The sequence below is a fragment of the Methanogenium organophilum genome (genome assembly GCF_026684035.1).
In the GTDB taxonomy this organism is placed as follows: domain Archaea; phylum Halobacteriota; class Methanomicrobia; order Methanomicrobiales; family Methanomicrobiaceae; genus Methanogenium; species Methanogenium organophilum.
Map to the genome: position 1 here is coordinate 747460 of NZ_CP113361.1, position 115343 is coordinate 862802.

The following is a 115343-nucleotide window of genomic DNA, read 5'->3' on the forward strand; positions in this document are numbered from 1 at the left end:
AACATCCTGTACGATTGACGTCATATCGAGCCGTCCGGCGGTTCCTTCCAGTGCATCACATATGTGAGAAAAATCCAGAAAATCCATATTTATATCACACCTCAACGGTCCGGGTCGCGGCATGCTGAAGCCCGACTTCCAGTTCTACATCATGAGAGAAGAGCGCAAGTGTTTCGCGGGCAGTTCCAAGGGCTTTCTCCGGCGTATTGTTCTCTTCAGAGAGATGGGCGAGAACTGCTGCCGAGAGATCAGAGCAGAGTTCACTAAGGACATTTGACGCCGCCCGATTGGATAGATGACCGCGATTTTTATCTGCAATCCGGCGTTTCAGAAATACCGGATACGGCCCGTTTTCAAGCATCACCGGACAATGATTGCTCTCAAGGACGAGACAGTCACAGCGGGAGAGATACGTCATCATTGCGGGAGTCACCATCCCGGTATCTGTGCAGACACCCACTGTCACCTCACCATCTGAGATACAGAATCCTGTCGGGTCCGCTGCGTCGTGTGAGGTGGAGAACGAAGTCACTGAGAATGTATCGGTATAAAATGTCTCTCCCGGCGTGACCCGGCGAAGGTCAGCTGATTTCGGGGATTTCAGGGTTTCTTTCACCCCGGCAAGCGTTCCACCGGTGCCGAAGACGGACACCGGGCACTGGCGGGTAAAGACATCCACGCCCCGGATATGGTCCGAGTGCTCGTGGGTAATACAGAGCCCTTCCAAACAGGTGATGTCTCCGCCGCAGGCCGCAACAGATGACCGGATTCGGCGACTGCTGATGCCTGCATCCACAAGAAGGGCGCCACCGTTCCCTTCAATGTAGATGCTGTTTCCTTTGCTGCCGCTTGCAAGGACGGTAACCTTCATTGCCAATATGTTTGGCTCACATGATGGTAAAAGTCACCTCTCTGCTAGTATTACCATCCCGCATGCACCCCATGCATGCCGAAACGGTACCACAGATATCTTTTTTCTCTGTTTGGTCAATTATTGAAAATAACTGGAAACCGAGGCACAGAATGACGGAGACATGGAACGCTGCCCTGAAAGCTATCATACCAACACTCACCGGGTGCAGGGCAGGCCCCGATATGAAACACATCACGTACGGCGCAAATGCCTACTGTGTCCGTTCCCATAGCCGCGATGAACTGCGATTTTGTCTCCCGCTTCTCGTCACGGAGAGTGTATCAAAAACAGCCTGCCCCGACAGTCGCGGACAGGACGGGGCAGTCTGGGCAGCGCTGGAGCATATCAAAACACAGGTTCCCCGCATCCCGGCACTCGCACCGGTGGGCGGCAGGGGAACCCGTCATCCCCGGCACTGCATTGCCCACACCGAACCCTGCACCCTCATCTGCACACCGGACGGCATGGGGGAGGCGCTCTGGAAACCGGATAGAAACAATTTTTTGGACGCGTTCGGTCTGCATATCCTGGTGCGGGGAGCACTCCCGTACCCGGGGCCGCCCACCGTCCCGGCACAGCATGACGTGCGTGAGAAACTCCGGGACCTCTGCGACGCCATCGGTGATGCCGAAGCGTCAGTTTCCCCCCGTCAGGTGGAAACAGCAGTCCTCACGGCCATTGACCAGAAATCCCTGCGCCAGAGACTGCCTGAGGAGGGCATCATCACGTTTATCGCGGATGGCAGCCTGATGGCACGAAAGGAGACGGAGGTGCGAAATCACTACCGCATCGCAGGCCCGAAAGAAGGAGTGCATATCCCCTTTTTCTGCCCGGAAACACTCACACCAGCGGAATTTGACTGCGAGGGGAGTGGGGGAAGCCTCACCGGCTTTGCCATCCGCAGGCGGGAGGCAGTTGCCATCATCGGTTCCAATGCGGAAGGAAAGACAACCATCATCCATGGCATTCTCTCAGGGGTAGACGACCATGCACCCGGTGACGGACGGGAAGGCATTGTCACCCGCCGTGGCATTGAACGGATTGCTGCCGGAGCATACGGCCTCAAAGGGGCAGACGTCAGCCTCTTTTTTAAGAGCCTTCCCCCGGGGGTAAACGGCACCCCGAAGATGGCGTACGGTGCAGGCAGCGGATCACTGGTGATGGCCTACGAATGTGTCCGTGCCTGCGCCCGCAAGGCTCCTGCCATTCTCTTTGATGAGGATACCGCAGCTAACAATCTGCTGATCCCCTCCTCGTTTCAGACAGAGGATGTTACCCCTCTCTCAGAGGTCCTCCACCATAATCGTGAGGCGCTGGGTGAGACTGCACTGATCTTTGCGGCAGGCTCATCGGATATGCTTGTCGCCCGGGCGGATGTAATTATCCGGCTGAAAGATCACGCGGCAGATGCCGTACCGCCACAGGAATTCCGGGCACACCTGCAGGACCATCTCAGGGAGATGCTCGCATCGCTGAACGAAGAAAAAGGGACACCGCGGATTTAATCCGCCGTGATGAGAGTGCCGGGGTTTTCCCCCTTGAGGGCACGTTCCAGAGTGCCACGCTCATGCCCGTTGATGATACGTACTTCCCGGATATTTTTGGCATTTACCAGAAGTTCGACAACCTTGCGTTCCAGGACCATATCATCCATCTTCATGTCAAGGAGTTCTTCTGCCGAGATCTCTTTTATGAGTTCTGCTTCCGGATTGATGAACGGGTTTTCGGTGAAGAGTCCGTCAACATTCTTCAGCAGGGTGCAGGACTTTGCCCCGATAACCTCGGCGGCGAGGAATGCTCCGGTGTCAGTCCTGTGCTGCGGGATGACTGTCCCGGGCGAAGGTTCTTCGAAGTAGCTGTAGGGCGGGGTGCCGGCCATCACCGGAAGAAGGCCCATTCTCATCAGCATCGGGAGGTCCATAATTTCGTCCACTTCAACGCGGATACCACCGTCTTCAGCGAGCAGGGCCGCAACCATCTTGGTATTCTGCGTGCTCACATCCCCTGTCAGTTCAGCAAGAATCCCGGTCGGCATCCCAAGATCAATGCCGATGTCCATCACATGACGGACACGAACACCACCGCCCACCACGACAAGCATCTCATACTGTTCCTTGAGCTGACGGATTTCATCCAGAATCGGCAACAGCACCTTTGAACCAAAGTCCACCGTTCCGTGGCCGCCGATCTTAACCACATTCAGGTTGGGTGCTATCCGCACGATACGATCCTGGTTCTCTCCGTACTCAAGAGATCTGCGTACCAGTGTTTCTCCCTGTAATTTGTTCTTTATTTCGCGGCGTTTCTTCATGGTACTCATGTATCAGAGATTTATCTTATATGAATAAAGATTTCCTGTTCTCCCAGACCTGTTTTCATATGAGCGGTGTGCCGGATCAACTACCGCTGCCGGTTTATGAAAATATATATACCATAGCCAACCACTAAGCATATATCAGCTGATATATCAGATGTTATATCACTGCAGGATGTGAAAACAATGAAAATCTATGTTCGGGCACGCACAAAAGTCGGCGAAGGCGTCCGCCAGCCGAAATTCAAGGTCGTTGCCACCACCGGTGATGCAACAGAAAAAATCAAATTCCGGGCAAAGCACCTGCGCAAATCTGAACTGGAACAGATTGCAGAGGACTGCAGTGCCACACTGGTGTACCTGGAGTCTCCCCGCGGCACCGGTGAAGGCAGCAACAAGTCATAAATATCTTATCACCTATTTTGAATCGTCCGTATATGCGGCGAAGAGGGGAACACGATGAAAATTTATGTACGTCCACGACAAAAAGTCGGAGAAGGAGTAAAACAGCCAATGTTCAGGGTTGTTGCAGTCACCGGAGACAGTGAAGAGAAAATTAAAGTTCGGGCCACTCATTTCCGGAAAAAAGAACTTGAGATGATTGCTTCCGACACCGGTGCTGAGATTGTCATACTTGAACATGCGTCTGACGAATCCGGGAAAAGCCTGGACTAACCACCAGCCTTTTTTTCTTTTCCTGCCAAATACCGCATACGTATATGGCGTCACTTGATATCCCTGCACTATTCCATGCCGCAGCCGAGATCCTTATCCGGGAAGATCACTCAGTTTCCATTGAATATTCATCCGAAGAGGTGAGGATACGGTTTCCCACGACCCGCAAACTTGCCCGCTATCTCGATGTCCCTCATTATTACGTTCTCCCGGTGTTCAGCATGATGGAGGAGAAACATCTGGTCAGAAGAGAGGAGCGGGTCGGCATCTCTACAACCAGTGCGGGCACCATGCTCTTTCTAAAGGTCGTAGGAGAGGCAATGCCGGATGAGGCAACGGCACTCCTGGGCGAAGGAACCATCGATGCAATCACGGCAAAGATATCTTCTGCTGTGTCCCCATCAGGACTCCGGACCTCCCCTGACTAAAAGGGACAAAGGAATCGCAACAGCTATCGTAAGGCAAATCTGACGGTATGCTGATTCGCACCGGAATGCGGCAGAAACGGAGATGACATGGACCTGCTGACACATCACCCATATAACAGAGACGATCTGCCAAAACCCGCATTTACCCTGCGTGAGGCCGCAGGATCAGTTGGCGACTTCGGGACGATCCTGCCAATTGTCCTGGGTGTGGCGCTTGTATCCGATATGAATATCAGCCACATTCTCTTCTTTTTTGCCGTATGGTTTATTATTTCCGGGTTTTATTACCGTCTCCCCGTGCCCATCGAGCCGATGAAGGCCATCGGTGCTGTTGTTATTGCAGGCTCACTCACGCATGACATCATCGCTGCATCCGGCATTATTGTCGGTATCTTCTTTCTTCTGGCAGGCCTTATGCGGTGGATGGAGGCACTGAAAAAGTATATCCCCCAGAATGTCATCCGGGGTGTGCAGGCAGCCCTTGCGCTCCTGCTTTTAAAATCAGCCCTCGGATTTGCTACGGGCGATATCATTCCGTTTACTGTGGCGACACTGGTCATTGCGCTCTTCTGGGTCGGGGCGAAGTACACCCGGATACCCGACATCTCCGCGCTCATTGTGGTCTTCGGCGGAGTGGGTGCAGGGATTCTCATCTCCGGCATGCCGGAATTTATTCTGCCTGCTCTCCCCACCGTATTTTTACCGTCACCGGAGGTGTTCTTCCCGGCATTCACCGACCTTGTCCTCCCGCAGATCCCGCTCACGATCACAAATGCCATCCTTGCAACCTCTCTTCTGACACTGGACCTCTTCCGGCATGAAATAAAACCGGACCGTCTCTCTGCCACTATCGGTGTAATGAATCTGGTCTCTGTTCCCTTCGGCGGATTTCCGATGTGCCACGGGGCAGGAGGGATGGCAGGACAGTACCGCTTTGGTGCACGCACCGGCGGGGCAAACATCATTGCAGGCATTATCCTGCTTGCATTTGCCTTTCTTTTCGCCTCAGCAGGCGTGCTCTCCATAATTCCCACCGGCATATTCGGCGCACTCCTCCTCTTTGTGGCGCTCGAACTGGGAATTCATGCAACGAAAACCGACTCCGCGGTAGTGACCGGTGTCATAGCTGTGGTCTCCATTGTAGGGAACATCACTATCGCATTCATTATCGGCATGATACTTGCATGGGGACGAATCTGGTACAGGAAACGCACCGGACAGGATCCATAAGCTGCGGAAAAGAATTCAGAAGAAGAAACACAGGAAAATCCCTGAGGGCTGGGTGCTCCGGCATATGGCTGCAGTGCGCCACTGCAGCCGAATGACGGCAGGCCCCCATTCAGGGACAGTCCCGGATTGTGTGTGTGCCAGTTCAGACCGAACGAGAGACGCTGGCTGAACACTGAGAAGCAAATCAGGGCCGTTCACATATGTATGGAAAGCGTGGTGTCACTGGAGCGGTATGGGTAATCCCCTCTGCCTGTCTTACTCAGGATCAGGCATGAAAAGATACGGAGATGTGAAACGGCCACTGGATGTGTGAACCCCCGCCCGGTTGAGATTGGTTCTTTCCCCTACGGGAAATGAGACTGACGATTCCACATCGGAGAGAGGGGGGCGAGGATTCATAGGTTCGTGCTACGCGGAAGAGCGAGGAAAACCACACCAGGCAGTGTCCGGCCGAGGCGGAGTGAGGGAGTGCTTTGAACGAGCAATGTGGGCGAGTATACCAAATCGACCGTATCTGACAGGTGTCTGCACGGGTACGAAAGAACATGAGGTATGGTGCCATGCCGGTGCACCCATTGCATGAAGCCCCTTCCGCAGGGTCTTCGGCATCCGGTTTCAGTTATCCTCACCAGAGGGTTGCAGTGAAGGAATATAACTCTTTATATTTCATCCATTGTTAATTATTTAATATTAACATACCAAGGAAGAACACCGGAATCTTATCTGCACAGAATACCTGCCGGACATTAACCATTATGCCATTTTGAAACGAATGCTTTCCCATATGTTGAAACCGCTGCAGGTCGGGGCCTGGGTGCAGTCCCGTCGGTCCGACCTTGATAATGTACGTGAACCGGTCGAGGCGATCATCCGGCAGGTGCGCGACGAGAAGGACGCCGCCCTGCGTGACCTGACTGCCCGGTTTGACGGAATCGAGATAGAAGACTTCCGTGTCACTGAAGAGGAGATTGAGGCGGCCTACGAGGAGGTGGACGCCGAACTCACCGAACGTCTTATCGAGGCGGAGGCCCGTATCACCCAGTTCCATGAACTCCAGAAGCGCACCGGGATGTGGCTGCAGGAGACCGAACCCGGTATCACCCTCGGGGTGAAGACGACCGCACTCTCCCGTATCGGTGCCTATGTGCCCGGCGGGCGGGCCGCATACCCGTCCACGGCGCTTATGACCGCGGTTCCCGCACGGGTGGCAGGAGTAAAGGAGATCTGCTGCTGCACGCCGCCGCCCATCCACCCCCTGACACTCGTCGCGCTTGATATTGCCGGCGTCTCTGAGATATACCGCCTTGGCGGGGCACAGGCCATTGCAGCGATGGCCCTTGGGACAGAGACCATCGAACCGGTGCAGAAGATCGTCGGGCCGGGGAACATCTTTGTGACAGCGGCAAAGATGATGCTCCGCGACCACGCGGAGATCGACTTCCCGGCAGGCCCCTCCGAAATTGGCATCATCGCAGACGACACAGCAGTGCCTGAATATATTGCAGCAGACATCATGGCACAGGCCGAGCATGACCCGAAGGCCGCCTGCATACTTGTCACGACCGACACCAAAATCGCAGAGGCAGCCTCTGCTGAAGTGGCCCGCATGTTTACCGAGAGTCCCCGGCAGGAGATCATCGGGAAAGCACTGGAGAACTCCGGCTACATCATCGCAGAGACACTGGACGAGGCCATCAGCCTGATAAACGAGATTGCCCCCGAGCACCTCTCTATTCAGGTGGCGGATACCTTTTCCGTCCTTTCAAAAATTGAGAATGCCGGCTCCATCTTCGCAGGACCTTTCACCGCGGTTGCCTGCGGGGACTACGCCTCCGGCACAAACCACGTCCTCCCGACGGCCGGCTACGCCCGGATGTATTCGGGCCTTAATGTGGACCACTTCTGCAAGACGTCAACCATCCAGATGATTGACCGGGAAGGGCTGGAAGCGATTGGCGATATCGTCGAGACGCTGGCCGACGCCGAAGGGCTGCATGCGCATGCGGAATCGGTCAGGGTTCGGCGGAAATAAATAATTGGTAAAGACTGATATTACTGGAAAGAAGAGGACTGGTTTATTGCTTTTTCTCTTATTTCCTAGAACTGTTCAACCAAACAATGCCTAAAGAGTGAAGGTTTCCCGGCGATTAAGAAAAACACAGAATATTCTAAGTCATTGTCGGCAGATTATGCTGCTTTAACGGTTCTTGTTGCACGCGTAGCGTTAGGAGTTCCCTGAGGAGCCGAGGGTGCGTTAGCAGCGACAATTGCAGCAATAGTTAGTCCAGGGGTTTTGTCAGGCATGGAATAATATTGTTTGATGAAGAAAGTTGTATCTTGGGCTGGGCAATCAAACAAGTGGGCGTTGAAATGGTTCTGGACCCCGCCAGGATATGTTTAGCCCCAAAATATCTGATGACCGCATCTTTCACATTGTGAGAGGATCTGGGAATTGGAGACCCATACCATTATTTCCTTTTTTGCGAATGTGGTATTATGGTTTCAGAATATTATAAAAATGCAGAGGGGTGGGGAGTTTTTATCACTGGGGCCATCGTGATTTTGTATGTACTTTTAAATGCCTACTATAATCATTCAATGTATAAGGCACCCATACCTAACTGGATTTTCGCTGGGCTGTTGCCATTCATAGCATCTGTCGGCTTGTTTATTTACCTGCACCTGATATCGCACAGGAAACTAACCGATGAGGAGGATATAAAAAAGGCTCATCTAAACTATCTGATGGTGATCGCTTCTCTTATTGGTTTTTTTATCTGGCTTCTAGTGCTTGTCATTCTTAACCTGATTCACCTTGACATAAGCATTTTCTTGTCAGTATTATGCGGAGCTGCTGTTATAATACTGCTGTATTATCTGTTGAGAGGGATTGACAATAAACGAAGTACAACTATTGTTGACCAGTGATTTTCTTTAAAAATACAGGTTAATGAATAGGGAAGCCATCCTCTGCACAATTTTTGCCCGGTTTTACAAACTCTGACCACCCGCACTAAAAATTCATATCTCACAGAAGGTGAGAAATCGACAGAAAAAACGGAGCGGTGGGGCGTCTCATCTCCCTCCGATTGGAGAATGGTACAGTCATCGAATACCCAGATTCCAACAATAAAATTACGTTCAAATACCGCCCAAACAGCACATACCACAGACCCACGCCCCATATGAACCATCCCCACAGAAGCCCGGAGCTGGCCTTTCTTAGGCGGGGTAGTCCATACTTCCTCCCATTATTTCTACCAATAGCACCCCCTCAATAGTCCGCAATCAACCAGTATTTGAGCAAATAACCGACATTACACCCGTATAATTCCGATAATGAATATGACCGAAAAATACGTCCATATCACCCTCTAATCCTTAAAGACAGGGCATCAAAAAGGGTCAGAAAGGCGGAAATGGGTCACGGCAGATACCCGTCCATGTAGTTAAGGAACCGCTCCACCGTCTCCCGCGAATACGGCCCCTCCTCATACGCTGCGACAATCGTCATAGCATCCCGGAAGGTAGAAAGGCACATCAGAAACCCATAGGGCCAGCAGATACACGGGAAGAGACAGACATCACAGAGACAAAGCGGGCGGGCGTCCGTTCCCGCAAGCGGGAGGAAGTCCTCCTCCCGGAATATGCCGATGAACGAGAAGACCGGGTTCTTCTGGCCGGTCGTTTCGTAGCCCTGCATCATCGCATAAAATATGTGGACCACTTCTGCAAGACGTCAACCATCCAGATGATTAACCGGGAAGGGCTGCATGTGCATGCGAAATCGGTACGGGTTCGGCGCGGGTGAGATACTACTCACATTTTTTTGCAGGCCTGTTCTCCACGTATCGCCGAGATTACTTTTTCCCGAATTCCTGGTGTTCAGACATTACGAACGCTTCTTCCTGAACAACAGGAGAGCGAGTCCGGCCGGCACCACCATACCGCATGTCGCAAGAACGGAACCCGCCACAGTCGGCTCCTCACATTCCAGTACAAAATCCTGTTCAGACATCTGGTTTTCAAAGACACATTCCGACTGAAAAGGAAGATATCCATCTTTCCTGACAGCGATCTTCTGCCGGTACCCAACGAGATTCTCCGCACGATACGTACCATCATCTCCCGTCACGGTAGTCAGACGAAGGGGGGAATTATTGAACGAAAGTCCTGTTCCGGATTCAAATTCCACAATTGCACCGAATAGGGGACTGCCGTCAGTTGCCGTGACTCGTCCGAAAACCGTGATCTCCGGGGGAGGAGGCAGACCGATATGGACAGTAACGTTCACCATGCATTCTGCCCGATTGCCCTTGTGGTCTTCAGCAATGATGTATATGGTATTCGCACCGGCAGAGACAGGCACACTGCATGCGAAACTGGTGTCATTCCCGCATGAAACCTCCCCGGCAGCACTTTCGACACGGATGCTCCGGATGTCTGCAGAAGCCCTGATTTCACCTACAACTGCGGCATGAGGGGGGACAACGTCGATCCAGAGGTCCATTCCCTCAACCGGAGTTGAAACGGTGATGCCAATGAGCTCGCTGCTGAGATTCATATCTCCAGTATCCAGTGCAGTGCATGCCGCCGGAAGAAGAAGAAGCAGGATACATATTCCCGGAACCGTAGATTTCATACCAGATCTCCCATTTCATCTCACCAGGGCAGATATTCCTCAACATATGCAAGAAACCGCTCCACCGTCTCCCCCAAATACGGCCCCTCTTCATACGCCACCACGATTCTCATCGCATCGCGATAGGTGGAAAGACAGATCAGAAACCCATACGGCCAGCAGACACACGGAAGGAGGCAGACATCGGTGAGACCAAGGGAGCGACCGTCCCTTCCCACAAGCGGGAGGAATTCATCCTCACGGAATATACCGATATTCGAGAAGACCGGATTCTTCTGCCCGGTCGTCTCATACCCCTCCATCATCGTATCAAAGAACTGACGGACGGCGGGCATTCCCCCGGCACATATTTCTTCGTAGAAGAGGATGCATCCGAGACCCATCGCGGCACCCTCCGCCTTACGCTTGCGGGTGATTGCCGTCACCTGACCGATGACATCCTTCAGGCGGGCGTTTCCTCCGGCGGTCACGGTGACCTCGTATGCGACAGAGAGATTCATGGGTGGGAATTCCTCCGTTCTGTCCGTAACGGTGAGATGGCGCCGGAGGTCTGCGGAGGTGAGGAGCGATCGGGGAGCGTCGCAGTCTTCAGGGTCGTTGCGGACGGCATGAAAGGCGAGATAACAGGCCCCGATCATGATATCATTGATTGTGGCGCCATGCTCTTTCCCAAATGCCTTTGCCCGCCGGAGCCGATCGGGAGAGAGGGTCCGGGAGGCAATACGTGGTGTCCCACGCCCCGTTCTCTCTGTCGGGAACCGCCACCGGTCCACAAAGGGCTCCTCATTCTCCTGGGCTGCCTGCTTCTCCTCTTCCGTGAACCGGGAGAGGAACGGGTGCATGCTGCGGTCGTACCACCCGGTGGGAGCGGGGCGGAAGTCCGGATTTCGCAGGAGCTCTCCATACGTGGTAAAGAGGGTGCGTGCAAGGTCCCGGAGGCCGCCTGCGTCACAGAACCCGTGATGACAGGTGACCGTTACCCGGTCTCCCTCCGTTTCGCGTGAGAGGGTGATCCGCAGTTGCGGCCCGCAACGGACATCGAGCGGAGCAGGCGGCGTTGTGGGAGGAAATGCATTTGCATCCATCCTGTCCTCCTCTTCATTCTCCGGAAGATAAACAAACGCCCGCCCCCACTCCGTTTCCGGGGTCTCCTCCCAGCGGGGCATCCCGTCCCCTTCCGCAAACCGTGACCGGAGATAGGGGTCTCGTTCCAGGAGGCGCCGGGTCGCCGTTCTGAGGATATCCTCGTCCAGCTCCCCGTCGAAAGCAAAGACGAGGTGCATCGTCGGGTCGTAGATGCGCTCGAAATAGACATTGAAGAGGTCGAAGGCAGGTGCCGGACGGGAGGAGGGGAAAGTCATACAGAAGGATATTCTCCCGGAAGAGGATATGTGTGTTCCCGATTGTTCCCGGCCCTTTTGGTTACACCATGATATTCCCAACCCTTTCCCTGCACTCATACTTACACCTAAAATAAGTCCGAATATCCAACAAAAAGAATAATCATACCCACATTGACGGATTTACCCGTATCGTTGCACTCATACCAAAATCACACATACAACCACAACCAGTCACCCACACTACACCGTCATTGAAATACTGAATGTTTGGGTATTTGTGTGTAATATTCCTATACTCTCTGTACTCCTCTCTCTAGTACTATCTTCTGTACAGGAATACTCAACAGTATGCCTGCGATGTATTGTTGCACTTCTAAGAACATTCAGATGCAAAATTGGTGAAAAGGTGGGAGGATTTATTCCACTCTTCTCTCTGCCGGAGGGACAATACCCTGAACAGGACAATGAAGACAGGTGAAGAGGTTCAAACCACTAACCAGTTTGTCAGAGATACCTGACAATATTGGACAGAACCTGCAAAGGAAGACCCCACCATTCACCGTTCCATTTCCCCGCCATTCACCGGCAGAACAGTTCTGCCAGGTAAGGGAAAGATTTTGGAGAATCGTAACAGACTCTCAGTATGAAGCGACTCCCGAAGGTGAAACGTGACTGACAACCATCCTGCCATTTACAGTGCCGCAGTCGGCATCAGTGCCGGAGCAATCGTCACCGGGATCATACTTCTCTTCTCGAAAGGATGGATGCGCCTGAATTCGTATAACCAGACCATTCTGGGAATAGGAATCATACATATGTATGCATCTCTTCTCTTAGTGCTCTTCTTCGCCGGATGCTGCATCCCCTTTATTCTTTATAACAGTTCACGACGCACAATACTCCTGCATGCCGCCCTGACCGGTCTCATCGCCGCAGGCGTGGCCCGCATCCTGCCGTTCGTCGGGAGGCCTGCCTATCTGATCTCCTCACTTCTCTCAACCATCCCGCAACTGCTCATCATCCTCGCCTGCGGATTACTGGTAGTCGTCTTCGGGGGACTCTTTGCCTCATTCATCAGGAAGGATGAAGAACAGGGATTTGCACCGCTCATCCCGCTCGCCATTGTTACCATCGCGGTGATTATTCTTCCGCTGCTCCTGGTCCCTGCCGGCATATCCACCGGCATCATTCCCCCCACTTCATATGACACCGCCACACCTGTCTCATCCCATGGGAGTAGTATGTCTGTCGTAGCCTATCGGAGCGCAGTGTACGATCCACCGACAGATCTGTGGGTGCTAAAACTCTCTCCGGAAGGCGCCATAGAATGGGAACAAACGGTGGACATCAGCACCTATGACCGGGCAGATGCCCTCACCGAATCTCCTGCCGGATATGCCATAGCCGCAACAGAATCCGGGCAGGAATACCTTACCGTGCATCTGGTACGGTTTGATAGCGTTGGCGCCTACACCCGTCTGCCGGGCACAAACATCGAATTCAGCCCGGTCACATCCATCGTCCCCGCACCGGACGACGGATTTCTCCTCGCAACAGAAACGCCGGAGATCATGCACATCACGACCACGGGAGAAACCCTCTGGAGAAAATCGCTCGCAAACGGGAGTCAGGGCATGGCACCGGTCTCCCTTCTGGCCCGTGATGACGGCACCTTCGTTGCCGCCTGGGCAGACCAAACCGCCTGTCTGGATGCAAACGGGACCATGCTCTGGGATGTATCTCCTGATGCAATAGGGAGCGGACCATCCTTAGCCATCCTTACGGAGGCTGATAATGGCGGCGTTCTTGTCTGCACGGAAGGGAAGCACATCAGGGCCAATAATCAATATATGGTTTATCCGGTGGTAGTCTGTCTCAGTGCAGACGGCACAGTCATGTGGGACCAATCCTTCGGAAGCGGAATCGCAGACACCCTTTTGGGCGTCTGGCAGAACGGTACGGGACATACCATCCTCTACCGCACCATCACATTCCCAAAAAATCTCTGGGGCAACGTCGTGCATGCATACACCAGTCACCTCATCAGCCTGAGTGACGATGGAACGGTTACCGGATTTCAGGAAATACCTGATTCCGGCGGAGACGTGATCCCGTCACTATACGGAGGATTCCTCTCACTTGACACAGGGGAGTCCACCATCACCGGCACCGGATATAATGCAGGAGGACAGGAACTCTGGACACGGGAATACGACGTGCAGGCGAATCCTTACTCTCTCCGGGGTATCGGAACAACAGACGGCGGGTATCTCATCGCCGTCTCCTCTCCGTCATGAAATCCCGGAGAGAAACAGCAGAATCCACAGGGCAGCAAGAGGCAGAGCCAGAATGCGTGGAAGGCTCTCCTTTTTTGAAGCCATCCATCCGATCAGCCCGAGACAGAGAGGCAGGATCAGATGATACCCTGCAAACCTGGCCAGATACGCTGTATCCATGGGATACATTGCAAAGCCCGGAGAGAGGAGAATCAGGAGAATCAAAAACACGTATGAGAAAGTGCCTGCAAGGAATGCCCGGATTGCATCACCGGTCAGACACCCAAACAGCATGGCTCCTGAGGGATACCCGAAGAGCATAATGAAGGCGAGAACCGGGTACACATACATTGCAGCGGTGAGAATCGCAAAGCCGAGAAGATAGAGGAGAAGAAGAACGTTTTTTCTTTCAGGACTCATCTGTTCATACCGTTCTCTCATGAGAGAGGGATTCCATCTTCTCCGCCATGAAGGTTTGCCGGGATACCCGTCTCTCCGATGCATGCCAACCTTTACCATGCTGTACAGGAAAAATCCTGTTTATGGGCCACAGGATCTGCGGATGCGATAAGACCGCCCTCTTTGTGAAAGCGGAAGCCCGTATCCGTAACCGGATAAAGGGCATCGCAGCATTCTGCCTTATTCTTTCATTGATATTCTCCGCCGGATGCATCACAGAAGACTGCGGCACAGAGATGCCAAAAGATACCGTGAACGGGACACAGTTTTCCGGCTGGTCGCAGTATCCGTCCATCTCCGGCGACGGAAGATATGTGGCCTTTGTCACCGGCGCCGACGACCCGGAGCGGCCATTCATGCAGTATCCGGCAGACATCCGAATACGCAGTCAGGAAACAGGCCAACTCATAAGCGTCAAAGCGTCTGCGGCACTCCCGGAAGAATACGCCATATTCACCTATCCCTCGCTCTCCGGCGATGGCAGATACTGTGCCTTTGAAGCAGCATCCCGCATCTCAAAATCAGATTACATCACAGAGAAAACCGGCCTCTACGGGATCTTTGTCTTCGACGGGGATACCGGAGAAACCACCTGTGTCTCGATGGCCTCCGACGGCACCCGGGGAAATGCCCGGTCGGAACACCCCGTCATCTCAGACGACGGCCGGTATGTCACCTTCTCTTCATGGGCAACCAATCTGGTGGAGAATGATACGAATACCGTCGCGGATGTCTTCCTACATGACCTGCAGACAGGAGAGACCGGCCGCATCACCCGGGGAAGCGGGGCATCCGGCCCGTCCGCCATCTCCGGCGACGGACGTATGGTTGTCTTCGCGTCCACGGCATCTGATCTGGTGCAGGGCGATACCAATGGAGGGACCGATATCTTCACATACAACCGCCTGACAGGTGTCACCACCCGTGTTTCGGTCTCTTCAGACGGCACGGAGGGAAACGACTCCTCTGTCAGCCCCGATATTTCAACAGACGGCAGATTTGTCTCATTCCGGTCATGGGCCGCCAATCTGGTGGAGGGCGATACAAACGGCGTGGATGATGTCTTTGTGCACGACTGCCTCACAAGAAAGACCACCCGTGCGAGGGATGCGGCACCCGGCACCTTTGAGCTGGGGTGGTCACGTTCACCTCCGCTCTCCGGGGATGGACGGTATGTAGCATTTGAATCTGCTGCCGAAACCCTGGTTGCGGGGGACACGAACCGGATGGAGGATGTCTTCGTCTATGACACCGAGACCGGAGAGACAACACTCATATCGGTCGCTTCTGACGGAAACCCCGGGAACGGGAACTCAAACGCCCCTGACCTCTCCCATGACGGCCGCTATGTGGTCTTTGTATCCGGGGCATCCAGTCTGGTGGAGGGGGATGAGAACGGATATGCCGATGTGTTTGTACATGACCGGAAGACGGGCAGAACCACCATGATATCCTGCTATCCGGACAATATGACTCCGGTTCTGCAAAGGGAGCAAACCACCGGAAAAACCGTACCTGCATAGAATAATTGCCTCAATGCCGGGCAGGAACTGTTCAGATCCCCGGCTGGTATCCGGTAAGGGGGCAAAAATAGTGGTGGGATGGCGGAGCAGAAAGGCTACCGGACGCGGCCGGCATCCACTACCGCCGCCTTCATGCGGGCGATGTAGTCCGAGAGTTCCCGCTCCAGTGTCTCCGCATCCCCGGCATACCTCTCGACAATCTCCACAATGGCACTCCCAACGATAACCCCGTCCACACCGGCCGCCACTGCCTGCCGGGCATGCGTTTCTGTCGCGATACCAAAGCCAAGGGCAAGCGGCATTGTGGTCTCTTCCCGAACCCTCTGTATCAGGGGAAGAGCGGCATCCGAGAGCGTGGTGCGTTTCCCGGTCACCCCCGAGAGGGAGACCAGGTAGAGAAAGCCCCCAGCCATATCGGCAATCTGTTTCACCCGCTCAGAGGGGGTGGTCGGTGTCACCGTGAATATCGGTGCAATCCCGGTCTCTGTTGCATGCTCCATCACCAGATCCGCCTCCTCAACCGGCATATCGACGATCAAAATGCCGTCCACTCCGGCCTGCTTTGCCTCACGATAGAACCGTTCCGGCCCGCGGGCAAAGACCGTGTTGCAGTAGACGAGAAGGACAATCGGCACGTCCGACTCCTTCCGGACCTCCCGGACCAGTTCAAAGGCCGTATCGGTCGTTGCTCCGGCACAAAGCGCCCGTTCATCAGCCCTTTGGATGACCGGGCCGTCACCAACCGGGTCGGAGAACGGGATGCCGAGCTCCAGAATGTCTGCTCCGGACCGGATGATGGTCTGCGCCGACAATAGGGAGGTCGCATAGTCAGGATCCCCTGCCACCGTGAAGGCAATGAAGGCCGGGCGTCTGAATACCTCTTCAAAACGGTGCATGCACTACCTCCCGTGAGATGTCCTTATCCCCTCTCCCGGAGAGGTTGACGATGACGATGTCATCTCTATCGAACCGGTCCTGCTCGCGGAGGAGGTAGGCAACCGCATGCGACGACTCGAGCGCCGGGATGATGCCTTCCTTTCGTGAGAGGTAGCGGAAGGCGTTCAGGACTTCATCGTCCAAAACGCTTCCATACCGCACCCGTCCGGTATCTTTGAGCATGCTGTGCTCCGGTCCTACCGCCGGGTAGTCCAGTCCTGCTGCGACAGAGTAGGTGTCCAGCACCTGTCCGTCCGCATCCTGCAGGAGGTATGAGAGAGCGCCATGGAGCACGCCCGGGGTGCCGCCGCCGAGCGACGCCCCGTGGTCACCGGGGCACTTCCCCCGGCCACCCGCCTCAACGCCGGTGAGCGCTACATCATCCTTCAGGAAGGGATGGAAGATGCCGATGGCATTGGACCCGCCACCCACACAGGCGATCACCTCATCGGGAAGGCGGCCCTCGTGCTCACGGATCTGCTGCCGTGCCTCAATGCCTATGACGGTCTGGAAATCACGGACCATCTCGGGATAGGGGTGCGGGCCGACGACAGACCCGAGGATGTACGCCGAATCCTCAGAGGTGGCCGCCCATTCCCGCATCGCCTCATTGACTGCATCCTTGAGAGTCGCCGTGCCGCCGGAAACCGGGATAACCTTCGCACCCATCAGTTCCATGCGGAATACGTTGAGCTGCTGGCGTTTGCAGTCAGTCTCACCCATATACACCTCAACGGGAAGACCCAGGACAGCGCCTGCAATTGCGGTTGCAACACCATGCTGACCAGCCCCGGTCTCGGCAATCAGCCGTTTCTTACCCATATGGCGGGCAAGAAGGCCCTGTCCAAGGGTGTTATTGAGTTTATGTGCCCCGCTGTGAAGGAGGTCTTCGCGCTTGAGATACACTTTGCATCCCATATCTGCCGAGACATTCCGACAGAAGGTCAGAGGGGTCTCCCGCCCGGCATACTCTGTCAGGTAGAACGCAAGTTCATCCCTGAACGCATCTGTCGGGCATATTGCCTTTCGTCCTTCTTCGAGTGCCGTCACCGCCGCCATCAGGGTCTCCGGGACAAACTGCCCGCCATACGGGCCAAACCGTCCGGTGCTCATGTAAACCTCCTGCATGTACGGATGAACGCACGCACCAGAAGCGGGTCCTTGATGCCGGGACGGTATTCAACCCCGGAAGCCACATCAAGGCCATACGGGCCAAGGGCCACCGCAGTCCTTACATTCTCCGTGGAGAGACCTCCTGCGAGGATGACCGGAAGTGATGACGTCTCCAGCACCTGCCGGGCAAATTCCCGGTTGAAGGGCAATCCCTTCCCCCTGCTTGCATCGATGACGACCGCGTCACAGGGTTGCGATGGTGTCTCTCCGGGGGCAACCATTCGCAGGACGCGGGCACGGGTTGGGGGGAGAGAGACCTCTGCTCCCACCTGCACCACTGAAGGACAAAGAGCCAGCATCTCATCGATTTCTTCCGCATCATTCGTTGCCGTCACACAGACACCGGTCGTGAAGGGCCCTAGGGCGTCGAATATCTCTCCGGCACACTCCGGTCCGACCGAACGCGGTGAATCACTAAAGAGAACCACGCCCACGGCATCGGCTCCCGCCTCTTCTACACAGCGTGCGTCCTCAGGTGAGGTCACGCCGCAGATTTTTATGCGCATACCAGTTCCTCCAGTACCATCTTCGGATCGTCTGCTGACATGAGCACGGTCCCGGCAAGGAAGGCGTCGGCATGGGGAGCCGTCCGACGGATATCCTCCGGCCCCCTGATACCGCTCATCGAGACGACAATCCTTCCGGCATTCCGTAGCGGGCCTGCCAGTGCAGCGGTTGTCCCCCGTATGACCTCCATTGTCCGGAGGTCACGGTTGTTGATGCCGATCAACTCCGCCCCGGATGCACGTGCAAGCTCAGCTTCCGCCGGTGTGTGCACCTCGACAAGGGGTTCCAGGCCCGCTCTCCGGGCAGCAGAAACAAATTCACCCGTACGCCCGCCCAGAAGGCCTGCAATCAACAGCACGGCATCCGCACCGAGGGCTCTCGTTTCTTCAATCTGGCGCAGATCGGTGATGAAGTCCTTCCGTAACACCGGAAGAGAGACCGCATTCTTTACCACTGCAATATCGTCCGGACGTCCCCCGAAGTAGTCAGGTTCTGTGAGGACCGATATCGCCGCACATCCTCCGTTCTGGTATTCTTCGGCAATTTTTCCCGGATCTGTTCGTTCCCGTATCTTCCCTGCGGAGGGAGAGGAAAACTTGATTTCTGCAATCACTGCATGCCTGCCCTGCACGGACAGGATGGCCTCTTTCAGGCTCAGCGGAGTCATTTTCTCTCCACTCTCTTCAGGCTCCCGGATACGAAGCGCTGTGTTTCTGACAATATCATCGAGTATCATTGGGTCATTCCTCCGGTCATTTCCAGAAGAGTGTTCAGTTTTTCCTGTGCACGCCCGGAGTCGATGGACGTCTCCGCACGGCTGATGCCCTCCTCAAGGGAAGCCGCCCGTCCGCCGATGCAGATCGCGGCCCCGGCATTCAGAAGCACGATGTCGCGGGCAGGCCCCTCGTCTCCCCTGAGCACCTTCCTGAAGATCGCGGCATTGTCCTTGTCGTCACCACCAGTCAGCGCCACAGGATCTGCCTCCGGGATGCCGAAGTCACTGCATCGAAGTTCATACTGTTCAACGGTGCCGTTCTTCAGTTCTGATACCTGCGTCACGCCGGTCGTCGTTATTTCATCGAGCCCGTCGCCATGGACAACCATCGCACGTTGTGTACCGAGGATCATCAGGGCCTCTGCCACCATCTCTGTCAGTTCCGGACGATATACGCCGAGAAGCTGGGCCTCTGCCCCTGCAGGATTTGCAAGCGGGCCAAGAATGTTGAAGAGGCTTCGTGTCCCGATCTCCTTCCTTGGTCCTGCCACCGATTTCATGGCCGGGTGATGAAGAGGGGCATACAGAAAACCAATGCCAATCTCTTCAATGATGCGACAGGTCTCTTCCGGCGGGATGGTGAGGCAGACGCCCAGCCGCTCCAGCAGGTCCGCTGAACCGCACCGGCTGCTCACACTTCTGTTTCCGTGTTTGACGACCGAGATCCCGGCACCCGCCGCAACAAACGCAGCTGTCGTGCTGATATTAAAGGTCCCCCGCATATCGCCGCCTGTACCGCAGGTATCAACGAGTGTGCCCGTCACCTGCGGGCGTATTGATGCGGCATGCTCCCTGAGCACCGCCGCACAGGCAGCAATCTCTGCCGTGGTCTCACCCTTCATACTCATTGCAGTCAGGAAAGCACCAACCTGTGCATCGGTTGCCCTGCCGGTCATCATCATCTGCATGGCGGATGTTGCCTCACCTGTGGTGAGATTCATCCGGGCTGCCGCCTTTGCAATGCTCTCCTGCATCACCGGCATCCGCTCCCGAGGAAGTTCTCCATCAGGTGGAGGCCCTGTTCAGTGAGGATGCTCTCCGGATGGAACTGGATGCCCTCCACCGGATAGTCCCGGTGCCGGACGCCCATCACATACCCATCATCGCAGCTGACCGCAGTCACCGCAAGTTCATCGGGAAGGGTGTCTTCGTCCACGACGAGGGAATGATACCGGGTCGCGGTAAACGGATTTTCAAGCCCTGAGAAGACCCCGCTTCCGTCATGGGAGATCTGCGAGGTCATGCCGTGCATCATGTTCCCTGCCCGAACGATTGCTCCCCCGGATGCGTAACAGATCGCCTGATGGCCAAGGCAGACGCCAAGTGTCGGGATCTCGCGGGAAAAGGTCTTGAGAGCATGGAGGGAGAGACCGGATTTCTCAGGCCTTCCGGGACCGGGGGAGAGAACAACCCGTTCGATATCCCGGAGAGGAACTCTCTCCGGCGATTGATCGTTTTGCACCACCACCGGTTCTGCACCCAGACGGCCAATCATCTGGCAGAGGTTGTAGGTGAAACTGTCGTAGCAGTCAATCACAAGTACCTTCATACTCCTTCCTCCGCCATCCGGATCGCGGCAAGCATGGCTCCCGCCTTCATCCCGGTCTCTTCATACTCCTTCTTCGGCACAGAGTCGGCGACAATGCCCGCCCCTGCCTGCACCGAAGCCTTCCCGTCCTCTATGATGACTGTCCGGATGGCGATCGCAAGGTTCAGGTCTCCGTTCAGCCCGATGTAGCCCACCGCCCCTGCATAGATGCCCCTCGGGTCATCCTCAAGTTCATCAATTATCTGCATTGCCCGTATCTTCGGCGCACCGGAGACCGTGCCTGCGGGAAAACAGGAGGTGAACGCATCAAACCGGTCGCAGTCATCGCGCAACTCACCGCTCACCCGGGAGACGATATGCTGCACGTGAGAAAACTTCTCAACCTTCATGAACGTCTCGGGAACAACCGAGCCGTATCTGCACACCCGACCGAGGTCATTGCGTGCAAGATCGACAAGCATGAGGTGTTCTGCACATTCTTTTTTGTCTGCAAGAAGGTCGCGTGCAAGCTCGATATCTTCCTCCCCGTTTCGTCCCCGCGGACGGGTGCCGGCGATGGGGACGGTTGTGACCGTGCGTCCCTCAACCCGCACCAGCATCTCCGGGCTGGACCCGATGATCTGCTGCACTCCAAAGTCAATGAAATACATATAATTGCTCGGGTTTACGTAGCGGAGGGCGGAATAGAGGGCGATAGGTGGTGCCGTATAGGCGCACTCCATCCTTCGGGATATGACTGCCTGGAGAATCTCCCCTGCATGGACATATTCCCGCGTCTGTGCCACCCGCTCCTCAAAGGTGTCCTGTGCGATGTTTGACGTAGGACGTATCTCTCCGGTACCGTTGTCACTCTTTGTTTCTTCTGCTGCTTCCGGTGTGCACAATATCGTTTGCATTCTCCGGACTGCGTTCTCATATTCCTCTTTCGGGTCTGAGTCTTCGGTAATCAGCGGATAGCTGAAAAGATGGGTCTCATTCGTATCGTGATCAGTGACAATGCTCTCCTGTGTTAACATGAACCGGGCCACCGGTTGATCGCGTTTCACCGGTTTCCCGTTCTTTTGACGCCCGGATATTTTGTTAAAGAGCGAATAGATGAGATCATAGGCAAAGTAGCCGGCAAAACAGCCGGTGAACTCCGGGGTATTCTCTGCATGTATTGTAAAAGCGTCAACAATGGACCGTATTGTTTCAACCGGCGTTTCCCCTGCTGCCGCCCGGCGTGCACAGGCAACATATTGCTCATCACCCGTCAGGCTAAGAGTTTCACCAATTGTGATGGTTAGTACTGGCTCCATTCCCATAACCGAATGACGTGCATCCCGCCTCTCCCGATCAAGGGATTCCAGAATAAATCCACACTCTTTCACCGGGGGAAAATTTCCTGCCATTTTCGTGCAAAGAGGGATTATCAGGGGCTTTGTGTGTTCTTTTGCAATTCTTTCAAATGCTTCTCTCGTCAGATTCAGTTTCATAGCGGTTTCCATTCCACCGGCATCACCATTGTACATAATTGTACTTCATTGCATATATATGTTGTACGAGGTTGCAACATTGACATCCGGACCAGAGGTCCCCCCGGCAATACGATTGGAAGGTGCATTCAACGCATTTTTAGAGAAACGGGAACCAAACATGCCGCTTTCGTCGCATAGTTATCATCGCCAACCATATATCCCGGTCAGAGAGATAGTTATCCAAGGGGGAGATACTCATGCCACCCGTAATCAAAACAGAGAATTATTCAAAGGTGTTCGGAGACCTGAAAGCCGTTGATTCAGTCAGTCTTTCTGTTGAAAGGGGCAGACTCTTCGGCCTTCTCGGACCAAACGGCTCGGGGAAGACAACAATGATCAAGATGCTCACGGGACAGATGAATCCATCATCCGGGACGGCAGAGGTGCTCGGGATTGACCCCTCAGCCGATCCTGTTGCCGTCCGTGAGGCAGTAGGCATCATCCCCGAACAGGAGACACCACCCAGTTTTCTCACAGCAGTTGAGTATCTCGCATTTGTCGGAAAAATCCGGAATCTGGAAGATACGGAAGAACAGGCCGAATGGTGGTTTGAGTTCCTTGATTTCCGGGACAAAAAGGACGTGCTCTGCAAGGACCTCTCCCGGGGCACACGCCAGAAACTGATGTTTGCACAGGCATTTCTCCACACACCGGAGGTCGCCCTCATCGATGAACCCCTAATCAATCTCGATCCGGTCATGCAACGGACGGTGAAGGAATTTCTGGCAGAGTATGTCCGCTCCGGGAAGACCATCTTTCTTTCAACCCATATCCTGGAAATTGCAGAGGATATCTGCACGGACTTTGCCATCCTCCACAAGGGGAAACTGCTCCACACCGGACGGGTAGACGAACTCACCGGAGCAGACATTCACCTTGATGATTTCTTCATGGACCTTGTCAAACGAGGGAGAACGGATGTTTGAACTCTTCACCGTGATGTTCAAAGAAGAATGGCGGATGCATTCCACGCTCTTTGGCAGCCTGAACTTTGCCCTGTTTCCGGTGCTTATCTGTGCCATCGCCTTCATGGGTGCCTTCCTGCTGCCCCTGATCGGCACCGTGATGGACATCTCTGTCCTTGTCATCCTCGCGCATGGGAACTTTGCCCTGCTGGGAATCATGGTCGGCTCATTCGGTATAATGGGAAAAGAGATCATGAACCGGCGATTCGGGCAGGCAAGCCTCATCGCCTATTCGGCACGCAGCCTTCCCGTATCAGAAAAACGGTTATTTCTGAACTTTGTCGTAAAAGACATCGTGTATTACTTCATCCTCTGGGTATTGCCGTTCTGCATGGGCTTTATTCTGGCAGCACCGGTTCTCGGGATGAGCCTGTATTATCCGTTTCTCACCCTGCTGACACTCACCCTTTCGTTTCTCACCGGGCTGTGTGCAGTGTTCCTGTTATCATCCGGATATTCCCGGAGCAAAACAGCGTTCGTCATCGTGATTGCAATTCTGGTGCTTGCGGCCGCCCTGTTTGTATTCGGATATAACGGGGAAGCAACCGCTCTTTTTCCCCCGCTCGCGGTATTCTATTCATTCTCAGCAGGAACCCTCGTCATATCCGTGGGGGTCATCCTTATCCTGTTTGCCCTCTCGATGGTCTTTTTCACCTCAGAATACCAGAGTGCAGAGAAACATTACACAAATCGCCTCATCCCGCTTTCCCAAAGGCTCGCCATGCTGCCGCAACATGATCTGGTTGCAAAGGATTTCATCGATCTGTATAGGAGCGGGATCGGCATCGGACAGACACTCTTCTCATTTCTTCTGCCGTTGGGCCTGATCTGGATGATCCTCTCAGTGATGGGAGGGTTTCTCTCACCAGAGAAGGTATTGTTCATGTTTGCAGTAGTAACAGGCGTGATATCCTCAACAATGTACACCTGGCTGACCGAGTTTGATGCGGTTGCGTCCTATATGTTCCTGCCTCTGCGGGTATCGTCTGTGATGAAAGCAAAAATTGAGTCGTTTACCGTCCTCCAGATAGTTCCCGTCATATCTCTGATCTGCGTCGCCCTTTCTTCCGGCACGGCTGCATACATTCCGCATGCCCTCGTAATCGCTCTTTCGACATCCTTTTTTGCTCTCGCGGTCATGGTACGGTTCTGCGGACTTGCTCCTTCTACCCTGATCTACAATGCCAGAATATTTCTGACCTATATCCTTCTCACGGGACCCGCGGTACTCATACTCATCACACTCACCTTCGCGAGTCCGCTCTTTGCCTTTGCAGGCATTATTCTCCTCGTTCCTGCATGGCATCTCATCCAGAGCGGTTTTGAGAAATGGGACAATACGGACGTTGCAGGGTTTTAACTCCTAACGATATCATCAAAAAGCCGGGGGTGGACATCGGGCGGGGGAAAAAAGAATATTACAGGGTTTCTGCGCCGTTCATATACGGACGCAGCGCCTTGGGGATGACAACCGTCCCATCCTCTTCCTGGAAGTTTTCCATGATTGCACGAATTGTTCTGGTGGTCGCCACCGCTGTGCTGTTGAGCGTATGGAGGGGATATTTGTTCTCGAAATCGTGAGCGTCTCTCGCCCGGATATTCAGCCGCACCGACTGGTATGCCGTACAGTTGGAGCAGGAAACAACCTCGCGGTATGCCTCTTCACGCGGCATCCAGACCTCCATATCATATTTCTTCGCGGCAACGGTCCCAATGTCACCGGTACAGATGTTCACCACCCGGTACGGGAGGCCAAGCATCTGGAAAATATCCTCCGCGTTTTTAAGAAGCTCTTCATGCAGCGCCCACGAATCCTCCGGTTTGCAGTAGACGAACTGCTCGACCTTGTTGAACTGATGTACCCGGAAGAGCCCGCGGGTATCAAGACCGTGCGACCCGATCTCACGGCGGAAGCAGGGACTTACTCCGGCGAGTTTGAGCGGGAGGTCTTTTTCTTCAAAGATCTCGTTCATGTACATCGCAGCCATCGGATGTTCGCTTGTGGCGATTAAAAACTCGTCCTCGCCGTCAATCGCGTACATCACGTTCTCAAAGTCTCCGAGATCGGTGACGCCCTCATACGCGGCACGGTTCATCATATAGGGCGGCATGACAGGGGTATAACCACGCTCACCAAGGACATCAAGTGCCAGACGCTGGAGGGCAAGGTCCAAAAGCGCCAGATTGCCTTTCAGCATATAAAATCCGGAACCGGAGATCTTTGCCGCCCGTTCGAATTCGGCAAGGCCTTTTTCTACTGCAAGTTCGCCGTGATTCCTGATTGCAAAGGAAGGAAGGGCAGTCTCCCCCCAGGTCTTTACGAGGACATTCTCTTCATCGTCTGCTCCGACCGGAACACTTTCGTGGAGAATGTTGGGAATCCGCATCTGGTAATATTTTATTTTTTCGTTGATCTCCTCAAGTGCGGCCTCAGCGTCCTTTATTTTCGCAGGAAGGGATTTTGCCTCTTCAAGAAATCCGGAGATATCCTGTTTTGCTTTTTTTGCTTCCTTTATTTCCCGGCTGATAATATTGCGCCGGTTTCGCATGGTGTTTATTTCAGTCTGCATCTCACGTGACTGAATATCTTTTTCCAGCAGATCGTCAATCCAGGCAAGCTTTTCCTCATCTCCCCTCTTTGTGAGGTCCGCCCTGACGACATCCGGGTTGTTTCGAATAAATTTCAGTTCAAGCATAACTTCATTCAGTTATGCCCATCATATGGGATTATTGTTACGAGGGCCCGAGGCGGGACCGTATCTGCACTCCCGCGAATCATCGGAAAAACGGGAAAGGGAGAGAAACCCCTCACAGCCTGCCACAACAGGATGAGCAGGAAAAATACATCTATTCATCACAGGGGGTGGTATCCTTCCCTGACATTCCGGGGAAGAGCGGGACGGTGCAGATCATCTTCAGCATTCCCTCCCCCGTATTCATGAACATGTGGTTCTCACAGGGAAGAATATAGAGAGCATCACCCGCACCAACGGGAGTCTTTTCCTTGTCATCCCCGACAACGACACCCTCCCCTTCGAGGATGTACACCTCATGTTCTTCCTTGTGCCGGTGCCACGGCGAGTGCCCGCCAGGGGCAAATTCCATCAGACGAAGGGCATATCGCGGGCAGCCGTCATCAGCGGTCAACAGGAACCGGGCGTGCATACCGGAAACACCCGGCTTCTTAATCTCTTCGGCGGGAACATCATCTGCGTGTTTACGGATCATATACGCATGTACTGACGGTGAAGGAATGTGATAAAGGTATCACAGTTATCACCCTGGGCCTGTATGAACAGCATAAGTTAACAGCATAAGAAACCACCAGCAGGACATACCTGTCGGCCCGTCACCACAGGCAGGATGCAGGCAGGGCATAGAGATTTCCGGCTCTTCGCTGTTCTGTGGGGGGGTACAAAAACAATTGTTGTGAATGCGACACTCAGTGACTTCGAAAAGCGGAGAACGAAGTCCTTCTGAGCTCTTCACAAACACCTTCAATTTTTCAGAATCCCTTTTTCAGCATTATATGGAGCAAGGGGGTGCTCGTCCACCCCCTTGCGACCTCCTTCGCCTGAGGGGGAGGGGCGGGCAGGGATGGGGGTACCCCCTCCCTTGCCTTTCTTTTCAGTATACGGGTTACCCATTTAAAATAGCGAAGAACCATATTTCCGTTCAGGAATCGTACTCTTCCGTAATTTTCTGCATCCATTCCGGAATCCGTATCCCATCCTGCGGATAGAATTCCCGGACATACGGCTTGATATCAATGACAGGGCTTTTATCAATCGCATCCAGTCCCAGAACCGTCAGGACATTTCCTTTGACCCGGACGAGAGGAACGACTTTTATCAGCACCGGATTCGGTCGTGCCGGACTGCAGGTACAGAAGAGCCCGGTGAGGGGATTTGTCGTGACACCCATCGGGTGAACCTTTTTGAGCGAACGGCCGTCTTCTGTGATTTCATGCCCCCAGTAGATAATGACCAGATGGGAATACGCTTCGATGTCTTCACACAGTTCAGCATATTCCTCTTTGAGAATAATTTCCGATACTGCGTCAGGAACGTCACGAAATTTCTCCATCGCCTCTTCGAATGCACCGTTCAGTTTCAGCCCGTCCTTTCCGGCGACAAGAGGAGGTGTTGCTACAGTGTTTCTGACGATTCCGATAGGGCGCAGAATCATATCTCCATACACCTCCTCGAAATTGATCATATCCGCTTCATTCGCCGAATCAGATGAATTCTCAGTATTGGTATACATAATAAACTCCATTATCTCTCAGACAATCCTGTAAAAGGGTATTGCCATTCAGTAAATAAGAAAAATCGTATTTTACAACATGCCACATACGCCCTCAGACCCGGATACACCAAAAGCTGCCATCAGGCACGACCCGGCGCATTCAGATATGGCACGGACGCCCTGACGTGTGTTATTCCTCGCACTCGCCTGTTTCTGATTCGAGTTGGGCGGCCCGATGACAGATGGCAGTCAATAGACCGGATTCAAATGCAGATTCAAGCGCCCCCTCACAGAACCGCTCCTGCCGGATGACCACCGTCAGGAGGCGGGAGAGCTGGTCCGGCGTGGCACAGGCCATGCAACGGGGGTCATCACGCAATCCTTCCGCTTCCGCCGTGTGTACCCAGTCGGGCCCGTTGAAATCTGTATTGACCCAGCCATGGGTATAGGCCATCCGGACAAAAGCATCGGCATCATCCGAGAAACAGAAATCTGGCATCGTCATAACGTCGGGCTTTACTTATTTTGATTCAGCCCATTCTCCGAATGTGAAGCCCGCGTCTTCAAACTTCTGCAGAAAGAGAGCAAGTTCATGGAGGCGCTCTTTTAGTGTGGCCAATGGCAATGAGTCTGTTTTTATCATCAGTTATATAGCTCCTCATATTCCCTCAATTCAGGCACATAAAAATACGGGGAAAACGTGAATAAATTATTCCCGGATTTGAAAGCAGTGCACCAGAGAGAAGAGTGGATTGACAATCCGGGCAGACGGAAATCCCATCACGTGTCCGCACCCGTGAGGAAAAACAGATCTCCACCATATACGAAATATCTATGATATAACCTGTGATTCACAGAGAACACTTTTAAGCAAGAGTACTAGTATTTATATCATAGTGACAGGGAATGCAGGCAATGGAGTATCACCATCTGTGGGGGAGTGATCCCGATGACGCATAGAAGGATTTTTTATTCTACATTATTAATAGTGATAGAGTGAGCGGTAACATCCGTGTGGCCGCCACCATGATACGGGGGATAAAAAACGGTATCACCGCAATTAAAGAAACCGACAGGCGAAAACGGGCCAAAAACTGAATGTACCAAATAATCGATGAACTCCGCCGGTTCAATACTATCGCTGTCGAGCGGGAACTGTGGATAATCGGATTATAATGCGAGACAAACACCCTCTGGGAACAGGTTGGGAAATAGGGGAAAATACCGGATTAAAGGATGAGAACGGATCTGAAAAAAGTTATTACAGTGGTGAGGAGAGTGTACGGGACAGATCTCTCGTGCTTTGACGAATCGATCCTTTCCAAATCGCTTCAAACCCGGCGTACCGAGACCTCGTCTGGAACAGTTGATGACTATTGTGAGTATTTGTCAGAACATCAGGAGGAGGCAGACACACTCTCCCGCTCCCTACAGAACGCCCACAGCGAATTCTTCAGAAACCCCCTCACCTTTGCCCTGCTAGAATCCCTTGTACTACCCTCCCTTTTGATGGAACGGCAGGGGGCAGAGAAGGGCGGCATCCGGATCTGGTCTGCCGGGTGCGCCGCCGGTGAAGAGGCGTATTCGATCGCAATCCTGCTCAGTGAACGAGCCATGGCATCAGAACAGCCCGTCCCATACCAGATATTTGCCACCGACATCTCAGAAGATGAACTCGCACATGCAAAAATCGGGGAATACGATGCGGCAAAGGTGCAGAATGTACGCCTGAAGCATCTTCACACCTACTTCCATTCACACGGGGATACCTATACGGTCATCCCGCGACTTCGGGACCATATCGATTTTTCCCGGTACGACCTGCTGGACGAGCACTCCAGCAGCCCCCCGACGAGCATCTACGGGAATTTTGATCTTATCATATGCGCCAACCTGCTCTTTTATTATCGGCCGGAAGTCCGGCAGTACATTCTGAACAAACTACACCGATCTCTGGTCCCGGGAGGGTATCTCGTAACCGGAGAAGCTGAGCGGGAGATGGTTGAGCAGGCAAACGACATCTACCCGGTCTTCCGACCGGCAGCAGTGTACCGGAAGAGTAGCAGGACGAATATAAAGACATAACAGAGAACCGAGAGGGAAACAGCAGCATGCAGACAGGAGGCAGATCATGACGTTTAAAGACCTGAACATTGGCACGCAATTGATAATCGGGATTGGCATCATCATCGTTATGGCCGTCCTGCTTGGCGCAACGGCCATAATATATGAGGAGATCCTGTGGGAAGATACCACAGATCTATACGAACATCCGCTCCAAATCAGGCGGACAGTGGGCGCACTCGAGGCAGATATCCTCAGTATTCGCGGGGGAATGAAAGACCTGGCCCTGACAGAGAATGAGCAGGAACAGGAGGAAATCCTTCAGGAAATCAGTATCAACGAGGCAGATGCCTTCCGGCAGTTCGATATCCTGTATGATCGCTATCTCGGCCCCCAATCGGACATCGATACTGCATATGCCAGTTTTGTCGAATGGAACACCATCCGCGAGGAGACCATCCGGTTATGGCGTGAAGGAGATATCGCTGAAGCGGTGAGCCGGACAAAAAGTACCGGTGTCGGGGGCGCCCAGGCAGAGACGATGATGGGCGACATCCAGATCATCGACAATTTTGCCCGGAATAAAGCCGATGAGTTATACCAGTCCGCACAGCAGCACAAAGATGATCTGACTGTGCAGCTCGCTGCCCTCCTTACCATCACTCTCCTGCTCTTCTTTGTTGTCACGTACATCCTGCTGAAAGCAGTGCGGGACCCAATCCTGGAACTGACCGATGTTACCAGTCGGTACGGGCAGGGGGATCACAGTGCCCGCATCGGGATAGACTCCCCAAACGAGGTGGGAGCACTCGCCACCGCCTTCAATACCCTTGCCGAAACGCTCCAGACTGAGATGCAGGGCAGGGAGAACGCCGCCGGGATCGCTGCCGGGATCGCCGCGGTCAGTCTTAAGGAAAATGAACTGCAGTTATTCTGCCGCGACATGCTGATCGTGCTGATGGAGCACACCGACTCGCAAGTGGGCGTTGTCTACCTTTTAAACGCACAGAAGACAGAGTTTACCCTCTTTGAGTCCATCGGACTTTCTGCATCAGCCCGCACGTCCTTCTCTGCCACCATGCACGAGGGGGAGTTCGGTGCAGCCCTTGCCTCCCGGGAGATCCAGCACATAACCGAGATCCCTGAGGAAACAGTGTTTACCCTCTCTACCGTGAGTGGCGATATCCGACCAAAGGATATCCTCACCATCCCCATCCTCTCCGAAACAGAAGTCGTTGCCATCATCTCCCTTGCAAACGTCCGGGCCTATCCGGCAGAGACAATCGGCCTCATCGATGACACACAGGGCCTCATAACCGCCCGGTTAATCGGGTTGCTGGCGTTCCAAAAAATTCAGGAATTCTCAGAAACCCTCGAAGAGCAGAACCGGGAACTCAACGAGACGTCACGGGAGCTCGCATTCCAGGCAGACGAACTGCGTGAGCATAACATCGAGCTTGACATGCAGAAGAAGCAGCTGGATGAAGCAAACCGGGCAAAGACAGTCTTCCTCTCGAACATGAGCCACGAGCTCCGGACCCCGCTCAACTCAGTGATCGCACTCTCAGGGGTCCTGAACCGCCGGCTCCGGGGCACCATCCCCGAAGAGGAGTACAGTTACATCGATGTGATCCTACGCAACGGCAGGCACCTCCTGGCGCTGATCAACGACATTCTGGACATCGCCCGAATCGAATCCGGCCGGGAGGACATCAGCCTCAGGACATTTCCGGTGCCGGAGCTTGTCAGCACGGTTGTGGAACGGATCGGGCCACAGGCAGTGGAGAAGGGGATCACGCTGCAGAAACAGGTAAGTCCGGATCTTCCCTCCATGACCAGTGACTTTGGCAAGTGCCAGCATATCCTTGAAAACCTGGTAGCAAATGCCGTCAAGTTCACCGAAGAGGGTGAAGTGACGGTCTCAGCCACCGTCACAGACGACGAGGTGCACATCGCGGTCACCGACACCGGCATCGGGATTCCGGAAGACCGGATAGACATCATCTTCGACGAGTTCCGGCAGGCCGATGAGAGGGTTGCACGCCAGTATGGCGGGAGCGGTCTCGGCCTTTCGATTGCCAATAAATACGCCATCCTCCTCTCCGGCAGCATCGCAATTGAGAGTATGCCCGGGAAGGGATCTACGTTTACCCTCACCCTCCCGCTCACCATCACCCTGCCCATGGCCGGGACACAGGAGGCTACCACCGATTGGAGGGTCGGCGAGCAGGGAGATCCCGCACACCCATCCCCGGCACACTCCGGTGTGGGAAAGACCATCCTCATCGTGGAAGACAGCGAACCGGCCATCATCCAGATAAAGGACCTGCTGGAAGAAGAGGGGTACCACATCAGGGTGGCACGGAACGGGAAGGAGGCCCTGGAAGAGATCAATCGTGAGTTGCCGGACGCGATGATCCTCGACCTGATGATGCCCGAGGTGGACGGCTTTACTGTCCTGAGGATGATCCGGAGCGGCGAACAGATCACCCGCATCCCGGTGCTCATCCTGACAGCGAAACACATCACGAAAGAAGAACTCTCGTTTTTGGAGGGGAACGGCATCCACCAGCTCATCCAGAAGGGGGATATCGACCGTAAGAGTCTCCTTGCGGCGGTGGAGAGGATGGTTTCAGAACCGGTGGAACAGGTGAGTCCGAAGCCCGTACAATCCCCCCGGCACGAGGTGCGGGACCGGCCGGTCATCCTCATTGTGGAGGACAACGCCGACAACATGATGACGGCACAGGCCCTGCTCCGTGAACATTACACCCCCATCGGGGCTGCGGACGGCCAGTCCGGCATCGATATGGTACGAAAAGAGATGCCGGACCTGGTCCTGCTCGATATATCACTTCCGGGCAAAGACGGATTCGAGGTCTGCAGGATACTGAAGCAGGACGAGGAACTCCGGCACATCCCGGTCATCGCCCTGACCGCCCGGGCGATGAAAGGTGACCGGGCGGACATCCTCTCCCGCGGCTTCGATGGCTACCTCTCCAAACCAGTGGACGCAGAACTTTTGGAACAGACGATCAGGAGGACTCTCTATGGAGTATAACGACCCGACTATCGTCGCCATTGATGATATCAGCGACAACCTTGTGGTATTGAAAGCCTTTGTACTCGATGCCTTTCCTCGTGCCCGTGTTTTTACTGCGCAGAATGGAGAGAAAGGCATCGAGCTGGCCCGTGAACACAACCCCGACCTCATCCTCCTCGACATCGTCATGCCGGGCATGGACGGCTTTGAGGTCTGCAGGATACTGAAGCAGGATGAGGAACTCCGGCACATCCCGGTGGTCTTCCTCACCGCACTCCGGGGTGACCGGAAGAGCCGCATACGTGCACTGGATTTGGGAGGGGAGGCCTTCATCTCCAAACCCTTTGATGATGCGGAATTCATCGCCCAGATCCGGGCCATGGTGAAGATCAAGGCGGCGAACGAACGGGAACAGGACGAGAAGAAGTACCTTGCCAGAATCGTTGATATGCGGACCGTCGAGCTCAAAGAGGAACTGGCAGAACGCAGAAGAATCGAGCAGAAACTGCTGGACCATCAGGCCGAACTGGAACTGCAAAACAAAGAACTCATCAACGCAAGGCAGACAACAGACAAACTCCGCCAGGAGTATCAGACACTCTTTGATGTAGCACCGGTCGGATATCTGGCACTCGGCCCAAACAGTATGATTCTTCGGTGCAACCACCGTGCCGCCGAACTCTTTGGCACCACCAAAGAACACCTGACCGGAAGGCATCTTGCTATGTTTCTGGACCAGGCAACTCTTCCTGCCTTCAACACGTTTATTGAGGATTGCTGCAACAAAGAAACGAACCGGCTCTGTGAATTTATCTCTCGTTCAGGCCATACATTGCTCACAGATCCAGGGCATCTGCACTTTTTCGGCCAGGGTATTCAATCAGAACATGATTCCCATCATTGTATTGTGGCCATCAGTGATGTAACAGAACTACACCAGTCCCAGGATGCACTCCGGGAGGTCAACAGAAAACTCCACCTCCTCTCGAACATAACCAGGCACGATATTTTAAACCAGGTCATGGTACTTGCCGCAAGTCTGGAGCTCATCCGGATTAAAAAAGAGGATAATTCACCGATCGATGAGGATCTTGCCAGGTGTGAATCAGCAAGGGAAGCAATTGCTCATCTTATTACGTTTACCCGTAGCTATGAGAATCTTGGTGTGAAAAAACCCGTGTGGCAGTCTGCCAGGACTGTTGTTGAAAGAGTTCAGAAAACGACGACAATTCCGGTCACCGTTGACCATTCACTGGATCCCATCGAAGTGTATGCCGACACGATGCTGGAGAGCGTGTTCTCCAACCTGTTTCAAAACGCCGAACAACATGGGGGCCACATCAGCGGAATTACCCTCTCATTTCACCAAAAAGGCCGGAAAGGCATTCTTGTGGTTGAGGACGACGGCATTGGCATTCCGGATGACATGAAAGAACAGATCTTCGAACGGGGCGTGGGGGAAGGAACCGGACTGGGACTCTTCTTCTGCTCGGAAATTCTGGAGATTACGGGCATAAGCGCCTGTGAGACTGGAATACCGGGGAAAGGAGCTCGTTTTGAACTGCACATTCCTGTAGGGGTATGGAGGAACCCAAATCAAGTACCCTGATCTGTGCAGCCAGAGTGCCGAAATGGGTAATGGAGATACGTATCCGGTCAGGCGAAAGAAAAATCTCCATCATTCATCACCCATATCAATGGCCACACTGGTCACCCTCTCCACAGGAGCACATAAGCATTTTTCTCTCAGGTTCTGCCCCTCCCGTCTGCCTTTCCCAGCTAATATTCTCCTGCAGACTCGCCCTCCTCTTCTTCAACAGAAACCAGCACCAGATTCTTCAAAAACCTCTCCGCCCAGTGGCCTTCTTCTGCCGAATCCGCTCCAGCTCCTCAAGGAGTTTGTATTCGATATGCCGGAAAAACACCGTATCATCGCATAATTATGCTTCACAGCCCTTTCCCTGAAAACGAATAATTGCAGGGATATTGTCCCGGACTGCCTTTTTGTATTCTTTCTGTGTAGTGATGGTGCATACCCCAAACCAATTTTATTGCTTCTTTTGCCTGCCGCACGCCACATAATATCCCGCAAGCAGCACAATTCCCGCAATCACCGCAAGGGCTACCGGGTTCATCAGAGCGTCTTTCACCGGATCGCCGGATATCCCGTCCACCTGTAGCACAATCTGGTCAGAGAGAATAAGGGTATCCGTTTCGTCCCGGAATTTGATCTCACTGTTCAGGCCGTAGGGCACATCAAGTGAGCCGGATGCAAGCATAATCGTGAAGTTAGCCGGTTTCGTCTCATTCGGCGCCATATCACCCAGAATAGCCGTATCCACCGACGCACTCAGCGGTTCGGCCGGCACAATCCGGGCCCGTGCATCATACGCCGGTGCATCCCCGGTATTTTTGAATGTCACCCGGATGGTCTCTGACTCGCCGGGCACAATTTCAACCGGACCGGAGACAATCGCAAAGGATGCCCCGGTTCCCACCGGTATGCCAATTCTCTCAGATACCGATTTCTGTGCCTCACCCACTTCATCCGTGTAGACAATCATCACTTCCTCCGGGTAGGTGCCTGCACTGACTGCCTCATTCACGGATGCGGTAAACGTCACCGTCCGCACCGCACCGGGAGGGAAGTCACCGATGTACACTCCGCCGTCCACCAGATGGAATACACCGGAAACGGCGGAAAGTTCCGCCGCAGACAACATGCCCTCCCCGTATCCCACATTCTTCAGGGAGACCGTGATCGTTCCCGTCTGTCCGGCGTTCAGATTGTCCGTATCAATGGAGAGAATCTCCGGCTTCACCATCCCTTTCACACGCACCGGAACCTCCAGAGAGACCGTCCTCTTCTCATAGGTATACTCCCACTGCCCGGAGGGGAGCATGTGCTGGGCCGCCGCATAGTGATAATCGGCAGTGACATTGATCATATAGGACCCTGCAGGAGCATTCTCATCCACATGGGCAAATACCGTACACGGTCGGCTCACACCGGCAGGGATATCACCGATAAGATACGGTTCCGAGTGCACAGCAAGAGGTGCACCTGCGACATCAAGCCCTGCAACAGTACCCAGTGCTGTCGTCGGATTGATGGAGAAGGGCGTGTATTCCCATTCCCGTAAGGCAGCAGTGTCCACCCCCTGATTTTCAACAACAACGTCGAGCCGGATATCAGTCCCCGGATAGAACTCATTCGTCCCAGAGAGCGTCGCATACAGAGACGGCTCACTCCGGATAAACTCCTCACCGGCACCGCACACCGGGCCAATATATGCACAGATGAGAAGAACAGCAAGAATACCATACAGGAAAACCCGTCCGGCCCCCCGATACTTCCTGACTGCGACAGAACAGGGCAGCATACCCCCACACCTCACGAGTCCTGCCTTCCGCTGTGCTGTTTCCTGCGGAGAAGATACCATCCGCCACCTGCAACCACCAGCACGCCGATGATCGCGATGATGTACATCCCGGTGTTGTCCGCCGGTTGCACATCCACGATGACCTTCACCGTATCAGAAACATAATTGTTGTTGAGGGAATCGGTGTACCGAATCTCTGAATCCAGTGAATATTTTTTGATGGTCGCCGCCTTGTCCACCTGGATGCGGTAGACAGCCTCAGCCGACTCTCCGGGTTTCATGTCACCAAGATATACATTGGAATCTGTACTGGAGAAGGGGTCTACGACGCTGATTCTGCCCTGTGCCTGGTACGCAGTCGCCGCACCCGTATTCTTATAGGTCACATGGATCAGGTTCTCGTCGCCCGCTTCAGCCGCGGCAGGCTCACTCACCACATCAAAGGTGATCTTCCCAAGGAAATCCACCCCGATTAGAACAGGACTCGTCATGGCATCCATTCCCTCATAGTCCTTGTACACCCCAAAGACCGTTAGTGGATACTGCTGTGTCGCATCCGCGTCCTGCGATACCGATACCTTCACCCGCGGTGTAATAGTCTCCCCGGCGGCGAAATCACCGATATAGATATTGCCCTCAACCGGGGTGAGCGGCCCGTATCCGCCCGGTTCAATATACAGGGCAAAATGGGAGGCGTTATCTGTCCCTGTGTTTGTAACAGACATCGTGACATACCCTTCTCCCCCGGCATTCACGTCAGAAGACTGCACGTCAGTCACCGCAAGGATAACAGACGGAGTGACAACAACCGTCACCGGGATCTCTTCAGTGACTGTTTTAAAGTGGTAGGTGATGGCATCCAGTCCCGACTGGTCGTATGACTGCATATATTCATACTCCACGCGGGCCGTCATCGCATAAGTGCCGGCAGGGGCGTTATCCGGGACGTGGATATCGAAGGATGCCTCCTCTACAATCCCTGACGGAAGGAGACCGATCACCTGGGTATCAGACTTCACTGTGACAGGACTGTTCCCCGGCAGGAGGGTCACCTTTACCGAACGTGCCGTCGTGGGCAGATAGTCAGGAGTCACATACCGCAACTGCACCAGTTTCATATCAATGAGCCCCCGGTTTTCAACAAGAAGGGGCAGTACTGCATCCGAATCGGGGCTGAACTGATTGCTCCCGGATACAGAAACAGAGATGACAGGACCTTCGGTGAAAATTTTCTCTCCCGCAAGTCCGGGCGATACTGCCAGTGCCAGGAGAAGAAGACCGGCAGTCACAGTGAGATATATTGCTTTCATAGATACACCAGCATTTACCGAAACACCTTTTGTCAGAACAAAACCATCGGTTCCGGTACTAACACTATTATACGTTCTCTTTAAACATCTTTACATAATAGAACCCTGATTCTGAGAATTATTTAAGGATAAATAGGAATCATACAGTTAAATCATAATTTGATAACAAACCGGACAGATTTCAGCCTGATACGGAAGATCAGGGAGAATCCGACGGAACCACACACAGGACGGTGCACACCATCACAAAGAGCATTCCTTCATTATACAGCAGTCTTGCAGGGGCCATCTACCGCCATCACCGAATTGTTCTTGCAGGTATGCTCATCCTCTTTTTTGCAGGAATAATTGCTGCAACCGGCATCCAGTTTCAGTCATCTTCTGACCAGTACCTGGACAAATCAACGCCGAAGGGGATACTCTACGACCAGTACAACGAGCAGTTCGTCTCTGACACATACATTCTCCTCATCCAGACAGCAGATCCTGCGGACTATTCCCTGTTGCAGGATCTGCTGATACTGGAAGAAGAGATTAAACGCCTTGAATACGTAACGGACACAAATTCTCTCGCCGATGTCCTGATAACAGCGAATGGCGGCGTGATGCCACAGAACCCACAAACGAACAAAGATGTCATCGCACTCCTTCCTGCTGAACTGCGCGACACCTTCATCCCGGACAGTCAGACAGGACTTTTATACGTCTCAATCAAACAGGGCATATCAACCGATGTCTCACAGGCAATCCTCCCCAATCTTGAAACACTCACTACAGAAGCGGATCTGCCACCGGGAACCACCATTGATGTGACCGGTGCGACACCCTACAATGTCGAACTGCAAAACGACATGGTCATGTCAGGAGTGGTCCTTATCGTGGGTGCACTCGTCTTGATGATGATCGTCTTGTTCGTCCTCTTCTCCAATATGCGGCACTGGTATCTTCCGCTCATTCTCCTCACATTCGGGCTCGTTTACACTTTTGCCATGCTGAGCCTTCTGGGTGTGAAGATCAATAACGGGGCAATTGCGTCATTCCCCATTCTTCTCGGTCTTGGCATTGACTATGCCGTTCAGTTTCATGCACGCTTTGATGAGGAACGGCGGGAAGGAGTGCCAATGGAGCGTGCCACAAAAGACACGCTGAAGAATACCGGGCCTGCGGTATTGCTTGCGATGCTTGCAACCTCTATGGGATTCATCGCGATGTTCATCTCGCCGGTGCCCATGATCAGGACGTTTGCCGTCGTCTCCATCATCGGGGTCGTCTGCTGTTACCTGACCTCCCTCTTCGGATTTCCCGCCCTTGCCGCCCTCTTCGGCTATATCCCAAAAACCGGGAAACCGACAACAATGATGCGGGTGATGACCCGCTATACTCATCTCCTTGAAGGTGTGGTTGCACGGGTTTCCAGTTCAGCCATCCCGATCCTCATCGTGGCCGTGGTCATTGCCTTTGCAGGCATCTCACTGGACCCTTCCATCCCCATTGACACCGACACAAAGTCCATGGCGCCTGCGGACCTTCCCGCCCAGATTGCTCTTGACAAGGTGCAGGATGTACGGGGATCTGTGACGCCATTCCCACTCTACATCCGCGGCGATGACCTCAAAAGCCTTGAAGCCATCCGGTGGATTGACGCATTCAGCACCAAGGCTGTTTCAGACCACGCTGAACTAACCAAAGCAGACAGTATCGCATCACTCGTCCGCAAACAAAATGGCGGTGTGATGCCGGACAATCAGGGCACCCTAAACGCAGTCCTCGCATCCATTCCTGATTCCAAAAAAGACCCCTATCTGGAGGGAGACTCTGAAGCAGCCATCTCCTTTACCACGCTCATCCTCACCATCGATGAACAGAACGAACTCAAAAAGCAGGTCATGGCAGACGTCGTCTGGTCAGAACCCCCGCCCCACATCGAGGTATACCCAACTGGCGACTTTGACCTCTACACAAACCTCATGGACATGATCGCATCCAGCAAAGAGGCGATGACCAACCTCGGGTTTGTCCTCATATTCCTCTTTCTGATTCTCGCCTACCGGAAAATCTATGCCATAACACCTGTCGTCCCCATCATCTGCATTGTCGGCTGGAATGCGGTTGCAATGATCCTTATAAACCTCCATTACAACCCGATCAGTGCCTGTCTCGGCTCGATGACTATCGGGGTGGCGGCAGAGTATACGATTCTTGTGATGGAGCGGTTCACCGAGGAAAAGGAGCAGGCCGGTGACCCTGCAGATGCCATCCGCACATCTGTCGAGAAGATCGGGTCTGCCGTGACGGTTTCAGGCCTCGTCACTGCAGGAGGATTTTCCGCACTCATGCTCTCGGTCTTCCCGATTGTCTCCAGTTTCGGTCTCTCAACCGTGATTGCAGTATTGTTCTCCCTCGTCGGTGCCATCGTGATCATGCCTGCGGTACTCACCGTGATGGTCACGACAGAAAAATGGCTCAGAAAACAGAGAGAAATTGGTCTGCCCGACAACTCTTCCGGCGACCACTAATTCCCGGATTATTTTTCAGGATAGCTTAATACCCACAGGAAGGTATCCAGCCCGTGCATCAGACGCCCAGTCGCATCTGCGAGCCGTTCTTTTCCGTATCAGGGAGAGAAGATGTGCCATTTTGCATCCTGGAAGGTTCAGGATAGCGGAACACCGGTCCTTTCACTTTCGGTCCGAACCGCCCTTCCCCCGGTACCGTATCTTCAATATCGGATGCCACCTCATGGAGGAGGGCACTGGTATTGTCTGCCATATGAACCGTCCATGCCTCAACCGTCTGGGGTTTCGGGTCCCCGTGTTCACCATGATGGGTCTGAACAATGTGGAGCAGGTGGCTCAAATCCTGTCCGCCCACCCCAACATCCTGTGCGGCCTGCTCAACAATGGAGATTCCCGGGCTGATATGACCCCGGAGGAAATATATCGGCAGTTGGGAATACGAGAATCCCTGCTCTGCAAAACAGACCGCCTTTCCCACGTCATGCATGAGCGCTCCGGCGACAGCGACATCACGGTCAGCAGTGATCCCTTCCGTTCCGGTAAGGATGGACTCCGTATATCGGACGACTTCCAGTGTGTGCTCGGCAAGTCCGCCACGATAGGCATGATGTTTACCCCGTGCGGCAGGGACGAAAAAGAAGGAGTCATAGGTCGCAAAGACCCGCTCCACGATGTCACGCAGCCCCTGACGGCCGATGCCCGCCGCCATACGGAGGATGTCTTCACGGTTTTTCGTGCAATTGGCAGGAGAAAAGACAAAGTCACCGGGTTCAAGCAGGAAATGATCCACGGGCCCATGGGCGATATGGTCGATCCCATCGTTTATGCTCATCTGCAGTTCACCGTTGTAGACCGAAGCCTGCCCATCGATCCGGTAGACCATCCCGTCACAGATGGCGTCATAGGCTATCTGCACCCGTTCGTTCTGCCCATTGACCCCCCAGATCTTGCATGCCATCTCACCTGTCGCATCACTGATGGTGCAGGTGATATACTGCCCGCGTTTGCCCTCCCGGATATCTGCATTACTGATGACAAAGAGATCATCAACCGAATCCCGGTCCGCAACCGACTGAATGGTAAATTTCTTTTCCATAATCCCGTCTCTCCTTCTAACTGGTTGTATTGATTTTATTTCGGGGTTGTTTTTGTCACAGATTGTTCATTCTGAGATATTTCTGCAACAGATACGGGTCTGCCCAGCCGTACCTGCACCAGCCCTTTCAGCATGGCAACGCCAGTCGTACTACTGACACGTGAATCGGGCTGGTCCTTCCAGCGGATAGGCACTTCCCGCACCTCATATCCCTGCTTTTTCATCTGCCACAGGAGTTCAACATCAAACTCAAATCCCCGGGACAGAACCGATGGCAACACTGTTTGCACCACTTTTGTCCGGAAGACCTTCGCACCGCACTGGGTGTCCCGGTAGGGCAGGCCAAAGACAATGCGGACAAATATATTGAAGAGCCTGCTCTGCACCTGCCGTCCCATACTCTGCCGTACCGGCACACAGGCTCCTTCAATCCACCGTGACCCGATGGCCCCGTCGGTGTCTGCCAGAGTGGCAAAGAGCCGTTGCATCTCCGGGACGGTCGTCGACCCGTCAGCATCCATGAACCCGACATACAGGGTCTCTGCCTCTATCAGTCCGGCTGCAACACCACCCCCCTTACCCAGACGCTCAGGATATTCTCTGCAGTCCATCCGGCAGGAAGGGTGCTTCTGTGCAAAGGCGCGGACAACGCCTGCAGTATCATCATCACCATCACAAACGACAATGACAGGCCCCCGGTATGCTGCAAACCCTTTGAGCAGACCCCCAATCCGGTTCGCTTCGTTATAGGCCGGAATGATGATGGTGCACTCCTCTTCACTAACCGTCATACGGGTCAGATGCAGGAAAGTGCGCTGATGATCTCTTCTGCAAATGCTCCGGCAGCCTGCGGACCGTTTGCGGTAATAATAGTGTCATCTGTTACGACCGGAATGTCAGTCATGATGACGCCCTTATCAGCAAATGCTTTCTCTGAAAGACGGGTCTTAAAGACCGTGGCCTGCCGCCCTTCGAGGATACCTGCATAGGCAAGGACCACCGGCGCGAGGCAGATCGCGGCAACCACTTTTCCGTCGTCATACATTGTTTTGACAAGGACACGCAGGTCTGCATCTGTCCAGAGATACTCGGCAGCACCGGCACCTCCGACGATGACAATCCCATCATACAGAGACGCATCGCTATCCTGTATTGACTGCGTCACCTCAACCGTCTCTCCCAGCATACCCATACAGGACCCCGGAACATCGGTGGCTACATCGTAGGCGATCCCTGCTTCGGTAAAGGTCTGTGCAGGAATCAGATATTCCTCATCCCTGAACTTTTCGTGTGCAATGACCATGAGCAGTTTCATACCATTTAGGTCGTCACCAAAGGTTCATTAATTATGCGCAGCAGGTAACGGTAAAAAGCCGAATGCATAAAGGGAAAGACCACACACGTACCCATGTATGAGTTATCTCGAAGAGATCTCCATGAAAGGCCGGGACGCAAACCCCTTCTTCCGGATGATGGGAATTGATATTGTATCATACGGCGAGGGGCAGGCAATCCTCACTATGGACGTTCGGCCCGATATGATGAACGGCGATGGATGGCTGCAGGGTGGAATCTATACTGCTCTTGCAGACGAGGCGATGGCGCTTGCCCTCTTCACCATGCTGACAGAGAGAGAAATTACCGCAACCATCAGTGAATCAACCTCCTTTTACCGGGGAGTCCGTGACGGCACCATTCTGGCGGAGGGCACTGTTATCCGGAAGGGCAGAAAAGTCGCCTTCACCAAAGGAGTGGTCAGGCAACCGGGAGAGGATGGAACAATACTGGCAGAATCCTCCGCATCCTTTGCTGTGATAGAACAGCAATAATACCACAATATTTTCTCCAATTCCATTATGGTACCGATCCCAATACGTCCCTTTCCCATATCTATGCACAGAGAGAGCAAAACGGGGGTACACCTGGTAGCCCAGATACCCATGTTTCCGGAAAAAATCCCCCTCTGAAAAAGGAATTCACGCAATTATCTTTATCCTGTCAAAACTTGTATCTACCAGTGTAGTGATGGAAGTGTTAACTCTTGGATGGATATTGATCCTAATCGGGGTCATACTGCTCTTAGTTGAGGCATTCAACCCGGGATTCTTCCTCGCAGTACCCGGTACCACCCTGATCATCATCGGTGCCGTCTCACTGCTCTTCCCGGAGATCTTCAGTTCGACCTGGATCATTCTGATAGGCATCGTGACCGCACTCGCTGCGGCAGGGGGGAGCGTATGGCTGTATGCACGGATTACCCCGGATAAGGTGCCGTCTACGATAAGCAGGGATTCTCTTGCCGGAAAGACCGGCATCGTCACAAAGACCGTGGAGCATGAAAACATTAATGGAAAAGTTGTCATCGACAGTGTGGACTGGAGTGCCCGGTCTGCAGACGGCAGTATCGCAGTTGGAACAAAAGTTCGCGTCGTGAAATCCGTTGGGGTGCACGTCGTCGTTGAAGAGGTATAATATAATGGCATTCATTGATTTAGGAGAGACATTCTTCACTATCATTCTCGTACTCGCAATCATTCTCATCTTTGCAAAAGGTGTGGTGATTGTGCAGCCCTACCAGCAGGCGCTGGAAATACGACTGGGCCAGTACCGGGGGCGGCTGAATCCCGGATTCCGGTGGGTGATTCCCTTCATCACAGATATCATCAAAATAGACCTGAGAACGCAGGTGATGGACGTACCCCGTCAGGAGGTCATCACCAAGGATAACTCGCCAACAAACGTGGACGCCATCGTCTACGTCCGTGTGGTTGACCCGGAGAAGTCTGCCTTTGAGGTATCTAACTTCCGGATGGCAACCGTTGCCCTCGCCCAGACCAGTCTGCGTGGCATAATTGGTGACATGGAACTTGATGAGATACTCTATAACCGCGAACTGATCAACACGCGGCTGCGCGACATCCTCGACCGCGAGACCGATCAGTGGGGAGTAAAAGTCGAGCGGGTAGAAATCAAAGAGGTAGACCCGGTCGGTGCCGTCAAGCAGGCGATGACCGAACAGACGGCAGCAGAGCGTGAACGCCGGGCGGCAATCCTGCGTGCAGATGGTGAGAAGCGCTCAGCGATACTCACCGCAGAAGGTACGCGCCAGTCAATGATCCTCGAAGCAGAGGGCGACCGCCAGAGCAAGATTCTCCGGGCAGAAGGTGACAGAAAATCCCGCATCCTGCAGGCACAGGGTGAGGCACAGGGTCTGCGCATTCTCTCCCTTGGGTCACGGCCACTTGATAAAAAAGCGATTACGGTCCTCTCCCTTGATGCTCTCAAGCAGATGTCTGACGGGCAGGCAACAAAGATCATCTTCCCGTTCGAACTGTCAGGACTCATTAAACAGAGTGCACGGTTCCTCGGCGAAGAGGCAGAGGAACTCATCGACGAGGACTGGAAAGAGATTGCACTGGACGAATCCATCCTCGGAAAGTCTCCCGCTGAAGAGGGAATTGAGGACGCGGCAAAGTATGTGAAAGAGATTGAAAAGAAGATCCAGACCCTGGAAGACCCGACCACCCCGGTGAACGAAGATACTGCAACCCCGGCAGATACCCCGCTTACCGGTATGGAATAATTCTCTTTTCATCCATTTTTTATTTTGAATCTCCGTTATCACGGGGATGAACTCTCATTCGCGCCGGCATAGTACCGCTCTTCTGTTCCCTGCCCACGAACTCCTGATAGCATCTCGCAAACCTCCGGTAACCTCAATGATAAAGTGCGGGTACATGCAATAATATAGGCAAGGAGTATCAGCCGGCTTTCTACTCCGGTCGGGAAGGGGATATCAGGTGAAATATATTGTTGTAACAGGCGGTGTGATGAGTGGCCTCGGAAAAGGCATCACCACCGCATCAATCGGCCGATTGCTAAAAAACCGCGGGTATGCGGTGACCGCGGTCAAAATAGACCCATACCTGAATATTGACGCAGGTACGATGAATCCGGGCCAGCACGGAGAGGTTTATGTCCTCTCGGACGGTGGGGAAGTTGACCTGGATTTGGGTAATTATGAACGGTTTCTGGATATTGAACTAACATCCGCTCATAACATCACTACCGGGAAGGTCTACCGGGAAGTCATCGAGAAGGAACGGCGCGGAGACTATCTGGGTGCTACGGTTCAGATCATTCCGCATATCACCGCCCAGATCAAGGAATTTATCGCGCATGCCGCGACCCTTCAGGTCACTGCCGGTGAAGTCCCCGAGATCTGTATGGTGGAGGTCGGCGGTACCGTAGGCGACATTGAGAGCATGCCGTTTCTCGAGGCAGTTCGTGAGATGCGCGCCGAACTCCCAAAGGAGGACATGGCACTCGTTCATGTCACCCTGGTTCCCGCAGACAATATGGGCGACCACAAGACCAAACCGACACAGCACTCGGTGAAGGCACTGCGGGAACTCGGGCTCCAGCCGGATGTCATCGTCGGCAGAAGCGACTACATCATGAGCCCTTCCACCAAGAAGAAGATCTCCGCATTTACCGATGTGTCCGCAAAGGCGGTCATCAGTGCAATCACCGCGCCTGACATCTACCAGGTTCCGATGGAAATGGAAAAAGAAGGCCTTGCTGAAGTGATAACCGAACAACTGCACCTGAAGGCCCGCGAACCGGAGAACAGCTGGTACACCCTCATCAGCCGGGAGAGCACTGCCCGTGTCAGCATCGCCATCGTGAGCAAATATGGTATCGAGGATGTCTATATCTCCATAAAGGAGTCGCTGAAGCATGCCGGGTTTGCCCTTTCAACAGAAGTGGATATCCGGTGGCTTGATGCAGAGACATTTTCCACCAGTGAACTCGCAGATGTGGATGGCATTCTGGTGCCCGGCGGATTTGGCCACCGGGGCATTGAGGGGAAAATCAAGGCCATAAAATATGCACGAACTCACAGTAAGCCTTATCTCGGCCTCTGTCTGGGATTCCAGCTCGCTGTTATCGAATACGCCCGCAATGTGGCAGGGATTCCTGATGCGACAAGCGAAGAGATGGGACCCGGCTCCCATGTCATCGCCATTCTCCCCGAACAGGAAGAAGTGGAGGATCTGGGTGGCACAATGCGCCTCGGGAACTGCACCGCAGACCTCCGCAGGGGAACCCGTGTGCATGCACTCTATGGCACCGACACCATCACCGAACGCCATCGCCACCGCTATGAGGTGAACCCGGAATATATCGAACAACTGGAAGAGGCAGGACTTGTCTTCTCCGGCACCTGCGGGCCCCGGATGGAGACCTGTGAACTAAACCAGGAGACATTCTTCCTTGCAACCCAGTTTCACCCGGAATTCAAATCGACACCAACCCACCCGTCACCCCCCTATGTCGGCTTTGTTGAGGCATGCCGGAAACAAAAAATACTGAATCAGGAGTAGGACATCATGGTAAAAGCAGAGAAATTTATCGAGGAAGCAATTGCAGATATCCGGCAGAAGGCCGGCGATGACTACGTCGTTATGGCACTTTCCGGTGGTGTGGACAGTTCTGTCTGCGCAGAACTTGCAAAGCGGGCAATCGGCGAACGGTTGATCCCCATCTATGTGGACACCGGTCTGATGCGAAAAGGCGAGAGCGACCGGATTCGTGAACTCTTCAGTGATATTAACCTGAAGATGGTCGACGCCGCAGATGAGTTCATCTCGGCCCTCTCAGGCGTCACCGACCCTGAGGAGAAACGTAAAATCATCGGTGAGAAGTTCATCCGTGTCTTTGAACGTGAAGCACGTGAGACAAAGGCTGCATACCTGCTGCAGGGCACCATCTACCCTGACATCATCGAGAGCGAGGGCGGCATCAAAAGCCATCACAATGTCGGTGGCCTCCCGGTGGATATTGACTTCAAGGGAGTCATCGAACCGCTTGTTGACCTCTATAAGGATGAGGTTCGGGAAGTAGCCGGAGCCCTTGCAATGCCTGTTGAGATCCAGCACCGGATGCCCTTCCCCGGCCCCGGACTTGCTGTTCGTTGTGTGGGTGAGGTCACAGAAGAAAAGATTGCAATTGTCCGTGAGGCAAACGCCATCGCTGAAGAGGAACTCGTCGAACAGTTCAAGCCATGGCAGTGCCTTGCAGCAGTCATTGGTCTCGGCACCGGTGTGAAAGGGGATATCCGCCTCCACGGATGGATTGTCGCAGTTCGTGCGGTATACTCCCGTGATGCAATGACCGCAGAACCGGTCGAAGTCCCGTGGGAGAACCTCCACCGCATTGCATCCAGAATTACTGCAGAAATTCCAGGTGTCTCCCGTGTGGTCTATGACATCACCCCAAAACCACCGGCAACCATCGAATACGAGTAATACGAGTGAATAAGAGAGAAAGGAAGCGAACATAATGGTACAGAATGAATACCGCGATATGTGTGACACATACCTGATGCGCAACTTCAGCCGTGATATTTTAATCACGCGGGGCAAAGGCGCACGAGTGTGGGACGATGAGGATAACGAATATATTGACTGTGTGGCAGGCATTGCTGTCTGTTCCACCGGCCACTGCCACCCCAAGGTCGCTGAAGCCATCTGCCGCCAGGCGCAGGAGCTTATCCACATCTCAAACCTCTTCTACATCCCCGGACAGGCGCAGCTTGCAAAACGGATTGTAGAGAAGTCAGGTCTCAAAGGCGGACGTGTCTTCTTCTCCAATTCCGGCAGTGAAGCCGTTGAAGCAGCGGTGAAACTTGCCCGTGTGCGTACGGGGAAGAAGCGATTCATCGCATTCCGCTCCGGATTCCACGGACGTACATATGGGGCCCTCTCCCTGACACACAAGGAAGACTACCGTCTCCCCTTTACTCCTCTCCCCTATGAATGTGAATTCGTTAAATATGGCGACCTCGAAGGCCTGAAAGCTGTCATGGATGAAACAGTTGCCGCAGTCATCATCGAACCGGTGCAGGGCGAAGCAGGAGTCATTCCCGCACCGGAAGGATTCATGGAGGATGTCCGCAAAGTCTGCAACGAGAATGACGCTCTCATGATCGTTGACGAGGTGCAGACCGGATTCGGGCGTACCGGTACATGGTTTGCCTTCCAGCACTCTACCGCCAAACCGGACATTATCACGATGGCAAAGGGCATCGCCTCCGGATTCCCAATGGGTGGCATCGTCGCACGCGAGGGACTGGAGTTCCTCCCCGGTGAGCACGGTGGCACGTTCAACGGCGGCCCGCTCGCCTGCGCCGCGGCACACGCCACGATAGATGTCCTTGAGGAGATCATCGGTGATATCGAACGCAAGGGGGCACGGTTCCGTGATGGTCTCGCCGCATACAATCCCCGCCAGCGGGGTCTGATGATCGGCATCACTCTGGGAGACCGTTGCGCACCGGTGAAGCAGTACTGTGAGGAGCACGGGGTGCTCGTCAACTGCACCAGCGGAAACCTCCGTCTCGTCCCGCCGCTCGTCATCACCGACGAGGAGATAGATCAGGCGGTCAGGGTCATCAATGAAGCACTTAATTCGTAAGGAATTTCTGGAACAGGGATACGTCTTTGCGACACGGGCAGCGGAGATTGCCCGTGCCGCGGGACACACCCGCCCCGCACGCCTCGCGAGCAATGAAAACCCCTATCCGCCTTCACCCAAGGCAATCAAAGCGGCAGAAGACGTTCTGCCACATACCAACCGCTACCCGGACGAGACCAACCGGGCGTTCATCGATGCACTGAAAGAACGCCACGGCGAGTACCACTTTGTCGCAAGTGTCGGAATGGACGGGATTATTGATACGGTCATCCGCACCATCATCTCCGACGGAGATCGTGTCGCGGTGGCAACACCCACCTACTCCTACTACGGGCTTGCAGTCCAGGCACAGGGCGGTGTAACGGTATCCGTGCCACGGAAGGCGGACTTCTCCGTTGACCCGCACGCCTTCTGCCGGGACGCGGCAGGGACAAAACTGGCCTTCCTCTGCACCCCGAACAACCCGACCGGGACGACGGAGACGACGGAGACAATTGCTGCGATCTGCGAAAACTATGAAGGCATCCTCTTCCTCGATTGTGCCTATATCGAGTTTGACGAAACCGACTACCGCCCCCTGATGGAGAAATACGAGAACCTTATCATCGGGAGAACAATGTCGAAGGCCTACTCCCTCGCAGGGCTTCGGGTCGGGTACTCATTCGTGCCGGCATGGTATGAACCGATATACCACCGGGCGGCAACCCCCTTCACCCTCAACATGGTCTCGCAGGCAGCAGCAGCAGCTGCACTGGAGGACACTGACCATGTGGAGCGGATCGTCACGATGGTGAAAGAATGGCGAAAGCGATTCATGGACGAATGCCCCTATCCGGTCGTCCCCGGCGGGGCGAACTATGTGATGGTGGATGTGGCCCCCGGAAGGGCAGATGATATGGTGACAGAACTGGCACAGAAAGGGGTCATCGTGCGTTCCTGCGCGAGCTTCCCCGGCCTCCCGGAGCACTATATCCGCGTCTCCATCGGTGAACCGTGGGAGAACGAGGCGTTCCTCACCGCTATCCGGGAACTATACCAGCCATGATGACCGCACTGACCGGGACACCCGGTACCGGAAAGACGACCATTGCGGCCATCTTCACCGCACGGGGTATACCGGTCGTCTCCCAGAAGGAAACGATGGGGCCTCATATCCTTGAGCATGACGCGGACCGCGACACCGATATCATCGACGAGGATGCATGGGTTGACGCCTTTGTGCCGATGGAAGGGATCATTGAGGGGCACCTCACTCATCTCCTGCCGGCAGACCGGGTGGTTGTGCTCCGCTGCCGCCCGGATATCCTCGCCGCACGCCTGAGAGCACGCGGCTATAGTGAGGAGAAGGTGCAGGAGAATGCAGAAGCAGAAGCGCTCGATGCCATTCTCATCGAGACGCTGGAAGTGCATCCTGAGGAACAGATCACGGTGATTGACACCACTGATCAAAGCCCGGAGCAGACCGCGGATGAAATCGAGGCATTTATCCGTGGTGATGCGCCACATTCCCTCGCAGTACCTGACTGGTCAGAATATTTAGGAAGACGTGTATGACAGTAGATAACCTCCGCCCCCGTGTCCAGTGGATCGTTGAACCGGTAGCGAAGGGGATGGCAAAGGTCGGGTTCACCCCGAATGCCTGCTCTGTCATTTCATTTCTGGTGGCAATCGCCGCCGGAGCTGCATTCTATTTCGAAGAACCAATATTGGGCGTCGTCTGCGTCCTTTTGAACGCCTTCTTCGACGGGGTGGACGGAGCTATTGCCCGTGTGATGGGTAGTGCAGGGGCAAAAGGGGACTTCCTCGACCATGTCATCGACCGCTACGCAGACATCTTCATCATCTGCGGCATATTCGCAGGCCCTCTCGCCTCCCCCTTCATCGGTGTCTTCGGGCTCACCGGTGTCCTGATGTCATCCTATCTTGGGACACAGTCACAGGCGGTGGGTGTGGGTCGGGTCTACGGCGGCATTCTCGGGAGGGCAGACCGCCTGCTCCTGTTGATCGTCTTCGGCATCGCCGCTGCATTTATTCCGGGTGCCGTGTATGCAGGTCTCACGGTGATGGATGTGATGCTGATCATCTTCGGTGTCTTCGGACATATCACAGCTGCCCAGCGGTTCTACGGAACCTGGAAACAGCTCTGATTTTTTATTTTTTATTTATTTTCCAGTATCTCTCGTTACGTCCGTTTTCTTTCAATATAGACAATAAAAACCCGAATTGAGTGCAACCGTAGTAAATACTCCTCTCACCCGCCCGGCATACGCCGGGCTCCCCATCTCCCACGGGGAGAGGCAGTTCATGCGATGGGACATTTGAATTGAATGTGAGGCACAGACCAGCCCAACAGGTAATTCGGCACATAAAAATTCCGCCAAATTCACCCCCCTGCAAAAGAGAAATAAACACATCAGATACCATATATCTAATAAACGAGGATGAACATGGAGAATTCTCATGAGTCTTCTGACCGGACAGAACGGACAGATACAACCGCATCCCTCCACACACCCGGGTGGAACAAAGAACAGGAAGAGGCATTCACCCGCTACACCGGCCCCTATCTCGCGGGCAGGGTCACGTCACGCCACAAGACGGCCTTTGACGTGCTCCTCCCCCAGGGAGAGACTGGCCGCGTGGGGGCATCAGGTGCCCTCCGGCGCCTCGGAAAGATACCTGCGGTAGGCGACTTCGTGGTAGTCCTCGACCAGCCGGATTCCGGCACCCGGATGATCGTCGACATCCTTCCCCGGCACGGTACCCTCTCCCGCGGCGCACCGGGTGAGGGCGGGGGCTCCCAGGTGATCGCTGCAAACCTCGATACGGTCTTCATCGTCACCGCGGCAGGCGGTGACTTCAATATCAGACGGCTGGAACGCTATCTTGCGGTCGTGCACGCATCCGGTGCCCGGCCGGTCATCGTCATCAACAAAGCGGACCTCACAGAGGATACGGACGCACTCGTCGAAGAGACCGTCGCCATCGCCGGGGATACACCGGTCGTTGCAATCAGTGCCCGTGAAGGGGGTGGCATTGAAGAACTCAGCCCATTCCTCCCTGCAGGCACCACCGTCGCCCTCGTCGGCTCATCCGGGGTCGGCAAGTCCACCCTCATCAACACACTTCTCACGACCTCTGTGCAGGAGACACGGGACGTGCGGGACTATGACGAACGGGGGCGCCACACCACCACTGTCCGCCAGCTCTTCTCTCTTCCCGGCGGGGCAATGGTCATTGACAACCCGGGTGTCCGTGAAATCCAGCTCGGGAATGCCGCCGCAGGACTGGAAGAGACCTTCGCGGACATCGCTGAATTTGCCGCGGACTGCCGCTACCGCGACTGCCGGCATGACGGGGAGCCCGGTTGTGCCGTGCAGGAAGCGGCGGATGCGGGGCTTCTTTCTGAGGCGCGTCTTCTCTCCTACCGCCGGCTCATGAAGGAGGCAGGGTTTCAGGCGGAGAAAAATGATATTGGTCTCAAACGGCTTGAGAAGAAGAAATACAAGTGGATTGGAAAAGCCGCAAAGGATCTGAACAGAGAGAAGGGCAGATAGAAGGGGGCCTGCATCCTCCCCTTACTGATCATGGTTCCGGAAATGCCGCTTCGGGATTAAGAGTTCCCGGGCGACCGACTCAAAGTATTTGTCGGTCATCCCCGCGATATAGTCACGCACCTGTTCTGCAGGCGAGGCCTTCTCCAGATATGCCGGTGAGACCCACTCCGCACGGATGAGGTCTTTAAAGATGAGTGAGTCCGTCCGCTCTTCTTCGACATCTCCGAGGAACCGTTCAAAGAGCACACCGTAGAGATTTTTGATGAGCGGGTCCTGCGCATGCAGGACCTCATTCTCATAGATATTCGCGTAATTGTATTGTTTCAGCGCCTGCACGCAGTCAGACACTTCCGGTGAGAAACGGACTTCTCCGTTGTCAAAACTGCAGGCGATCACGTCCCGGCAGACCGTGTCGATGATGGACGCATTATACCGGCGATGATCACCCCTAAGAGAGAACATCGTCCGGCACTCCTCCGGGAGACCGGGAAGGGAGCGGTCGAGACATCCTATCTCGATTGCGTCCTGCAGGTCACGCCCGAGGTACGCGATGGTGTCTGCGATGCGCACCACACATCCCTCAACGGTGCCGGGGGTCTGGTCCTTTTTCTGCTGCATGATCTCCCGTTTCCGGGACAGCCCGTCCCAGTCCGTGATCGGGTCGGGGGTGAGGCGGGCGTTATGCACCTCCCCGTCATGACAGAGGATGCCATCTAAGACCTGCAGGGTGAGATTCGTATCCTCTATGGTGTCAAGAAACTGTATACTCTGCACGTTATGACAAAACCGGCCAGTATGATGGAATTCACAGAGTTCCGAGAGACATTTTTCCCCGAAGTGGCCGTAGGGCGGATGGCCGATATCGTGCCCGAGCGCAATCGCCTCGATTAAGTCCTCGTTCAGGGAGAGGGCACGCCCGATGGTCCGTCCGATTTTTGCCACCAGCTGGATGTGAATCGCCCGGTGGGTGATATGCTCGTTATCCAGCAGGTAGAAGACCTGCGTCTTGTCGATATAGCGTGAGAATGCCCGTGAGTGTATGATGCGGTCGATATCCCGGAAGAACGGGGGGCGGATGACCAGGTCCTCCGGAGGGCCGCCGTCCCTGCGGATGGCCGCATCATTACGGCAGGCATGACACGAGAGGAGTGACGCCCGTTCCTCCGTCCGTTGCGTGATGGCGTCCCGCTGTGCATCCGTGATCTGCATTGCATGAGCATTACCCGGCCCACCTGATTAAACCACGTCATCCGCCATCCCGCTCCTCCGGAGGAGAATACGGGTATAGACCCGGGCCCAGAGATACGCGATGCCGGCACCGATGGTATTCCCGACGACAAGGCCCCACCAGACGCCCATGATACCCCAGCCAAGGATAACCGCAAAGAGATAGCTGGTCAGGACCGTCATCCCGATGGTCCGCAGGAGGGTGACCACGAGAGAGTCAATCCCCCGGCCGAACCCCTGCAGCAAAGAGGAGGAGAAGACACCAAAACTAACCGCCGGGAAGAAGAAGCAGACCGTCTGCAGGAATACAACAAGACCGGGGTAGAGATGAGCTGCATCCTCACTGTACGTGAAGGCAAGGGCGATATAGGGGGCGCAGAGATAGACGGCAACCGTTACGGCAAGGCTGATTGCTACCCCGAGGCGGATGGCGTAGAGATGGCCTTCCTCCGCCTTGCGGATGATTCCTGCGCCATAGGCTGCACCACAGACCGAGACGACCGCCGTTGATATGGCAATGAGCGGCATGATGCCAATCGTTACCACCCGCCATCCGGTGGTATAGATCGCAATACCATCGGTTGTCGCCACCATGAGAATGATGATATTCAGTGAGAAGGTCGTCATCGCCATCGAAATATGCTGGATGGATGCGGGCAGCCCAACCTTCAGGATCTCCCGGGTGATGGTCCGTGAGAACGTGAACCCGGCGAAGGATACCTGCACATGGGTGTCGCGTTTGACAAATATCCACCAGAATATCGGGATGCAGGCGGATGTGAACGCCACCACGGTCGCCCATGCCGCCCCGGGGACTCCCAGTCCCAGCCCGTAGATAAAGATGGGGTCGAGGACGATGTTCACGAGAGAACTCACAAGCATCACGTACATTGTCCGCTTTGCATCCCCCTCTCCCCGGAGAATCGCACTCCCGATGCCCAGGGAGAGAATGAAAAAGGTCCCGAGGAAGATGATATCCGCATAATCAGATGCCATCGTCGCAACCGGCGTCTCCCCGAGAACTAAATCAAAGTGATCCGTCACCAGAAATCCGGTGATGGTGATGAGTACGGTGAATACCAGGACCAGGACTACCGTGTGGCTCACCACCCGGTTCGCACCCTCCGCGTCCCGCATGCCGATATAACGGGATATCGCAGACCCGGCGCCGACGCCCATCCCGTTTGCAAACCCAAAGACCGCAAAGAAGAACGGGAAGAAGAATCCTACCGCCGCAAGGGCGTCCGCGCTGATCCCTGCTACCCAGAAGGCGTCCGTGAGGTTGTAGACCGTCTGGAGCACCATCCCCACCATCACCGGCCATGCAAGACTGCGGATGGCGGGTTTCGGGTCGCCGAGAAGCGTCTCGACACCGACAGTCATCGGTCTTGTCATCGGGAGACACACTCCAACCCGCAATGAACCGTTTTACACCAATCGTGCAGGTATTTGATGCAACAACGGGCACGAAGCCCCATACGGCCATTCATCTACAAGATACATGCACCGCGGAAATGATAACCCTGACCCGGAATTTCCGGCAATAAAAATGAAAAGAGTCGAAGGGATATCAAGAGTTACTGTTTCAAAGGCTCTTCCAGAAGAAACCTCTGCATCGCATCCGCAAGGGCACGGATATCCTCCGGCGTGTGAGCATCGGTGCAGAACGGAATGGTAACGATCATCTTACCACGATAGGTGGAGACGTAGACACCGATCCCCGGCGGGTATGCTTCCCGGGTGGTAAGGTATGCTGTTGTGATCTCCAGTGGCATGTCATCCATCCCATGCCGGAACGCTGCTGACACCGCGGGTATTTCCCCCACATTGCTTACAAACGGGTTCTTCTTCCCGGTGAGACGGTATTCCTCTGCAAGGCCGTCCATAAAGGCCTTCACCGCACCGGTACCGCCGGCGTAGAGGCGCTCATAGAACACGGTTGACCCCAGGCCAAATCTACCGTTCTTCAACTCCCGCATCGCCTCAGAAACAGCGGTCAGAGCGCTACCCATTTCTCCGCAGCAGGCGGGAGAAAGGGAAAGGGTATAGGCGACCGAGAGGTTGCAGATACTGCGGGACAGTGCATCGGGGAGATACCGGCGCAGGTCCATTGCCCCGAGAACCCCAAGAGAGTTCGACTCTGCATACCTCTTATCACAGACCTGTATGAGAGCGCAGAAATAAGCAGCCAGAATCCGGTCATTGAGGGTAACGCCCGATTCCTTCCCGGCAGCCCTCAGGGAAGTAACGGTATCTGCTCCGATTGCAAACAACTCCCAGACGACCTTCCCGCACGGACGATCCCGGTACGGAAACGACCAGTCTTCTGTACACGCCGATTCACGCTCACAGATGGGGTCGAGTTCTTCAGCGGAGAAACCGGAAAGAATGGCGTCAGTACCGCGGTATTCCCACGAAGGGCCCTGAAAGACAGGCGGCTTTCCCGAACATATCCGCCGGTAGGCATCGGCACAGAGAGCGGCAGCCTGAAAGAGACCGTTCGCGTCCATCGCCCCGTGATGGGCAGATATGATGAGAACATCCCCTTCCTCTCCGGTACTCCGGCAGAGGCGCACGTCCATCTGGGGGCCGGTGAACGGATCAATTGATACAAGCGGCAGGAAATTCGGATCTATTGGCCCTTCTATCTTATGCACCGAGAACGCAGGTTTATCACCCATCCCGGACTGCCAGTAGCCCCGGTCATCTTCCTCACCATAGTGTGACGCAAGGATGGGGGCCATCGTGCCTGCTGCTGCGACCGCGGCCTCCAGAGCGCATACATCAAAAGCACCGTCTGCCTGCATCACAAGGTGGAGCGTCGGATCATAAATCGTAGAAAAATGGACATTTGCAACATCAAACGCCGAAGCCGGATGTTTCCCGGAATGGCGGGACGGAGAATTACTCATATTCACTCAGGGACTCCGGGTTACAGGATGATATGCCTTTGCGTCAGAGTGTGAAAGTGTGGATTGTCAGGAAAGGGATCACTGCAGACCCTCAGATAAGCATGAGACAGAGCAGGCAGACCACCGGGGGTATGACCAGGTTGTCCTCAATGGGTGAGACCAGTTCTGCAATGCCTGCGACAACGGCCGCCGCAGCAGCAGGAAGAGGAGGCAGGAGAAGTGCGAGCGGGATTAATGCCGCAATGATTCCACCTGCCGTGCCCTCCCAGGACTTTCCGTTGAATATACGGTGCCGCCCGAAATGCAGTCCCGCAATCGTGCTGACTGAATCAAGAACCGCAAGGGTGAGCACCCCAGCCACCACATAGTCCAGCGGGAAGAAGATCAAACAGAATAACGCAGAGAGGACAAAACAGACCGCACCATATCCGGGCATCCTTCCGGTGCGTTCAAGATTCTCCACCATCGATGATGCAATAGGAACCGTATAACCACGGTCCACCAGGTCAATGAGGACAAACCCGCCAAAGAGACCCAGGGCAAGTACCATGATGGCATACTCCCTGCCAAGGGCGGCAATCGCAAGAGCGATTCCAATGCCAAACGCCAGATGCACCAGCTGACGGCCGTCTTCATTCATTACCCGATATTTGTGACGGGGGCGGATAAATGCGCCGGAATTTTTCCGCAGAACGCAGCAGAACAGGTATACAGGAATCAAATCCGAAAATATTCAGACCAAAACCCTGAATAAATCTGATAAAAAAATACTAACGCAGGAAGAGGGACAGATGGGTCGAATAAAGACACGTGTATTTGAGATCGTATCCTCTGCAAAAGAGGGAGACCGGACCAGTTTCTTGTTTGACATGGTGATCATCGGCTTCATCATTCTCAGCGTCGGGGAGTTAATCATTGCAAGCATCCCCGGTATGATCATTCGCTATTTTTGGGTGTTCGTTGCAGTAGAAATACTCACGGCAGTTGTATTCAGTATTGAATACATCCTCAGAATGTGGTCATGCACGGTGGATGAACGCTACCAAAACCCGATTTCCGGAAGAATCCGATTTGCCCTGACACCTCTTGTCCTCATTGATCTGGTATCCATTCTGCCGTATTATCTCACGATCCTTATCCCGGGTGCCAATGTCACATTCCTTCGGACACTCAGGGTATTTCGGTTCTTTAAACTGGGCAGATACTCCCGCTCATTCGGTATTATGATCAAGGTGCTGGAGCGAAAAAAGGAGTCATTGGTGGGCACGGTCTTCATCATCATGGTGGTCCTCATCATCGCTGCCTCCCTGATGTACCGGATTGAATATACTGCCCAGCCGGAAGTATTTTCCAGTATTCCGGAAGCGATGTGGTGGGGTATTGTCACCATTGCGACCATCGGATACGGGGATATGGTTCCTATCACTCCGATGGGAAAGGGACTGGGCTTTGTAATCTCCCTCATTGGCATCGGTCTCTTTGCTCTCCCTGCCGGTATCCTTGCATCCGGATTCTCTGAAGTCATCAAAGAAGAGGAGGAAAGAAAGGAACAGGAAAAAACCGAGAAATCGGGCATTTCAACGGATGACTATGAGATCTGCCCTCATTGCGGACGGGAAATCCGTCCGGAAGACAAACAAAAATAATATTTTTCCATTCAGCAGTCGTTTTTCCCTGCGTTTATGACAGACTCAATGAGCCAGAGGACACCCTCTGTCCCAATGAGCGGACGGTGACAGAGCATCGAATGTTTGCGTATGGGAATCGTTGTCTGCACTAAGGGCACATCTGGTGCGAGGGTCTTTTCATACCGTGACCCGATGATCAGATCAGGCTCGCCATCTGCAATCATCTGTTTTACCGTCCCCAGGTCGGGTGCCCAGGTACACACAGAGGCCTCAGGAGGCCGGTTGCGGGCGCCTGCGCTGCATATTTCAGCTTCCAGAAAGGTTGTGAGCAGGTCTGCTGCCATATCCATGTAACCGGCAATCCCAAAGAGGGCCACCCGTGGTGGATCGTTGACGCGGAGATACCGGTCACATGCCTTGATCACCAGCTCTTCAGTCTCTTCGCAGATATCCATGACAGAAGCACAGTCCGCGTCCGGGAAGGTCTCCTGAAGGGCAGAAAACGCTGACTCAATGGCATCCAGTCCGCACAGTGACCCAACAGACCTCCCGATACCGGATGCCACATCCGGAAGGGCAGTCACCGTCACCATCGCCGGATTCAGAGCCGAGGAGAGCGTATCATCACAGTATTTCGCCGCAACCGGGATGCCTGCAGCGGCAAGCAGGCGTTCTGCTTCCATCCGGTTACCGGCGGCGAAGGGATCGGTTGAGATGAGCCCGTCAATATTCACCCCGTCACGCGCCGGGTCGGTCTCTGTGGGGAAAGCGGCGAGGGATAGCCGGTACCCGTCCATCATATCCCCACAATAGCCAGGTGCATCGATAATCAGTGCGTCTGATCCGGCACAGTATGGCACAAGATCCTCACCAATGGTTGCCGGCACACAGGAATTGATAACAACAATCCTCTCACTGATGGGCAGGAGCGCTTCTGCCACCTCCTGCAGACGGTCCCCGGTGCCAAAGATCACCTCGTCTTCAACGAGATAGGTACAGTTCACGGGGTCAGGAATGATGGAATCAGCATAGAAATAGCAGCCTGACGCGCCGTGGATAATAACTCCTGCCCCCTCCAGACCTGCCATTGCTGCGGCGGCACCGACCATCGCACAGGGCCAGAGTGGATTGGTGCATAGCTTAGCCATTGATAAACCTCCGCCACTGCCGGAGCATCCGCCGCAGCCCAAGTGTGCCCACCGGCATGCAGAAGGGTATAGGAATAACAGTGCCCTCCGGTGCAACCTTGACACCAACGGCATCTGCAACCTCAGTAAACATTTCCATCCCCGCGGACTGGAAGCCAAATGAGTCAAAGGTCACATACGCACCGGATAAATCAGAAAATTCATCGGTGAGTGCCGCCTGCTGCTCCTCTTCTGCACGAACAGCGTCTGTGAAGTCCCTTCCGGTGAGACGGCCGGTCTCCCGGATGAACGCAAGTGTTGCAGAGAGACCGACCGGGAACTCCGGAATAGAGGGGATACCGGTGCAGGCATCGAAATGCCGTCCCAGGATACCGTTCGTGTCCTCCCGAAAGAGGTTCAGACCCGCATCCCCGAACCGCCCGATATTCTCTACGGTGATATCACGCACATACCGTATATTCACGTCCAGGTCCAGCATACCGAGTATTCGGGATACCTCCTGAAAATTGTCGTCCACCTCAAACTCCAGATTCTTTTCACCGATAATATTCACTTTATCCGGGTCGCGTTTACCGGGCCGGATGAATGACGAGAGGGCGGTGAGCGTACTGGTATACCCATCGTTGAAAGTGCCTCCGAGAAAGCCGGAGCTTGGCACATAAATGACCGGGCAGTCCCATTGCCGACTGCAGATGCCTGCCACATCGTCCCCGATTGTCTCGGAGACACAGGTGCTTGCGACCACGACTGCAGCCGGGTCATCCGCACATACTGCCGTCAGGGCATCATGGAGGGCGTCCTCTCCTCCGAAGATTACTTCATCCTCACCAAGACCGCTGGAGACAATCTCCGGGATGCGGAACACATCATGCTCTGCAAGAGTGGTGTACAAAAGGGAGGTATTGATATGAGTACATCCGTCCGGGCCATGGATCAGGGTCACGGCATCGGTGAGAAAAGCACTCACTGAGAGGACACCCATGACCGTGCATCCTTCATAGCGTGATGTACGACCGTGCAAGTTCTTCGAGTTCATGCATCTCGAGTGGGGTGGGGATGGTAAGGTTCGTATTTTCCATAATCGTCCGGGCCAGGTTTCGGTAGACTTCTGCCTGTTCGGATTCCGGTGCGTATTCAATGACCGTGCGCTGATTCACCTCTGCAACCTGAACGATGTTGGCACGGGGAATGTAGGCAACAAGACGGGAATTTACGCGTTCGGCGAATTCACGCACCAGTGCCTCTTCGCCAGGGATGTTCTTTGCATTGCAGATAACGCCTGCAAGGGAACAGACACTGCGGGTGCGGCGGGAGAGACGGGCAATTGCCTTGCAGATGTTGTTTGCCGCATAGAGTGACATGAACTCGCCGGAAGTGACGAGATAAATTTCCTGCGCATACCCGTCACGCATCGGCATCGCAAACCCGCCACAGACTACATCACCGAGGACGTCGTAGACAATGACATCGCCATAAAGGGCTTCCAGTCGCTGGAGCAGCTGGAATGTGGCAATGATACCACGGCCCGCACAGCCGATACCGGGTTCCGGACCCCCTGCCTCAACACACCGGATACCCCCATACCCGGTGAACACCGCGTCAGGGACCCCGACATTGGCATCACCATGTTCACGGACAAGATCCAGGACGGTAGGAATCCACTCCCCCTGCATCAGCATCCGCGTGCTGTCATGCTTTGGGTCACAGCCGATCTGCATGACATCCAGCCCGCAGTCCGAAAGAGCTGCCGAAAGATTAGCTGATGTGGTGGACTTGCCAATACCTCCCTTCCCATAGAGGGCGATCTGTTTCATTGACTAAAGTTTTGTTGCCCCTGCTATTTACTCCTCCTGATAGAAGACGGATCACTCACCCTGCCGGAGTACCATAAGACTGACAGAGAGAAGAAGGATAGCAGCAGGCAGGATGAGACTTTCAGGGGGCAGATTGGCGTAGCCTGTCTTTGTCGCCGTCTCAAGGAAATGTACAAAGAGGATGAAGACAATGACCTCCCCCAGGATCATCTTCAGCTGGAAGACGCTTTTGATTCGCAGCCATTCGGGAAAACGGACCCGCTCTTTCTCTTCATCTTCTACGAGAAAGAGATAGAGGATGCCATAGGCAAAGATCAGCATAACAAGGGCAAAGAGAAAGACATCGATGGACTGTGCAAGGGACACCGTTGCAAGATCCCCCGGTGTAAGATATTCGGGAAGGGCGTCTTCGGGAAGAAAGGCATTTCCCAGGAAAAAATACCAAAATGCCGAGATCGTCTTTTCAACACCGATGAAAAACATCAGCGCGGACCCGAAAAGAGATGAAACTGCAGCAATAACCACCAGATACCGTGCTTTGGTAAAATATTTCCAGACCACTCGGTCCCCCCTGCACTCAGAGCAAGAGCGTCAGCTATTATATTAATAATTTCCGTGGTTTTTCCGGGTCTCACCAGTCAAACCCGCGAATGATACCGATGAAGAAGACCATCACCGCCATCACTTCCAGCCTTCCCAGCCACATCTGAAGAATGAGAACCAATTTTGACCAGATGGTCAGGTCAGGTGTCACAAAACCGGTGGATATACCGTTGTTACAGGTTGCAGAGACTACATCAAAGATAACAAGGGTCGTATCGATATCAGGCTGTTCAAAGTGCATGATGGTGACAAGGGCCAGCAGGATCGACAGAAGAAAGAGAATGAACGTGAGCATATTCCGGGAAACCAGAAATTCAGCTTCTGCGCGCTGAAATGTTCTGCCATTGTAGCGCAGGGGGAGCATTGCTTTTGAACTGATAAAAGACCTGCGGAACCAGTATTTGATACCTTTCAGCCCGATCAGAACACGGGATATTTTCACCCCTCCTGCAGTACTTCCGGACGAACCGCCAATAAAGACAAGAATCGTGAGAAAGAGGACTGAAACCGGTTCCCAGACTATAAGATCTGCAGTCTGGAACCCCGTGGATGTGACCGCCGCAGAGGCCATAAATATCCCATTTACAACGGCAGACGCCTGATCCAGTCCGTTAAAGACGATCAGGTCGCCGGTAATGATAACAAAACCCAGAAAAACCAGCAAAAAGAGCAGTTTTGCCTGTTCATCCTGAAACAGGTTCATTTCACGTTTCCGGTACATCAGATAGTAGATCTTGAAGGGGAGCGCCCCCGCAATCATCACCGGAATGATCAGCATCTCGAGGAGTACGTTGTTATAAGCAGGAATTCCCCCCGAATGGATCGTAAATCCACCGGTGGAGATCGCAGTCATCGCAATATTGATGGCATCCCACAGCGACACACCCGAACAGAGGATTAACAACACCCCCGCTGCGGTGAGCGTCAGATATATCCGCCACATATGTGCCCCCTGCTCTACCACACTTGGCATGAAGGCATCACTGCGCCCCTCCATACGCTCACTGCTGTAGAGCCGATGGCGCGAAACGGAGGAACGATTCAGGAGGGCCACGGTGAATGCCACAATTCCTATGCCACCAAACCATTCCATCAGGGTCCGCCAGAAGATCAGGGTCTCGGGCAGGGCGTCTACATCGCGGGCCATCGTCATCCCCGTATCCGTCCACCCGGACATTGCCTCAAAGAAGCCGTCAATGTATGGCATACCGGCACCGAAGACAAACGGAAGCGCACCAACGAGTGCACAGATGAGCCAGATGCCCGCCACAGAGAAGAGAGACATGGAGAGACGCGGTTCCCGTTCCGTTTCGGGAAGCCGGATGAGAAGCGTTCCGATACAGAAGAGGACCGCCGGCACTGTTGCCATCGGAAGAAGCATATCATATTCCCTGAATATAAGGGCCACGACAAGCGGAATACAGGTTCCTGCACTAATATAGCGGAGAATCATGCCCATATCCGTCGTCAGTGTCAGATACTGGTGGAGGCGGTCCATATACATGTAACCATTGCAGGAGGGCGACTATTATGCTTTTGTTACGGGACGGCTGGAACGATTCTGCCCGAAAACCAGACAGAACGAAAAAATACCGAAAAAATGAGTTGTTTGACCTGCTCAGCGGTTCACCCAGAGGTTGTGGACATTGCAGCATTCAAAGGCCTTGACATCAGTGTCGGGGCAGGGGAAAAAGGCCTCAGGTGCATCGCCCGGGTTCAGATAGTGAAGCATGAAATCATCACCGGCCTGCACCCCAATCCACATGATGTAGTGTTCTTCTGCCATCGGATGGGGTGTTGACCCAACGGTGACCTTGATTCCCCCCTCGACCTTCTCAACGATGGGCACATGCTTCTCTTTTGCGAAGTCTGCCGTCTGCTCGGAGAGTATTTCCATCTCATTTCCCGCACAACTGACAGAGAGATCTTCAGGCGTTGGCGCCATGCACATGTCCGGGTTCATAACCATTACCGTGCCGCTGCATCCGGGGCACTTATAAAATACAGGATTTGTTACCATCATCTTCACCTCGTTTCAGACGAGGTGATTATCCTGATGGCGTTTATAGATTTCGTCTGCCAGAACGGTAATTGCAACAAGTTCCTGCTCGCCCGGTTTTCCTTTGATATAAACCGGTTCAAGCATCTCAGCTTCGAGTTTTGGCATCATCTCTCCAAGCGTCTGTACGGTCTTTCCTCCCCACCCGAATGATCCAATAACAGCGGCATACCGTGCCTTTGGCTTGAGTATATTTGTGAGAAATGCAATATTTGCGGCTTTCGGGTGCGGTCCGAAATGGACAGTGGGAGAACCAATGACAATGGTCGTTGCATCGATGAGATCCATTGCAATCGTGCCCGTCGAGGAAGTGCCGAGATCATAGGGGCGCACATCAATGCCCCGCTGGATGAGTGCATCGGTGAGGCGTTCCACCATCCACTTTGTACTATGATGCATGGAGACGAAGGGGATGACAACGAGGTTTTTCCCCTCATCAGACGACCATTCACGGTATAGCGAGAGAATCGCTGACGGATTGTTGTATACCGGCCCGTGACTTGGTGCGATCACCGCCGGATTAAGAGATTCCACCTGCTCAACATACTCCTGGATCTTTGACCGGAACGGTTGCATGATAACCGCATAATACCGTTTTGCAGCCTCCTGCAACCGCGATGAACCGTCTGCAAAGAGGGACGAGCAGGCAAGGTGTGCACCGAACAGGTCACAGGAGAAGAGGATGCGGTCTTCCGGCACCCAGGTGACCATTGTTTCAGGCCAGTGCACCCAGGGCATTGAGTAGAAGACCAGCGTTTTATCCCCGAGATCAAGTGAATCTCTGTCCTCTGCGACCAGAATTCGTTCATCATCGATGAGAAGCATAGAACAGAGGAGATCTTTGCCCTTCTCTGTCGTAACAACGGTTGCCATGGGATATAGCTCTAAGAGCAGAGGGAGTGCACCGGAGTGGTCCTGTTCGGCGTGGTTTGCAATGATATAGTCCACAGAATCAAGCTTTGCACGGATGAGATTTGTGACATACTCCTCATCAAACCCCGCCTCCACGGTATCAATGAGGGCCGTTTTTTCACTTCCCTGTACGACATAGGCATTATAGCTTGTTCCGTCCGGAAGCTCCATCAGGTCATCAAACGCCAGCCGGTGCCAGTCGATGACCCCCACCGATGATATTCCCGGCAGGATTTCACGTACAACCATTACTCAGTTCACCTCAGTGAACTTTGCCTTCACAGCCCCGCACACGGGACAACGCCAGTCCTCAGGGAGGTCAGCAAATGCTATACCGGGGGCTGCCCCCTCGTCACCTTTCTTTGGGTCATAGATATGTCCGCAGACTGTACATTTCATCCGGCTTGTTGCATCCATTTCTGTTATCTCCTGTTCCGAAATATCCCCTGTATCATACGGTATTGCCCGGAACCTTCTGCTGAATGATTATAGCATCATTATTTAAATGGATTATTATCGTCTTCGGAATGATGCCACAGAACACCCGGATCCTTCTGCGGGGGTAGGTAGTGGGTCATGCAAAGGGACCTGAAAGGACGAACAGTGTCATAGCCTCACAAGGTTCCGATATCCTCATTCCAGATGTCGGGGTGGGCGGTAATGTACTCGGTCATCATCTGTATCAGTTCATCCAGACAGAGATTCACCACCGCAATCCCTTTCTCCCGCAGGAACGCCTCTGCACCAGCAAAATTGACAGACTCCCCTACAACGACTTTCGGGATCCCAAACTGGACAACCGCTCCGGCACAGAGATAGCAGGGCATGAGTGTGGAGTACAGAACCGTGTCCCCGTACCGCCCGATTCTCCCCCCGTTCCTGATACAGTCTATTTCTGCATGCATCAGCGGATCATTGTCCTGCACCCGCCGGTTGTGCCCTTTCGCAATAATGACACCATCGCGGACAAGCGCTGCCCCGATGGGTATGCCCCCTTCGGACATACTCCGTTTCGCCTCGTCAATCGCTACCTGCATAACTCTGAGATCTTCGTCCAGAGAATAACACATCCGTTAGCGTCAGTTTAGAAAGCAAAAACGGATATATTCTTCCAATCCGGTGAGGACCGGAAGGAGGGGTGCATCATCCGGTTGCTGCCCTCGTTCCTTAGTCCTCTTCATCTTCCGCACAATCAAGTTCTGCGACAATCGCAAGGGGATCCTTCACTTTCCGAACCATCTTGAGTATCCGTGAAAGACGCTCAATACCGATGAAATGCTCAGCCATCACATGACCCAAAGGAGAGAGCACAATCCTGCCTTTCCGTTCGTGAATGTAACCCTCCTTCTCCAGGAGGGGCCAGACATCCTCAAGCTCTCCAACCATGCTGCTACAGATCTCTGTAAGACACTTCCGCTCACCGCCGCAGACCACCGCATTCGCAACATACTCTTCTGATGATCCTTCAACATCATAGACAGGGGCAACCTCCTCCATCTCTCCTTTCAGGAGGCGGATTGCAACCTCCTCTTCCGTCCCACCGCCGGACTCCCGTGAATAAACACCGCCGGGTTCCGCGAGGATCACGACCTTTCCCAGGTCATGGAAATCCGGCCGGCCGGCCCGGCCCATCATCTGGGAGAACTCCTGCACCTTCAGCCATGAGATGCCCATCGCAAGGGCGTCAAAGATTACCTGGGATGCGGGAAAGTCAACACCTGCCGCAAGTGCCGCTGTGGTCACAACCGCCGCAATCTCCCCCTTCTCAAACATCTTCTCCACCTGACGCCGCTCTTTTGCAGACAGTCCCGCATGATAGGCCATCGCCTTCTTTCCGATCGCGTCTGCCACTGTATGGCAGCGGGCCCGTGAATTGGTGAAGACGATCGTCTGTCCCTTGAACCCCTTGGACGAGGTCTTCTGGAACTCCTCATATACCATCTTTTTAATGAGACTGATCTTCTCTTTTCGCTCGGTAAAGATGAGATGACGTTCAAGACCCACCGGCCGCTCATCATACCGGACAAGTTCACTACGCAGTTTATTTGCCAGGAGGGACGGCGACCCGATGGTGGCACTCAAAAAGAGGAACTGCGCATGCGGGGCGACATGCCGTAAGCGTGCAATCAGTCCATCAAGCCGATGGCCCCGTTCTGCATCCTCGAGCATCTGCACCTCATCAATGACAACCGTCCCCACCTTTGACAGGGTCCGACCCATCCGCAGGTGATGGTCCACCCCCTCATAGGTGCCGACAATGATATCAGACTTCATGCTGCGCCGGGCCTTCACCCGCGTTTCAGGAATGTGAATTCGTGAAACACCCGTCAAAAGGGAGACATTCAGAAAATCGCCGTATCGTTCAGAAAAACGGCGGTATTTCTGGTTTGCAAGAGCCACAAGCGGAACCAGGAAGAGCATCGCCCCACGGTCTTCACTGTGATTTTTAATCCCTGCCATCTCACCGATAAAGGTTTTGCCGCTTGCGGTTGCTGCGACCACCAGTTGGTCTTTGCCCCGCAGAAGACCGGCATCAACACAGAGCTGCTGAACCGGCATCAGGCGCTCCACTCCTGACGCGTCCACAAATTCTTTCGGCAACGGGAGTGTGGCAAGTGGCTGTGTCTTCCGTATTGCATGGGGTTCAAGCCGGTCAAAGAGCGTCTGTGAAGGAGCGGCTCCCTCAGGCTGTAGCATCCCGAAGACCCGGTCAAGATCCCGGTACATCTCCAGCATATGCTCCAGATGGCCGATGGACTTCACTCCCATCCCCCCCAGATAACCAGCCTCACGACGAAGTTCATTGCGGGCACAGCCCAGACAGATCTGCTCACGCCCATACTTCACCGCGTTCTTTGCTTTCAGGGGCGTAATCCGGTCACCCAAAAGACAGGTCCGACAGACACGGATCACCGTGACCGGGATCTGCAGGTCACTACACATGGAATGAAACGCCTCATCTTCTCCGGTGAGATAGATCTTCTCACGTCGGAATTCCCTGAGCAGATCTTTGGTTGGGATATGCCGCGGCTGCCGCCTGCCTGCCTCACGGTAGCGGAATGATTTCGGACGATATCCCTTGCCGGTCTTTGAAAGTTCAAGATCACCGGTGCCGGATACACGCCGGCCATCATAAAAATAAAGGCGGTAGGAACCCCGCCGTGGATTAACAATAATACTCATGCAATGCTCAAATCGCAGATCTCATAGGAAAGACCCACACCCTCAAGCCGTTTTAGGAAACCGGTGAACTCTTCATCAACGATGACCATCGCACAGTTGATGCCATGGAATGCTGCCTCAACAACACCTTCGCGGGCCCCAAAGAAGGCATCTTCAGTTACCCCGACACTCTTCAGGAGCACCTTTGCTTCAAGGCCGACTGCACCGATATAATCCATATCTTCAAGAGCGTCAAGCAAACGGTCAGGAGAGACACTGCGTGACCCTCCCCGCTGGATACGCGGCACCTTACAGACACGAACAGCACCCTCTTCGAGGGTGATGATACCGGAGAGTTTTGCTACTCCAACATCTTCGCCGGGTTTTGCAGCATCCGTTACCTCACCCATCGCAGTCTGCTCGCTTTTTGCTGCATACAAAAGACCGCCCTTCATAAAGACACCAACCGTGTCTCCTTTTGCAAGGGGCTCTTTTGCTATCGCAGTCCATACTGATACCTCCTGAATGACATCGGTTGTGACATACTTCAGGTAATTATCAAGTGTTTCAGCAGTATTCGTTACCCACTCCACACCCTTCTTTGTGACATTGTACCGGCCCCTGCCGTTTGAATTCACAAATCCGTCATCCACCATTTCACGGATATATTCGCTGACTGCCTGTGGAGTAACACCCATCTTTGCGGCAATTTCCTGCTGGCGTACAGAGGGTTGGTGAGCGGCAATCTCCACTAAGATCTGAAAGCGGGTTGCCTCGCGTTTGCTTTTTAGCACAGTATGATCCGGATCATCACTGTGATTCTTCAAGCAGTACCAGCCCCTGGCCCTTCACATCAAGATTTGGCATCCGTTTTGCAAGGCCCTTGATGTAAACCGGACTCACTTTGTATTTGCGTGCGAGGTCATTGTATGACGTTGAACCTGACCGCACATCCTGTTCAAGGTTGTCCACCATGCTTCGCAATTCTTCATCTGTTGATGTCGAAATGTAGAGCAGATCTCCAAGGTCCTCCATGGAGCACTGGAATCCTGCCCGGAAACGACTGTATGTTGTTTTATATTCTTTAGAGGGCCGCTCCCCCGGTTGCGGCATCCGCCACTGTTCCTCAATCAGATTCCCTTTCTTCAGAAGTGCGAGGCATTCTGCTATGCAGTCGGTGCCTATTTCGTCACATATCTCTGCTTCGGTCATCCATTGTTTTGAAAGGAGGTCATAGGCTTTCTTGAATTTTGAGTTGTTAAATGTAACAATGAGAGGAACGATTTCGAGGGGATCATTAATGATTCTGTTATGCCCTGTCAACGTAAAAACCCATGTAATATAAGACGTATAAAACAATAAAGATTCTCTAGACATAAAATATGCAAATCAAAGGGAAAATATCAATTAAAGGTATCGTTCAGGGGGTAGGATTTCGTCCCTTTGTCTATAAAACCGCTCAAGACCTCGGAATGCACGGCACTGTCCGCAACCTTGGGAGTGAGGTGCGGGTGCATGCAGAAGGAACCAACTTTGAAGAATTTGTGCGTCGCCTCTCCTCCGGCACTCCCCTCTCCCGCATCGACTCTGTTACCGTGACCGATTCAGATGAACCCGTCCCGGCAGAATTTGTCATCCTCGAGAGTGCGGCCGGCACCCTGTCCGGCTTCATTCCGGCAGACGTGGCCACCTGCGACGAGTGCATCAAAGACATCTTTACCCGCGGCGGCCGGTACGAGGGCTACTGGGCCACCTCCTGCGTGAACTGCGGCCCCCGCTACAGTATCATCTGCGCCCTCCCCTATGATCGGGAACGCACGCGCATGGACGCATTCCCTATGTGCGGGGCATGCGAAGGCGAGTACACCGACCCGGCATCCCGCCGCCATCATGCACAGACCATTGCCTGTGCCGACTGCGGGCCGAAACTCTCTCTTTTGCACCCCGACGGCACCACCGTTCCGGGCGAACCCCTCCATACCGCCGCATCCCTCCTGGACAATGGTGCCGTTGTTGCCATCCGCGGCCTGGGCGGATTTCATATTGCCTGCACCGCTGAAGCGGCAGGACGACTGAAGGGAGCCCTCGGGCGTCCCGAACAGCCGCTCGCCGTGATGGCCACCGCAGATGAAATCCGCCGGGTGGCCCGGATATCCCCGGCGGAATGGGAACTACTCAACGGCCCCGCTCATCCCATCGTCGTTCTCCCGAAAAAAAACCCACAGGCCCTGAATGACATATCCAAACTCCATACCATCGGTTGCATGCTCCCCTATACTGCCCTTCACCATCTGCTCTTCGCACATCTCACCAATCCAATGCTTGTGATGACGAGCGCCAATGCACCGGGATACCCCATGATCACCGATACCCGCGAGGCATGCGAGAGACTCGGCGGGCATGTGGACTACATCCTCACCCACAACCGGGTCATCCAGAACCGGTGCGACGACTCGGTGGTGCGCGACGGTAAGATCATCCGCCTCTCCCGCGGCCTTGCACCAAAACGTGAGCGCTGCGACCTGGGAGATGCCTGCATCCTTGGCACCGGCCCGGAACTCAATGCAAACATCTCCATCTACCAGGGCGGTTTCTGCGTTACATCACCCCATGTAGGCAATGTACGCAACCCACCCACTCTTGCATACCTGAAAGAGACCGTTGAACGAACTGCGCACCTTCTGGGTGCCGGATTCGATGTGATCGCACACGACCTGCACCCACAGTTCCTCTCCACCCGGTATGCACAGGAGCTTGCAGAGGAAACAGGAGCCACCCTGGTGCCGGTGCAGCACCACAAGGCACACATCGCCGCTGCGAATCCCGGTCCATGTATCGGCATCGCCATAGACGGAGTCGGATACGGCGAAGACGGGACAGTCTGGGGAGGAGAGGTATTTGCAGGCGCCGTCCCGGACTTCACCCGTGTCGGCCACCTGGAACCGGTGATGATGCCGGGAGGAGACCTTGCCACCAGGTATCCGGAGCGTATGCTCTACGGCATCCTCCCCGAAGAAGAAACCGCAGACCTTCTCGCATCCCGCGGATGGGATGCGACCACCTTAGGTGTCCTTCAAAAACAGGTAGAACGGCAGTTCAATATCACCATTTCGTCAAGCACCGGCAGGGTTCTCGATGCGGCAGCAGCACTCCTCGGTGTCTGTCGGGAACGGACCTTTGACGGAGAACCGGCACAGGTGCTTGAGACCACGGCTATACCGGGCACTGCCTCTCTCTGGGAGCGTGAATTTATTCAGGAGCAGGGAAGAACCATCCTCTCCACCTCCGCTCTGCTCAGGGAGGCATTCTCCCGGATGAAAACAGAACAGACTGCAGACATCGCAGCATCTTTCCAGCAGACTCTTGCAACAGGCATCGCCGAGATAGCAGTGATGGCTGCCGAAGAAAGACAGTATAAAAAGATTGCCCTGAGTGGCGGCGTGGCATATAACCAGGCAATCGAGTCTGCCATCCGCAAAACGGTTGTGGCATCAGGCCATGAATATATTCTCAATACCGATTATCCTCTCGGGGATGGGTGCATATCATACGGGCAGTGTGTTTGGGCAGGCACCACCCTGAAACAGGGAAAATAATTGAATTGAAAGGGTTTAAGGAGTCAATTTCTGATTTCAAGCACGCGTTCAAGAATATTACGGAGGTTGACAGAACGATAGGGTTTCTTCAGTACTCCTAAAAATCCCTGGCAATACAGGTCATCGTAGCTCTTTTCCGAGATTAAACCGCTCGTTACAATGGCACGCACTTCCGGATCAATAGCCTTCAGCTTGCCAATTGCCTCCGTTGCACCCATCCCCTCAGGAACAGTAATATCCATAATCACTGCATCATACGGATTTCCCGCATCAAATTCCCTGCGGTATTCCTCAACGGCAGTCTCGCCGTCCGGAGTTGCCATCGGAGAGTACCCCATCTTTTCAAGAAGGATGCAGGTAATCGTTCGGATATTCTCCTCATCATCCATTACGAGGATTTTTCCATTTTTCTCTTTCATACCCCTTTCATTCCACCCGTTATATTGGCAGATCCATTTTCATGGATATCTGCGCCGGCCATCACACACGAATACGACATGCTCTATTGCATATCAGATTCGTTCACAAAATATGCATATCAAACATATAAAGGTTTCCACAATGTGGAGCCACGGCCAGAGAAGATATAACCCAGAACAATCATCCCCACCCCATAACCCATAAAAAGGGATGTCATGACGCAGCACCCGGACAGTTTATCCAACAAACCAGATGAGAACCGCCGCACCAAGGAGAATCAGCGCACCCCCACCAGCCCGCCGGAGTGCCTGCCGGGATTCCAGCCGCATCACCGACATACGTTCCGGAGAAAACCCGGCAACAGCAGCAGCGATTATCACGACAAGCGGCAGAACAAACATAAGATTATAGAGCGCCAGGAGCCCTGCCGCCGCATAGACATCCACACCGGAGAGCATGGCAAGGATGGCGAGATAGACACCCCCGGTGCATGGGAGTTCAATAAGGGAAACCACGACACCGGCAAGGAATGCAGACATTATCCCCCCCCGTGCGGCAATCTGCCGGACGGAAGCGAGAAGAGAGACAGAAATATGGAAATGTCCCGGACCTGCAGCACGGAAAGAATCCACGAGCATAATCCCCCCAAAAATAATTGCAATGAACCCCGCTGCACAGGAAAAATAGAATGAAAATCCAACAATACGCACCGCAGAAAGGACGCCAAACCCGGAGATGAAGTACATCAGATAGATGCCCACCACATACGCAGCCCCGAACCGGAGCATCTGCAGACTTCCCCCCGCCCCCACGAGGGTGAGAAGAAGAAAGATGAGAACTGCCACCGCACAGGGATTTATGCCGTCCACGAGGCCCGCCACAATGACCACCCATACCGGTGGAAGAGCAGGTGAATATACAGCCGGAGCAGATGAAGAGAGAGAAGAAACAGCTGAAGAATTCAAAGGAGAAATCGTTGGTGAAGAAGAAGGCAAAGGAGTGACAGGCAATAGGGCAGACGCCACACCGGGAGCCGACCCTTCTTCTGTTTCAGACCCCCGCAGACAGGATGCAAGGTGATCCGGAAGATCCGCCGAGATGGCACGATACCCCTCAAAGAACATACCATCACTGAGAAACACTGTCGGATACCTCGGATAGGAATTGCCATATGCCTCGCCATACCGGAAGAAGAGCGATTCATTCTCTGTACCCCCGGAGACACTATACGTCAGGACGCTGACCGACGGATATTCATCTGCAATAGCATCCATAACAGGCAGCGCCTTGATGCAGGCAGCACAGTGCTCGGTATAAAAAAACGCAGCAGTCAGATTATCCCCAGAGGTTGTGTTCACCGGAAGAAAGGCACCGCCGAAACCCGGAAGAAGGCCTGCGCAGAAGAAAACAATCATTAAAACGGGGAGAAATCTCCGGCAGTCACGCCACCCTGTAATGCTGCCTCCCGCCTCAGCCATCATATCCAGTTGTTGTACCCAGGAGATAAGCATGGCGATAACGGGCCGTCATCAAAACAGGATTCAGCCCACCCGTTCGTCACCGTCTGCCACCCACATCGGGTCAACGATTGCGAGAAATATGAGGCGCTCCACACCGGTATTTTCAATATACTGCACCGCACCCACTGGAATATACACCGCCTGACCGGCACACACGGGTTCCGTTTCACCCCCGATATGCATCACACCCGTGCCTGAAAGGATATAGTACACCTCATGAGACCCAGTGAGACGATGTGAATACGACACCTCTCCCGGCTCCAGATACGCATGGGCAAGGCTGAACCGGACACCAACACCACCAGAGAAATGAGAGGGGTGCAGGAGTTCACAGAGATGAGTCCCGTCCCGCGCATCAGTGACCGGGCATTCAGCCAGATCCCGGATGATCACCGGAGCGACCCCTTTGGCACAAAGGCATCCTCAACAAGGGACCGATCAATCGCATCCGGCACCACTCCGGTCGTTGCATACCGATACATAATGGCAACAAATATGCCCTGGAGTGCACCGTAGAGGACAGCAGATACCACCCAGAGGAGGAGCGCCACCCCGATAATTCCGACACCAACCTCAAATGAACCGGCCATGGCGGCAACCAAACCCACAAGCAGCAGAAGAACCGCAGGGATAAAGATCAGGCCCAGCGAGAATGAACCCACAACGGTCTCGCCCCAGGTTGATCTGAAGAGTTTCCATGACCGCTGGATCGCAGCAAGACCACCCACATCATCCACCACGATCACCGGAATCACAAAGAATGTTGCAAGTGACCAGGCCGCACCGAGAAGGGCAGATGCAAGTGATGCGAGAAGATTGTCCCCGTCACCGCGGATGAGGCGCAGGATGAGACCCACCGTTGCTGCAATAAGCGTCCACGAGAGTATTTTTCCGATACGTGCGGAGGCCGCATGAATGCCATCCATAAACGTCGGATCCCTGCCATCCAGACGAATCAGAGCACAGCTTACGAGGGCCGTGTTGAAGTAGATGACAATGAAGTAACTCACGACATAGAAAAGGAACAGAAGGACATACAGGAGAAACGACCCACCCGCATATGATTCAGAGAGAATACCTGAGAAGGCAAGCGGCAGAAGAAACGTTGCAACTACAAGGAGAGTGACAATCCCCGAGAGAATGGGAAAGAGTATCATCTCCCGGTCTTTTTTGAGTATACCAAAGGTTTCCTGAAATAACCGAAACCCACGACTGATACGTGACATAAATAAGCATCAGACGTCAGAACATAAATGAATCACGATATTTGCCCGAGAATAATGAGCAGGCAGGAAAAAGAACCAGAAACAACTGTTGAAGCGAAAAGAAAAAAAGGTTTAGCCGAAGAGAGCACCGAGACCGGCCATGCCGCCCTCTTCGTCCTCTGCTTCTTCTTCCTCTGCCTCTTCCTCTTCTGCAGGTGCTGCCTCAGCTGCTGCTGCCGGTGCTGCTGCTGCAACTGCCGGTGCTGCTGCTGCCTTTGCGACAGCCTCCTCAATGTCAACACCGTCGAGTGCTGCGACGAGTGCCTTTACACGGGAGTCCTCAACTTCGATGCCTGCTGCTGCCAGAACTGCGGTAACAGCGTCTTCGGTAACTTCCTTTCCTGCGTTGTGCAGGACAAGTGCTGCGTAGATGTATTCCATTTCGTATTCACCTCAATTGTGATATTATTCAGTCATCCCTTTCAGGGCTTTTGCCTGAAGTGATGCACGTCCGATAATCAGTTCAACAATGTCTTTCGAATATATTGCGGCCTCAACACCAAGGTTGCGGGCTTCGCCTGCAGCCTTTGCAATGATTGGCTCAATCGTCTGTGCAGTCGGATAGGCTGCGTAGACACCGAGATTGAATGCCTGCTGGGCTGCCAGAACCACATTGTTGTAATATTCAGTCTCATCGATTGCCAACGTGGACGGCTCATAGAATGTGCCATCGTAGAAGGCCACCTGAAGGCTCAGACCGACGTCAATCGGACGGATATCAAGCTTGGACAGGACATCAGCCTGCTTTGCGTTGATCTCCTCTCCTGCTTTGACGAAGACCTTCCTCTCACGGATGACAACCTTTCCGCCTTCAATAGCAGCAGGAAGACCTGCCTGCTGGAAGACTCCGACGATGGGGCCCGGCTTAAAGCTGGTGGGACCCTTCTCAATGACAATGTCCTCAGGGGCAATATCGCCGGGGCGTGCCACCATCTTGGTCATCGTCTGCTGGAGCTTCTTGTACAGCTGGAACGGATTGTCGTTTGTGTAAATCAGTGCACTCTGCCCGTCAATGTATGAATTGATGCCGTCAATCGGCTCACCCATGCTTCCAAAGGCGTGCTCGACGAGAGTGTTTCGCGTCATCCGCAGGACAGCCTTGCCCCTAAGGTCACGGCGCATCTCCTGCATCTGCTTTGCGGGGATACCATGCAGGTCTACAAGACCTGTGAGACGGTATTCGTTCGCAAGCGAGACAATCTGCTCAACTTCATCCTGTTTCCACTGTGGCAGGTGTGTCGTATATAATGCCATTATATAATCCTCACTGCCGGACCCATGGATGTCTTCACATACACTGACCGGATATTCATTGCACCGCTCTCCAGTGACGCCTCAACCCTGTGCAGTACCGCATCGATGTTCTCTGCGAGCGCATCTGCATCCATACCGGCAGAACCGACCTTCACGTGGAAAGTGGTCTTGTCCTTTGTACGGAACTTGACAGATTTGCGCAGACGTTCGACCATGGGGCCGACATCCATCGTTGGCGGAACAGGGGTGGGCATCTTACCGCGGGGACCGAGACGGGTACCGAGCCAGCGACCAACAAGTGGCATGGCAGCGGTTTCTGCGAGGAAGAACCGATATTCGTCCGCAAGTCTGCGGGCTTCACGGGGTTCCCCTCCCAGACGCTCGATCTCTTCAGGTCCGATGATGAGGTCTACACCTACGGCTTTTGCCTGAGTGGTGATATCTCCTTTCCCAAGAACACAGATCTTCTGAGGCTGACCCGTGCCATTTGGAAGAATCATCGTCTCATCAATACGGTTTTTTGGCTGCGCCATGTCGATGTTCCGGAGATTCACTGAAATTTCAATGCTCTCCTCGAACTTCCGTTCAGGCGCGGCCTCCATTGCCGCTTTCACGGCATCCAGAATCTGGACCCTATCAACCATTCATTTCCTCCATAGTTCAACGACCCGTAATACGGATCTTCTATAGGTTTTCATAGTCTATTCACTGAGAATGCTGTCGTATTCGCCTGCATTAATCTTCGGGAAGATCTCCTTTGGATCCATCCCTTCGACCGTGACACCGACACTCACGCACGTCCCGATAACCTCTTTTACGCGGCTTTTCAGGTCGTACGAAATCATATCGTCAGTCTTCATACGGGCAATGCGAACAGCAGCCTCGAGCGGAAGATCCCCTACCTTCTGGGTGTTGGGTTCTCCCGAACCCTTCTCCAGACCGACCTCTTTCATGATGAGGGCAGTGGTGGGCGGGACACCTACGGAAATCGTGAAGTTCTTCTTGTCGTCGACTTCAACGGTCACAGGAACCTGCATACCATTGTAGTCGGCCGTCTTGGCGTTGATCTCGTCAACGACCGCCTTCACATTAATTCCGAGAGGTCCCAGGGCAGGCCCTAATGGAGGGCCGGCTGATGCCTTTCCGCCGGGTACCAATACCTCGACTACTTCTCCCATTGTAATATCACCAGGCCTCGATGCACCTGTAGACAGGTAACACTCAGCGTGGGTCAGTACAGGTCTGCATACTACCACTTAAACCTACGGGCATGCCCGAAAAAAGAGAGAGGAGATCTAATCTTCGGTTGACTTTTCAATAACGCGGACATTATCCCCGCGTACGGTGATGGGGATCGGGACCATCGATTCATACAGTTCAACCGTGATCTCCTCTTTTCCGGAGTCTACACGCTTGACAACAGCTTTTTCGCCTTTGAACGGACCTGCAATAAGCTCGACAATTGTGCCCTCGTCGATGCCGCTCACAGCCGGTTTCGGTTCGAGGAAATGCTCAATCTCAGCGAAGTCAGTTTCACCTTTCACTACGGCACGCGCATTGGGTATCAGGCGAACGAGCTGTTCCATCCGGGCGTACTCATCCGGCGTCTCAATGAAGACATACCCGCGCACTTCATCCGGTGCCATGATCGAGGTGATGACAAATTCATCGTGGTCTTTCATGACCTCGACGATGTCATCGACTACCTTCCGCTCCTTGTTCGCGGTCGTCTTGAGCGCGTAAATCTTGTTTCCGAACTCACTGCTCATTGTCATCACAGGGTGGCAAATGCCATTAGCTCATATACGATAAACCCGATCAGTCCGATGATCAGGATACCCATTGCGGCAACGATTGCGATTTTATTAAATTCTTCACGGGTGGGTGTCCGTGCAAGTTTCAGGACACGCCAGTATTTCTTGAATATTTCTTCATTTACGGTCTTTAAATCAGCCATTGTTATTGTCACCTGAGGAAGTCTATATCAAACTCCGTAGAGGTTCTCTGTTGCGAGAACATCTCACTGCGCCCATAGATCTGCGGCGAGTTTACACCTGTCACGACAAGCATCGTGCGCATCCGGCCCTGCATATCGGGATCCACCTGGGCACCCCAGATGATCCGTGCCTCCGGATCAATGCGTTCATAGACCTCCTGAACCACACCTTCCGCCTCAGACATTGTCATGTCAGGACCGCCGACCACATTGACGAGGGCAGCAGACGCACCCGAGATGTCAACATCAAGGAGCGGGGAACGAAGCGCCTTCTTTACCGAGTCTGCTGCCTTGTCTTCACTGTCACTCTCACCCATCCCGATCATCGCCACACCGCCGCGTTCCATGACTGTCCGGACATCGGCAAAGTCAAGGTTCACAAGACCGGGTTGTGTGATCAGCTCGGTGATACCTTTTACTGCACGCATTAAGACTTCGTCAGATACCTTAAATGCTGCGTGCAGGGGAAGGCGCGGTACAACTTCGAGAAGCCGGTCATTTGGTACGACGATAACGGTGTCTGCAACGTCGCGCAGACGTTCGAGACCCGCTTCAGCATTCTCCATCCGGATCGCACCTTCCGCGGTGAAGGGAAGGGTCACAACCGCAATGGTCAGGGCACCCGTCTCCCGTGCAGATTTTGCGATGACGGGAGCAGAACCGGTGCCGGTGCCGCCGCCAAGTCCGGCGGTGATAAACACCATGTCACAATCCGCCATCGACTGGTTGATCTCCTCAACAGTCTCGAGGGCAGCCTCTTCTCCGACCTGCGGGACTGAACCGGCACCAAGACCACGGGTGCGCTTGCGGCCGATGAGGATTCGTGTGTCTGCTTTCGTTCGAATAAGGTGTTGGGCATCAGTGTTCAGTGCAACGAGGTTCGCACCGTGAATGCCCTCCTCGCTCATTCGTGTCATTGTGTTCGAACCACCGCCGCCGCAGCCAATGACCGCGATCCGTGTCTGAAGGTCTTTGAGGATCTCCTCCAGCTCAAGGTCACGTTCGTTGGACGCGTCAACGATAACTCCGGACTCCTCATTTGTCCGTTTAATTGCCTCTTCTACGATTGATCTCATAGGTAGTTCTCCAATCCCGGGACGTGGATCACCCGTTCAGTCATGAGAGAGACCATTTCCGGCGTAATTATTGTGCCGTCAATCTCGATCTCCTGTCCTGCCGCCAGCCTGCCGAAAAGCGGTCCTTTCGGAACCCCCAGAGTGCATGCTTTTTCCGGGTCGAAACTCATTTTTCGTATGATTAGAGCATCATCGCCGACGTGGGCAGATCCATCGTTGATTAAGATTTTGACGCACGATGATATTAAAAGATGCAGTATTTGTACTTCGTATCTGCTGTAGGTGAGCAAAAACGGCAAGGGTGCGCCCCGGCGGGATATCACCAATACCACAGGCATTTCTGAAACAGAGCGTAAAAACTCACCCTCATTGATTTTTAAAGTATTTTGGAAGATATTTTCAGGAATCTTGACCAAAACAGGCATACCGTCCCCGGAAAGTCCCATCACACGGAGAGAAGCGCCGGGAGCCTCTGCCTCTGCCAAATCCCGCATCAGGATATATCTCGGGAGAGGGATATCCTGCATCATCCGCAGTTCGCTCTCTGAAACACGAGGAATGCCACATTCACGAATGATAGCAGAGATATGCTGCAAAACATCCTTTGAGAGAGCTTTCCGGTCAATATAGGCCGCTTCAGCACCACTCATCGCCACCATCTGCCGAACCATCGCGGCATTCATACCAGCGACTTCACGCGTATGGGCGATATGTCCCCACGCCGCCCTGCTCACAAGCGCAATATCAGTTTCACGTGCCGCATAGTGGTTGCCGCCAAAGCCAATGAGAGGGGTAACATCTCCAGGCCCCTCCGTGAGGACTGAGAACAGGGCATCAGCAACTGCCTCACCGCATTCAGGATTCGTCCATTCAGCCTCAGTACTTCCAATTTCAATGAAAAACGAGGGTGTCGAAAGCCCGGTCGGACCATGGTGCGTCACCTCATAGGAGACGCGAAATCCCTCTGGAGCACGGGGAGCAAGGGCACATAATGCTGCATGCATCCATGCCGGAGCAGCGCGGGAAAGCGTCCGGGGCTCACCCCCCAGTGCCGCATCACCATAGTTCCCGGTGACATGAACTGTCAGGGCAGGAACCGGGTTTTGCGAAGTGTGACGGGAAAGAAAGATAATAAGATCGGCATCTGCACGTTCGTCCAGCATATCTTCATAAATGAGGCGGCCCGGTGCGGTCATAAAGAAGAGGGTGTGCCCTGCCCAGGTGCATTTTTCACCGTCATCCCCTTTTGCTCCGACGCGGGGCGCGAGATGTGCTGCGATATTACAGCCCGCAGGGTCAATTGCCGAATGGATCAGAGCAATCTTCATTGGGACTCTCCGCTTTTCGGTACATTCCCGGTATCGCGTCCTGCTGTGCTGACAGCACGAGCCACTGCCTCCCCGGCATCCATACAGGCCACCACACCGGGGATCTTCCAGGTTTGAATACCAAAGACCGGACAGCCGAGTTTCAGGGCCATCGCAATCTCGGAGAGGGTGCCGTATGCACCGCCCACCGCAATAACCGCTCCCGCTGCAGAGACAACAACCGCATTGCGTGCAATTCCAAGGCCGGTCGGGATAGTGACTGTACAGAAGGGATTTGCCTCCTCCATACCACCAGGGAGAATCCCCACTGCAATCCCACCGGCACCTGTCGCACCACGACAGGCGGCTTCCATCACGCCGCCGCGGCCGCCACAGATGAGGACAGCACCCGCCTGTGCAATTTGTCTGCCCACCTCTTCTGCAGTGAGCTCTTCATCACCTGTACAGCTCGCAGCACCGACGATCGCAATCTGGAGAGGAGGTGTATCATTCATTCGGTATCATCACCTGTATGTCACCCGTTATTCTTCTGTACACATGTACTTTCACGCAAATACCTATCTTTCTGCAGATACAAAATCTCTGGACATATACCCAGAGGAATTATTGTGAGAGAGGTCACGAGCAGTTTTAACGCAGAGGAGGTGGAGGCCGCAGTCCGCTCCTTCTGGGACTCAGACGACATTTACGCACGGGTCAAGGCACAGCATGCGGGAAGCCCTCCCTGGTTCTTTGTGGACGGGCCGCCCTATACCACCGGCTACATCCATCTCGGCACTGCATGGAATAAGATACTCAAGGATACGATTCTGCGCTTCCGCCGCATGCAGGGCTATGACGTCATCGACCGGGCAGGCTATGATATGCACGGCCTCCCCATTGAGGTACGGGTGGAACACGAACTCGGCTTCTCCTCCAAAAAGGACATCGAGACCTATGGCATTGGCAAATTCATTGAAAAATGCAAGGATTTTGCCATCACCCACAAAGAGATCATGTCCGACCAGTTCCGTGAACTGGGCATATGGATGGACTTTACAAACCCCTACCAGACCATCACTCCTGACTATGTGGAGGCGGCATGGTGGACCCTGAAGCGTGCCGAGGAAAAGGGCCTTCTTGACCGCGGGTACCGGGTCGTCAACCTCTGTCCCCGCTGCGAGACAGCTATCGCCGACTCGGAAGTCGAGTACTGGGACGAGACAGACCCATCCATCTTTGTGAAGTTCCCCGTTGAGGGCCACGAGAACGAATATCTTGTCATCTGGACCACCACGCCGTGGACCCTGCCCGCCAATGTAGCGGTTGCGGTCCGCGATGACTTCACCTATGCACGGGTCCGTGCGGTGAAAGAGGGAATTGAAGAGATCCTCTGGATCGGTGAGGAACTGGTCGAGGACGTGCTCAGGAAGGGCCGGTACCAGGACTTTACCATCCTTGAAACTGTCACCGGAGACGCCCTCATCGGCATGCACTACCGCTCACCCCTCGAAGAGCAGGTGCCCGTCCAGAAAGAGGTCGAACACCGGGTCGTCTACGCAGACTTTGTGACAATGGAGAACACCGGTCTTGTGCATATGGCGCCGGGTCACGGGTGGGACGACTCTATTGTGGGGCAGAAGGAAGGACTTGCCTCTCTCTGCCCTGTTGACAATGCAGGCATCTACACCGCTGACGCGGGTATTTTTGCAGGAAAATTCGTCAAGGACGCCGACCGCGATGTGATGGACGCCCTCGGTGATTATCTCCTCGCAGAGAAGAAGATCACCCACCGTTACGGGCATTGCTGGCGGTGCAAGACGCCGATTATCATGATCTCGACAGAACAGTGGTTCCTCGCCGTTCCAAAGATCAAAGAGAAGATGCTCTCCGAGATTGCCCGGGTAAAATGGCAGCCGGACTGGGCAGGTTCTGCGCGGTTCCACGACTTTGTGGCAGACGCCCGCGACTGGTGTATTTCACGCCAGCGCTACTGGGGTATTCCGATCCCGGTATGGCAGTGTGATGCCTGCGATGCCCGGCGGGTATTCGGAACGGTCGCAGAACTCAATGAAGCCGCAGGCACCTCCCTTACCGATCCACACCGCCCATATGTGGATGACGTGACAATTCCCTGCACCTGTGGCGGAACGATGCGCCGGGTCGAAGATATCTTTGATGTCTGGTTCGACTCAGCGATGGCCTCATGGGCCACCCTCGGATTCCCCCGGGAAACTGCAGAGTTCGAGCGGCTCTGGCCGGCGGCGTTCATCACTGAGGGACAGGACCAGACACGCGGATGGTTCTATTCCCAGCTGGGCGCCTCGGTCATTGCCTTTGACCAGGCCCCATACAACACCGTCCTCATGCACGGCTTTGCACTGGATGCCGAGGGGCGCAAGATGAGCAAGTCATTCGGCAATTTCGTGGCGCCCGAAGAAGTGGTTGAAAAGGTCGGGGTGGACGTGCTCCGCCTCTATGTCCTCTCCGCAAGCGCCCCATGGGATGACCTGAAGTTCAACTGGGAAGGCGTCAAGACAACCAACCGAGCCATAAACATCCTCTGGAATGTCTACCGCTTCCCGCTGCCGTATATGATTCTGGACAGCTTTGCACCGGAGACAGCAGCAGACGGCACGTGGAACGGCGAGTATGTCCGGGCACATCTCGCAGAGATGCCTGAAGAGGACCGCTGGATTATTTCCCGCGTCAACACACTTGCCGGACAGGTGGGCGAAGATGTGGAGGCGGGCATGTTCCACAAGGCCACCCGCGCCTGCCTCACCTGCATCCTCGAGGATGTATCCCGCTGGTACGTCCAGCTGGTACGTCCGCGAATGTGGCTGGAGGAGGACGCCCGTGAGAAGCGTGAGGCATACGAGACAATGTACTATGTTATGCGCCGCATCTGCTCGGTTCTGGCACCGTTTGCACCACACATCACCGAGAATATCTATACCAACCTCCGCACGGACGCGGACCCCGAGAGTATCCACATGCTGCCGTGGTTTTCAGGCGACGCTTCACTCATCAATGCAGACCTTGAAACAGCAATGGACATTATCCGTTCCTTTGACGAGGCAGTCGCAACCGCCCGGCAGGAAGGCGGCCGCAAACTCCGCTGGCCAATTGGTGAGGCCTTTGTTCTCACGGACAGCGATGCCGTGGAAACCGCCATCACCGGGATGAACGATCTCGCCTGTCAGCGTGCCAACAGCCAGGCGGTTACCGTTGTACGCGGTTCATGGGACCGCATGGGCTGGGCGGCAGAAGCCGTAATGCGGGGTATCGGCCCCGACTTCGGCAAGGAAGGCCCGAAGGTAAAGGCAGCCATTGAAGCAGCCGACGCCGCCATTCTGAAGGCAGCCATCGAAACAGACGGAGAGGTAACAGTCGGTGATTATACCATCACCGATAAGCACATCGCCTTCTCCGAGAAACTGCCGGAGAACATCTTTGCAGCAGAGATGAAAGACGCCACCGTCTGTGTAGATATCACCCTCACCCCTGCGCTGGAAGGCGAGGGCTTTGCCCGTGAGGTTGTCAGAAGAATTCAGGAGATGCGCCGACAGCTTGACCTGAATGTCGAAGATTTCATTACCGCAGATGTAGCCATCGCGGACGCCCGCGTGTATGGCCTGCTTGCAGGTACGCATGAAGAGGGAATTGCAGGCGAAGTACGGGCCACCACACTCGCCGTCACCCCTGTTGCAGGGGAGAGCATGAGTGACGGTCTCTCGACAGACTGGGATGTGGAAGGGGTCCGGATGACCATTCACATCCGAAAAACCAGCAACTAAACCAAAATGTTCCGGTAATACCGGACGAAACCGGTCCCGGTTTCAGATACATACTATTTTTTTACGAATTCGCGTATCAGCACGATATTGGGATGGACTACCCTCATTCCGGGTAGCCAAGATGTGCACGCAGAAAGGCTTCCCCGTCTGTGTCACTGAAAAGCGGCAGGTCGTCATCGGTGATAACCACCCGGCGCGTTGCAGTGACTGTCTCCTTTGTGACCGGATTATAGCCCTCTTTAATCACCTCAGTGCGGTAACAGGCAATCCCACGCCGTTCCCATGCCGGTGTTTTTGCAAGGTTCACTCCCCGTTCGAACATCATCTCATGCATTGCAGGCCCTTTCATACCACGGAGGGAGCGCGCTGCCTGTGTCGCAGACATCCCCTCTGCGATAAGTGTCTGCTGGCAGTACCCGTTGATGTGGTTACGCCATGCCTCACGCTGGCGCATTGTGAGGTAGGCAATAGTAGCGGAGACATCTGCCAGGATGACGCGCGAGTCAAAAGCGACAGGTTCCGTCAGCCCCAGGATCAGAGTGAGGGCACTTGCCGCATACGAGGCACAGACCGAATCAATCTTCTCCACCCTCCCGCCAAATGGGACTCGGGGGAAGAAGAGAGATATTTCGTCTGAAAATGTGAAGGCAAAGGATGGCTCCATCCCGGATGATGAGAGCAATTGCTCAGAAACCAATGCCATGGCATCCGAAAAGCGCCGGTCAAAAGGCTTTTCAAACCCCATATCACGAGTAAACCGGTGAAACGCCCGTCCATCCAGCCGGACAACAAAGGGCGGAAAAATGGAGAGACTGCTGAATATTTCACGTTCCTGCATACCGGCCACCCCAAAAGTATTCATGCCGGAAGGAACCGGAGAAGATCTCCCTGACCGCCCTGACGCATCAGTCTTCAATGATCTCAGGCCGGGACATGCCCGCGAGGTGGCGAATAATCACAATATCATTAACCGCACGAATGATACGGTACGGAATTTTTACCCCCCTGAAGTTGGTGATGTCAAGCACCTCCTGATTCACGTTCCCCAACGCAAGTGATTCCATCTTTTTCGTATCAACATTGATGATAACGTCGTCCACGTCTCCTACATAGACAGCGTCCTCGGTATACACCTTCATCCCGAACAGCTCGGTTATTGCGCTCTTCATCGTAATCATTTGAAGATATAATCATTAAATATTAAAAATATAATCCATTTCTATGGACGGTTCCTTTGAGATCGGAAAACTGGCAGGTATTCCAATTAAAATTCACTATACGTTCTTTTTGATCATTCCGATCTTTGCAATCATCATCGGAACACAGATTGAACTGACGATATCCCTTGTTGAACAGGTATTCGGCCTCACGGAACCGATTGATGCATCCCTGATCACAGAGGGATTCATGCCATACATCCTTGGCGTTCTCGTATCATTCCTCCTCTTCGTAGGCGTATTTCTCCATGAAATGGCCCATTCGGTGGTTGCTCTCCACAAGGGCATGAAGGTCAGTTCTGTCACCCTCTTCATTTTGGGAGGTGCTTCTGAAATCGAAGACGAGGTCTCGCCCCGACCACGGGATGAACTCCCGATGGCCATCGCGGGCCCCCTGATGAGCCTCTTTATCGGACTCATTTCAGAAGGAATCGCCTACGTAAGCCTTGTTTCCATCCCGGAAACGGCCATTGCAGGTCTCCTCTTCTACATCTTCGGCTACCTTGGGCTGCTCAATATCATCCTCTTCGCCTTCAACCTCCTGCCGGCATTCCCAATGGACGGGGGGCGGGTGCTACGCGCCCTTCTTGCCATCTGGCTTCCGATTGAAAAGGCCACCCGCATCGCCGCCGAAATCGGAAGGGTTGTTGCCATTATATTCGGGATCATCGGCCTCATCACCTTCAATGTAATTCTCATCCTGATTGCAGTCTTCATCTATCTCGGCGCGGGCCAGGAGGTAACCATGATCCGCTACACACAACTGCTTGCGGGTGTTACCGTCCGTGATGCGATGACAAGCCCGGTGACAACCGTGCCCCCGGAGATGCCTATCGCTGATGCCATGAATTTGATGTACTCCACCCGCCACCTCGGGTTTCCGGTAATAGAGCGCGGAGCCCTGGCCGGCATGGTCACTCTGCATGACATCCAGACGGCCTCAGGCATCGACAGGGATGCCCTTCAGGTCCGTGATATCATGACAAGAGAGGTCATCACCATCACACCGGAACGTGACCTATACGATGCCCTGAAAATCCTTGCACCGAACACCATCGGCCGCATACCGGTTGTTGAAAACGGAGAGGTGACTGGCATTGTCACCAGAACAGATATTCTCAAACTGATGGAGATCAGGGAAGTCAGTGGCACCACTACCCGCAGCGTGTTCAGACCGTAAGCGTTCAGACAGTCAGATACGGATCAAGAGGGGTCTCTCCGACCACTGCGTGGAATGCATCGAGAGTGGCAAACGGTCGCTTTGCAACGATGGAAACAGCCCGTTTTTTTCCGACTCCCGGAATGGAGCGAAGGGCCGAGGCAGGAAGCGTATTGACATTGACCGGGATCGGCATGGCAGTCACGGACCGGCGCCCATGATCACAGATGACCGCATCCACTACCGTCCCCTCAGCAATCTCTGCCGGTATGCCGGTAAGGATGGGATAGGATCCCATCTGACGCCCGAATGACACCCTGCCGCACTCCTCGACATAGATGTCGCGCAGGAGCGTTCCTGCCGGAAATACCTTCTGCAGCATTGGGACGTCAAAGGTCTTTCGCACATGCTCGCGGAAGGTGCGGAAGCGGGCATCATGCTCACCGAGGGTATTCTCCTCCCATGCCTGCGTGCCCTCGAAGGGCATCAACTGGCGGATATTGACCCGGCGCACCAGAAGGCCTGATGCAAGAAGTTCTCCAAGAAATGCCTCATTTTTGTCATACGTTCCTTCCGTCTCACCGGCAAGTCCGCAGACAAAGTTCAGCCCCGGCAGAAGATGCGGAACGCCATCATCCCGGACCCCCCCTACTTCGTTAACGATGCGAATGGCATCCATCACCATCGCGGCATCAGCCTTGAGGTTATTTGCAGCGACCACAGCAGGGTCTGCCGTCTCCATTCCAAAGGCGGCCACGTCTCCTGCAGTATGATACCGAACGATAACTGCAAGTGCCTCGCGGGCGGCCTCCGGGTTGCGGGCGATGGTACCGGGATTGACATTATCGATGTGCAGGGTCCGCAGGTCCGGTGCCGCCTCCCGGATGCCCGCAAAGAGCGTCTCCAGTGCCCCTGCATCGGGGGCAGGGAATTCCTTCTTCCCGCGTGTGCCATAGGCAAGGATATCGGGCTGACGCCCGAGCCGGAAGTGAACCGCACCGTGTCCTGCGAGGGCTGCACACTCTGCATGAACGTCTTCAGCCGGTCGATACTGCGGCAGGCCGTAAAAGGGTTCGGTGCAGAACGAACAGCCGCCGGTTATTGCACGCGAACAGCCGCGGGCGGTCTCAATCTCGCAGATGACCCAGGGAAACCGGGGGTGCTCCATAATGATGCCGCTGCCCGCGACAAGCCAGCGGGAGAAGTCAGGGTAGGAGAGGACACCATCCGGGCGCCCCCCTTCAACAAGAGAGGCCAGCGCTGCCGGGACGTCACCTTCAAGCACGTGGTCAAACCCGGAAACAGCCTGCCGCACTGCGGCCTCGCCCCCGCCCGGACTATAACCAAGGGTGACCGGCCCGCCGAGGACAGTGGAGGGGCCCCGGAGAGTGGCTGCCACCTGTCGTATCTCGGTCAGGGTGGCGGGAGTGCCTGCAAAATAGGTGCCGGGCACCGTAACTCCCGCGATCATCACCACAAGGTCTGCCCGGTCAAGGGACCCGAAGAGGGACGGGTCCTTCCTCAGCTGGTCGATGGTCAGGTATCGGACATGATACCCGGCTTCCGTGCAAACCCCTGCCACTGCGCGAATATTCGGTGAAATATAGGGCGAAACTCCGAGGCATGCCGGTTCATCAACATAGCCGTCTACTATCCAGGCAGAGGGTGTATCAGAGGTCATAGCCAATAAGGGAGAGCAGATCACGTGCCCAGAGAAGTTTTCCCTGCTTCATCGGTGGCACCGACCGGTCGTCAAGATCGAACCCGGCAAACCGGATCGCTGCCGCCCCAAGGGCATCCGCGGCAAAGGCGGCGCGGTCACCGTCGGTGAACCCGCCCCAGTTGTGGACATGCCCGAACGGCCGTGTCTGGCAGGTGAGAACGAGTGGCCCAACAAATCGCGGCACCCAGTGGCGGAGAAGCGGCATATTATCACCGTGCCCGTGCACCACCATCACCGCACCCTGTCGATTCATCTCAAAAAAGGAATCCTCTGCACCGTCAAGATCGGTAAAGACCGCATCCGGCAGGATACCCGCCCTGAAGAGCACATCCGCTGCTGCATCAGCTGCAAGGACAGTCCCCTCTATCCTGTCCGTTTCCCGGAGAAGAGTCGGGGCGTTGCCGCATACCGTGACTACCTCTCCTTTGATACGCTTTGCAAGCAGCACAGAATCATCTGTGTCCGAGAGGGATCCAATCAGGCGTGCCGCCTCTTCATCCCCTGCCCGGTCAAAGCCAAACGTTTCACAGATGGCGGTGTAGTGAGGCTCCCAGTCCTCAAACCTCATTGGGTTCCTCTTCTTCTACACCGACGATCTCCATAAACCGATGGAGAATCGGGTCGATGATAAGGTCCAGCAAGTCATCCTTGTTGCGCGCCATCGTAAAGACGCTCAGGGGGATATTTGCGGCACCCATCGCAGAATGTCCACCGGCCTCACCGATCTCACCAAATGCTTCCTCCATCGCCTGACCAATATTGAGACGGAGATCCTTGTTGCGGGCGGAGAATGAGATCACCTGGTCCGTGATGCCATACACAATGGCAGTGTTGACCCCTTCCAGCTGAATGAGCATATCAGCTGCCTGCGGAATGGCATCCCGGTTGCGCACATACCCGATACTAGAGAAGAGATATCCGGAGACGATCTTCCGGTTCCGGATAGCCGCTCCCATCACCTCAAGAGTCTCCTGTGAGACCGTCTGGGACGTAATCTTACCCAGAAGATCTTCATCCGTCAGGGGCAGAAGGAAGGCAGAAAGAGTGAGATCAAGAGGAGAGGTGTTGCGGCGGAAACCGCGCGTATCGGCCATAATGCCATAAAAAAGAGCAGTTGCAACGGTTTTCTCTACCGTGACACCCAGTTCCTGCATATACTGGGTCATCAGGCTTGCCGTCGCGCCCATATCCGGCCGCCGATCGAGGAAATCATACCCGTTCTTGACATCATGATTCGGATGATGGTCAATTACAATATTAACCCGGTCATCCTTTGCGAGGGCATTGTTGATTCCCGGACCCGGAGAATCGACAATCGCAAGGTAATTGCATTCAACAAGCGATTCCGGCGAGATCCGGTCCATCTGGATATCCAGCAGGTTCACAAAGGCGCGATTCTCCTGGTGCCCGATCTTCCCGTCATAGAGAATCCTGCAGGTGAGATTTCCCTTTGAGGCCGCATTTCCGAGCGCACAGAGCGCCATCGCACTGGATATTGTATCCGGGTCGGGATTTGTATGCGTCACGATACCCATTGTGCCGCGCCATGAAGCAAGCAGATCATAGAGTTTATGCGCCTGGCGTGAGGACTGCACTTTCCGGGCGTAATGCACGGCCTTCTTTGCAAAGACCTCCTGCGGGTGCAGGACCACATCGGCGCCCACAGCGCCATAGAGATCTTTTCCACCCACTTCTACCGTCCGTGCAATGATATATGCGCCCGGATTTGCCTCTTTTATCGTCCGCACCGCTGCGAGATTTGCTTTCTGCTCACTAGAGAGGACAAACGCCACTTTCGGGACCGGAATATCCTTCAGCATTGCAGTATCGCTGATATCCCTGCAGAACGCCTCATATTTCTGGTCACGGAGGTCCTGAACCTTCTTCTCATCCTGGTCGATGATGATGATATCATCAGTCTCCTTGAGAATTTCGTACAGCACATTATACCCGATACTGCCACACCCAAGTATCAGGTATTCCACCGATGACGCCGACTGAGATCCTTTAGGATGATTCTCCGGCATGATACCCTCAGTTTCTGTGTTTATGAGAATATTAAGGGTATCCGAAAAGTATATCGTTGAATAGTTACCACTTTAGTTGTTCACTTCTTAAGGGCCTGTAGCTTAGTCAGGAAGAGCGACGGACTCTTAATCCGTCGGCCAGGGGTTCAAATCCCTTCAGGCCCGTTATCACGTTTGTTTACACTTTTAACAGCATATTATAGAATTTTTAATTTTCAAAAATTTAGTAAAATTCTGTCAGTTTCCCCGTAACACTCCCCTCACACACAATTTCTAAAAAAGGAGAGCGACGTTTCACTTCCCAATCATGAGAAGCATCTCCTCAAGACTGAGGTAGCGCGATTCGATGCGCCGGACAGTACCGCCGGCAGAGGCCACCGCGGCAGTCACCAGATTGAGGTCATCCATACTCTCTGCAACCGCCACATACTCCCCCCCTTCCTCTTTAAAGGTGAGCGATGGCGGCAGGGTACGAACATCTGCTGCGACAAAACGTATCTGATAGGAAAGGGATCCAAAATCCTCTCTGAGCTCGTCCATCGTCCCAAAAGCGGCGACCTTTCCCTGCCGCAGGATGAGTACCTGATCACAGATCTTCTCCACCTGATAGAGATTATGGGCGGACAGAAGAATGGTTTTCCGGCATCTGTCACGCAGGTGCGCGAGGTAGTCGATGATGTAGCGCGAGGTCATCGGGTCAAGGCCGGATGTCGGTTCGTCATAGATAAGAAGGGAGGGTTTATGCAAAAGCGAACGGGCAATCGCTACCTTGCGCCTCATCCCTTTGGAGAGTTCACCGATACGTTTCCCCCCTGAATCCAGCTTAAGTGAGGTGAGCAGCTCCTCACTTCGCAGGCGGCACTCGTCCGCAGGGATCCCATATATCTCTCCAAAGAAGCGAAGATAATTCTCAACCGTCATTGTCTCATAGAGGCGGGACTCCTCCGGGAGGTACCCCAACGTCTCCTTCAGGCGTGCCGGGTCACGCCGCACATCAATGCCTTCAATAACAAGGTCACCCGCGGTCGGCCGAATCAGACCCGCCATACACTTCAGAAGTGTTGTCTTCCCGGCGCCATTGTGTCCGATGATCCCGAATATACCAGGGTCCTCAAAGGAGAAACTCACCTCATCCAGTGCCCGGAATGTGCCGTAATCCTTTACCAGTTTCCGTGCCTCAATCATCAGCTCACCGTCGAAATAGTGCTTTGCAGTCATATGATTTAACCCCCCGTGTCAGGGAATCCTGTCCTGCACTGTCCTGCATCAGAGGTTTCCATCGGACACACATCATGACAATTTGACTGAAATAGACAGATATTCCGGCACATGACAGGTGCTAATACTTAAAATAGGATTGACTGCCACCAAAGCATAGGAATGCTGTCAGCGCTACGTCAGATACTGACAATCAGCAGATGGGAGGTGCGGCGGTCTGCGACCACCATGCCACGTGAGATCCTCCCCGTAGCGGTAGTGCTGTTTATCCTTCTCATCATAGTGACCGGCTACACACAGGAAAGTGGGATTCACCTGCAGGATCGGATGTATACAGCAGGTGTTGATTCAGGAGAAACGGGGGCCATCATCCTCGGCGATCCTCGCTTCACCGTCTACCTCACGACAGCAGGAGAGACAGACCTGACCATAGTCCCCCCGTATGTCAGTTCTGCGAATACAGACCGGGGGGAGTCCGCCCTCAAGGCCTTCCAGACAGACTATACACGCTACGTTACGGCACAATATAACCGTGAAGACGACCTCTTTGCCGCGTATCCCCTCTGGATAGATATCCAATATGTAAAGAGCGAACTTGATTTCACGGCGACAGAGGCGGGCAGAGGTATCGCAGGAGCCCCGAACCCATATCAAAATCCGGTTCCGGAGCGGCCAGTACGGGCAGTTCCCGAACCATCCGCTGACGTCGGCTACACCAAAGAAGAACTTCGGGCCGAACTGGTTACTTCTGAAGGCGAAGACAGCACGGTTGCACGCTACACCGACGTCGTTGCAGGGGAGGGCGCACTAGGCGACTTCAAAACGCCGTCCCAACTCACCCCCCCACTCCCTTTTGACGCCATTGTACTGGTCTTTGTCTTCATCTTCCCCCTCTACTTCACGTCCCAGTTCTATATGATGTCCATCATGAACGAACGCATTGAGCGCAAGGGAGAGATCCTCCTGTCAAGCCCGCTTCACCCGTCGGCAATTGTCATCGGGAAGATGCTTCCTTACCTTGTGGTGATGATCACGGTCACGACCGTCCTCTCCCTTACAACAGGCGAGACAGCAGTTGTCCTTGCGGCGGTCTTCCCGATCATTCTCTTCTTCCTTGCGGCAGCCCTCTTCATCGGCATGGCCTCACGGAGCTTTAAGGAGCTCTCGTTTATCTCGATCTTCTTCTCAACTGTTGCGACGTCGTACCTCTTCTTCCCCAGCATCTTTGCCAATATCCATGTGATCTCACTCATCTCCCCCCTCACCCTCATCATCTATGGGATTGAAGGCACTCCCTTCACCCTCGCTGATTACTTCTATTCCACCTTCCTCTTCTGGGTTACCGCAGCAATTCTCTTTGCCGTATGCGTCATCAACTTCAACGAAGAACGCCTCTTTACCCTCCATCCCCTGCGGGCAAAGGTGCGGGAGTACATCGGGAGTGCGGTCTCTGAGAAGCATCCGTTTGCTTCACTCTTCGGGATCACCATCTTCTCCATCCCCTTTGTCCTGATGGCACAGCTGATGCTTCTTGTCCTGCTCTTCAACCTCCCGATGCCGCTTTCCCTCGTAATCCTGATCTTCACCGCGGCATTCATTGAGGAATTGGCAAAGTCAGTCGGCATCTACGCAATAGCTGTGGAACAACCGGCATTTCTTACATGGAAAAATGTCATCGCAGCATCTCTTGCGGTGATGGCCGGGTTCTTTTTCGGCGAGAAGCTTCTCCTCTTTGCAACACTCGCCCAGATCTCAGAATCAGTCTTCGGCGCCGCCCTTTTCACCAGCCTACAGGTGCTCTGGCTGCCCCTGACCCTCCACTTCACCGGCGCCTTCATCACGGTTTCACTCATCAAAATCTTCGGGCAGAGGGCCTATCCGTTCGCACTTATCATCGCATCCTTCGTCCATGGGACATACAATCTGTTCTTTATCACCGGAGGTTTCTGAACATGAACCTGCAGCATATATTTATCATCGCAAAAAAGGAGCTCCGGGCAATAAATTCCGAAAAAACGATTATTCTCGCAATACTCCTGCAACTCTTCATTGCGATGTTCTCATCGTTTCTCATCGTCGGCCTCGCGGCCATGTATGACCCCGACTCCCTCTCAGCGTATTCGCACCAAAAGTATCCGGTTGCCTACACCGGGTCGCCCTCGCCTCTTGCAGACCTGCTGCGGGAGAGCAAAGACTTTGTCGTCTATGATATGGACCTTGCAACAGCGGTCACCGCCCTTGAAGAGCGCAAACTCAGTGCGGTGGTCTGGGTGCCGGATACGTCCCCTGACGCCGATGAGCCGGTGAAGATAACCCTCTATACCATTAAAAATGACATCCAGTCATCGGTTGTGAACAGTAAACTCAGAGACGTCTTTGTCACCTATGAGAACACCCTGCGGGGCATCCGGGCCGACCGCATATCATCTGATCCCATTGTGATCGAACTCCCCCCGGAGGTGCCGGGAACAAACTTCTATGAGTTTGTCTACGGTCTTCTCATTCCTCTTCTCATCTTTATGCCCGCGATTATCTCAGCAGCGCTGATCATCGATATGATCACCGAGGAATTCCAGCATGACACCATCGAGACGCTCATTTCAACACCAGTCACCTTCACCGAGATGATATGGGGGAAAGTGGCCGCATGTTTTGTCATTGTACCGGTGCAGGCCTTCGTCTGGATCGCTCTGATGATAATAAACGGCATCCATGTGGCTGGCGTTGTACCGATTCTCCTCCACGTGAGCGTGGCATCGCTTCTCATGATCCTCCTCTCCACCTTTGTCGCACTCCACTACCGGGAACGTACAAGCGCACAGTTCATCTTCTCCACTGCCCTTGTAGTGGTGCTCCTCGGCGTTCTTGCCCTGCCGGTCAACCCGGCAAACCTGATTGTTCTTCTCTCCATTGGAGCTGTCGGAAGTGAACACTGGGCAGCCCTCGCAGTGATGGTGGGAGTCCTGGTGTTTGGCATAGCCGCACTCACCCGGTATGCACAGCGCGTCGAGAAGACCGCCCTTCAATAACCGAAAGACCATACATATAAATACAAGTTTGTGAAAAGAGCGTGCCTGATCGATATGAAATGGGTCGCACCTCTTCTTATATTCTGCACGCTTGCTGCAGGGGCTGTCTTCCCGGCAGGGGCAGCAACGCCGGAACAGCCAATCGCAGGAATTGCCCACTATGATATCTATACCAATGTGGATGCAGCTGACATCTACTTTGATGGTGTATACATGGGCAGAACAGCAGCCGGGTATCTCCAGTTGACAGTTGAAACACCTTCTCCATATACCCGGGCAATGGCATCCCGCGCAGGATATAACAATGCCTACGCAAATCTCCCGACGGCATCACCAGGCGGCATATACTCGATAAGCCTCATTTTGACATCAATCGCACCGTCCTACGGCACCCTCTCTGTCACCTCATCCCCAACAGGGGCTTCGGTCTATATTGACAATGTCTACAAGGGTCTCACACCACAGCAGGTAAGCCTCATCCACAACCAGTACACCCTCCGGCTGGAACACAGCGGATACAACAGATATACCCAGCAGATTTGGGTGTATGGCGGGCAGACAACAACAGTGAATGCAGCCCTTGTTCCATCCACCACATATGGCACCATTTCGGTTTCCAGCTCACCATCACTGGCCAATATCTATCTGGACGGTAGTTTCCGCGGCACGACCACCCAGACCATCAGCGGGCTTAATGCAGGGTCATACTTTGTCGAACTCACAAAACCCGGATATCAGGACTGGACCGGGTCAGTACGGGTGTACCCGGGACAGGTCACCTCAGTCTTCCAGACACTGGTACCGGTGCAGTCACCGACCACCGGTGCCCTTTCGGTCACATCAAACCCGTCCTATGCTGCTGTCTATCTGGACGGAGGCTATCAGGGACAGACAGCACCCGGCACACCTCTTGTGATCAGTGCAGTCACTGCCGGTAGCCATACCGTCACCGTACGTCTCTCCGGATATAAGGATTCGGTCTCTACCGTGACCGTCAACTCCGGACAGACCACCACAGTGAGCGCCGAACTTATCCCTTCCGGAGGAGGATCTGGCACCCTCTCTGTTACATCCTCACCAGCGGGAGCGGATGTGTACGTCAATAATGTCCGGGCAGGCATCACCCCCGTTACCTCAGACGAGATGACGCCGGGTACCTATACCGTGGCCATCCGTCTGGCCGGATACACGGAATGGTCAGCAGAGACTGAAGTGACAGCAGGCTCAACCTCGTATGTTTCAGCAAGTCTTACCCCTCTTCCTGCACAGTCACCCCCGTCACTTTTCCTGCCCGCCGGCGTGCTCATCGCACTGGGCGGATTCTTTCTGTGTCGCCGAAAGGAGAGGGAATACTGATCAGACAATATTTTCACTCCTGTTTTTCCGGACCTGAATTTAAAAACAGAGAGGGGGCTACCGGACTTGTAGTTCACAAAAAAACAGCAGATTATTTATATTCCTCAAAATAACCGTTCCACTGATCATCATGATACGAAAATGCTACGTGCTCCTCATGAGCATGCTGATATTCACTGCTATTGCAGTCCCTGCTGTAGTGGCTGCCGACACCACCATAGGCACTACCATAGGTGGTGAACAGGGCTGGTATGACATCTACACCAATGTGGATGGTTGTTCCATCTACTTTGACGGAGAATACAAGGGAACGACCACAGGAGGAATGCTGAGTGTCGGAGTCTATTCTACTGCAGCACCGTACAAAACGGTGACTGCAGAAAAGTCAGGCTACACGTCTGCATCCCAGTCTTTACCTGTAACCCCCGGAGCGGGAGAACACCAGTCTGTCTACCTGACCTTAAACCCAGTGACGCCAACCACCGGAAACCTCAAGATCAGCTCTTCACCATCCGGTGCAGCGGTCTATGTGAACAGTGTATATTATGGCACAACCCCACATACCGTCTACAACCTCCCTGCCGGAAATAATGACCTGAGGCTCACCTATTCCGGATACAAGGACTACCGGGACACAGTCCAGATCGTCGCCGGCCAGACACAGAGCACCTATGCAGCCCTTACCGCAGAAGTGACCTATGGTACCCTCTCTGTGTCATCCACCCCGTCCAATGCAAACATCTACCTGGACGGATCATACCGTGGCACTGCCCCCCGAACCATCGGCGGCCTCTCCCAGGGTGCACACACCCTTGAAGTCACCATGCCGGGATACCAGGAATGGACAAACACCATCAATATCCATTCAAATCAGGTGACCTATGTGACGGCAACACTCACTGCAGACCCCCAGAGCACGACCGGGTCCATCTCTGTCACCTCAAACCCGTCGTATGCCTCCGTCTACATTGACGGCGTCTACTACGGCACCACCAACCCCGGCAATGCCCTCCTTGCAAACAACATTGCAGCAGGCAGCCACACCGTAAAAGTCACCCTGTCCGGGTACGATGACTCTGTTTCAACGGTGACCGTCAACTCCGGACAGACCACTACTGTCAGTGCAAACCTTGCCGGTGGCGCGACCGGTAACGGGGCAATGGACATTTCATCGTCACCCACCGGTGCCACAGTCTACCTGAACAATGTGAACAAGGGTATTACTCCTGTCACCCTGAGTGATCTGACACCGGGCGGATACACCGTCACCCTCGAACTCTCCGGGTACACCACCTGGTCTGAAGTCGTCACGGTGAACTCCGGCGCGACATCCACAGTATCGGCAAACCTTGCCCCGACTACCACTGCGACCCAGAGTCCGGCACCCCTGCTTCCGGTAATCGGTGCTCTTGGTGCCTGTGCACTCATTCTTGCCGCCCGCCGGCAGGAATAATAATTCCATCATTTTTTCTCCCGGATACGTGGATCTGTATCGTTAATACGACAGAAAACAAGACTAGTGATAATGAAGGTCTTCGTCATCTCCCCGGGAATGTATACATATGGTGCAATGGTCATCGCAGGCATTGTCCGTGATGCAGGATATGAAGTAACACTCACCCGCGCATTAGAGGCAACACCGGGAGAGATCGTATTTTTGAGCCTTTATTCTACGCAGAACCTGATGGACGAGGCACTCAAATCATTCATTGACGAATACCGGAAGTCCGGCGGCAGAGTCTATATCGGAGGGCCGGTTTCGGCCGTTCCCGTGATGGTGCTCGGCGAACTGGCACCGGACGCAGTCATCTGTGGGGAGGGGGAAATGGGAGCCCTTGCCCTCCTGCGTGAAGGGGTTTCAGAAGCAGTCCCGGGGATTACATTCATGGGCCCGGAAGGGATTGTCTCCACCGGTCCGTCACCACCCTGTCAGGTTTCGCGTCCACTGCCCCTTATCCCGGCCGATATCGCTGTGCAGGACGTTCGGGGGGCATCGGCTTATATCGAGACACAGCGGGGCTGCATCGGTGCCTGCACCTTCTGCCAGGTACCACGGTTCTTCGGGCGTGATATCCGCTCACGGCCCCTGGATGAGATCCTCACAGAGGTGCAGGCCTTTAAGGATGCAGGGGCGAGGCGACTTTCGGTCTCCGGCGGAACAGGGTCACTCTACGGGTATGCTGACGGGAAACTCAATGATGAGGCATTCGCAGAACTTCTGGAAGGGATGGCCGCAATCATGGGGCCGAAGAATGTCTCGTCCCCTGACATCCGGGTGGACTGCATCTCAGACACTGTCCTTGACGCCATTCGGGACTATACCATTGGCTGGGTATTCTTCGGTCTCGAATCCGGCAGTGACCGGGTGCTGCGCCTGATGGGGAAGGGGGCAACGGCAGCACAGGCAGGCGAGGCGATTGAGGCATGCCGGGCACACGGGCTGCACGTTGCTGGCAGTTTTATTGTAGGCTACCCCACCGAAACAGCAGCAGAATATGAAGAGACAAAGGATTTCATCGCAACATATGCCCTTGACGATGTCTTCATCTCCGCTGCAGAACCCATCCCCGGCACGCCGCTTGCAGACCTTGCCCTGCGGACGCCTGATGCAGACAATCCTGCCTTCGCCCCCCATACTGGTGAATACAAATCCCTGCACCTGACAGAGGCCGAGGCGCGCTCGTTTGACCTCAGGATGCATGCTGATCTTTTCAAGCCCGGTCTGCATGTGGTTACCGACCAGATCTTTAATGCCTATCTGGCAGAAGTGAAAACGGACGGCGAAACGGTCCGCAGGGCAACATATTTACTCCGCCGATATGCCTGACGGATAATCATTCTGAAGATTTCATCCATTCTTTCTGTATTATCTCCATTCCCGGATTCCTTGCAGTATCCGGAGTCTCCGTGTCTCCCTGACGATCCGGATAAGCATACCGGACCACCTGGATACCAAATGTCACGAGACCGGCACGGAGTATTATTAATCAGGCGTGCACTACTACGCATACAATGGCAGGCAGATATTTCATCGTGGATGCATACACCTCCCGACCCTTTGCGGGCAACCCGGCGGGTGTCTGCATAACCAACGGGCAGATGACAGACAGATGGATGCAGGATGTCGCCAGCGAGATGAATCTCTCCGAGACAGCGTTTCTCTCCCGCCAGAAAAATGGATGGGAGATCAGGTGGTTCACACCGGAGGTGGAAGTCACCCTCTGTGGACATGCCACATGCGCTGCCGCCCATGTACTGGTGCAGGAGGGAGAGGAGGAAGCCGGTGCAAATATCCGATTTATCTCCCGCAGCGGCCTCCTTTCAGCTACGGCAGAACCCTGTAATCCAGGAGAGGCGGAAACCCGCTCTGCAGGCTCCGGCACGATCTCACTAACTTTTCCGGCCCTGCCTGCTACACCCGCACCCGTCCCTGAAGGGCTGGAAGCGGCTCTCGGGGTACCAGTGGAGGACTTCTGTGTCTCACACCTCGACTGGCTGGTACGAACCGGCGGTGCAATGATGGTCGAGGCAGCCATGCCGGACATGGCAGCGATTGTCGTGATGCCACCACGGGGCATCATCCTCACCGGCGCCGCTGATGGCGGGCGCTATGACATCATCTCCCGGTTCTTTGCACCGAAGATCGGCATCCCCGAGGATCCGGTGACGGGTTCCGCCCACTGCGTGCTTGGCCCATACTGGCAGCGGCTCACCGGCCGAAACCGGTTCAACGCGTTTCAGGCATCCCGCCGGGGCGGCGAACTGGTAGTCGAGGTGACGGAAGGCGCAGAAGGCACAGGAAGACAGGTGATTCTCACCGGAGAGGCAGTAACCGTGATGAAGGGAACACTCGCATGATACAGGGGGGATGCCAATAACGGGGAAGCTGACATCCGGGAATATGAAAGTATACACGTATGCAGCCGGTGGATACCCGGTGACCACGCGGCACGGCAGAAACAACGGAGGACAGAAACATGAAATGTAAATTCTGGCAGAAACGGGGCTGGCCGTATATTGTTGGCGGACTGGTTGGAATCCTGCTTATTATCGGCGGGACTATGCTGCTGGACACCGCCACAGAAAATCCATATCAGGGATACCAGAACAGTTCAGGAAATGAGAATGCCCCCGCCACGATCACCATCGAAGTGGCACCCGCCCTCGAGGAATGTACTGGTGTCGGCCCGCAACAATGTATGCTCATCCGTGAGGTGCCGCCTGCAGGGGATGGCGTCTGGAAACTCTTTTACGACCAGATAGAGGGTTTTACGTATGAGGAAGGATACGTGTGGACGCTCCGGGTGAACGTCACAGAGACGGAAAACCCGCCTGCCGACGCATCGAACCTGCACTATGCGCTGGCCGAAGTGGTGGATAAGAAACCGGTTCTGTGAGAAGAGAACACGCATGCAAATACCTCACCCGGTTTAGATCCCCTTTATTCCATACGCACGTATGGGTTTGCCACACCAACACCCATAAATGCTCCACCGCCCTAAACCCGATTATATCCCATGGCAAGAGCACTGTTCCCGCTTCACTTCCGGCATATCACCCTCATCGCAGCCGTCGCTCTATGCCTGATCCTTTTCTGCAGCATCTGCGGGTGCCTCTCCATTCCCCCCGGGACAGACGAAGGAGAATACCAGCCCTCCACCTTTGAGCCGACCGTCCGTCCGACCCATATCCCTGTGCCGTCCCCGACAATTGTCTCTGAGCCGACCGATAACCGGACAGGGGCGGGGACCGGGTAGGTCCGGTTGACCCCCTTTCCCTGTTTGAGATCCGGTGATGATTCCCCTCTCACTCTCTCCTGAGCACAGTCATTGCTATGAGACAGCCGACGGCCGCCATCACTGCGACATACGGGAAGACCCCCGTCCAGCTGCCGGTGGCAGTGCGGATAAATCCTGCAAGCTGCGGCCCTGCAAGGGCACCGGCACCGTAGGCCAGAAAGACCAGCCCGTACATCCGCGGATAGTCAGCAGTCCCGAAGTAGGAGGCAGTCGCCGTGGGGGCAATCGCCAGCCATCCGCCGAGGCAGCCCCAGAGCACGGCAAACGAGATGACATATACCGGTGCCCACGGCGCAAGCCACATCGCAAGCGATGCCCCGCCGATCAGCAGAAACGAGAGTGCCGCCGTTTTGCCCGGGTGGAGATGATCGGTGAGACTCCCGAATATGGGCCGCCCGCCGCCGTTGAATACGGCGAAGAAGGCGACAAGGAGCGTTGCAAGCCCGCCGGTTATCCCAACCACCTCAGTCCCCACCGGCTTTGCAATGGATATTGCCATCAGTCCGGCACAGCAGCCGATGAAGTAGCAGATCCACAGGCCGTAAAACCGACGCGAACCAAGCATCGGGCCGAGGCCGCCAACGGCTGCATGACGTTGCGTCACCGCGTCAGGCGGCTGCCATCCCGGCGGGTGCCACCTGTCCGGGGGAAAACGCAGCGGCACCGCACAGAGGAGCAGGATGGCCGCAAAGACAATCCCGAAGATGCGGAAGGTCATCATCACCCCGGCCGTCTCCAGCAGATACCCTGCGACGGTGGCCGTCACCAGTGCCGACATCCCGAACCCGGAGACCGTGACGCCCACCGCAAGGCCCCGGCGGTCCGGGAACCACCGGGAGGCAACCGCAACCGGCACCCCATAGGCGATACCCACCCCGGCTCCGCCCACGACCCCATACAGGAGATAGAGCATCCAGACTGACGGCGCCACCGAGGCGGACAGCCATCCGAGACTGGTCAGAATACCACCGAGAGCAACCGCTGCACGCGGACCGCGGGTATCTATGAATTTCCCCGCAAGCGGCATCGCAAGCGCAAAACACGCGAGAAAGACCGAGAACGGGAAGAGCACCTCAGATGCGGTCACCTCACGCCCGAGGAGGGCGGAGTAATGGGCCGCAAGCGGGCCGACAAAGACGCTCCATGAGTAGATACTTCCCAGACAGAGATTTATGAGGAATCCGACGCCGATCAGTGCCCACCGGCCCCGTGCCGCATCCATACCGGCGATCTGCACTGTCGGACTATACGCTTCGCTCACCGGTTTGCCATTCATTATCACATTCACCTCAAAAAAGGAGGAGGGACTACTCCTCCAGTGTCGAGATATCTCCCGGGTCAATCCCGAGTTCCTGTGCCTTTAACACCCGGCGCATGATCTTGCCGCTGCGGGTCTTCGGGAGCGAATCGACAAAGTCGATTGCGGAAGGCATTGCAATCGGGCCGATGCCCATCCGCACATGGTAGGTGAGATCCGACTTTAGCTTATCTGTAGGGGTGTACCCGTTCACAAGGATAACAAACGCCTTCACCGTCTGTCCCTTCACCGGGTCAGGGATGCCTATTACAGCCGCCTCTGCCACCGCCTCATGGGAGACAAGCGCACTCTCCACTTCCGCGGTCCCCAGATTGTGGCCGGCGACGATGATGATGTCGTCAGACCTTCCAAGGACCATGATATAGCCGTCTTCATCCTTCACCGCGAGGTCGCCTGCCGTGTAGTAGCCGTTTATCGTCTCCCAGTAGGCCCGGTAACGGGCGTCGTCGTTGTTGACCGCCCGCATCTGTGCAGGCCACGGTTCTTTGATCACCAGAAGGCCACCGGTACCCGGCTCAACCGGGTTGCCCTGTGCATCAACCACATCAGCGACCACACCGGGGATAGGCCGCCCGGCAAATCCGGGCTTCATCGGTTCGCCGACCATCGTTGTTATCATATGCATCCCCGTCTCCGTCTGCCACCACGTATCAAGGATGGGGCAGCGATTCTTTCCTATCACCCGGTAGTACCACTCAAATGCCTCCGGATTGAGGGGTTCGCCTACCGACCCGATGATCCGCAGGGAATCAAGGTTGTATTTGTTGGGCCACTCCTCACCGACCCGCATGAACATGCGTATCGCCGTCGGGGCGGTGTAGAAAATGGTCACCCCGAAGTCCTCCACGATCCGCCAGAAGATCCCGGGATCCGGGTAGTCCGGCACGGTCTCGGTGATGAGAACCGTCGCACCCACACTCAGCGGTCCGTAGACGATATAACTGTGGCCGGTGATCCACCCAGGGTCAGCCGTGCACCAGTGGACGTCGTTCTCCTTCATGTCAAAGACATACTTTGTCGTGTAGTAGGCACCGACCATATATCCCCCGCAGGTGTGCACGATGCCCTTCGGCTGGCCGGTCGTCCCGCTCGTATAGAGGATGAAGAGCGGATCTTCTGCGTCCATCACGGCCGCCTCACAGGTGGTATCCCCACTTTCCAGCACCTCGTAGAAGTCCACCTCCATCTCACTAAAGAGCTCAGGGCCGGGATCAGACCGGCGGAGGACAATGATCTTCTCTACGGTGGGAGCATTGACGACCGCTTCATCAACGATAGCCTTCAGCGCAACGCGTTTGCCACGACGATATCCGACGTCTGATGTGATAACAAGCTTTGCCCCGGAATCACGGATGCGGGCGTTCAGTGCGGACGCCCCGAATCCACCGTAGACAATGTTGTGGACGGCACCGATTCGTGCACATGCAAGAAGCGCCACAATGTGTTCAGGCACAAGCGGCATGTAGAGGCAGACCGTGTCTCCCTTCGTGATGCCCATCTTCGTCAGGGCACTGGCAAACCGCATCACCTGTCGGTAGAGCTGCCGGTAAGTGAGCACCCGCTCCTGCCCCTCCTTCTCTCCCCTCCATATGAGGGCCACTTTGTTGCGCCGCTCACCGGTTGCATGGCGGTCAAGGCAGTTATGGGTGATATTGAGCTGTGCGTTTGTGAACCACTCCGCGTACGGAGGGTTCCATTTCTTTACGTGATCCCACTTCCTGAACCATTCGAGTTCATCTGCGATTCCCTCCCAAAACCCGTCGGGGTTACGAAGGAAGCGCTGATACTCAGCATCATAATCGCCGATCCAGGATTGATCACGGATCGACGGGTCAGGAAGGTACACCGTTTCTTCGAGTTTCACATCAAATGAATCTGACATTGTGTCCCACCTTCACGATTAATCGTGTATATTTCCTACTGCGCTGACCCCACATTCCGGATATGGAAAACCAAAAAGGAGGGGAGCGCCCAGCAATGCAGTGCATTGGCACAACAAAATGGTTCTATGCACATATAAATATTAGTTAGGCACAACACATATGCACTGCATAAGAAAGCAAACACCCCACCAATGCGAGGACGACAAATGGCACAGGACAGAAAAGAAACAGAAAATATTCGCCAATTATTAGAGAAAACACCCACAGGCCTGACCATCACGGAGATCGCCAATACCCTCAATATGCACCGCAATACCACTGCAAAGTATCTGGACATGCTGGTAGCCACCGGAGAAACCGACTGCAAACGGATAGGGGCCGCGAAAGCCTACTTCCCCGCCAGACGAGTACCCGTGCAGGCACTCCCCCTCATCACCCCGCCCGCCACCATCTGTCTGACAGGCCGCCTGGAGATGACAGAGGCCACCCGGGAAGCCACCCACCTCCTGCACCTCCCGGAAATGTCCGGACACATCCCCCATACGGCGGTTCCGGACCCGCTCTTTCGTGACGAATCCTTCATCACAAAATGCAGGGAAGCAGTGGCAGGCACACCCGGAGTACATCATACCTCCACCACCCGTGACCACCGAAAGATAACCCTTGAAGTCAGGCTCATCCCCATTGTTTTTGCAGACGGCACCGCAGGATGTGCAGTCACCTTCACCGACATCACCGAAAGTGCTGCCGCAGAAGAAGAGAGAAATACCTGGAAAGAACGCTACACGGCACTCAGTGAAGACCTCACCGAATGGGTTGTCCATATCTCCCCCGCGATGACCATCGAATTCGCAAACGCAGCATTTTGCCGCCATGCAGGGCGACCGGAAGACCGCGTGACAGGCATCCGGTTTCTGCCTGCTTTCCGACCGGACGAGCGCCAGCACCTTGACACCCTCATCTCCTCGCTTCTGCCAGGTAAACACCCCGTGACAGCCGACATCCGGGCCATCCGCCGCGACGGTTCCCCCGGATGGGAGACGTGGACCATCAGGGCCCTCGGTGAGGCGGGCGGCCCTATTACCGGATATCATGCGACCGGCCGCGACATCACAGCGCTGAAACACTGCGAGGAGCAGCTACTCCAGTACCACGAGAACCTCGAGGAGAATATCCAGAAGCGAACAGCAGAGATGCAACAGGCGAATCAGGCGCTCATGACCGTCCTTGCAGAAAAAGAAGACCTGGAACGCGAACTGCTTTTCACCCGCCAGGCCTTTGACCAGGCATCAGACTCCATCCTCCTCTTCAGCCGCGATGGGAACATCCACCAGACAAACCGAACGGCAGAAGAACTCCTGGGCTACAGCAGGGAAGAACTGGCAGAGTACACCGTCTTCGACGTGAACCCCTCCCTGACGCAGGAGGCATGGGAAAAAATGTGGAACACACCGGAACCAGGCAGAAAAGAACGAACCATATCCGTGCACCGCAGGCATGACGGCACTATATTCGATGTTGAACTTTCACGAACCTTTGTGCAGGCAGACGGGGAAATCTATTTCTGCTCAATTGCCCGTGAAATCGAGAAGAGTAAAAATTCACCAGAGCCATAATGACCAGTGAATTAACCCTCATCCACCGGAAACATACCTGAACTTCCCTTCAGGCACCATGATCTCAAAGCGGGCGCCACCATCCGGCACACCGGTTTCACAAATCGACAGCCCGGTCAGGTCCAGAATTTCACGGGATAAAAAGAGCCCGAGCCCGGTATTCTTTCCAACACCCTTTGAGAAGATCCTCTCTTTCATGTCTGCCGGAATGCCCACACCGTCATCGGCAACAACAATGCACACACCATCCCCACGCTCTTCAAACGAGACCATGACAGCATGCACAGTACCCCCGTGCATTACAGAATTCCCAATCAGATTGGCAAAGACCTTCCCCAACATCCCATCGGCATAAACCTCAAGACCATCGACCGTATTGGTGACCGGAATTACCCCGGCAAACGACCCCGATTCGCGGCGGACGATTGCACCGACATCCTGCCATTCAGGCTCATTCACCCCGAGATCCTCATAATCACGAGTAAAGGTGATAATACGCTCCAGATTGGCCATAATTCCCTTAGCCGCTCCAAAAAAGTTCTTCCACATCTCAGAGTCACCACCATTGTCCTCAATGAGGTCCAGGTACAGATTCATCGACGTAATCTGATTCAGGATGTCGTGGCGTGTAATGCTGGAGAGAATGTTCAGTTTCTTATTTGCCTTCTTCAGGGCGACATCCATCATCTTGAGATCAGTAATATCAAGGAACACCCCCTGAACACCCACGACCATGCCATCTTCCCGGATCGGCCTGCTGGATTCCAGCACCCACCGGACAGTCCCGGTATTTGTCAACAGCCGGAACGTCGATTTAGTTGTAATCCCGGAAAGACGCTCCTGAAAATGCCCCACCAGCATATCCCGATCTGCAGGATAGATAAATTCAATAAAATTTTTACCGATCATGCCGGATGGAGAATAGCCAGCACCCCCCACCAGTTTGGTAACTGCCGGACTGATATAGGTGAAATTTCCTTTGAGATCAAGTCGGAAAATAACCTCATCGATATTTTCCACAAGATCCCGATATTCCTGTTCACGCACCAGAAGGGCCCGTTCCGCCCCCTTGCGTTCCGTTATATCACGGACAATCGAGAGTGCTACAGGCATCCCACCCATCCGGAAAATATTCACCGATACCTCAACAGGCACACGATCCCCCCCCTTCGTCACATGCCGCCATTCAAAGATAAACCGGCCCTTCCCACCAATTTTAGATACAAGTGAAACAAGATTCTCATCAAGAAGAGGATCATTGAGATCAGATATCGACATCCGAAGGAATTCTTCCCGCGAATAGCCCATTCTCAGGGAAGCAGCATCATTGGCTTCCAGAATCTGTCCGGGGATTCCATCCGGCAACAGTGCATGAAGATAGATCATATCATTGGCTGACTGAAACAGCTGATTGTACTTCTCCCTCTCCTGCCGGGCCACCTCCTGTGACTTCCTTACCGCCGTGATGTCAGTACCCTTCTCAACAAATCCACATATCCCACCCTCCTGATCGGTAACAGGACAGGTTGTGATCAGGTATGACCGCCCATCCTCATGAGTAACCTCAGTAGAGACGCTCCTGCCGGATGAGATGACTTCCGGGATTCTGCACTGTTCGCAGGGCCCATCCCTCCCCCACAACACCTCATAACAGTGCCTGCCGACAGAATGGCCAACATCCGTCCCGCGGAGACGGAAAGAAGACCGGTTCGCCCAGACAATGACTCGATCCAGCCCGAAAAATACCATCGGATCATCAGAGGAATCCAAGACCATCTGCAGCACAGACTGGCATGGATCCTGCGGGCAGCAGACCATTGTCTTCGCCACCAGCCTGCGGACAAACCCGGCAAGAGCCACCACCTGTGCCACAGGATCTTCCCCCTTCACGAGATAATAATCAGCACCTGCATTCAGGGCTTCAACAGAGACATCACCAGCACCCGCAGATGTGAAAACGACAAAAGGAGCGCATTTACCCGCCAAACGGGTGGCCTGAAGAACACCGATACCATCTATTGCTGGAAGAGCATGTTCCGATATGATGGCATCATACCTCTTTTTTTGCAGTTTCAGGAGCGCATCAGCAGACGATACTGCGAAATCAACATCAAATCCCCCCGCATCCCGGAGGCATCGTTCAGCCGCATTGAGGAACTGTTCATCATCGTCAATATAGAGGATACGCATACACATCATCCAGGACCAAAACACGCATGTGTCACTAATTATTGTAAGGCTACCATGTTTACCCTTTGGCATTCCGGCAGAAGCAAGCATCCACCCCAGGAAAGGATTTGCCGGGAGCGCCGCATTCAGGGGCGCGCCCCCCATGTTCATCACTCCCGGCACATCCCAAAATTCCATGCAGGAAGTACGATTGCAGATAGGCATTCCCCAAAAATCAGCCACATTTGCATTCCGGATTTTTTCTGAAATTGCCCATAAATTCGGCGAGATAACTGAGCGGATCTATCTTGCCGAATATGCAACCCCACACCAGTACGGAATGATACCCGAAACACTGAAAGACGGACCAAAATTGATGTAAAGAGTCGAACATCGAGGAAAATCAGCACATATAGAGAGAAACGGCTGCGTCCTGATGACGACGATTAACCGGGCGAACCAATTCATGAATACCCCAGGCCACCTGATTGAAGACGAACCGGCCCCACGAAGTCACATGCACTAATGAACCGCATCAGCAGATTCTTCAGCTGCCCATTGTGACCCGATGAGAAAAGACGTGCCGCCCGAGAGAGGGACACAGAACCCCCCATTCCCGGAGGCAGCGTAAGGCTGTGGCCACCTCCATCAAAGGCCCCCCATCCAAACCGTGCGATTACGAACAGCAATTGCTTAGAATTTGTATTACACGAAACAACAAAAAAAACAAAGAGGCCGGGGCCGAGACTTGAACCCGAGTCCAGGGAGCCACAATCCCTGAGGATAACCACTACCCTACCCCGGCAAAATGCCTTTCTTATTTTGACATCCGCGGTAATTAATCTATCTTATTTGATCTGTGAGGGAAAGGAGGGAAGAAAAACCATTTCCAGGCGAAAAAGTGAGAACATACCCACGAAAGGACAGTATTTCAAAAAAATACACAAATAATTCAAAAGGAGGTCGATCCGCACGATAACCTGGCCGGGAGCAGAAAATTCACCACCCCCATGGCGCGGCCATTACACAGACTCTCCCAGTGTCAGAGACAAAACTCTTAACCGAACTGTCACATCCCGAAACACAGAAAAACTGTGCAATTGCCCTATAGGAAGCAAAACTGAAAGACACACACGAACACCATTAATACCTCAGGTGAACTATTTATATGAAAACGCTGCAAAACGGTGCATATACGGAAGAGCGGCGGACGAATTGATAATTTTTTTCTACAATACCAGAGACGGAGGGCAGAACCCATGGCCAAAAAAAAGAAGAAAAATAGTTCAGAAACGACATCATCCATTCGTACACCAGTGGTCTGTGTACTGGGGCATGTGGACCATGGAAAGACATCACTCCTCGACCGGATCCGCGGTTCATCAGTGGTTGACCGTGAGGCAGGCGCCATCACCCAGCACATCGGGGCAACCATCGTCCCTCTCGATGCAATTCAGAAGATGAGCGGCACCACCGGTTCAATGGACTTTGATGTTCCCGGACTCCTGTTTATCGATACACCGGGCCATCATGCCTTCACCACGCTACGCTCCCGCGGCGGGGCACTCGCGGACATGGCCATCCTTGTAGTAGACATCAACGACGGATTCCAGCCACAGACCAAAGAAGCACTTCAAATCCTGCGGAACTTCAAGACACCGTTTGTCATCGCTGCAACAAAGATCGACCGGCTGCACGGCTGGCGCGTGCAGGAGAATGCGCCCTTCATGAAGACCTATGCGGCCCAGAATGAACGGGTGCAGGGGATGATCGAGACAAAGACCTACGAACTGGTCGGCGAACTCGCAGAGATGGGATTTAACTGCGATCGCTTCGACCGCGTGCGGGATTTCGCCCGCAATATCGCGATTGTGCCGGTTTCAGGGATCACCGGCGAAGGCCTTCCGGACCTCCTGATGGTGATGGTCGGTCTTGCACAGCGATATATGACAGAGAACCTCACCCTCTCCACCACCGGGCCCGGCTACGGCACTGTTCTGGAGGTAAAAGAGGAACGGGGGCTCGGCACCACTCTCGATGTCATCCTGATTGACGGCCAGCTGAATGTGGGAGATGAGATTGTGGTCGGAGGAGAACGCGGCGTCATTGAGACAAAGGTCCGTTCACTCCTGAAACCACGCCCCATGCAGGAGATCCTGACAGAAGACCGGTTTGAACGCGTGAAACAGGTGACCGCTGCATCCGGGATCAAGGTCGCAGCCCCGAAGCTGGAAGGCGCAATCGCCGGCTCACCCCTTCGCGTGGTGCGAGACAACCGTGAAGAAATCGTGGATTCCGTCATTCATGAGATGGAAGATATCCAGGTGAACCTCTCTGAAGAGGGCGTATTCATCAAGGCCGACACCATCGGAGCCCTGGAGGCACTCTCCAAGGAACTGGAAGGGAACAATATCCCCATCATGCGGGCAGAGGTGGGGCCTATATCCCGTCATGATATCGTAGAGGTATCAACTATCAGAGATCCCCTCTACTCCGTCATACTCGCCTTCAACACCCCGGTACTCCCGGATGCGATAGACACCCTCGCGGAACATGCGATGGGCCATGTGCGCCTCTTTGAGTCAAGTGTCATCTACCATCTCATCGATGACTACATGGACTGGGAAGAGGAGACACGCCGCCTCATGCACAAGGAGAGTTTCGAAAAACTCATCCTGCCCGCAAAGATTACCCTCCTCCCGGACTGTGTCTTCCGGCAGTCCAACCCGGCAGTGGTCGGCGTCCGTGTACTCGCAGGAAAACTGCAGGCTGGCGTCAACCTTGTTCTCCCGTCAGGGAAGAGAATCGGCCGGATAAAACAGATAAAAATGGGGCAGGAGAATATTAACGAGGCAAATCAGGGTGCCGAAGTGGCAATCTCCATAGAAGGCCCGACAGTCGGCCGCCAGATCGATGTGGGCGATGATCTCTATGCTGAGATCCCCGAACACCACGTCAAGGTTTTGGAGGGTGAGATGACATCCCACCTTACCGGAGGAATGCTTGAAGTTCTTGAGGAGTATACCCGAATTCGGCGGAAAGAACGCCCATTTTGGGGCAAGTAATCCCGGCAGCAACAGCAGGTTGCCCAACCCCACCACTTTTAATAGAATCCGGACAAATATTATAGACACTTTCAAAGGAGCAGTACAATATGGCAGACTTCAAAGTAGTTCTCTCTGACCCGCAGGATGGCATTTCTTACAAGGTAGAAGCCACCGGCGGCATGGCAGGTGCCTTCATTGGCAAGAGCGTAGGCGACATCATTGCAGGCGATGCACTGGGATTCCCCGGATACCAGATCGCAATCACCGGAGCAACCGACAAGACAGGAATTCCCGCACGCCGGGATCTGCCAGGACTTGGTCGCAGGAGACTCCTCCTCGCAAACGGCGTTGGATTTAAGCCAACATACCACGGACAGCGCAGAAGAATGAGCGTGCGTTCAGCAGAGATCAACGGAGACTTTGTCCAGATCAATGCAAAGGTTGTCGAATACGGCGAAAAGAGCCTTAAGGAATACTTTGCCCCTGCAGAAGAGGCAGCAGAGTAATCCTGAAAAATTAAAAATACTTTTTTGCTGATTTTCAATTCAGCAGCCCACACCGCGGAGTGATTCACGCAGTTGGGGAACAAGGTCTTCAAACGGCACACCATACTTTCGTGCAAGGATGACCACACCCGCTTCCGGAAGGAGGAGGCCATCAAAATCTCCACTTGTAATAGCAGTGATCTCTTTTGCCACCTCCTGTTCAGACATACCCCGTGCTTCTGCAATGCGAACCATCAGCGTCTCACAATAATTTTCCTCCTGAAGAAAGATATCATCAGATGGCCGGAACCCCAGAGGGATTTCCACCTCCGCAGGATTGAAGGTAGGGACCAGTGCGCCACCATCGTCCTTCAGAAGGCCCGCACGAATGGCAATTGAAATGAGCGCCCCCGCCTGGTCACGACTCATCCAGCGACGGTCTATAGCAAGAAAATAGATGAATTCGGGACGACGCAGTCGCTCACGATGCATATGCCGAAATGGCGCCGCAACGGCTGTTTGCAGGGACACCTATACCGCACCCTCAATCAGACTCTTCAGATCCAGTGCATCCAGGCCGGTCATTGTACTGGTCTTCACTACCGAACATTCACTGGCCATCCCCACCTCCCGCACACGGAGAAGGAAGACATTCTTCGAACGGGGAATACGCCTGTCTGACATGAGTGTCGTCTCTTTGAGTTCAATCTGAAAATCAGCCGCCTCAGTAATCGAATAAAGCAGATCAGGAATATGATCTATCGGCACAAAGGAGATCTTCTTCTCCGCTACCGCTGCATTAAAATCAATCCGTACCATTTCCCCCCCCGGCGTCCTCCCCGTCTCATGTGTCCCATGTAGGGCACATATTGCGGACACCACATCAATGAACGGGCGCTGGATATCAAAAACCAGATCGTTTCTCATCGGGAAACGGTGGTATATTCTGCGCATTATACCAGTCTTTAGATTATATGCATAATAAAAGCATACCCTTCTCTTGGGATAAACGCAAAAAAAATAGAATTATTCGATAAGCACAGCGTTGATAACGCCGTCCTGACCAGGCCTGCTTACGATACGCGCTTCACCAATCTCAGTTTTGATGATAGCACCCTTTGTAAGAAGGTTCCGCCGCACAAAGTTTGGGTTTGCGGTATTCTGGTCAACAGTATCGATAATTACTCTGCGGGTTTTCCCATCCTTTGGGTTGGCCACGTTTGCGTACTGAGCACGCAACACACGGACCTTCTGGTTCGCCCCGAGGGTGCGGACAATTTTGATACGGTCCTCACCGATATGAGAGTCGGCAGGTGCACTGCCTATCTCGTTTCTCCTCTTACTCCGTGCGTACCGGATTCTGCCTCCGGTTTCTTTCCGAACAGATCTGCCATGCCACTGCATTTAAACACCTGAATTATATGATAATGTATTCAGAAGGGGATGGATTCCCTTCGCTGAAGTCTATAAATATTGCCTTTGTATCTATTTAACTCCACTGATCAGCGGAGAATTTCATCAAGGAGGGATTCCATCCCTTCACCAGTCTTCATATTGGTCCGGAATACCGGCATCTCCGGGTTATACCGGTGAATATCGGTCTCAAGACGTTCAACATCACAGTCAACGTATTCTGCGAGATCCACCTTGTTGATGACCGCGATGGTGCCTTCACGAAACATCATCGGGTGCTTGTTTGCAACATCATCACCCTCAGTTGTGGAGACCACCACGATACGCTTCTCAGCACCGAGGGCAAAATCCGTAGGACAGACCATATTTCCTACGTTCTCGATGAAGAGAATGTCAATCTCATCCAGCGGAAGATGGTCGATGGCATGCTGAACGAGATGAGCGTCCAGATGGCATTCCTTGCCGGTGTTTGCGTTCACTGCAGGAGCGCCGGTTGCGACAATCCGCTGGAAATCATCATCTCCATAAACATCCCCTGCGATGGCACCTGTGTTGAGCCCACGTTCTTTTAACAGAGGCACCAGCAGTTCCACAAGAGAGGTCTTGCCGGACCCAATAGCCCCAAGCAGATCAAACGCACGGATACCTGCTTCGGCAAGTTTCGCATGGTTCTTCTCAGCGAGGCGGTTGTTTGCGTCAAAGATGTCTTTTTCGATACTGACGTCAATGTGGTGCATACTTATAGGTATGACAATGATCGGTTTATACCTTCACAAACACATATACTAACTATGAATCCTGAGCGGACACTCTATCCATGTTACTTTGACGGTGCTCTCACCCGCAGCGAGGGGCGTCGGGTACCACAGGATATGGCACGGGAGACACCAAAAACCAGGGCAATCCACAAGGCTGCAAAGAAATCAGGCCTCTCTGCACGTATTGAGGAAGATGCTCATCACCCTGCATTCTGGTGGAAACAGGAAGGCAGGGTCGTCATCGAATGGCCGGGGACAAAAGAAGAGCTGATTAAAAAAATTGCACGGAAACTCTGAACCCGGACATACCATGTACGATCTTCACACCCATACTATCTATTCCGATGGCGAACTGCTTCCGGCGGAACTTATCCGCCGGGCGGCTGTGATCGGATACCAGACACTCGGCATCACCGACCACGCCGACCGTTCGAACACCACCTCCCTCATTCGGACCCTGGAGCCGATGCGCGAGACTGCCCGTTCATTCGGAGTCCGCCTTCTTATCGGTGTGGAATTAACACATGTCCCCCCCGCCGAGATCCCATTCCTTGCCGGTCTTGCGAAGGATGCCGGGGCCGACATTGTCATCGTCCACGGAGAGACAACCACAGAACCGGTGGCACCGGGTACGAATGCCGCAGCCTGTGCATGTGCGGATGTGGATGTGCTGGCCCACCCCGGCCTGATATCAGTAGCAGAGGCACGCCTGGCACGGGAAAATCAGGTAGCACTGGAGATAACTGCAAGGGGCGGACACAACCGTACGAACGGACATGTGGCCTCCATGGCTCGTGTTGAGGAATGCCTCCTTGCGGTCAATTCAGACTCCCATGCACCGTCTGACCTGATGGGAATGGCAGAACGGGTGCAGGTGGCACGGGGCGCGGGCCTCACCGAAACCGAAAGTGCCCTGGTACTCTCCGGGAAGGCCCTCCCCTTCCTTTCAAAAAAGCCCATAATATCCCTAAAATAGCGTGCATACCAAAATATCGGTCCGAACACCGGCCGTGAGAAATGAAACACAAGAACCATATACCGGGCCTTTGCATGCGAAATATCGTGCATTACCCTTGTTCCAATACATACAATATATAACAATTATGCCATGTTTTAAATACTACGGGAATCAACATATAATAGTTACGAACCCACAGGGTGCCAGATTTTTAGAAGGATTTATATCATGAAGGTTGCTGGTCGAGTTAGAAATTTTTGTGGTGAAAAAACTGTCGTCATGGCAATTGACGCAGGACAACTGCCACGCCTCCACAGCGAGGTTTTCGACCGGAGACGGAAACCTGTCGGAAAACTGGTAGAAGTGTTCGGCAATATCAAATCACCGTATGCCCTTGTTGTCTGCAATGGCGGCCGGTGCGAATGCGAAGTGGGAGACAAATTGTATACAAACACAGGATGAAACATTATGCAGGAAATAGAGAAATTAAAACAACTTCAGTCCCAGCGCGAAGCGCTCAAGAAGCGTACCTCAGAACAGCAGGAGGCAGTCACCTCACGGACAGAGGAGACAACCAAAACAGTCTGTCCGGAGTGTGGCAGCCGCCAGCTGATACAGGACAACGAGCGTGCTGAACTGGTATGTCAGAACTGTGGTCTGGTCCTTGATGACGAGGTCATTGACCGCGGTCCCGAGTGGCGTGCATTCGACCACGACCAGAGGATGAAGCGGTCCCGTGTCGGTGCACCGATGACCTTTACCATTCACGACAAGGGTCTCTCCACGATGATCGACTGGCGGAACCGTGATTCATACGGCCGTGCGATCTCATCAAAGAACCGTGCACAGCTCTACCGGCTGCGTAAGTGGCAGCGTCGTATTCGTGTCTCAAACGCAACCGAGAGAAACCTCGCGTTTGCACTCTCAGAACTGGACCGGATGGCTTCCGCCCTTGGTCTGCCGCGTAACGTCCGCGAGACAGCGGCAGTCGTCTATCGTGACGCGGTCGACAAGAACCTCATCCGCGGTCGTTCCATTGAGGGTGTCGCCGCAGCAGCGCTCTACGCGGCATGCCGTCAGTGCAGTGTCCCGCGTACCCTCGACGAGATTGCGGAAGTGTCCCGTGTCTCCCGGAAGGAGATCGGCAGGACCTACCGGTTCATCTCCCGTGAACTCGGATTAAAACTGCTCCCGACTTCACCGATTGACTACGTCCCACGGTTCTGCTCCGGTCTGAACCTCAAAGGCGAAGTGCAGTCCCGTGCGGTGGAGATTCTCCGGCAGGCTGGCGAGCGTGAACTGACAAGCGGACGGGGCCCCACCGGTGTCGCCGCAGCGGCTATCTACATCTCCTCCATTCTGGGCGGCGAACGCCGGACCCAGCGGGAAGTGGCAGAGGTTGCAGGCGTCACGGAAGTGACCATCCGGAACCGCTACAAGGAACTTGCAGAGAAACTCGACATCGAGATCATCCTGTAGATTGATATTCACCCCCAACCAATACTATTTTGGAATTTTTTCCTATGGGCCTGTAGATCAGGGGTAGAT

General features: G+C 54.2%; 112 protein-coding genes and 3 tRNA genes (2 of these 115 only partly in view). 47 read left to right on the forward strand and 68 right to left on the reverse strand.

What is annotated here, in order from left to right:
- A protein-coding gene (locus tag OU421_RS03895; RefSeq protein WP_268187300.1) for an ATP-dependent DNA ligase crosses the window boundary here: on the reverse strand, positions 1 to 87 show its beginning. Its footprint begins 1554 nt before the window's first position; the window shows 87 of its 1641 coding nt (coding positions 1–87); the start codon lies at positions 85 to 87; the stop codon falls past the left edge of the window.
- A 7-nt stretch (positions 88 to 94) separates the two neighbouring features.
- Positions 95 to 871 carry an MBL fold metallo-hydrolase gene (locus tag OU421_RS03900; protein WP_268187301.1) on the reverse strand — a complete coding sequence of 259 codons (777 nt, stop codon included), beginning with the start codon at positions 869 to 871 and terminating at the stop codon, positions 95 to 97.
- A gap of 152 nt (positions 872 to 1023) precedes the next feature.
- On the opposite strand from OU421_RS03900, the gene OU421_RS03905 reads away from it, so the two are divergent.
- The gene (locus OU421_RS03905; protein WP_268187302.1) at positions 1024 to 2418 is read left to right on the forward strand and encodes a P-loop domain-containing protein; all 1395 of its coding nucleotides are present in this window, start codon (positions 1024 to 1026) and stop codon (positions 2416 to 2418) included.
- Here the strand turns inward: OU421_RS03905 and OU421_RS03910 are convergent.
- A complete protein-coding gene (locus tag OU421_RS03910) occupies positions 2415 to 3233 on the reverse strand; it encodes an amino acid kinase family protein (RefSeq protein ID WP_326493522.1) in 819 nt (272 codons plus the stop codon). The genes OU421_RS03905 and OU421_RS03910 overlap by 4 nt on opposite strands.
- A gap of 180 nt (positions 3234 to 3413) precedes the next feature.
- Between OU421_RS03910 and OU421_RS03915 the strand changes: the two genes are divergently transcribed.
- From OU421_RS03915 to OU421_RS03940, 6 genes are all read left to right on the forward strand, one after another.
- On the forward strand, positions 3414 to 3632 hold the full coding sequence (locus tag OU421_RS03915; RefSeq protein ID WP_268187303.1) for a hypothetical protein: 219 nt from the start codon (positions 3414 to 3416) through the stop codon (positions 3630 to 3632).
- Between the two features lie 54 nt (positions 3633 to 3686).
- A complete protein-coding gene (locus OU421_RS03920; RefSeq protein ID WP_268187304.1) occupies positions 3687 to 3902 on the forward strand; it encodes a hypothetical protein in 216 nt (71 codons plus the stop codon).
- A gap of 44 nt (positions 3903 to 3946) precedes the next feature.
- Entirely contained in the window at positions 3947 to 4330 is a 384-nt protein-coding gene (locus OU421_RS03925; RefSeq protein ID WP_268187305.1) for a hypothetical protein, read from the forward strand.
- Between the two features lie 87 nt (positions 4331 to 4417).
- Positions 4418 to 5560, forward strand: a complete 1143-nt coding sequence (locus OU421_RS03930; RefSeq protein WP_268187306.1) for a putative sulfate/molybdate transporter — start codon at positions 4418 to 4420, stop codon at positions 5558 to 5560.
- Between the two features lie 784 nt (positions 5561 to 6344).
- Entirely contained in the window at positions 6345 to 7592 is a 1248-nt protein-coding gene (gene hisD / locus OU421_RS03935) for a histidinol dehydrogenase (protein WP_268187307.1), read from the forward strand.
- A gap of 464 nt (positions 7593 to 8056) precedes the next feature.
- Positions 8057 to 8488, forward strand: coding sequence for a hypothetical protein (locus tag OU421_RS03940; protein ID WP_268187308.1), 432 nt, complete (start codon positions 8057 to 8059; stop codon positions 8486 to 8488).
- Between the two features lie 496 nt (positions 8489 to 8984).
- On the opposite strand, the gene OU421_RS03945 is transcribed toward OU421_RS03940, so the two are convergent.
- The 3 genes from OU421_RS03945 to OU421_RS03955 all read right to left on the reverse strand — a co-directional run bounded on the left by OU421_RS03945 (position 8985) and on the right by OU421_RS03955 (position 11563).
- On the reverse strand, positions 8985 to 9287 hold the full coding sequence (locus OU421_RS03945) for a hypothetical protein (RefSeq protein WP_268187309.1): 303 nt from the start codon (positions 9285 to 9287) through the stop codon (positions 8985 to 8987).
- Positions 9288 to 9452: 165 nt separating this feature from the next.
- Positions 9453 to 10202 (reverse strand): carboxypeptidase-like regulatory domain-containing protein, encoded by a 750-nt coding sequence (locus OU421_RS03950; RefSeq protein WP_268187310.1) that lies wholly within the window; start codon positions 10200 to 10202, stop codon positions 9453 to 9455.
- Between the two features lie 20 nt (positions 10203 to 10222).
- Positions 10223 to 11563, reverse strand: a complete 1341-nt coding sequence (locus tag OU421_RS03955; protein ID WP_268187311.1) for a condensation domain-containing protein — start codon at positions 11561 to 11563, stop codon at positions 10223 to 10225.
- A gap of 650 nt (positions 11564 to 12213) precedes the next feature.
- Between OU421_RS03955 and OU421_RS03960 the strand changes: the two genes are divergently transcribed.
- Positions 12214 to 13842: a PQQ-binding-like beta-propeller repeat protein gene (locus OU421_RS03960; RefSeq protein WP_268187312.1), complete on the forward strand. Its 1629-nt coding sequence runs from the start codon at positions 12214 to 12216 to the stop codon at positions 13840 to 13842.
- On the opposite strand, the gene OU421_RS03965 is transcribed toward OU421_RS03960, so the two are convergent.
- On the reverse strand, positions 13837 to 14262 hold the full coding sequence (locus OU421_RS03965) for a hypothetical protein (RefSeq protein ID WP_268187313.1): 426 nt from the start codon (positions 14260 to 14262) through the stop codon (positions 13837 to 13839). The genes OU421_RS03960 and OU421_RS03965 overlap by 6 nt on opposite strands.
- A gap of 101 nt (positions 14263 to 14363) precedes the next feature.
- Between OU421_RS03965 and OU421_RS03970 the strand changes: the two genes are divergently transcribed.
- Positions 14364 to 15803, forward strand: a complete 1440-nt coding sequence (locus tag OU421_RS03970; RefSeq protein ID WP_268187314.1) for a TolB family protein — start codon at positions 14364 to 14366, stop codon at positions 15801 to 15803.
- Between the two features lie 95 nt (positions 15804 to 15898).
- Here the strand turns inward: OU421_RS03970 and trpA are convergent, their stop codons facing one another.
- Genes trpA through OU421_RS04005 form a run of 7 tightly spaced genes read right to left on the reverse strand, consistent with a single transcriptional unit; the run spans position 15899 to position 22254 of the window.
- Positions 15899 to 16699 carry a tryptophan synthase subunit alpha gene (gene trpA, locus OU421_RS03975; RefSeq protein ID WP_268187315.1) on the reverse strand — a complete coding sequence of 267 codons (801 nt, stop codon included), beginning with the start codon at positions 16697 to 16699 and terminating at the stop codon, positions 15899 to 15901.
- Positions 16686 to 17852 (reverse strand): tryptophan synthase subunit beta, encoded by a 1167-nt coding sequence (gene trpB, locus OU421_RS03980; protein WP_268187316.1) that lies wholly within the window; start codon positions 17850 to 17852, stop codon positions 16686 to 16688. Before trpB ends, trpA begins: the two co-directional genes overlap by 14 nt.
- Complete coding sequence (locus OU421_RS03985) at positions 17849 to 18418, reverse strand: phosphoribosylanthranilate isomerase (protein WP_268187317.1); 570 nt, start codon at positions 18416 to 18418, stop codon at positions 17849 to 17851. Before OU421_RS03985 ends, trpB begins: the two co-directional genes overlap by 4 nt.
- A complete protein-coding gene (locus tag OU421_RS03990; RefSeq protein WP_268187318.1) occupies positions 18409 to 19155 on the reverse strand; it encodes an indole-3-glycerol phosphate synthase TrpC in 747 nt (248 codons plus the stop codon). The genes OU421_RS03985 and OU421_RS03990 overlap by 10 nt, the downstream gene beginning before the upstream one ends.
- On the reverse strand, positions 19152 to 20171 hold the full coding sequence (trpD, locus tag OU421_RS03995; protein WP_268187863.1) for an anthranilate phosphoribosyltransferase: 1020 nt from the start codon (positions 20169 to 20171) through the stop codon (positions 19152 to 19154). Before trpD ends, OU421_RS03990 begins: the two co-directional genes overlap by 4 nt.
- Positions 20168 to 20743 (reverse strand): anthranilate synthase component II, encoded by a 576-nt coding sequence (locus OU421_RS04000; RefSeq protein ID WP_268187319.1) that lies wholly within the window; start codon positions 20741 to 20743, stop codon positions 20168 to 20170. Before OU421_RS04000 ends, trpD begins: the two co-directional genes overlap by 4 nt.
- Positions 20740 to 22254, reverse strand: coding sequence for an anthranilate synthase component I family protein (locus OU421_RS04005; RefSeq protein WP_268187320.1), 1515 nt, complete (start codon positions 22252 to 22254; stop codon positions 20740 to 20742). The genes OU421_RS04000 and OU421_RS04005 overlap by 4 nt, the downstream gene beginning before the upstream one ends.
- Positions 22255 to 22457: 203 nt before the next feature.
- Here OU421_RS04005 and OU421_RS04010 point away from each other — a divergent pair, with 203 nt between their 5' ends.
- Together OU421_RS04010 and OU421_RS04015 are read left to right on the forward strand one after the other, a co-directional pair.
- Positions 22458 to 23186: an ABC transporter ATP-binding protein gene (locus tag OU421_RS04010; protein ID WP_268187321.1), complete on the forward strand. Its 729-nt coding sequence runs from the start codon at positions 22458 to 22460 to the stop codon at positions 23184 to 23186.
- Positions 23179 to 24585, forward strand: a complete 1407-nt coding sequence (locus OU421_RS04015) for a hypothetical protein (RefSeq protein WP_268187322.1) — start codon at positions 23179 to 23181, stop codon at positions 24583 to 24585. Before OU421_RS04010 ends, OU421_RS04015 begins: the two co-directional genes overlap by 8 nt.
- 58 nt (positions 24586 to 24643) lie before the next feature.
- Here OU421_RS04015 and serS read toward each other — a convergent pair whose 3' ends face one another.
- From serS to OU421_RS04045, 6 genes are all read right to left on the reverse strand, one after another.
- Positions 24644 to 25921 (reverse strand): serine--tRNA ligase, encoded by a 1278-nt coding sequence (serS, locus tag OU421_RS04020; RefSeq protein ID WP_268187323.1) that lies wholly within the window; start codon positions 25919 to 25921, stop codon positions 24644 to 24646.
- A gap of 151 nt (positions 25922 to 26072) precedes the next feature.
- The gene (locus OU421_RS04025) at positions 26073 to 26453 is read right to left on the reverse strand and encodes a cupin domain-containing protein (protein WP_268187324.1); all 381 of its coding nucleotides are present in this window, start codon (positions 26451 to 26453) and stop codon (positions 26073 to 26075) included.
- A 269-nt stretch (positions 26454 to 26722) separates the two neighbouring features.
- Positions 26723 to 26872, reverse strand: coding sequence for a hypothetical protein (locus OU421_RS04030; protein ID WP_268187325.1), 150 nt, complete (start codon positions 26870 to 26872; stop codon positions 26723 to 26725).
- Between the two features lie 28 nt (positions 26873 to 26900).
- The gene (gene tsaA, locus OU421_RS04035) at positions 26901 to 27491 is read right to left on the reverse strand and encodes a tRNA (N6-threonylcarbamoyladenosine(37)-N6)-methyltransferase TrmO (protein WP_268187326.1); all 591 of its coding nucleotides are present in this window, start codon (positions 27489 to 27491) and stop codon (positions 26901 to 26903) included.
- A gap of 172 nt (positions 27492 to 27663) precedes the next feature.
- A complete protein-coding gene (locus OU421_RS04040) occupies positions 27664 to 27978 on the reverse strand; it encodes a DUF6508 domain-containing protein (protein ID WP_268187327.1) in 315 nt (104 codons plus the stop codon).
- A 15-nt stretch (positions 27979 to 27993) separates the two neighbouring features.
- The gene (locus OU421_RS04045; RefSeq protein ID WP_268187328.1) at positions 27994 to 28116 is read right to left on the reverse strand and encodes a hypothetical protein; all 123 of its coding nucleotides are present in this window, start codon (positions 28114 to 28116) and stop codon (positions 27994 to 27996) included.
- A gap of 635 nt (positions 28117 to 28751) precedes the next feature.
- On the opposite strand from OU421_RS04045, the gene OU421_RS04050 reads away from it, so the two are divergent.
- From OU421_RS04050 to OU421_RS04060, 3 genes are read left to right on the forward strand one after another with little or no spacing between them, the layout of a single operon-like run.
- On the forward strand, positions 28752 to 29558 hold the full coding sequence (locus OU421_RS04050) for a CheR family methyltransferase (RefSeq protein ID WP_268187329.1): 807 nt from the start codon (positions 28752 to 28754) through the stop codon (positions 29556 to 29558).
- Between the two features lie 46 nt (positions 29559 to 29604).
- Positions 29605 to 32598, forward strand: a complete 2994-nt coding sequence (locus OU421_RS04055; protein ID WP_268187330.1) for a hybrid sensor histidine kinase/response regulator — start codon at positions 29605 to 29607, stop codon at positions 32596 to 32598.
- Positions 32588 to 34189, forward strand: coding sequence for a response regulator (locus OU421_RS04060; protein ID WP_268187331.1), 1602 nt, complete (start codon positions 32588 to 32590; stop codon positions 34187 to 34189). Before OU421_RS04055 ends, OU421_RS04060 begins: the two co-directional genes overlap by 11 nt.
- Before the next feature lie 439 nt (positions 34190 to 34628).
- Here OU421_RS04060 and OU421_RS04065 read toward each other — a convergent pair whose 3' ends face one another.
- Together OU421_RS04065 and OU421_RS04070 are read right to left on the reverse strand one after the other, a co-directional pair.
- Positions 34629 to 36023, reverse strand: a complete 1395-nt coding sequence (locus OU421_RS04065; protein WP_268187332.1) for a COG1361 S-layer family protein — start codon at positions 36021 to 36023, stop codon at positions 34629 to 34631.
- On the reverse strand, positions 35975 to 37273 hold the full coding sequence (locus OU421_RS04070) for a COG1361 S-layer family protein (RefSeq protein WP_268187333.1): 1299 nt from the start codon (positions 37271 to 37273) through the stop codon (positions 35975 to 35977). The genes OU421_RS04065 and OU421_RS04070 overlap by 49 nt, the downstream gene beginning before the upstream one ends.
- 233 nt (positions 37274 to 37506) lie before the next feature.
- On the opposite strand from OU421_RS04070, the gene OU421_RS04075 reads away from it, so the two are divergent.
- Positions 37507 to 39789: an efflux RND transporter permease subunit gene (locus OU421_RS04075; RefSeq protein ID WP_268187334.1), complete on the forward strand. Its 2283-nt coding sequence runs from the start codon at positions 37507 to 37509 to the stop codon at positions 39787 to 39789.
- Between the two features lie 58 nt (positions 39790 to 39847).
- Here OU421_RS04075 and OU421_RS04080 read toward each other — a convergent pair whose 3' ends face one another.
- Genes OU421_RS04080 through OU421_RS04090 form a run of 3 tightly spaced genes read right to left on the reverse strand, consistent with a single transcriptional unit; the run spans position 39848 to position 42200 of the window.
- Positions 39848 to 40885: an HD domain-containing protein gene (locus OU421_RS04080; protein ID WP_268187335.1), complete on the reverse strand. Its 1038-nt coding sequence runs from the start codon at positions 40883 to 40885 to the stop codon at positions 39848 to 39850.
- A 35-nt stretch (positions 40886 to 40920) separates the two neighbouring features.
- Positions 40921 to 41676 carry a glycosyltransferase gene (locus OU421_RS04085; protein WP_268187336.1) on the reverse strand — a complete coding sequence of 252 codons (756 nt, stop codon included), beginning with the start codon at positions 41674 to 41676 and terminating at the stop codon, positions 40921 to 40923.
- Between the two features lie 5 nt (positions 41677 to 41681).
- Positions 41682 to 42200: a DJ-1/PfpI family protein gene (locus OU421_RS04090; protein ID WP_268187337.1), complete on the reverse strand. Its 519-nt coding sequence runs from the start codon at positions 42198 to 42200 to the stop codon at positions 41682 to 41684.
- A 97-nt stretch (positions 42201 to 42297) separates the two neighbouring features.
- On the opposite strand from OU421_RS04090, the gene OU421_RS04095 reads away from it, so the two are divergent.
- From OU421_RS04095 to rsgA, 10 genes are all read left to right on the forward strand, one after another.
- The gene (locus OU421_RS04095; protein WP_268187338.1) at positions 42298 to 42714 is read left to right on the forward strand and encodes a PaaI family thioesterase; all 417 of its coding nucleotides are present in this window, start codon (positions 42298 to 42300) and stop codon (positions 42712 to 42714) included.
- A 196-nt stretch (positions 42715 to 42910) separates the two neighbouring features.
- On the forward strand, positions 42911 to 43357 hold the full coding sequence (locus OU421_RS04100) for an NfeD family protein (protein ID WP_268187864.1): 447 nt from the start codon (positions 42911 to 42913) through the stop codon (positions 43355 to 43357).
- Positions 43358 to 43361: 4 nt separating this feature from the next.
- Complete coding sequence (locus OU421_RS04105; protein ID WP_268187339.1) at positions 43362 to 44468, forward strand: SPFH domain-containing protein; 1107 nt, start codon at positions 43362 to 43364, stop codon at positions 44466 to 44468.
- A 217-nt stretch (positions 44469 to 44685) separates the two neighbouring features.
- Positions 44686 to 46272, forward strand: coding sequence for a CTP synthase (locus OU421_RS04110; RefSeq protein ID WP_268187340.1), 1587 nt, complete (start codon positions 44686 to 44688; stop codon positions 46270 to 46272).
- A gap of 6 nt (positions 46273 to 46278) precedes the next feature.
- On the forward strand, positions 46279 to 47196 hold the full coding sequence (guaA, locus tag OU421_RS04115; protein WP_268187341.1) for a glutamine-hydrolyzing GMP synthase: 918 nt from the start codon (positions 46279 to 46281) through the stop codon (positions 47194 to 47196).
- 34 nt (positions 47197 to 47230) lie between these two features.
- Entirely contained in the window at positions 47231 to 48364 is a 1134-nt protein-coding gene (locus tag OU421_RS04120; protein WP_268187342.1) for an aspartate aminotransferase family protein, read from the forward strand.
- Positions 48345 to 49409: a pyridoxal phosphate-dependent aminotransferase gene (locus tag OU421_RS04125; RefSeq protein WP_268187343.1), complete on the forward strand. Its 1065-nt coding sequence runs from the start codon at positions 48345 to 48347 to the stop codon at positions 49407 to 49409. Before OU421_RS04120 ends, OU421_RS04125 begins: the two co-directional genes overlap by 20 nt.
- Positions 49406 to 49918, forward strand: a complete 513-nt coding sequence (locus OU421_RS04130) for an adenylate kinase family protein (protein WP_268187344.1) — start codon at positions 49406 to 49408, stop codon at positions 49916 to 49918. The genes OU421_RS04125 and OU421_RS04130 overlap by 4 nt, the downstream gene beginning before the upstream one ends.
- Positions 49915 to 50511: a CDP-alcohol phosphatidyltransferase family protein gene (locus OU421_RS04135; RefSeq protein ID WP_268187345.1), complete on the forward strand. Its 597-nt coding sequence runs from the start codon at positions 49915 to 49917 to the stop codon at positions 50509 to 50511. Before OU421_RS04130 ends, OU421_RS04135 begins: the two co-directional genes overlap by 4 nt.
- A 300-nt stretch (positions 50512 to 50811) precedes the next feature.
- Positions 50812 to 51921 carry a ribosome small subunit-dependent GTPase A gene (rsgA, locus tag OU421_RS04140; protein ID WP_268187346.1) on the forward strand — a complete coding sequence of 370 codons (1110 nt, stop codon included), beginning with the start codon at positions 50812 to 50814 and terminating at the stop codon, positions 51919 to 51921.
- A gap of 21 nt (positions 51922 to 51942) precedes the next feature.
- On the opposite strand, the gene OU421_RS04145 is transcribed toward rsgA, so the two are convergent.
- The 4 genes from OU421_RS04145 to OU421_RS04160 all read right to left on the reverse strand — a co-directional run bounded on the left by OU421_RS04145 (position 51943) and on the right by OU421_RS04160 (position 56700).
- Positions 51943 to 53130: a deoxyguanosinetriphosphate triphosphohydrolase family protein gene (locus tag OU421_RS04145; protein ID WP_268187347.1), complete on the reverse strand. Its 1188-nt coding sequence runs from the start codon at positions 53128 to 53130 to the stop codon at positions 51943 to 51945.
- 27 nt (positions 53131 to 53157) lie between these two features.
- A complete protein-coding gene (locus OU421_RS04150) occupies positions 53158 to 54543 on the reverse strand; it encodes an MATE family efflux transporter (RefSeq protein ID WP_268187348.1) in 1386 nt (461 codons plus the stop codon).
- 182 nt (positions 54544 to 54725) lie between these two features.
- Positions 54726 to 56060 carry a hypothetical protein gene (locus OU421_RS04155; RefSeq protein ID WP_268187349.1) on the reverse strand — a complete coding sequence of 445 codons (1335 nt, stop codon included), beginning with the start codon at positions 56058 to 56060 and terminating at the stop codon, positions 54726 to 54728.
- Between the two features lie 91 nt (positions 56061 to 56151).
- Complete coding sequence (locus OU421_RS04160; protein ID WP_268187350.1) at positions 56152 to 56700, reverse strand: diacylglycerol/polyprenol kinase family protein; 549 nt, start codon at positions 56698 to 56700, stop codon at positions 56152 to 56154.
- A 151-nt stretch (positions 56701 to 56851) separates the two neighbouring features.
- Between OU421_RS04160 and OU421_RS04165 the strand changes: the two genes are divergently transcribed.
- Positions 56852 to 57706, forward strand: a complete 855-nt coding sequence (locus tag OU421_RS04165) for an ion transporter (RefSeq protein ID WP_268187351.1) — start codon at positions 56852 to 56854, stop codon at positions 57704 to 57706.
- Positions 57707 to 57717: 11 nt separating this feature from the next.
- Here OU421_RS04165 and OU421_RS04170 read toward each other — a convergent pair whose 3' ends face one another.
- The 12 genes from OU421_RS04170 to OU421_RS04225 all read right to left on the reverse strand — a co-directional run bounded on the left by OU421_RS04170 (position 57718) and on the right by OU421_RS04225 (position 68709).
- Entirely contained in the window at positions 57718 to 58836 is a 1119-nt protein-coding gene (locus OU421_RS04170; RefSeq protein ID WP_268187352.1) for a nitrogenase component 1, read from the reverse strand.
- A complete protein-coding gene (locus tag OU421_RS04175; protein WP_268187353.1) occupies positions 58829 to 59872 on the reverse strand; it encodes a nitrogenase component 1 in 1044 nt (347 codons plus the stop codon). Before OU421_RS04175 ends, OU421_RS04170 begins: the two co-directional genes overlap by 8 nt.
- Positions 59832 to 60650 carry a Ni-sirohydrochlorin a,c-diamide reductive cyclase ATP-dependent reductase subunit gene (gene cfbC, locus OU421_RS04180; RefSeq protein WP_268187354.1) on the reverse strand — a complete coding sequence of 273 codons (819 nt, stop codon included), beginning with the start codon at positions 60648 to 60650 and terminating at the stop codon, positions 59832 to 59834. The genes OU421_RS04175 and cfbC overlap by 41 nt, the downstream gene beginning before the upstream one ends.
- Before the next feature lie 51 nt (positions 60651 to 60701).
- Positions 60702 to 61211: a YqhA family protein gene (locus OU421_RS04185; protein WP_268187355.1), complete on the reverse strand. Its 510-nt coding sequence runs from the start codon at positions 61209 to 61211 to the stop codon at positions 60702 to 60704.
- Between the two features lie 70 nt (positions 61212 to 61281).
- On the reverse strand, positions 61282 to 62751 hold the full coding sequence (locus tag OU421_RS04190; RefSeq protein ID WP_268187356.1) for a TrkH family potassium uptake protein: 1470 nt from the start codon (positions 62749 to 62751) through the stop codon (positions 61282 to 61284).
- A gap of 120 nt (positions 62752 to 62871) precedes the next feature.
- Entirely contained in the window at positions 62872 to 63276 is a 405-nt protein-coding gene (locus tag OU421_RS04195; protein ID WP_268187357.1) for a desulfoferrodoxin family protein, read from the reverse strand.
- A gap of 12 nt (positions 63277 to 63288) precedes the next feature.
- Complete coding sequence (locus OU421_RS04200; protein WP_268187358.1) at positions 63289 to 64473, reverse strand: FprA family A-type flavoprotein; 1185 nt, start codon at positions 64471 to 64473, stop codon at positions 63289 to 63291.
- 3 nt (positions 64474 to 64476) lie between these two features.
- Positions 64477 to 64641, reverse strand: a complete 165-nt coding sequence (locus OU421_RS04205; RefSeq protein WP_268187359.1) for a rubredoxin — start codon at positions 64639 to 64641, stop codon at positions 64477 to 64479.
- A gap of 197 nt (positions 64642 to 64838) precedes the next feature.
- Positions 64839 to 65294: a nucleoside deaminase gene (locus OU421_RS04210; protein ID WP_268187360.1), complete on the reverse strand. Its 456-nt coding sequence runs from the start codon at positions 65292 to 65294 to the stop codon at positions 64839 to 64841.
- Between the two features lie 97 nt (positions 65295 to 65391).
- Entirely contained in the window at positions 65392 to 67407 is a 2016-nt protein-coding gene (locus OU421_RS04215) for a DEAD/DEAH box helicase (protein WP_268187361.1), read from the reverse strand.
- Positions 67404 to 68213 carry a DUF7839 domain-containing protein gene (locus tag OU421_RS04220; RefSeq protein WP_268187362.1) on the reverse strand — a complete coding sequence of 270 codons (810 nt, stop codon included), beginning with the start codon at positions 68211 to 68213 and terminating at the stop codon, positions 67404 to 67406. Before OU421_RS04220 ends, OU421_RS04215 begins: the two co-directional genes overlap by 4 nt.
- Positions 68197 to 68709 (reverse strand): ArsR family transcriptional regulator, encoded by a 513-nt coding sequence (locus OU421_RS04225; protein ID WP_268187363.1) that lies wholly within the window; start codon positions 68707 to 68709, stop codon positions 68197 to 68199. Before OU421_RS04225 ends, OU421_RS04220 begins: the two co-directional genes overlap by 17 nt.
- A 59-nt stretch (positions 68710 to 68768) precedes the next feature.
- Between OU421_RS04225 and hypF the strand changes: the two genes are divergently transcribed.
- Complete coding sequence (gene hypF / locus OU421_RS04230) at positions 68769 to 70982, forward strand: carbamoyltransferase HypF (protein WP_268187364.1); 2214 nt, start codon at positions 68769 to 68771, stop codon at positions 70980 to 70982.
- A 23-nt stretch (positions 70983 to 71005) separates the two neighbouring features.
- Here hypF and OU421_RS04235 read toward each other — a convergent pair whose 3' ends face one another.
- The 13 genes from OU421_RS04235 to OU421_RS04295 form a co-directional block, all read right to left on the reverse strand.
- Entirely contained in the window at positions 71006 to 71401 is a 396-nt protein-coding gene (locus OU421_RS04235) for a response regulator (protein ID WP_268187365.1), read from the reverse strand.
- Between the two features lie 237 nt (positions 71402 to 71638).
- Complete coding sequence (locus tag OU421_RS04240; RefSeq protein WP_268187366.1) at positions 71639 to 72817, reverse strand: hypothetical protein; 1179 nt, start codon at positions 72815 to 72817, stop codon at positions 71639 to 71641.
- 126 nt (positions 72818 to 72943) lie between these two features.
- Positions 72944 to 73315, reverse strand: a complete 372-nt coding sequence (locus OU421_RS04245) for a cupin domain-containing protein (protein ID WP_268187367.1) — start codon at positions 73313 to 73315, stop codon at positions 72944 to 72946.
- On the reverse strand, positions 73312 to 74148 hold the full coding sequence (locus tag OU421_RS04250) for a DUF6159 family protein (protein ID WP_268187368.1): 837 nt from the start codon (positions 74146 to 74148) through the stop codon (positions 73312 to 73314). Before OU421_RS04250 ends, OU421_RS04245 begins: the two co-directional genes overlap by 4 nt.
- A 111-nt stretch (positions 74149 to 74259) precedes the next feature.
- Positions 74260 to 74568 (reverse strand): 50S ribosomal protein P1, encoded by a 309-nt coding sequence (rpl12p, locus tag OU421_RS04255; protein ID WP_268187369.1) that lies wholly within the window; start codon positions 74566 to 74568, stop codon positions 74260 to 74262.
- A 24-nt stretch (positions 74569 to 74592) separates the two neighbouring features.
- Positions 74593 to 75441: a 50S ribosomal protein L10 gene (locus OU421_RS04260; RefSeq protein ID WP_268187370.1), complete on the reverse strand. Its 849-nt coding sequence runs from the start codon at positions 75439 to 75441 to the stop codon at positions 74593 to 74595.
- On the reverse strand, positions 75441 to 76085 hold the full coding sequence (locus OU421_RS04265) for a 50S ribosomal protein L1 (RefSeq protein WP_268187371.1): 645 nt from the start codon (positions 76083 to 76085) through the stop codon (positions 75441 to 75443). Before OU421_RS04265 ends, OU421_RS04260 begins: the two co-directional genes overlap by 1 nt.
- A gap of 57 nt (positions 76086 to 76142) precedes the next feature.
- Positions 76143 to 76619 carry a 50S ribosomal protein L11 gene (locus OU421_RS04270; protein ID WP_268187372.1) on the reverse strand — a complete coding sequence of 159 codons (477 nt, stop codon included), beginning with the start codon at positions 76617 to 76619 and terminating at the stop codon, positions 76143 to 76145.
- A gap of 117 nt (positions 76620 to 76736) precedes the next feature.
- Positions 76737 to 77216 (reverse strand): transcription elongation factor Spt5, encoded by a 480-nt coding sequence (locus OU421_RS04275; RefSeq protein WP_407659790.1) that lies wholly within the window; start codon positions 77214 to 77216, stop codon positions 76737 to 76739.
- A complete protein-coding gene (locus tag OU421_RS04280) occupies positions 77216 to 77398 on the reverse strand; it encodes a protein translocase SEC61 complex subunit gamma (protein WP_268187374.1) in 183 nt (60 codons plus the stop codon). The genes OU421_RS04275 and OU421_RS04280 overlap by 1 nt, the downstream gene beginning before the upstream one ends.
- Positions 77399 to 77406: 8 nt before the next feature.
- Positions 77407 to 78513 carry a cell division protein FtsZ gene (gene ftsZ / locus OU421_RS04285; RefSeq protein ID WP_268187375.1) on the reverse strand — a complete coding sequence of 369 codons (1107 nt, stop codon included), beginning with the start codon at positions 78511 to 78513 and terminating at the stop codon, positions 77407 to 77409.
- Entirely contained in the window at positions 78510 to 79841 is a 1332-nt protein-coding gene (locus OU421_RS04290) for a D-aminoacyl-tRNA deacylase (RefSeq protein ID WP_268187376.1), read from the reverse strand. Before OU421_RS04290 ends, ftsZ begins: the two co-directional genes overlap by 4 nt.
- A complete protein-coding gene (locus OU421_RS04295; protein WP_268187377.1) occupies positions 79838 to 80335 on the reverse strand; it encodes a TIGR00725 family protein in 498 nt (165 codons plus the stop codon). The genes OU421_RS04290 and OU421_RS04295 overlap by 4 nt, the downstream gene beginning before the upstream one ends.
- 114 nt (positions 80336 to 80449) lie before the next feature.
- Here OU421_RS04295 and ileS point away from each other — a divergent pair, with 114 nt between their 5' ends.
- Positions 80450 to 83620 carry an isoleucine--tRNA ligase gene (ileS, locus tag OU421_RS04300; RefSeq protein WP_268187378.1) on the forward strand — a complete coding sequence of 1057 codons (3171 nt, stop codon included), beginning with the start codon at positions 80450 to 80452 and terminating at the stop codon, positions 83618 to 83620.
- A 103-nt stretch (positions 83621 to 83723) separates the two neighbouring features.
- Here ileS and OU421_RS04305 read toward each other — a convergent pair whose 3' ends face one another.
- Entirely contained in the window at positions 83724 to 84458 is a 735-nt protein-coding gene (locus OU421_RS04305) for a tRNA(His) guanylyltransferase Thg1 family protein (RefSeq protein WP_268187379.1), read from the reverse strand.
- Between the two features lie 67 nt (positions 84459 to 84525).
- Positions 84526 to 84798 carry a PRC-barrel domain-containing protein gene (locus OU421_RS04310; protein WP_326493523.1) on the reverse strand — a complete coding sequence of 91 codons (273 nt, stop codon included), beginning with the start codon at positions 84796 to 84798 and terminating at the stop codon, positions 84526 to 84528.
- A 43-nt stretch (positions 84799 to 84841) separates the two neighbouring features.
- On the opposite strand from OU421_RS04310, the gene OU421_RS04315 reads away from it, so the two are divergent.
- Entirely contained in the window at positions 84842 to 86017 is a 1176-nt protein-coding gene (locus tag OU421_RS04315; protein WP_268187380.1) for a CBS domain-containing protein, read from the forward strand.
- Positions 86018 to 86021: 4 nt separating this feature from the next.
- Here OU421_RS04315 and OU421_RS04320 read toward each other — a convergent pair whose 3' ends face one another.
- From OU421_RS04320 to OU421_RS04330, 3 genes are read right to left on the reverse strand one after another with little or no spacing between them, the layout of a single operon-like run.
- Positions 86022 to 87677 carry a radical SAM protein gene (locus OU421_RS04320; RefSeq protein WP_268187381.1) on the reverse strand — a complete coding sequence of 552 codons (1656 nt, stop codon included), beginning with the start codon at positions 87675 to 87677 and terminating at the stop codon, positions 86022 to 86024.
- Positions 87667 to 88287, reverse strand: coding sequence for a 6-hydroxymethylpterin diphosphokinase MptE-like protein (locus OU421_RS04325; protein WP_268187382.1), 621 nt, complete (start codon positions 88285 to 88287; stop codon positions 87667 to 87669). The genes OU421_RS04320 and OU421_RS04325 overlap by 11 nt, the downstream gene beginning before the upstream one ends.
- Positions 88277 to 89746, reverse strand: a complete 1470-nt coding sequence (locus tag OU421_RS04330) for a DHH family phosphoesterase (RefSeq protein WP_268187383.1) — start codon at positions 89744 to 89746, stop codon at positions 88277 to 88279. The genes OU421_RS04325 and OU421_RS04330 overlap by 11 nt, the downstream gene beginning before the upstream one ends.
- Positions 89747 to 89837: 91 nt before the next feature.
- Between OU421_RS04330 and OU421_RS04335 the strand changes: the two genes are divergently transcribed.
- A tRNA-Lys gene (locus tag OU421_RS04335) sits at positions 89838 to 89911 on the forward strand.
- Positions 89912 to 90040: 129 nt separating this feature from the next.
- Here OU421_RS04335 and OU421_RS04340 read toward each other — a convergent pair.
- Complete coding sequence (locus OU421_RS04340) at positions 90041 to 90931, reverse strand: ABC transporter ATP-binding protein (RefSeq protein WP_268187866.1); 891 nt, start codon at positions 90929 to 90931, stop codon at positions 90041 to 90043.
- A gap of 195 nt (positions 90932 to 91126) precedes the next feature.
- On the opposite strand from OU421_RS04340, the gene OU421_RS04345 reads away from it, so the two are divergent.
- The 8 genes from OU421_RS04345 to OU421_RS04380 all read left to right on the forward strand — a co-directional run bounded on the left by OU421_RS04345 (position 91127) and on the right by OU421_RS04380 (position 100106).
- Entirely contained in the window at positions 91127 to 92914 is a 1788-nt protein-coding gene (locus tag OU421_RS04345) for an ABC transporter permease family protein (protein WP_268187384.1), read from the forward strand.
- A gap of 2 nt (positions 92915 to 92916) precedes the next feature.
- On the forward strand, positions 92917 to 93993 hold the full coding sequence (locus OU421_RS04350) for an ABC transporter permease (RefSeq protein WP_268187385.1): 1077 nt from the start codon (positions 92917 to 92919) through the stop codon (positions 93991 to 93993).
- Positions 93994 to 94047: 54 nt separating this feature from the next.
- Positions 94048 to 95349, forward strand: a complete 1302-nt coding sequence (locus tag OU421_RS04355) for a PEGA domain-containing protein (RefSeq protein ID WP_268187386.1) — start codon at positions 94048 to 94050, stop codon at positions 95347 to 95349.
- 157 nt (positions 95350 to 95506) lie between these two features.
- Positions 95507 to 96802, forward strand: a complete 1296-nt coding sequence (locus tag OU421_RS04360; RefSeq protein ID WP_268187387.1) for a PEGA domain-containing protein — start codon at positions 95507 to 95509, stop codon at positions 96800 to 96802.
- A gap of 72 nt (positions 96803 to 96874) precedes the next feature.
- On the forward strand, positions 96875 to 98176 hold the full coding sequence (locus OU421_RS04365) for a methyl-coenzyme M reductase glutamine C-methyltransferase (RefSeq protein WP_268187388.1): 1302 nt from the start codon (positions 96875 to 96877) through the stop codon (positions 98174 to 98176).
- A 185-nt stretch (positions 98177 to 98361) separates the two neighbouring features.
- A complete protein-coding gene (locus OU421_RS04370) occupies positions 98362 to 99207 on the forward strand; it encodes a PhzF family phenazine biosynthesis protein (protein WP_268187389.1) in 846 nt (281 codons plus the stop codon).
- A gap of 119 nt (positions 99208 to 99326) precedes the next feature.
- A complete protein-coding gene (locus OU421_RS04375) occupies positions 99327 to 99746 on the forward strand; it encodes a DUF4377 domain-containing protein (RefSeq protein WP_268187390.1) in 420 nt (139 codons plus the stop codon).
- Between the two features lie 120 nt (positions 99747 to 99866).
- A complete protein-coding gene (locus tag OU421_RS04380; protein ID WP_268187391.1) occupies positions 99867 to 100106 on the forward strand; it encodes a hypothetical protein in 240 nt (79 codons plus the stop codon).
- A gap of 49 nt (positions 100107 to 100155) precedes the next feature.
- Here OU421_RS04380 and OU421_RS04385 read toward each other — a convergent pair whose 3' ends face one another.
- Positions 100156 to 101424 (reverse strand): L-lactate MFS transporter, encoded by a 1269-nt coding sequence (locus OU421_RS04385; RefSeq protein ID WP_268187392.1) that lies wholly within the window; start codon positions 101422 to 101424, stop codon positions 100156 to 100158.
- A gap of 31 nt (positions 101425 to 101455) precedes the next feature.
- The gene (gene acs, locus OU421_RS04390; RefSeq protein WP_268187393.1) at positions 101456 to 103348 is read right to left on the reverse strand and encodes an acetate--CoA ligase; all 1893 of its coding nucleotides are present in this window, start codon (positions 103346 to 103348) and stop codon (positions 101456 to 101458) included.
- Positions 103349 to 103540: 192 nt separating this feature from the next.
- Here acs and OU421_RS04395 point away from each other — a divergent pair, with 192 nt between their 5' ends.
- Positions 103541 to 104965 (forward strand): PAS domain S-box protein, encoded by a 1425-nt coding sequence (locus tag OU421_RS04395; RefSeq protein ID WP_268187394.1) that lies wholly within the window; start codon positions 103541 to 103543, stop codon positions 104963 to 104965.
- Between the two features lie 18 nt (positions 104966 to 104983).
- Here the strand turns inward: OU421_RS04395 and OU421_RS04400 are convergent, their stop codons facing one another.
- Positions 104984 to 107299 (reverse strand): PAS domain S-box protein, encoded by a 2316-nt coding sequence (locus tag OU421_RS04400; protein WP_268187395.1) that lies wholly within the window; start codon positions 107297 to 107299, stop codon positions 104984 to 104986.
- Positions 107300 to 107330: 31 nt separating this feature from the next.
- Here OU421_RS04400 and OU421_RS04405 point away from each other — a divergent pair, with 31 nt between their 5' ends.
- Positions 107331 to 107516 carry a hypothetical protein gene (locus OU421_RS04405; protein ID WP_268187396.1) on the forward strand — a complete coding sequence of 62 codons (186 nt, stop codon included), beginning with the start codon at positions 107331 to 107333 and terminating at the stop codon, positions 107514 to 107516.
- Positions 107517 to 107867: 351 nt separating this feature from the next.
- Here OU421_RS04405 and OU421_RS04410 read toward each other — a convergent pair.
- Positions 107868 to 107939: transfer RNA gene (locus OU421_RS04410), tRNA-His, on the reverse strand.
- 454 nt (positions 107940 to 108393) lie between these two features.
- Here OU421_RS04410 and infB point away from each other — a divergent pair.
- Both infB and OU421_RS04420 read left to right on the forward strand, forming a co-directional pair.
- Positions 108394 to 110199: a translation initiation factor IF-2 gene (infB, locus tag OU421_RS04415; protein WP_268187397.1), complete on the forward strand. Its 1806-nt coding sequence runs from the start codon at positions 108394 to 108396 to the stop codon at positions 110197 to 110199.
- A gap of 89 nt (positions 110200 to 110288) precedes the next feature.
- The gene (locus tag OU421_RS04420) at positions 110289 to 110687 is read left to right on the forward strand and encodes a 30S ribosomal protein S6e (protein WP_268187398.1); all 399 of its coding nucleotides are present in this window, start codon (positions 110289 to 110291) and stop codon (positions 110685 to 110687) included.
- A 39-nt stretch (positions 110688 to 110726) separates the two neighbouring features.
- Here OU421_RS04420 and OU421_RS04425 read toward each other — a convergent pair whose 3' ends face one another.
- From OU421_RS04425 to hypB, 4 genes are all read right to left on the reverse strand, one after another.
- On the reverse strand, positions 110727 to 111197 hold the full coding sequence (locus OU421_RS04425) for a DUF2240 family protein (RefSeq protein WP_268187399.1): 471 nt from the start codon (positions 111195 to 111197) through the stop codon (positions 110727 to 110729).
- On the reverse strand, positions 111198 to 111593 hold the full coding sequence (locus OU421_RS04430; protein ID WP_268187400.1) for a hypothetical protein: 396 nt from the start codon (positions 111591 to 111593) through the stop codon (positions 111198 to 111200).
- 99 nt (positions 111594 to 111692) lie between these two features.
- Positions 111693 to 112070 (reverse strand): 30S ribosomal protein S8e, encoded by a 378-nt coding sequence (locus OU421_RS04435; RefSeq protein WP_268187401.1) that lies wholly within the window; start codon positions 112068 to 112070, stop codon positions 111693 to 111695.
- Between the two features lie 98 nt (positions 112071 to 112168).
- Positions 112169 to 112816 (reverse strand): hydrogenase nickel incorporation protein HypB, encoded by a 648-nt coding sequence (gene hypB / locus OU421_RS04440; RefSeq protein WP_268187402.1) that lies wholly within the window; start codon positions 112814 to 112816, stop codon positions 112169 to 112171.
- 54 nt (positions 112817 to 112870) lie between these two features.
- Here hypB and OU421_RS04445 point away from each other — a divergent pair, with 54 nt between their 5' ends.
- The 5 genes from OU421_RS04445 to OU421_RS04465 all read left to right on the forward strand — a co-directional run.
- Positions 112871 to 113134 (forward strand): signal recognition particle subunit SRP19/SEC65 family protein, encoded by a 264-nt coding sequence (locus OU421_RS04445; protein ID WP_268187403.1) that lies wholly within the window; start codon positions 112871 to 112873, stop codon positions 113132 to 113134.
- A gap of 13 nt (positions 113135 to 113147) precedes the next feature.
- The gene (locus tag OU421_RS04450) at positions 113148 to 113813 is read left to right on the forward strand and encodes a histidinol phosphate phosphatase domain-containing protein (protein WP_268187404.1); all 666 of its coding nucleotides are present in this window, start codon (positions 113148 to 113150) and stop codon (positions 113811 to 113813) included.
- A gap of 210 nt (positions 113814 to 114023) precedes the next feature.
- Positions 114024 to 114257, forward strand: a complete 234-nt coding sequence (locus OU421_RS04455; RefSeq protein ID WP_268187405.1) for an H/ACA ribonucleoprotein complex subunit GAR1 — start codon at positions 114024 to 114026, stop codon at positions 114255 to 114257.
- A gap of 6 nt (positions 114258 to 114263) precedes the next feature.
- Positions 114264 to 115274 carry a transcription initiation factor IIB gene (locus OU421_RS04460; protein WP_268187406.1) on the forward strand — a complete coding sequence of 337 codons (1011 nt, stop codon included), beginning with the start codon at positions 114264 to 114266 and terminating at the stop codon, positions 115272 to 115274.
- A gap of 46 nt (positions 115275 to 115320) precedes the next feature.
- A tRNA-Ala gene (locus OU421_RS04465) sits at positions 115321 to 115343 on the forward strand; it runs 49 nt beyond the window's last position.

What these genes read in the sequence shown, in the direction of transcription:
- OU421_RS03900 (WP_268187301.1), bottom strand. Translation starts at nt 871, where the DNA reads ATGAAGGTTACCGTCCTTGCAAGCGGCAGCAAAGGAAACAGCATCTAC.
- OU421_RS03905 (WP_268187302.1), top strand. Translation starts at nt 1,024, where the DNA reads ATGACGGAGACATGGAACGCTGCCCTGAAAGCTATCATACCAACACTC.
- OU421_RS03910 (WP_326493522.1), bottom strand. Translation starts at nt 3,233, where the DNA reads ATGAGTACCATGAAGAAACGCCGCGAAATAAAGAACAAATTACAGGGA.
- OU421_RS03915 (WP_268187303.1), top strand. Translation starts at nt 3,414, where the DNA reads ATGAAAATCTATGTTCGGGCACGCACAAAAGTCGGCGAAGGCGTCCGC.
- OU421_RS03920 (WP_268187304.1), top strand. Translation starts at nt 3,687, where the DNA reads ATGAAAATTTATGTACGTCCACGACAAAAAGTCGGAGAAGGAGTAAAA.
- OU421_RS03925 (WP_268187305.1), top strand. Translation starts at nt 3,947, where the DNA reads ATGGCGTCACTTGATATCCCTGCACTATTCCATGCCGCAGCCGAGATC.
- OU421_RS03930 (WP_268187306.1), top strand. Translation starts at nt 4,418, where the DNA reads ATGGACCTGCTGACACATCACCCATATAACAGAGACGATCTGCCAAAA.
- hisD (WP_268187307.1), top strand. Translation starts at nt 6,345, where the DNA reads ATGTTGAAACCGCTGCAGGTCGGGGCCTGGGTGCAGTCCCGTCGGTCC.
- OU421_RS03940 (WP_268187308.1), top strand. Translation starts at nt 8,057, where the DNA reads ATGGTTTCAGAATATTATAAAAATGCAGAGGGGTGGGGAGTTTTTATC.
- OU421_RS03950 (WP_268187310.1), bottom strand. Translation starts at nt 10,202, where the DNA reads ATGAAATCTACGGTTCCGGGAATATGTATCCTGCTTCTTCTTCTTCCG.
- OU421_RS03955 (WP_268187311.1), bottom strand. Translation starts at nt 11,563, where the DNA reads ATGACTTTCCCCTCCTCCCGTCCGGCACCTGCCTTCGACCTCTTCAAT.
- OU421_RS03965 (WP_268187313.1), bottom strand. Translation starts at nt 14,262, where the DNA reads ATGAGAGAACGGTATGAACAGATGAGTCCTGAAAGAAAAAACGTTCTT.
- OU421_RS03970 (WP_268187314.1), top strand. Translation starts at nt 14,364, where the DNA reads ATGGGCCACAGGATCTGCGGATGCGATAAGACCGCCCTCTTTGTGAAA.
- trpA (WP_268187315.1), bottom strand. Translation starts at nt 16,699, where the DNA reads ATGCACCGTTTTGAAGAGGTATTCAGACGCCCGGCCTTCATTGCCTTC.
- trpB (WP_268187316.1), bottom strand. Translation starts at nt 17,852, where the DNA reads ATGAGCACCGGACGGTTTGGCCCGTATGGCGGGCAGTTTGTCCCGGAG.
- OU421_RS03985 (WP_268187317.1), bottom strand. Translation starts at nt 18,418, where the DNA reads ATGCGCATAAAAATCTGCGGCGTGACCTCACCTGAGGACGCACGCTGT.
- OU421_RS03990 (WP_268187318.1), bottom strand. Translation starts at nt 19,155, where the DNA reads ATGATACTCGATGATATTGTCAGAAACACAGCGCTTCGTATCCGGGAG.
- OU421_RS04000 (WP_268187319.1), bottom strand. Translation starts at nt 20,743, where the DNA reads ATGAAGGTACTTGTGATTGACTGCTACGACAGTTTCACCTACAACCTC.
- OU421_RS04005 (WP_268187320.1), bottom strand. Translation starts at nt 22,254, where the DNA reads ATGTACAATGGTGATGCCGGTGGAATGGAAACCGCTATGAAACTGAAT.
- OU421_RS04010 (WP_268187321.1), top strand. Translation starts at nt 22,458, where the DNA reads ATGCCACCCGTAATCAAAACAGAGAATTATTCAAAGGTGTTCGGAGAC.
- OU421_RS04015 (WP_268187322.1), top strand. Translation starts at nt 23,179, where the DNA reads ATGTTTGAACTCTTCACCGTGATGTTCAAAGAAGAATGGCGGATGCAT.
- serS (WP_268187323.1), bottom strand. Translation starts at nt 25,921, where the DNA reads ATGCTTGAACTGAAATTTATTCGAAACAACCCGGATGTCGTCAGGGCG.
- OU421_RS04025 (WP_268187324.1), bottom strand. Translation starts at nt 26,453, where the DNA reads ATGATCCGTAAACACGCAGATGATGTTCCCGCCGAAGAGATTAAGAAG.
- OU421_RS04030 (WP_268187325.1), bottom strand. Translation starts at nt 26,872, where the DNA reads ATGGGTAACCCGTATACTGAAAAGAAAGGCAAGGGAGGGGGTACCCCC.
- tsaA (WP_268187326.1), bottom strand. Translation starts at nt 27,491, where the DNA reads ATGTATACCAATACTGAGAATTCATCTGATTCGGCGAATGAAGCGGAT.
- OU421_RS04040 (WP_268187327.1), bottom strand. Translation starts at nt 27,978, where the DNA reads ATGACGATGCCAGATTTCTGTTTCTCGGATGATGCCGATGCTTTTGTC.
- OU421_RS04045 (WP_268187328.1), bottom strand. Translation starts at nt 28,116, where the DNA reads ATGATAAAAACAGACTCATTGCCATTGGCCACACTAAAAGAGCGCCTC.
- OU421_RS04055 (WP_268187330.1), top strand. Translation starts at nt 29,605, where the DNA reads ATGACGTTTAAAGACCTGAACATTGGCACGCAATTGATAATCGGGATT.
- OU421_RS04060 (WP_268187331.1), top strand. Translation starts at nt 32,588, where the DNA reads ATGGAGTATAACGACCCGACTATCGTCGCCATTGATGATATCAGCGAC.
- OU421_RS04065 (WP_268187332.1), bottom strand. Translation starts at nt 36,023, where the DNA reads ATGGTATCTTCTCCGCAGGAAACAGCACAGCGGAAGGCAGGACTCGTG.
- OU421_RS04070 (WP_268187333.1), bottom strand. Translation starts at nt 37,273, where the DNA reads ATGAAAGCAATATATCTCACTGTGACTGCCGGTCTTCTTCTCCTGGCA.
- OU421_RS04080 (WP_268187335.1), bottom strand. Translation starts at nt 40,885, where the DNA reads ATGGAAAAGAAATTTACCATTCAGTCGGTTGCGGACCGGGATTCGGTT.
- OU421_RS04085 (WP_268187336.1), bottom strand. Translation starts at nt 41,676, where the DNA reads ATGACGGTTAGTGAAGAGGAGTGCACCATCATCATTCCGGCCTATAAC.
- OU421_RS04090 (WP_268187337.1), bottom strand. Translation starts at nt 42,200, where the DNA reads ATGAAACTGCTCATGGTCATTGCACACGAAAAGTTCAGGGATGAGGAA.
- OU421_RS04095 (WP_268187338.1), top strand. Translation starts at nt 42,298, where the DNA reads ATGAGTTATCTCGAAGAGATCTCCATGAAAGGCCGGGACGCAAACCCC.
- OU421_RS04100 (WP_268187864.1), top strand. Translation starts at nt 42,911, where the DNA reads ATGGAAGTGTTAACTCTTGGATGGATATTGATCCTAATCGGGGTCATA.
- OU421_RS04105 (WP_268187339.1), top strand. Translation starts at nt 43,362, where the DNA reads ATGGCATTCATTGATTTAGGAGAGACATTCTTCACTATCATTCTCGTA.
- guaA (WP_268187341.1), top strand. Translation starts at nt 46,279, where the DNA reads ATGGTAAAAGCAGAGAAATTTATCGAGGAAGCAATTGCAGATATCCGG.
- OU421_RS04120 (WP_268187342.1), top strand. Translation starts at nt 47,231, where the DNA reads ATGGTACAGAATGAATACCGCGATATGTGTGACACATACCTGATGCGC.
- OU421_RS04125 (WP_268187343.1), top strand. Translation starts at nt 48,345, where the DNA reads ATGAAGCACTTAATTCGTAAGGAATTTCTGGAACAGGGATACGTCTTT.
- OU421_RS04130 (WP_268187344.1), top strand. Translation starts at nt 49,406, where the DNA reads ATGATGACCGCACTGACCGGGACACCCGGTACCGGAAAGACGACCATT.
- OU421_RS04135 (WP_268187345.1), top strand. Translation starts at nt 49,915, where the DNA reads ATGACAGTAGATAACCTCCGCCCCCGTGTCCAGTGGATCGTTGAACCG.
- rsgA (WP_268187346.1), top strand. Translation starts at nt 50,812, where the DNA reads ATGGAGAATTCTCATGAGTCTTCTGACCGGACAGAACGGACAGATACA.
- OU421_RS04145 (WP_268187347.1), bottom strand. Translation starts at nt 53,130, where the DNA reads ATGCAGATCACGGATGCACAGCGGGACGCCATCACGCAACGGACGGAG.
- OU421_RS04150 (WP_268187348.1), bottom strand. Translation starts at nt 54,543, where the DNA reads ATGACAAGACCGATGACTGTCGGTGTCGAGACGCTTCTCGGCGACCCG.
- OU421_RS04155 (WP_268187349.1), bottom strand. Translation starts at nt 56,060, where the DNA reads ATGAGTAATTCTCCGTCCCGCCATTCCGGGAAACATCCGGCTTCGGCG.
- OU421_RS04160 (WP_268187350.1), bottom strand. Translation starts at nt 56,700, where the DNA reads ATGAATGAAGACGGCCGTCAGCTGGTGCATCTGGCGTTTGGCATTGGA.
- OU421_RS04165 (WP_268187351.1), top strand. Translation starts at nt 56,852, where the DNA reads ATGGGTCGAATAAAGACACGTGTATTTGAGATCGTATCCTCTGCAAAA.
- OU421_RS04170 (WP_268187352.1), bottom strand. Translation starts at nt 58,836, where the DNA reads ATGGCTAAGCTATGCACCAATCCACTCTGGCCCTGTGCGATGGTCGGT.
- OU421_RS04175 (WP_268187353.1), bottom strand. Translation starts at nt 59,872, where the DNA reads ATGAACTCGAAGAACTTGCACGGTCGTACATCACGCTATGAAGGATGC.
- cfbC (WP_268187354.1), bottom strand. Translation starts at nt 60,650, where the DNA reads ATGAAACAGATCGCCCTCTATGGGAAGGGAGGTATTGGCAAGTCCACC.
- OU421_RS04190 (WP_268187356.1), bottom strand. Translation starts at nt 62,751, where the DNA reads ATGGACCGCCTCCACCAGTATCTGACACTGACGACGGATATGGGCATG.
- OU421_RS04195 (WP_268187357.1), bottom strand. Translation starts at nt 63,276, where the DNA reads ATGATGGTAACAAATCCTGTATTTTATAAGTGCCCCGGATGCAGCGGC.
- OU421_RS04200 (WP_268187358.1), bottom strand. Translation starts at nt 64,473, where the DNA reads ATGGTTGTACGTGAAATCCTGCCGGGAATATCATCGGTGGGGGTCATC.
- OU421_RS04205 (WP_268187359.1), bottom strand. Translation starts at nt 64,641, where the DNA reads ATGGATGCAACAAGCCGGATGAAATGTACAGTCTGCGGACATATCTAT.
- OU421_RS04210 (WP_268187360.1), bottom strand. Translation starts at nt 65,294, where the DNA reads ATGTGTTATTCTCTGGACGAAGATCTCAGAGTTATGCAGGTAGCGATT.
- OU421_RS04215 (WP_268187361.1), bottom strand. Translation starts at nt 67,407, where the DNA reads ATGAGTATTATTGTTAATCCACGGCGGGGTTCCTACCGCCTTTATTTT.
- hypF (WP_268187364.1), top strand. Translation starts at nt 68,769, where the DNA reads ATGCAAATCAAAGGGAAAATATCAATTAAAGGTATCGTTCAGGGGGTA.
- OU421_RS04235 (WP_268187365.1), bottom strand. Translation starts at nt 71,401, where the DNA reads ATGAAAGAGAAAAATGGAAAAATCCTCGTAATGGATGATGAGGAGAAT.
- OU421_RS04240 (WP_268187366.1), bottom strand. Translation starts at nt 72,817, where the DNA reads ATGATTGTTTTCTTCTGCGCAGGCCTTCTTCCGGGTTTCGGCGGTGCC.
- OU421_RS04250 (WP_268187368.1), bottom strand. Translation starts at nt 74,148, where the DNA reads ATGTCACGTATCAGTCGTGGGTTTCGGTTATTTCAGGAAACCTTTGGT.
- rpl12p (WP_268187369.1), bottom strand. Translation starts at nt 74,568, where the DNA reads ATGGAATACATCTACGCAGCACTTGTCCTGCACAACGCAGGAAAGGAA.
- OU421_RS04260 (WP_268187370.1), bottom strand. Translation starts at nt 75,441, where the DNA reads ATGGCATTATATACGACACACCTGCCACAGTGGAAACAGGATGAAGTT.
- OU421_RS04265 (WP_268187371.1), bottom strand. Translation starts at nt 76,085, where the DNA reads ATGGTTGATAGGGTCCAGATTCTGGATGCCGTGAAAGCGGCAATGGAG.
- OU421_RS04270 (WP_268187372.1), bottom strand. Translation starts at nt 76,619, where the DNA reads ATGGGAGAAGTAGTCGAGGTATTGGTACCCGGCGGAAAGGCATCAGCC.
- OU421_RS04275 (WP_407659790.1), bottom strand. Translation starts at nt 77,216, where the DNA reads ATGACAATGAGCAGTGAGTTCGGAAACAAGATTTACGCGCTCAAGACG.
- OU421_RS04280 (WP_268187374.1), bottom strand. Translation starts at nt 77,398, where the DNA reads ATGGCTGATTTAAAGACCGTAAATGAAGAAATATTCAAGAAATACTGG.
- ftsZ (WP_268187375.1), bottom strand. Translation starts at nt 78,513, where the DNA reads ATGAGATCAATCGTAGAAGAGGCAATTAAACGGACAAATGAGGAGTCC.
- OU421_RS04290 (WP_268187376.1), bottom strand. Translation starts at nt 79,841, where the DNA reads ATGAAGATTGCTCTGATCCATTCGGCAATTGACCCTGCGGGCTGTAAT.
- OU421_RS04295 (WP_268187377.1), bottom strand. Translation starts at nt 80,335, where the DNA reads ATGAATGATACACCTCCTCTCCAGATTGCGATCGTCGGTGCTGCGAGC.
- OU421_RS04305 (WP_268187379.1), bottom strand. Translation starts at nt 84,458, where the DNA reads ATGCAGGAACGTGAAATATTCAGCAGTCTCTCCATTTTTCCGCCCTTT.
- OU421_RS04310 (WP_326493523.1), bottom strand. Translation starts at nt 84,798, where the DNA reads ATGATTACGATGAAGAGCGCAATAACCGAGCTGTTCGGGATGAAGGTG.
- OU421_RS04315 (WP_268187380.1), top strand. Translation starts at nt 84,842, where the DNA reads ATGGACGGTTCCTTTGAGATCGGAAAACTGGCAGGTATTCCAATTAAA.
- OU421_RS04320 (WP_268187381.1), bottom strand. Translation starts at nt 87,677, where the DNA reads ATGACCTCTGATACACCCTCTGCCTGGATAGTAGACGGCTATGTTGAT.
- OU421_RS04325 (WP_268187382.1), bottom strand. Translation starts at nt 88,287, where the DNA reads ATGAGGTTTGAGGACTGGGAGCCTCACTACACCGCCATCTGTGAAACG.
- OU421_RS04330 (WP_268187383.1), bottom strand. Translation starts at nt 89,746, where the DNA reads ATGCCGGAGAATCATCCTAAAGGATCTCAGTCGGCGTCATCGGTGGAA.
- OU421_RS04340 (WP_268187866.1), bottom strand. Translation starts at nt 90,931, where the DNA reads ATGATTGAGGCACGGAAACTGGTAAAGGATTACGGCACATTCCGGGCA.
- OU421_RS04345 (WP_268187384.1), top strand. Translation starts at nt 91,127, where the DNA reads ATGCTGTCAGCGCTACGTCAGATACTGACAATCAGCAGATGGGAGGTG.
- OU421_RS04350 (WP_268187385.1), top strand. Translation starts at nt 92,917, where the DNA reads ATGAACCTGCAGCATATATTTATCATCGCAAAAAAGGAGCTCCGGGCA.
- OU421_RS04355 (WP_268187386.1), top strand. Translation starts at nt 94,048, where the DNA reads ATGAAATGGGTCGCACCTCTTCTTATATTCTGCACGCTTGCTGCAGGG.
- OU421_RS04360 (WP_268187387.1), top strand. Translation starts at nt 95,507, where the DNA reads ATGAGCATGCTGATATTCACTGCTATTGCAGTCCCTGCTGTAGTGGCT.
- OU421_RS04365 (WP_268187388.1), top strand. Translation starts at nt 96,875, where the DNA reads ATGAAGGTCTTCGTCATCTCCCCGGGAATGTATACATATGGTGCAATG.
- OU421_RS04370 (WP_268187389.1), top strand. Translation starts at nt 98,362, where the DNA reads ATGGCAGGCAGATATTTCATCGTGGATGCATACACCTCCCGACCCTTT.
- OU421_RS04375 (WP_268187390.1), top strand. Translation starts at nt 99,327, where the DNA reads ATGAAATGTAAATTCTGGCAGAAACGGGGCTGGCCGTATATTGTTGGC.
- OU421_RS04380 (WP_268187391.1), top strand. Translation starts at nt 99,867, where the DNA reads ATGGCAAGAGCACTGTTCCCGCTTCACTTCCGGCATATCACCCTCATC.
- OU421_RS04385 (WP_268187392.1), bottom strand. Translation starts at nt 101,424, where the DNA reads ATGAATGGCAAACCGGTGAGCGAAGCGTATAGTCCGACAGTGCAGATC.
- acs (WP_268187393.1), bottom strand. Translation starts at nt 103,348, where the DNA reads ATGTCAGATTCATTTGATGTGAAACTCGAAGAAACGGTGTACCTTCCT.
- OU421_RS04395 (WP_268187394.1), top strand. Translation starts at nt 103,541, where the DNA reads ATGCGAGGACGACAAATGGCACAGGACAGAAAAGAAACAGAAAATATT.
- OU421_RS04400 (WP_268187395.1), bottom strand. Translation starts at nt 107,299, where the DNA reads ATGGGGGGCGCGCCCCTGAATGCGGCGCTCCCGGCAAATCCTTTCCTG.
- OU421_RS04405 (WP_268187396.1), top strand. Translation starts at nt 107,331, where the DNA reads ATGCAGGAAGTACGATTGCAGATAGGCATTCCCCAAAAATCAGCCACA.
- infB (WP_268187397.1), top strand. Translation starts at nt 108,394, where the DNA reads ATGGCCAAAAAAAAGAAGAAAAATAGTTCAGAAACGACATCATCCATT.
- OU421_RS04420 (WP_268187398.1), top strand. Translation starts at nt 110,289, where the DNA reads ATGGCAGACTTCAAAGTAGTTCTCTCTGACCCGCAGGATGGCATTTCT.
- OU421_RS04430 (WP_268187400.1), bottom strand. Translation starts at nt 111,593, where the DNA reads ATGAGAAACGATCTGGTTTTTGATATCCAGCGCCCGTTCATTGATGTG.
- OU421_RS04435 (WP_268187401.1), bottom strand. Translation starts at nt 112,070, where the DNA reads ATGCAGTGGCATGGCAGATCTGTTCGGAAAGAAACCGGAGGCAGAATC.
- hypB (WP_268187402.1), bottom strand. Translation starts at nt 112,816, where the DNA reads ATGCACCACATTGACGTCAGTATCGAAAAAGACATCTTTGACGCAAAC.
- OU421_RS04445 (WP_268187403.1), top strand. Translation starts at nt 112,871, where the DNA reads ATGAATCCTGAGCGGACACTCTATCCATGTTACTTTGACGGTGCTCTC.
- OU421_RS04450 (WP_268187404.1), top strand. Translation starts at nt 113,148, where the DNA reads ATGTACGATCTTCACACCCATACTATCTATTCCGATGGCGAACTGCTT.
- OU421_RS04455 (WP_268187405.1), top strand. Translation starts at nt 114,024, where the DNA reads ATGAAGGTTGCTGGTCGAGTTAGAAATTTTTGTGGTGAAAAAACTGTC.
- OU421_RS04460 (WP_268187406.1), top strand. Translation starts at nt 114,264, where the DNA reads ATGCAGGAAATAGAGAAATTAAAACAACTTCAGTCCCAGCGCGAAGCG.